We start from the raw sequence: 113,347 nt of genomic DNA, 5'->3' as shown, positions 1-113,347 counted from the left end.
AACCGGTGCGCCTCACCTCCTTGCACCGCTACCCCCTGAAGTCCGCCCGGGTCGAGGACCTCGCGGCGGCCGAGGTCGAGCCGTGGGGACTCGTCGGCGACCGCCGCTGGATGGTGGTGGACGAGGCGGGCCACTTCATCTCCGCGCGCGAGTCGCACCGGCTGCTCACGGTGCACCCGCGGCTCACTGACGGCGGCCTGCACCTCAGCGCGCCCGGGGCCGCGCCGTTCGAGGTCGCACCGCCCGATCCGGCACGCCAGGTGCCGGTCAGGCTGTGGAAGACGGAGTTCACCGCCGCCGAGGCCACCGACGCGTCGGCCTGGCTGAGCGAGCTGCTCGGCGGGGCGGTCCGGCTGGTCCACCTCGACGACCCCACCCGCCGGCCGATCACCGGCTTCGCGCGCCCCGAGGACCGCGTCAGCCTCGCCGACGGCTACCCGCTGCTCGTCGCGACCGAGGCGTCGCTGGCCGCCCTCAACGCGTCGATCGAGGAGGGCGGCGGTGAGCCGGTCCCGATGTCGCGGATGCGACCGAACCTCGTCGTGGACGGCGACCTGCCGTGGGCCGAGGACGACTGGCGCCTGCTGCGGGTCGGCGATGCGACGTTCCGCGCGGTGAAGGGCTGCGCGCGCTGCGTCATCACCACGCTGGAGGCCGATCACGGCTCGGGCGCGGTGACCGGCGGCAAGGAGCCGCTGCGCACGCTCGCCCGCACCCGGCGGTTCGGGAAGAAGGCGTGGTTCGCGGTGAACCTCATCCCCGAGACGCCCGGTGCGGTGGTCCGCGTCGGCGACGAGGTCGAGGTGCTCGAGGCCGCACCTCCCGGCGGCGGCCCGCTCGGCGCCTGACCCCGCCAGTGGCTCAGGTCCCGAGCAGGTGGTCCACCCAGCGCGGGACGACCTCGGTGGCCGGGCCCTCGTAGGTGGTGTGGAAGTCGCCGTTCGGGGTCGGGACGAGGTTGAGCTCCACCGTGGTGGCGCCGGCTGCGTGGGCGTAGTCGACGAACCCCGCAGCTGGGTAGACCACGCCGGAGGTGCCGATCGCGGCGAACACGTCCACTTCGGTCAGCGCCTCGTGGATCTCGTCCATCCCGTGGGGGTACTCGCCGAACCAGACGATGTCGGGTCGCAGCGCCCGCCGCCGGTTGCAGGACGGGCAGCGGGGCTCGTCGGCCAGCGTGCCCTCCCAGGCGTGCCGTGACTCGCAGCGCTGGCACCGCACCCGGCGCAGCTCGCCGTGCATGTGCAGCACGCGGCGCGAGCCGCCGCGCTCGTGGAGGTCGTCGACGTTCTGCGTCACCAGCAGGAGGTCGTCGCCGAGCGCCTCCTCGAGCCGGGCGAGCGCCACGTGCGCCGCGTTGGGCCGCACGCGGCCGAGCGACGCGCGGCGCTCGTCGTAGAACCGCTGGACCAGGCGTCGATCGCGCCGGAACGCCTGCGGCGTCGCCACGTCCTCGGGCCGGTGCCCCTCCCAGAGCCCGTCGGCGTCGCGGAACGTGGCCAGGCCGCTCTCGGCCGAGATCCCGGCGCCCGTCAGGACGACGACCTTCACGCCACGCTCCCTCGCAGGGCGTCGCCGATCTCGCGCACGGCGGTGCGCGGCCCCGCGACCGACCAGACCAGCCCGTGGGCGTCGATGCGCTCGGCGGCCCCGCCGAGGCCGGCGACCAGCGCGGTGCCGGGCAGCCAGTCCCAGTCGGGGGTGCTGTGCTGGAACCAGCAGCCGAGCCGGCCGATGGCCACCCCGACGAGGTCCATGGAGCCCGAGCCGAGCATCCGGATCGTGGCGGGCAGCGCGGCGGCGCGCACCCACGCCTCGAAGCCGGCGCCGCTGCCGATGAAGCCGGGGTGGGCGTAGGTCGCGGCGCCGAGTCCGGCGAGCGGCGCGTCGGCGATCGGCGTCAGCGGCTCGCCGTTGCGGGTGGTGTGCAGGCCCGGACCGCCCACGAGCACGGTGCCCGAGGCGTGGTGCGCCACTGCGCCCAGCAGGACCTCGTCCCCCTCGGCCAGCGCGATCGCCGAGCACCAGTAGTCGGACCCGGTGGAGAAGTTGTAGGTCCCGTCGACCGGGTCGATCACCCAGCGCCGGCCGGACGTGCCGTCGCGCGAGGTGCCCTCCTCGCCCAGCAGTCCGTCGTCGGGGCGCTCGCGGTCGAGGCGCTCCACCACGAGGGCCTCGGCGGCGAGATCGGCCTCGGTCACCACGTCGGACACGTTGGTCTTGGCGCGGGTGCCGAGATCGCCGGTGGCGCGGATGCCGGCGGCGAGCGCCGCGGCCTCCACGACGAGGTCTCGGGCCAGGTTCGCGTCGGCGGGGGTCACGGTCACGCCTCCACCGTAGGAGGTGCCGCGCAGCCGCCGGCTCAGAGGTCGACGACCGGCTGGCGCAGGATCGTGCGGAGCTTCTCGGGGGCGGCGCGGCGCGGGTCGCTGAGGTAGATCTCGTGGTGCCTGCCGGTGAGCCGCAGGCCATGGGCGGGGATGAACTCGTCGTGCATCCGCTCCAACACCGGGCCCTCGGCGTCGTACGGACCTACGTGCAGCGTCTGGACGCACCGGCCCTCGTCGAGCCTCTGCACCCGCAGGACGTCCAGCCGGGGCGCGCCGCCCTTGCCGGCCACGGTGGCGCGCGCCTCGTCGACGTGGGCGTCCTCGATCCAGTCGGGGACGAGGCTCAGCACCGTCCAGTCCCACCGCGACTTGTCGCGCGCGGTGGTGAACGCGGCCATGTCGTCGCCCCACCACAGCGCCTCGAGCGGCGGCACGACGTAGTCGCGGTCGAGCTCGCGCTTGCTGAGGAACTTCAGGTTGTAGGCGACGGGATACAGGGTCGTGAGGGCGTCCTCGTACTGGCCGCGCTCGTTCGGATCGCCGTGCCCGTCGATCATCAGGTAGCGGATCGGTGGGACGGTGACGATCTCGAATGCACCACGTGGTGCGGTGTACGTGGAGATCTGCCTCTTGGGGTCGACCTTCACCCGTCCTCCTGCGACACGAGCCCCGATGCCATCAACGCGGTCTGGAAAACGTAGCGGTTCCAGGGGTCACGGGGGTCGCGTCCGGTCACGGCGGCGATCCGGCCCAGCCGGTAGCGGACCGTCTGCGGATGCACGTGCAGGTGCGCCGCGGCGGGGGCGGCGCCACCGGCCTGCAGCACGGTGTCGAGCGTGCGCAGCGCCTCGGCGTCCTCGCTGAGGCGCCCCAGGACCACCCGGGCGGCGCGCACGGGATCGGCGTCGGGGTGGCCGGACGCCAGCGCGACCACCTCGAGGTCGCCGGCGCCCAGCAGCGGGCCGGTCCAGGCGAAGCCGGGCGCGTGGCCGACCGCGTGCAGCGCCAGCCGGTGGGCCCGCGGAGCGGTGCGCGGCGTGACCCCGGCGTGGTGGGCGGCCCGGAGCCCAAGGCGCGACAGCCGCTCGGCCAACGCCTCGGGATCCGCGTGCGCCAACAGCACCACGCCGACCCCGTCCATCACGGTGTGGATCGAGGTGATGAGCGGTCCCTCGTCCGACTCGCGGACCCCCGCGACGGCCGCGGCCGCCTGGACGGGGTCGGGGCACGCGCCGATGACGACGAGGTCGAAGGAGGTGGGCAGCTCGGCCTCGAGCTCGCGCAGTCGGGCCGCCAGCGTTCCGGCATGGCTCTGGCGCCCGAGCAGCAGATCGGTCAGCAGCTGGCGCAGCGAGCTCTCGCGGTCGGACCCGAGGACGCGCCCCGTGGACTCGTACCCGTCGTAGATCGCGTCGGACAGCTCGTCCAGGGCGGCGAACCAGACCCGCACGAGCGAGGTGACGTCGTCCACCGAGACGTCCTCGCGGAAGCGGCCGGCGACCTCGTCGAGGAAGGTCGTCGCCGCCACCCGGTAGGCGCGCAGCACCGCCGAGAGCGGGCGGCCGTCGCGGGCACGGACGGCCCCGACGCCGCGGAAGAGCCGGATGTCCTCGTCGGTGAGGGCTCCGTCCTGCGCCCACAGGTCGAGCACCCGGTGCAGCGTCCACACGATGATCGAGCGAACCTCCTGGAGCTGGCGCTCGTCCAAGGTGGCGTAGGCGGGGATCTCGCGCGCGAGCGACGTCAGGAAGGTCTCGACGAGCGCCGACTCGCCCTCGGTGAGGCGGGCGCTGATCGCGCGGCGTCGGTCGACGGTCTCGGGCACGGCTCGTCCTCGTCGTCCTCACTGACAACACTTCTTGTCACTGAGGCACAAACGTACTGGTGCCGGCACCCCGCGTGCGTCACCGTGGCGGCATGTCCTTCACCCCCGATGTCATCGTCGTCGGCGCCGGGCTCGCCGGCCTCGTCGCCACCCACGAGCTCTCCCAGGCCGGCAAGCGCGTGCTGGTGCTCGACCAGGAGAACCGCAAGAACCTCGGCGGCCAGGCGTTCTGGTCGCTCGGCGGCCTGTTCTTCGTCGACAGCCCCGAGCAGCGACGCACCGGCATCAAGGACTCCCCCGAGCTGGCCACGCAGGACTGGCTCGGCTCCGCAGGGTTCGACCGCCTGGACGACGAGGACGTCTGGGGCCGGCGCTGGGCCGAGGCCTACGTGGCGTGGGCGGCCGGCGGCAAGCGCGACTACCTGCGGGCGCTGGGCCACCGCGTCATGCCGATGGTCGGTTGGGCCGAACGCGGCGACGGCGCGGCCAACGGGCACGGCAACTCGGTGCCGCGCTTCCACATCACGTGGGGCACGGGCCCGCGCCTCGTCGAGACGTTCGCCGACCCGGTGCTGAAGGCCGAGACCGGAGGACTGGTGCAGTTCGCGTTCCGCCACCAGGTGGATGAGCTGCTGACCGAGGACGGCGCGGTCGTCGGCGTCCGCGGGTCGGTGCTGGAGCCCGACGAGTCCGACCGTGGCGTGAAGTCGTCGCGCGAGGTGGTGGGCGAGTTCGAGCACCGCGCCGCCGCCGTGGTCGTCACCTCCGGCGGCATCGGCCACAACCACGCACTCATGCGTGCGAACTGGCCCACCGAGCGGATCGGTCCGGCCCCCGAGCACCTCATCTCCGGCGTCCCGGCCCACGTCGACGGCCGCATGCTCGAGATCTCCGAGCGCGCGGGCGGCCGCATCGTGAACCGCGACCGGCTGTGGGCCTACACCGAGGGCATCACCAACTGGGACCCGATCTGGCCCGACCACGGCATACGCATCCTGCCCGGCCCGTCGTCGATGTGGTTCGACGCGAACGGCCGCCGGCTGACCGGCATGTCGGGTGTCCCGGGCGCCGACACCAACGGCGCGATGAAGCAGATCCTGGCCACCGGTCACGACTACTCGTGGTTCGTGCTCACGCAGTCGATCATCGAGAAGGAGTTCGCCCTCTCGGGATCGGAGCAGAACCCCGACATCACGGGCCGCGACATCCGCGTCCTGCTCAAGGCCCGGCTCGCGAAGGGTGCGCCCGGGCCCGTGGAGCGGTTCAAGGAGCATGGCGTCGACTTCGTGGTGGCCTCGTCCCTCGACGACCTCGTGACGGGCATGAACGAGATCGCGCGCGGGCCCCAGCTGGACGCGACGATCCTGGAGCGCCAGATCGTCGCCCGCGACCGCGAGTTCGACAACGCGTTCACGAAGGACGTGCAGGTGATGGCGATCCACAACGCGCGCCGCTCGCGGATGGACAAGATCGTGCGGGTCGCGAAGCCGCACCGGATCCTCGATCCCACGCACGGCCCGCTCATCGCCGTGCGGCTCAACGTGCTGTCGCGCAAGACGCTCGGCGGCCTGCAGACGAACCTCGACTCGCAGGTGCTCGACGCCGACGGCGCACCCGTCCCCGGCCTGTACGCCGCGGGCGAGGTGGCCGGCTTCGGCGGCGGCGGCGTCCACGGCTACAACGCTCTCGAGGGCACCTTCCTGGGCGGCTGCATCTTCTCCGGCCGCGCGGCCGGCCGGGCGCTCGCGGGGCCTCAGACGCGGGCCTGAAACCTGCGCGCCTTCGTGGCACCCTGAGGAGAAGGAGGATGCACGGCTGTACCGGTACCGGGGGGTGCCCATGCCCGGAGGACGACGCGCACGCCGGCTCGCGCTGGCGACCGTGACGCTGCTCGCCCTGGTGGCCTCTGCCCTGACGACCGCGACAGCGCCGGCCGCCGCCGACTCCACGCTGTCGAGCATCCCGGTCGCCGAGCTCGACCTGGCTCCCGGGACCGAGGCCTGCTTCCCGGGCCACCATCCCGGCGAGACACAGGTGCTGACGTGCGAGTACGGGCACCAGGGCCCTCGCGTCCTGGCCATCGGGGACTCCCACCTGCGCGCCGTGTCCCCCGCGCTGCGACGGCTGGCCGAGGAGGGCAAGATGCGCGTCACGCTGATCATCCGCTCCCGCTGCGGGTGGTCGTCGCGGGTCATCGAGAACGACACGCGGTGGATCCGCGACGACTGCCAGACGTGGCGCCGCAACGTGGCGAAGTACATCCGTGAGCAGGATGACGTCCGCGCCATCGTCACCCACCACCGCGCCTCGACGATGGCCGGCCGCACCTCCCAGCGAGGACCTGACACGGTGAAGGCGTGGCGCGTCGCCCTCGAACGGCGGATTCCCGTGATCGCCCTGTCCGGCGCCGCCAACTGGCCGTTCAAGGACCCCATGCCGACCCAGTGCCTGCGGGAGAACCGGGCGCCGTCGCAGTGGGGCAACTGCTCGGCGAGCGTCCGCAAGGTGATGAAGTTCGACTGGACCGTCCCCGCGGTGGTGCTGGCGCGGCGGGCGTACGGCCCGACCGCCGCTTTCCGGATCGACCTGCGCGATGTCCACTGCCCGAAGCGCCGGTGCCGCGTCGTGACTCCGTCGGGCCAGATCATGTACCGCGACCACCAGCACCTCACGGCGACCTACAGCCGGTCGCTGGCTCCGTTGATGGAGAAGCGCCTGCGCGAGACGGGAGTCGTGTTCCCGAGCGCGAAGGTGTCCCGCTCGAAGCGCGTGGCGACCGCCGTCGCCCGCTGCCGCGCACTGCACCCGCTGCCCGCGCCGATGGTGTGCACGTCGCGCCACGGCCCGCGCCCCGGCGTGTCACCCTGAGACCGGGGAGGTGCCATGCGCGCTCGGATCGTCGTCGTCCTCGGCCTTGCGGCGCTGGTCCTGGGCGCCCTTCCTGCGGCCGCCCTGGACACCCCCCGGCTGTCGAGCATCGCGGCTGCCGAGCGCGACGTCGCTCCGGGAACCCGCGCGTGCTTCTCGGGCTCGGAGTCCGGCGTCACGAAGGCGCTCACCTGCCACTACGGCCGCAAGGGCCCGCGCCTGCTGGTGATCGGCGACTCGCACATGCGGGCGCTGTCCCCCGCGTTCCGGCGCCTGGCTGAGGCGGGGAAGATCCGCGTCACCCTCATCATCCGGTCGCGCTGCGGTTGGTCGTCGCGGCCGATCAAGAACCTCAAGGCGTGGGTCCGCGAGGACTGCCAGGCGTGGCGCGCGAACGTCACCCGCTACATCCGGCGCCAGAAGGGCGTGCGCGCGATCGTGACGAGCCACCGCGCCTCGACGATGCCCGGCACGCGGACCCAGCGCGGGCCCGACACCCTGAAGTCGTGGCGGGTCGCCCTCAACCGGCGGATCCCCGTGGTCGCGATCTCGGACTCCCCCAACTTCGTGCTTTCGCGCCCGTCGCCGACGCAGTGCCTGCGCCGCAATTCAGCCCCGCGAAACTGGCGGAAGTGCTCGGCCGACGTCGGCGACGTCATGTGGTTCGACTGGACCGTGCCGTCGGTGAAGCTCGCCCGGAAGAAGCACGGAGCGCGGTCGGCGTTCCGGATCTCGATGAAGGAGACGTACTGCCCGAAGCGCCGGTGCCGCGTCGTCACGCCACGGGGCCAGATCATGTTCCGGGACCACCAGCACCTGACCGCCACCTACACGCGCTCGCTCGCACCCCTGATGGAGCGGCGCCTGCAGGGCATCGGGATCCTGCCGTAGGTCGCTAGAGGAAGAGCTGGCCGGCGGCTGCTGCTGCGATGACCGCCACCCACACGGAAACCCGGCTCCACCACTGCGAGACGAACACGGCCACGGCGATCGCCAGCGTCCCGGGCGAGATGATGCCCTGCGTGATCACCGGGTCGTAGAGCGCCGCGGCGAGGATGCCGACGACGGCCGCGTTGACGCCCATCACCACGCGGCGGGCCGAGGGCGCCTGGCGCAGCCGGTCCCAGAACGGCAGGACGCCCACGACCAGCAGGCCCGCCGGCAGGAACACCGCCACGAGGGCGATCGACGCGCCCAGCACACCGTTCGGCCCGGACTCCATGCTGGCGCCGAGGTAGGCCGAGAACGTGAACAGCGGCCCGGGCACCGCCTGCGCCGCGCCGTACCCGGCGAGGAAGGTGTCGGCGTCCAGCAGACCGGCCTGCACGGTCTGCGTCTCCAGCAGTGGCAGGACGACGTGGCCACCGCCGAACACCAGCGCGCCGGTGCGGTAGAAGATGTCGGTCAGCCGTAGGGCGGGGTCGTCCGTGAGGGCCACGAGGACCGGCAGTGCCACGAGCAGCACCGTGAACACCGTCAGCGCGGCGATGCCGCTGCGGTGCGAGACCCGAGCGAGGTCGCGCACGGTCTCGGGGCGCTCCGCCCGCAGCCAGAGCCAGCCGATCAGCCCGCCCAGCACGATGACACCCACCTGCGCCACCGGGCTCGCCACGACGAGCAGCACCGCCGCACCGACGGCGGCGATCACGATCCGCTTGAGGTCGGGCGTCAGCGTGCGCGCCATCTGGATCACCGCCTGCGCGACGACCGCGACCGCCGCCGCCTTCACCCCGTGCAGCCAGCCCGCGCCGGAGACGTCACCGGACGCGGCGACCCCGTACGCGAACGCCACCAGGAGGATCGCGGACGGCATCGTGAACGCGAACCAGGCCGCCAGCAGACCGCCCACCCCGGCGCGACGCAGGCCGATGACCATGCCGACCTGGCTCGAACCGGGGCCCGGGAGGAACTGGCACAGGGCGACGAGGTCCGCGTAGGCCGCGTCGGTCATCCAACGGCGGCGCTCGACGAACGCCTCACGGAAGTACGCCAGGTGCGCGACCGGTCCGCCGAACGAGGTCAGCCCCAGGCGCAGGAACACCCAGAACACCTCGGCGACCGTGCCCTCGCGCGCCGTCCCCGATCCGGTCATCGCGACCATCATGACCTGCCGCCGTGCGAACGCGCCCCTCGAGTGGCCCCGGCGGGATGATCGTGCCCGAGCTGCGTTCGAGTCAGCCCCCGATTGCGGGGGTGTCGGCGGCGGCCGGCCGGCCCGAAGGTGAGTCCACCGGGTCCTCGACGGAGCGGGCCCACAGCGGAAGGACCCTTCATGACCCCACTCACGATCCTGCGCAACGGAGCCCTCACCGGCGCCGCGGCGATCCTCGGCGTCACGGTGCTCGCGGCTCCCCCGAGCCAGGCGGCCGCCTCCTCGAGCCTGTGCTCGAACGTCATCACCGTCGTCGTCCGCGGCAGCGACGAGGCCGCCGGAACGACGAACACCGCAACCACCAGCACCGCGCTCTACGCCTACAAGACGGGCATGGGCCGCCCGGGCCCCGTCGCCGGCGATCTGCAGACCGTCAGCAAGAAGACCGTCTACATCGCGGGCCTCAAGTACAACGCGGCCATCGGGATGGCCGGACTGGCCTACAACAACAGCCGTCACGGCGGTGTGGTGAACCTGCAGAAGTCGCTCAACTACCTCGCCACCAAGTGCCCCAACTCGAAGACGGTGCTCATCGGGTTCTCCCAGGGCGCCCACGTGATCGGCGACGCCCTGTCGGCCAGCAGCGGCGTGCGGCCCAACGCCACCGCGCGCGGCAAGATCGCCGCCGTGGTGTTCTACGGCGACCCGATGTACAACCCCACCGAGCCGTTCGTCGCGACCAAGGGACTCAAGAAGTTCGGCATGCTCGGCACGCGGGCCACCGGTGACCTCAAGGCCTTCGAGGGCCGGCTGCGGTCGTACTGCTTCTCGGGCGACCCGGCCTGCCAGGGCTCGACCAAGCGCGGGGGCCAGAACCTCACCGCACTGAACAACGCGGCGGGCCTGGCGATCCACCGCTCCTACTTCACGGCGCGCTCGACGCCGCGCGTCGGAGCGGTGAACTTCATCGCCGGCAAGACGGGCTGACCCACACCGCGAGGAGACCTACGCGGTCGGATGTTGTGCCGCTTTGGCCCGTATATGGGCCAAAGCGGCACAACATTTCCATTTTTTGGGGGGAGCTCGCGCTCCCTTGGCTCAGCGGCCGAGCACCTCGGCGGCGTCGACCGCGCCGTGCCGACTCTGGATCGCCTCCGCGAGGGCTGTCACGTGATCGTCGGAAACGTCGATGCCCACCTCGGAGAAGCCTTTCTGCAGTTCCTGCTCGACCGTGCCCTCGGTGGCCCCGTCCTGCCAGGAGGTGACGCGGTCGACGACGGTCTGGACGGCTTCGAGATCGATGTTCGAGTCAGTCATGTCAGGGAGGTACCCGGTCCGGCCGGTCGCAAGCGTTCGCGCGGCAGCGGGTCGGCGGTTCTCCGCGCCGACTCAGGCGAAGTCGGCCCCCGAGGCGCCGCCGGCGGCGCTCTCGGGCTCGCGCGCCATGGGGGTGAAGCGCGAGTAGTGGCCCTGGAAGGACACGGCGACCTTGTTGACCGGGCCGGAGCGGTTCTTCGCGACGATGATGTCGGCCTCGCCGGGACGCTCGGACTCGCCGGCGCCGTGGGCGTCGGGGCGGTTCAGCAGCATGACGATGTCGGCGTCCTGCTCGATCGAGCCGGACTCACGCAGGTCGGAGATCTGCGGGGTCTTGTCGGTGCGCTGCTCGGAGCCACGGTTCAGCTGGCTGATCGCGACGACCGGAACGCCGAGCTCCTTCGCCAGCAGCTTGATCTGACGGGAGAACTCCGAGACCTCGACCTGGCGGTTCTCGACCTTCTTGCCCGAGGTCATCAGCTGCAGGTAGTCGAGGACGACGAAGTCCAGGCCGTGCTGCTTCTTGATCCGGCGGGCCTTGGAGCGGATCTCGGGCATCGTCATGTTGGGGCTGTCGTCGATGATGATCGGCGCGGCCTGCACGGTGGCCATCGCGCGGCCGATGGCGTCCCAGTCGCGGCCCGACATGGAGCCGGCGCGCATGTGGTGGATGGCCACCTTGGCCTCGGCCGACAGCAGACGCATCGCGATCTCGGAGCCCGTCATCTCCAGGCTGAAGATCGCCGAGGTCAGACCCTGGCGGATCGAGGCATTGCGGACGAAGTCGAGCCCGAGCGTCGACTTGCCGACGCCCGGTCGCGCGGCGACGACGATCATCTGGCCGGGCTTGAAGCCGGTGGTGAGACGGTCGAGGTCGGGGAAGCCCGACATGACACCGTGCACCTCGCCGGAGCGGGTCTCGAGCTCCTCCAGCTCGTCGATCGTGGAGGACATGAGATCGGACAGGACGTTGTAGTCCTCGCCCGACTTGGTGCCGTCGACGTCGAGGACGGCCTTCTGGGCGCGGTCGACGATGTCCTGGATCTCGCCCGTGCCCGACTGGCCGAGCTGGGCGACCTGCTGGCCCACCTCGACGAGGCGCCGCAGCACGGCCTTCTCGTGCACGATCTCGGCGTAGTAGTCGACGTTGGCCGCGATCGGCACGCCCTGGACGAGGTCGTGCAGGTAGGCGGCGCCGCCGATGCGGCCGATCTCGCCGCGGCGGGTGAGCTCGGCGGCCACCGTGATGGCGTCGGCCGGCTCGCCGCGACCCGACAGGTCGGTGATGACGTCGAAGATCAGCTCGTGCGCGGGGCGGTAGAAGTCGCGGCTCTCGAGCAGGTCGGTGGCCGGGTCGATCGCGTTCTTCGACAGGAGCATCGCGCCCAGGACGCTCTGCTCGGCCGCCATGTCCTGAGGCGGAACGTAGCCCGAGCCCGCGGAGTCCGAAGATCGTTCGGACTCATACAGATCGGTAACGCTCACGGCACTCCTCGACGTGATCGGCAGCTGGGGGACAACCTACGGGCCAGGTCCGACAGAAGACCGGCTCCCCCCGGTCCAGAACCTCACCTCGGGTGACCTTACGGGCCCGCGGGACGGGGGTCGAGACAGCCGCGCACAGGCCGTGTGAACAAGTCCGCCGATCCTGTGGAAAACGCCGGTCGGGAGTGTGCACAGTCGGTGGACCACCCTGTGGAAAGCCTTGTGTGGCACAGGTCACACATGCCTCTGACCTGCGGAAACGTGAGTCACAAGGTGTGGAACGAACATGGTGGGGTGTGATTTTCGCCGTCCGAGTTTTCCACGGCGGCTACCACGAGGACCGCCGACATGTCGATAAATCCACCACATTCGTCACAGGAGTATCGTCGCCCCGTGCGGAACGCCTCTCTCGACCGTCGGATCCTGGCCATCACCGTCCCGGCGTTCGCAGCCCTGATCTGCGAGCCCCTCATGCTGATGGCCGACACGGCCATCGTCGGCCACCTCGGGCGCGCCGAGCTGGCCGCTCTCGGCGCCGCCTCCACCATCCTGTCGACGGTCGTCGGGCTGTGCGTCTTCCTCGCCTACGGGAGCACCGCCACCGTCGCCCGGCACCAGGGCGCGGGCGACGAACGGCGGGCCCTCGAGGCGGCCCTCGGCGGCGTCTGGCTGGCCCTGCTCATCGGCATGGCGCTCGGGACGCTGGCCGCCCTCACGGCCCGCCCGCTGGGTGCCGCCCTGGCCAGCTCCGACCGCGTCGCGGACCTCACCGCCGACTACCTGCTGGTCGCGGCCGCCAGCATCCCCGCGGTCCTGCTCGTCCTCGCCGCCACCGGGGCGCTGCGTGGCGTGCTCGACCTGCGCACGCCCCTCGTCGTCATGATCATCGCCAACGTCCTCAACGTCGTGCTGACCGTCGCCCTGGTCTACGGAGCGGACCTCGGCATGCGCGGCGCTGCGCTCGGGCTCGTGCTGGCGCAGTGGGCCGCCGCGCTGGCCCTCGTCGGGCAGGTGATCCGCCGCAGCCGGCACACGCACGCGTCGGCCCGGCTGCGGTGGCCCGACGTCGCGCGGGCCGGGCGCGACGGCGTCCCGCTGCTGCTGCGCACGCTGAGCCTGCGGGCCGTCCTGCTGCTGGCCACGCTCGTCGCGGCCGGCTTCGGCGACGCCTCGCTGGCCGCCCACCAGATCGCCACCACGATCGTGATGCTCCTGGCCTTCGCGCTCGATGCCTTCGCGATCGCCGCCCAGACGCTCACCGGCCACTCCCTCGGCGCGGGCGACGCCGAGGAAACCCGCGAGGTCACCCGGCGCGTCATCGCGTGGGGCTTCGGGTTCGGCCTGGCCGCGGGCGTCCTGCTCGCCGTGTCCGCTCCCTGGGTCGCCCGCGCCTTCAGCCCCGACGCCGACGTCCGGGCGGCCGCCGTCCCGGCCCTGCTGATCGTCGCGGCGATCCAACCGCTCTCGGGCGTGGTCTTCGTGCTCGACGGCGTGCTGATCGGCGCTGGCGACGGGGTCTACCTGGCGTGGGCCGGGCTCGTCGCACTGCTGATCTATGCACCCGTCGCACTGTGGATCCGCGAGACCGACGCCGGCTTCACGTGGCTCTGGGGCGCCTATGCCCTCTTCCAGGCGACGCGGTGGGTGACGCTGTGGGTCCGGCAGCGCGGCGACCGCTGGCTGGTCCTGGGCGCCGCCCGCTGAACCCACGCCGAACGTTCACCTGCGTTTCAGGTGGTTGACAGGTTCGGGGGCTTCCGTGGAGGCATGAGCATTCCCGTCCTGCGGACCATCCCGCGACTCGCCCGTTCCGGCTCCGACCGCGTCGGGCGCGTGTACGTCCTCACCACCGACGAGCTCGCCGGCGTCCTGCGTGAGACCGGGCCCCTCGAGGTCGTCTCGCACGAGGGCCTGCGCAGCCACATCGTGCGCGGCACGACGCGCCCCGCGGGCCGGCGGCTCCCCGGCCGTCGCCGCCAGGTGCCGTGCGGCGACGTCGAGCGCACCGAGCTCGACCTCCCGAACGGCACCGCGTGGCTCGACCGCGAGCTGGGCACCGACCGGATCATGGTGCGCACGTGGGCACCTCGCGACGGCTCCGAGCTCGACCAGACGCTGTGGTGGCAGGGTCACCCGGTCGCGGCCCGGCTGCCCGAGGCCGCCTGAGCCGACCGAACGAGGTTTCCTGTCACTTCACGAGGTTCGCGAACCACGTTCAGTGACAGCTTCCCCGGTTAACCGGGGAAACTGTCACCGGCGCCAGTACCCCGTGGCGTCGAGGCAGTCGCGGGGGACGCCGCGGTCGTCGGCGAGGTGACGGCGGACCTGCCGGACGGCGCCGGCCTCGCCGGCCACCCAGCAGAAGGTGGGGACGTCCGGCCACGGCAGGGCGCGGACGGCGTCGATCCATGCCTCGGCGCCGTGCACCCAGCGCACCGTGACGCCCGGCAGCGCGGGCAGGTCCTGGATCCCCTCAGGGGAGCCCACCTCGATCACGACGTCGGCGGTCATCGAACCCGGCCAGGCGTCGAGCAGGCGCGCGATCGCCGGGAGGGCGGTCTCGTCGGCGGCCAGCACCATCCGCTCGATGCCGGTGGGCAGGAGCAGCGAGCGCGTGGGGCCGACGATCCACGCCGGGTCGCCCGGAGTGGCGCGCCGTGCCCAGCCGGCCGCAAACCCGCCCTCGTGGAGCACGAAGTCGAGGTCGAGCTCGCCGCCGGCGAACCGTCGCGGCGTGTAGTCCTTGGCCACCGGGCGCCCGCCCGCGCCGCCCCACTCGAGCCGGTCGGGACCCTGCACCGGCAGCGGCGGCCGGTCGGTGCCCTCGAGCGGCACCAGCAGCTTCACGTGGTCGTCGAAGCCCTCGGAACGGAACGCCGCCGCGGTGCCGCCGGCGACGGCGAACTCCTCGAGCTGCTCACCCGCGAGGGTCACGCGGCGCGTGGTGGGCGTGACGTCGGCGACGCGCACGACGCGCAGCTCGCGCAGGATCGTGGGCCAGGCCACCGCCTCGCGCCGGGTGCGCGCCATCAGTCGCCCTTCTTCGCCGCGAATCCGACGGTGGTCCAGTCGAGCTGCCCCAGCGCGGAGGGGCCGAGGTTGCGCACCGTGGGATCGACGGCCTGGACGTCGGGCATCACGGCCAGCGGCAGGATCGACGCCTGGGCCCGCGCCACCTTGTCGACCTCGGCGATCGCGCCGGCCCGCTTGGCATCGTCCAGCTCCTCGATCGCCGCGTCGAACGCCTTCCCCGTGGCCTTGGACGACTTGCCGGTGAAGTTCATCGGGCTGTCGATCGGGGTAAACAGCCGCTTCGTGTCACCGAGGTCGAACGGCCCGACCTGCCAGGCGAACGTCGTGAGGTCGAACTTGAGCGGGATCACGAACTTCTCGAAGAAGGTGGCGCCGGGAACCGTGGTGACCTTGACCCGGACGCCGACCTCGGCCAGGTCCTCGGCGATCGCCTCAGCTCGCTGGACCGCGCCCGAGCGGGTGTCGGGGACCGGCAGGCTGAGGACGAGCGGGCGACCCTTGCGCACCACCGGACCCGTGCCGTCCTTGCGCCGCCAGCCCGCCCTCGCGAGGAGCTTCTGGGCCTTCGCGACGTCGCGGGCGATCGGGGCGGTGTCCCGGTAGCCGACCTGACCGGGCAGCAGGGCCACCGAGGTCATCGGGTCGGTGGGCACGCCGTACCGCTTCGACGTGTCGGCGACGATCCCGGCCGAGTCGACCGCGAGCGTCACGGCGCGGCGGACGTCGGCGTCCTCGAGCGGGCCGGCGCCGCCGTTGATCGTGAGGTGGGACCACTCGGAGCCACGGGAGGCGCGCAGGTCGGCCTTCGCGAGGTCGGCTCGGGTGGCCGGCGTGACCGGGGCGGACTCGAGCTCGCCGGCCAGGAACGCCTGGGCGAGCACGTCCTCCTCGCCGATCCGCCAGACAATGGAGTCCAGTCGCGGCGCGCGGCCCCACCACCGCGGGTTGCGCTCGAGGGTGATCGTGCCGGTGCGGCGCTCGATCTTCGAGACGAGGTAGGGACCGTTGGCCGAGGGCGCCTTGGCGGTCATGCCGCGATTGAACCGGTCAGCCGACTTCGTGTGGGCCTTCGGCAGCGTGGGGTAGACGGCGGCGGGCCAGTCGGCGGTGGGCTCCTCGAAGACCACGTCGTACGCGAACTTCCCGTCGGGCTCGACGGCCTCGACGAGGTCGTAGACGGGGGGCGCCGCCGCGGCGTAGTCGTCGTCCTGCAGCGCGGCCACCCACGCGACCATGTCGGCCGAGGTGATCGCGGTGCCGCCCTGCCAGACCGCCTTGCGGTTGAGCTCGACGCGGACGGTCAGCGGGTCACGGTCGGTGACCTCCACGCTGGTGGCGTAGTCGGGGTCGGCCGACCACGAGCCGTCCTCGGCCACCCGCACGGCACCGCCGAGCGTGGGATCGAGGATCTGCGGCGCCGTGCTGGCGACGCCGTCGGTGTGCACGGGGTTGAAGTTCGCCGGGAACGACGAGACGCCCAGGCGCAGGGTGCCGCCCTCGCGGACCTCGTCGGCCTCGGCCGGACGCAGGTCGGACATCGGCAGCGACGTGTCCTCGGCGGGCCTCTTCTCGGGAGCGGCGTCGTCGTCACCGCCGCCGCCGAGGCAGCCTGCGAGCAGCAGGCCCGCCAGCGCCCCGACAGCAAGGCGCCGGGCCCCGCGTGAAGCGGGACCCGGCGTCTTGGGGATCACTTGGAGGCGACGACGTTCAGCTTGACCGTCGCAGCGACCTCGGGGTGCACGCGGACGGAGACCGTGTGCGCGCCGAGGCTCTTGATCGGGTTGCCGACCTCGATCCGACGCTTGTCGACCTTGACGCCGGCCTCGGCCAGCGCGTTGGCGATGTCGGTGACGGTGACGGCGCCGAAGAGGCGACCGCCCTCACCGGCGTGGGCGGGGACGTTGATCGCGGACGACTCGAGGTTGCCCTTGATCGACTGCGCGGTCTCGAGGTCGTGCACGGCGCGCGCGTCGCGAGCAGCCTTGATCGACTCGACCTGCTTGGCGCCGCCCTTCGTCCAACGGATGGCGAAGTTGCGCGGCAGCAGGAAGTTGCGGCCGTAGCCGTCCTTGACCTCGACGATGTCGCCGGGCTGGCCGAGGTTCGTGACCTCGTGCGTGAGGATGAGCTTCATCTGTTCTGTGCTCCTGACTCAGCGACCGCTGGACGTGTAGGGCAGCAGCGCCATCTCGCGCGCGTTCTTGATCGCCTTGGCGATCTGGCGCTGCTCCTGGACGGAGACGCCGGTGACGCGACGGGCGCGGATCTTGCCGCGGTCGGAGATGAACTTGCGCAGCAGCGCAGTGTCCTTGTAATCGATGGTGGTGACGCCGGCGGCCGCGAGCGGGTTGCTCTTCTTCTTCGGCTTCCGGACAACGGGCTTGGCCATGATGCTCCTGGAAATGTTCTTGCTACGTGTGATGGATCAGAAGGGGGGCTCGTCGTTGGAGCCGCCGGCGTTGCCGCCGCCGCCCCAGGGGTCGTTGCCCCCGGAAGGCTGCTGCGGCGCGGAGGGCTGGGCCCACGCGCTGGCATCGGACTGCTGACCGCCCTGCTGGCCGCCACCGAAACCTCCGGAGTTGCCGCCGGCGTTGCCGCCGAAGCCTCCGGAGTTGTTGCCGCCGAAGCCGCCCTGGCCGCCGCCGCCACCCGACGTGCGGGTGACCTGTGCGGTGGCGTTGCGCAGCGACGGACCGACCTCGTCGACCGTCATCTCGACGCTCGTGCCACGACCGCCGTCCTGACGCTCGTACTCACGGACCTTCAGCGCACCGGTCACGATGACGCGGGTGCCCTTGGTCAGCGAGCCGGCGACGTTCTCGGCCAGCTGGCGCCAGGCCGAGCAGCGGATGAACAGCGTGTCGCCGTCCTTCCACTCGTTCGTCTGACGGTCGAACGTGCGCGCGGTGGACGCGACGGTGAAGTCGGCGACTGCCGCGCCCGACGGCGTGAAACGCAGTTCGGGGTCGCGGGTCAGGTTGCCGACGAGGGTGATGGTGGTTTCGCCTGCCATGGATCAGCCTTCTCTCGAGGTGCTCTCGCGACGAGTGTGTCGGATTCGGGGGACGGAATCACTCCGTCCACAGAATCACTTCACGTCGGGACGCGTGACCTTCGTACGAACGACGGACTCGTTCAGGGAGAGCTGACGGTCCAGCTCCTTGACCGAGGCGGGCTCGGCGGACAGACCGACGACGGCGTAGATGCCCTCGGACTTCTTGTTGATCTCGTAGGCGAGACGGCGCTTGCCCCAGACGTCGATCGCATCGACCGAGCCGCCGTCGGCGACGACCGTGTTGTTGAGGTAGGTCGAGAGGCTCTTCTCGACGGAACGCTCATCGATGTCGGCGTCGAGGATGACCATGACTTCGTACTTGCGCAGTGACACTGCGGATCTCCTTTGGACTGAGCGGTGACGGGCTTTCCGTCACAGGAGGGTGTTGCCTCGAACGGCAACCTCACGAGTCTAGCAGCGGCCCGTCGTTCCGGACGAATCCGACGGTCGACCGTTACTCGCCCGTGATGGCGCGCAGGACGTCGAGCTTCGCCGCACGCCGCGCGGGCAGCACCGCCGCGAGGACGCCCACGAGCGCCGACACCACGACGAACACCGCCAGGGAGCCTGACGGGATCGCCAGGTCGCTGATGCCGTCGTCGGCGAACGACCGCTGCAGCGCGATGCCGAAGAGCAGGCCCGCGCCGATGCCGAGGACGGCACCGAGGATCGCGATCGCGACCGACTCCAGGCGCACCATCCGGCGCAGCTGGGGACGCGTGAGCCCCACGGCACGCAGCAGGCCGATCTCGCGCGTGCGCTCGATGACGCTCAGCGCCAGCGTGTTGATGATGCCGAGCACCGCGATCACGATCGCCAGGCCGAGCAGGGCGTAGATCAGGTAGAGCAGGGTGTTGACCTGCGAGCGCTGCGCCTCGGCGTAGCTCTCCTTGTCCTGGACGACGATCGTGGGGTTCTCGCCCACCGCGCGCTCGAGGTTGGCGCGCACCGTGCGGGTGCCCGTGCCCGGCTCGGCGTTGAGCGCCAGCGTCGTGTCGCCGCGCTTGATGCCCGCCGTGGTGACCGTGGACAGCGGCACGACCGCCTGGCCGACGATGTTGCTGTCGGAGTAGACGCCGGTGACCGTGCCCTCGACCTTGCCCGTGCTGAACGACAGCTCGACGACGTCGCCCACGGTGCGGCCGAGCGACTCGGCGAGCGACTCGCTCAGGGCGATCGTGCCGTCCTCCGCCGGGGCCTCTCCCGCGGTGTAGTCGAGGTCGAAGACCGAGCCCAGCTGCACCGGATCGGTGGCCGAGGCGAAGACCTGCGAGCCGTCGGCGCGGAACACGATCGCCTGCACGGGAGCGACGCCCGCGACACCGGGCACCTCGGAGACCTTCTTGGAGATCTCGGGCGAGAACGGCTGCCCGCTCACGTTCTGGATCACGAAGTCGGCGGAGAACTCGCGATCGACGCCGGCGTCGATCGACTTGTTGATGGAGGCGCCCAGGATCGACATCGTGGTGACCAGCGCCAGGCCGATCATCAGTGCCGAGGCCGTGGCCGCGGTGCGCCGCGGGTTGCGGCGGGCGTTCTGCGCGGCCAGCTTGCCGACCGACTTGTACAGCAGCCGGTACAGCGCGCCGAAGACCGCGAGCACGGGGGTCGCGATGATCGGGCTGCCGAGCGCCACGGCCATGAGCACGCAGAAGATGCCGGCACCGACCCAAGCGATCGGCTGGGGGACGTCGAGCCACGAGCCGGCCGCCATCGCCCCGGCGCCGAGGAGGCCGAAGAGCAGAGCGAGCACGAGGCGCCACCGCAGCGACGACTCCGGCATCGCGATCTCGTCGCGCATCGCGGCCACCGGCGGCACCCGCGCCGCCCGGCGCGCCGGGATCCACGCGGCGAGCATCGTCACGAGCACGCCCACGACGTAGGCGAGCACGATCGTGCGTGTCCGGAACACCAGGGCGGTGCCCGACAGGTCGAGCCCGAAGTTGCTGAACAGCACCTTGAGCAGCATCGCCAGGGCGAACCCCAGCGCCAGTCCCAGCGTGGAGCCGATGATGCCGATGACGAAGGCCTCGGTCAGCACCGACCGGCTCACCTGGCGGCGGGACGCGCCGAGGGCCCGCAACAGTGCCAGCTCGCGGCTGCGCTGCGCGACCAGGATCGAGAACGTGTTGACGATGAGGAACGTGCCCACCACGAGGGCGATGCCGGCGAACACCAGCAGGAAGGTGTTGAGGAAGCCGAGTAGCTGGTCGAAGAGGTCCTTGGACTCCTGCGCGACGAAGTCGCCGGTGACCGCCTCGGTCCCTTCCGGGATGACCTCCGCGACCTGGTCGGCGACCTGCTGCTGCGTTGCTCCGGGCTTGGCCTCGACCTGGATGACGCTGTACGCGTCCTGGCCGTCGAGGAAGTACTTCTGGGCGCTCACGTCATCGAACATCACGAGCGTCGCGCCGGCCAGGCCGCCGGAGGTGAAGTCGAAGATGCCGACCAGCTCGGCCTTGAGGATCGGCGGGTCGCTGGGCAGCGCGATCTTGGCGGTGTCGCCGATGCGGTAGCCGGCGACCTCGGCCGAGCGCGCGTCGAGCGCGATCTCCCCCTCCTTCGCGGGAGGGCGGCCGCCGTTCCAGCTCAGCATCTGCTCGCCCGCGGCGTTGGGGATCGGGTCGGCCGGGCCCGCGTTGAGCGCGATGGTCGGGGCGCCCGTGCCGCCGAGGAGCCGGTTGTTCTTCTTCACCACGAACAGGCCACCGCCGTTGACGGCACCCTCGGCGCGCGCCACGTCGGGCAGCGCCGCGACCTGGCCGACGACCGAGGCCGGGATGGTGCGTGCCTCCCGGTTGACGCTCATCGCGACCGCGTCGCCCTCGGCGGTCTGCGGGCGCACGGCGACGTCGGTGACGGTGCCCAAGGCGATCTGGTCGAAGCTCTTGCCGATCGTGTCGGTGAACACGAGCGATCCGGAGAGGAACGCGATTCCCAGCACGATCGCGAAGGCGCTCAGGAAGAGGCGAACCTTGCGGGCGACGAGGTTGCGCCAGGTGACTCGACGCACGTCACGCGCCGATCCGGCGCTGCACCACGCTCATGCGCTCGAGCACCTTCTCCGCCGTGGGGTGGCGCAGCTCGGAGACCACGCGGCCGTCGGCGAGGTAGACCACGCGGTCGGTGTAGCTGGCCGCGACGGGGTCGTGGGTCACCATGACGATCGTCTGGCCGAACTCGTCGACGCTGCGGCGCAGGAACGAGAGCACCTCGGCGCCCGACGTGGAGTCGAGGTTGCCGGTGGGCTCGTCGGCGAACACGATCGAAGGCCGGCTGACGAGCGCGCGGGCGCAGGCCACGCGCTGCTGCTGGCCGCCCGACATCTCGTTGGGGCGGTGCTTGAGGCGGTCCGCGAGGCCGACGGCGTCGATGACGTTGCGGTACCACTTCTCGTCGGGCTTACGGCCGGCGATCGACAGCGGCAGCAGGATGTTCTCCTCGGCCGTCAGCGTGGGCACGAGGTTGAAGGCCTGGAAGACGAAGCCGATCTTCTCGCGCCGCATCACGGTGAGCGCCTTGTCGTCGAGCTTGGCCAGCGTGGTGGGTCCGATCGTCACGCGGCCGCCGTCGGGGGTGTCCAGCGCGGCCATGCAGTGCATGAGTGTGGACTTGCCCGAGCCCGACGGACCCATGACGGCGGTGAACTCACCCTCGTAGATCTCCAGTGAGACTCCGTCGAGCGCACGGACCTGCGCATCGCCCTTGCCGTAGGTCTTCGTCAGCTCGTGCGCGTGCGCCGCGACGGTCTTCTCCATGGGCAGAGCCTAGGCGAGAAAACCTGAGTTCCGGCACGGGGTCACTCAGAGTTACACGATGTGAGCCGAACCACCCCACAGATCGACCCGGGCGTCGGCGTCATGTCCGGCCAGCTCGTCGATCCGCTCGAGCTCCTCGGTGGTGAAGTCGGTGTTGGCCGCGGCGGCGACGTTCTCGTCGAGCTGCTTCGTGCTGGAGGCGCCGATGAGGGCCGAGGTGGCCGCTCCCGGACGCAGCACCCACGCGATCGCGAGCTGGGCCAGGGACTGCCCGCGCTCGCGGGCCACGTCGGCCAGCCCGCGCAGGCGGTCGCGGTTCGCCTCGACCACGGAGTCGTCGAAGGACGACCGCCCGCCGGAGCGCTCGACCGGCTCGTCGCCGAGGTAGCGGTCGGTCAGCAGGCCCTGCGCCAGCGGCGTGAAGGCGATCGATCCCATGCCGGTGTCCTTGAGGGTGTCGAGGAGCTCGTCCTCGACCCAGCGGTTCACCATCGAGTAGGCGGGCTGGTGGATCACCAGCGGTGTGCCGAGGTCGGCCGCGACCTCCGCGGCCCGGCGGGTGCGCTCGGCCGAGTAGGACGAGATGCCCACGTAGAGCGCCTTGCCCTGGCGCACGGCGGTGTCGAGCGCGCCGACCGTCTCCTCCACGGGGGTGTCCGGGTCGGCTCGGTGCGAGTAGAAGATGTCGACGTGGTCCAGGCCCATCCGCTGGAGTGACGCGTCGAGGCTGGACAGCAGGTACTTGCGCGAGCCGAGGAACCCGTAGGGGCCGGGCCACATGTCCCAGCCGGCCTTGGTGGAGATGACCAGCTCGTCGCGGTAGGGAGCGAAGTCGCCGCGCATCATCCGGCCGAAGTTCTCCTCGGCCGAGCCGTACGGAGGGCCGTAGTTGTTGGCGAGGTCGAAGTGCGTGATGCCGAGGTCGAACGCGTGGCGGAGCACCTCGCGCTGCGTGTCGAAGGTGCGGTTGTCACCGAAGTTCCACCACAGCCCGAGGCTGATCGGCGGCAGCAGCAGCCCGGACCGGCCCACGCGGCGGTACTCCAGCCCTTGGTAGCGATCGGCGTCAGCCTGCCAGGGGCGGTTCGTCTCGGGAACGCGGTTGCGGGTCCAGTCGGTGCTCATGGGTCCACGGTAGGGCGCACCCACGACACCGGCGACCGGGTCAGGCCAGGCGGGTGATCTCGACCTCGACGGTGGTGCTGACCTCGCCGTCGGTGGAGTAGATGCCGCGCAGGTTGGGGTTGTCGTCGAAGTCGCGTCCGCGCGAGACCACGATATGGCGCTCGCCGGGGGCCTCGCCGTTCGTGACGTCCCAGCCCACCCAGCGACCGTCCCACCACTCGAGCCACGCGTGCGGCTCGGCCGCGACCGGGGCGTCGACCTGCGGGTCGGCCTCGGGGTGGACGTAGCCGGCCACGAAGCGCGCCGGGATGTTCACGTGGCGCAGGGCGCCGATCGCGATGTGCGTGATGTCGTGCGTGACGCCCCGGCCGGTCTCCCACGCCTCCTCGGAGGTGGCGCTGACGTGGGTGGCGGCGACGAGCCGCGTGACGCGGGTGCGCAGCAGCTCCACCACCCGCTCGACGTAGGCGCCCGGGGTGGGGGCGTCGGCGCGGATCGCGTCGAGCTCGGTCACGAGCGACGACGAGGGACGCACCTTGTCCTGCTGGTGCACGAACTCGCAGTAGCGGTCGAGGGTGTTCGGGTCGAGGGCGTCCCAGCCGATCGACTCGCCGGGCTCGGCGGGGTCGGCCGTGTCGACCACGGAGGTGGCCACGACCGTGAGCTCGTCGTGCGGCTCGGTGACCTCGAACGCCGTCACGGTGGCGCCCCAGTAGTCGCGGTACTCCTGCGACCACGCGGTGGGCGCGATCTCCAGGCGCGTGCGCCGCACGTACTGGTGGGCGGTGGTCTGCGGCGTCAGCCGCGCCTCGCTGTAGGAGGCCACGGTGGGCTCGGAGTACGTGTACGTGGTCGCATGGCGGACCCTCATCCTCAAGCTCACAGCGACACCCGTCCTCTCCAGCTGTGCCAGTCCTCCTGGGCGAAGTAGCGCGCGGTGATCGCGTCGCTCGCGGCCGAGCAGGCGCGCTGCAGGCGCTCCATCTCGACCGGCATGGTCTCGAGGATCTCGTTCAGCGGGCGGTACTCGATCTCGGTGCGGGCCCGCCCGAGCAGGCGCAGAGCCTCGTCGGAGAAGCCCGCGCGGCGTCCGGTGACGTCGAGCCGGGTCAGGGCGCGCTCGGCCTCGCTCAGGCTGGAGATCAGCGACCGGGGGAACCAACGGTCGAGCAGCAGGTACTCGGCCGAGGCGCTGTCGCGCTCGATGCCGCGGTACGTCCGCAGGAAGCTCTCGTAGCCGCCGCACGCACGCAGCGTGTTCTGCCACGCGATGCCCGACGCCCCGGCGCTGGCCGCGGTGGACAGCAGGCGCGCGGTCATGTCGGTGCGCTCGATGTTGCGGCCCAGCACGTAGAAGTACCAGCCCTGGTCGCGCGGCATGGAGTCGTCGGCGGTGCCGGCGATCATCGCGGTGCGGCGGCGGACCCAGTTGAACATCTCCGCCGGACGCATCGAGGTGGCCGCCGGGACGCCCTGCCACGTGGTGTTGATCGCGGACCAGACGTCGGTGGACAGCGTCTCGCGGGCACTGCGGGCGGCCTCACGCATCGACCCGATGACCGACGCGATCGAGCTCGATGACTTCTGGTCGTAGGCGAGCAGGTCGAGCATCGACCAGCGGTTCGGCACGCCCTCGAAGCCCTCGATGCCCATCACCGCGAAGAGCTGCTGGCAGCTGGTGACCTCGTCGATGGCGGGGTCCTCGACCAGCATCTGCATCTGCACGTCGAGCAGGCGCGCCGTGTCGTCGGCGCGCTCGAGGTAGCGGCCGATCCAGAAGAGGGACTCGCCGATCCGGCTGAGCATCAGCCCTCACCTCTCAGCGGCGCGTTGATGGGCGCCATCGTCTGGGTCTGGGTGACCGGGTCGAGGTCGTCGTCGGGCTCCTCGATCGGCTCGGTGGGCCGGGCCAGCACCCACGTGTCCTTCGAGCCGCCACCACGGCTGGAGTTCACGATGAGCTCGCCCTCGGGCAGCGCGACGCGGGTGAGGCCGCCGGGCAGCACCCACACGTCATCGCCGTCGTTGACCGCGAACGGGCGCAGGTCGACGTGGCGGGGACGGATCCCGTCCTCGACGAGCGTGGGGACGGTGGACAGCGAGATCACCGGCTGGGCGATCCAGTCGCGGGGCGCGGCGATCACCTTGGCGCGCAGCTCCTCGAGCTCCTCGCTGGTGGCCGCCGGACCGATGACGATACCCTTGCCGCCGGAGCCGTCGACGGGCTTGAGCACGAGCTCGTGGAGCCGGTCGAGGACCTCCTCGCGCTGCTCGTCGTCGCCGCAGCGCCACGTGTCGACGTTGCGCAGGATCGGCTCCTCGTGGAGGTAGTACCGGATCAGGTCGGGCACGTACGTGTAGAGCAGCTTGTCGTCGGCCACGCCGTTGCCGACCGCGTTCGCGATCGTGACGTTGCCGGCCCGCGCGGCGTTGATGAGGCCGGGGACGCCGAGCGCCGAGTCGGCGCGGAAGGCCAGCGGGTCGAGGAAGTCGTCGTCGATGCGGCGGTAGATGACGTGGACGGGCGCCAGTCCGTCGGTGGTGCGCATCATGACGCGACCGCCGTGGCAGACCAGGTCGCGGCCCTCCACGAGCTCGACACCCATCGTGCGTGCCAGGAGGGTGTGCTCGAAGTAGGCCGAGTTGTAGACGCCCGGCGTCAGCACCACGACGGTGGGCTCGCTCACGCCCGCGGGCGCCGCGGCGCGCAGCGCCGACAGCAACTGGCGCGAGTAGCGCGCCACGGGGCGGATGCGGTGGTCGGCGAAGACCTCGGGCAGGCCGCTCGACATCGCGCGTCGGTTCGTCATGACGTAGGAGACGCCCGACGGCACGCGCGCGTTGTCCTCCAGGACGCGGAAGTCGCCGGCGCCGTCGCGGATCAGGTCGATGCCCGAGACGTGGATGCGCACGCCGTTCGCGGGGTCGATGCCGGCGACGACGCGGTGGTAGTGGCTCGAGGTGACGACGGTCTCGCGCGGCACCACGCCGTCGCGGAACAGCTCGCCCGCGCCGTACGCGTCGGCCAGGAACGCCTCGAGCGCCTTGACGCGCTGCTTGACGCCGGCCTCGACCTCGTCCCACGCGTCGGCCTCGATGATGCGGGGAACGATGTCGAGCGGGAACGGACGCTCCTCGCCGGCCACGCCGAAGGTGATGCCCTGCTCGAGGTAGGACGACGCGAGCCCGTCGGCGCGCTGGCGGACCTCCTCGGGAGGCATCTTCCCGAAGGCCGCGTGGACGGAGGAGTAGAGGTCGCGCAGACCCTCGTCGCCGTACATCTCGTCAAAGCCCGCGACGGGTCCGTATCCCTCGAACAGTTGCGCCTGGGTCACGGACTCCACCTTAGGGGCGGATTGTCACTTGCACGTTTCGGCCGCCGGCGCTCCCGAAAAGGCCTCTCGCGCGGTTACGCTTCGTAGCGGAAAGGGGCGCGCCCATGACCGCAGGTGACGTCTTGGTGCTCAACGCGAGCTACGAACCGCTGCAGCGCGTGTCCCTGCGCCACGCCATCAAGATGCTGGTGCGCGAGGTGGCGGTCATCGAGGAGGCGGCCGACGACTCGTTCGGCCCGTTCCCGCGGCCCCGGGTCCTGCGCCTGGTGCGCTACGTCGTGGCGCGCTGGATGCACCGGCGCAGCCACCTGTGCACCAAGAGCGCGATCAAGGCCCGCGACCGCCGGTGCGCCTACTGCGGCGGCTCGGCCGAGACCGTCGACCACATCGTCCCGCGCTCGCGCGGCGGCGGGCTCACGTGGGAGAACGCCGTGGCCGCCTGCCTGCGCTGCAACCACAAGAAGGGCAACCGCACCCCCGCCGAGGCCGGCATGCCACTGCTCATCACCCCGGCGCGGCCCACGTCCTGGGTCGCCTGACCGGGGAATCGGTCAGAGGCCGACGGACTCGTAGATGTCGTCGAGCTCGTCGAGGTAGGCGCCCTCGTCCTCGCCGGCGCGCTGGTAGGCCTCCATCGCCTTGGCCTGGACCTGCTCGGCGACCTTCTCGTAGCGGGCGTTCCACTTCTCGGCGTCGATCTGCCAGTAGCCGCACGTGTAGAAGGAGGCCTGCGGCCAGCCGAGGTCGCGGCGCAGCAGCTTGCGGGCGGCACGGCCGGCGCGGGCCTCGCCCGCGAGCCAGACGTAGCGACCCGTCGGATCGGCGGGCAGGTCACGCGCGCGCAGCGCGGCCTCGAGGGCGTCGGGGATGTCGTGGTCGTTCTCGACGACCTGCCACTGCACCGTCACGTCGGCGGTCGAGGGCAGCGGCACCTCGTCGGACCCGTCCTTGACCACCACGTGCACGTCGGCCCGGACGCCGGGCGCGAGGCCGCGCAGGATCCGCGCGAGCGCCGGGACGCCGGTCAGGTCGCACACGAACACCTGCTGGGTGGCGTCGGCCGGCGGGCGGTAGAGGCCGTGCGGCTCGAGCAGGCCGACGCGGTCGCCGGGCTCGCACGTGCGCGCCCAGTCGGACCCGACCCCGTGGTCGTGCAGGGCGACGTCGACGTCCACGCGGACCCGGCCCTCGACGATGCGGTGGTCGGAGATCGTGTAGACCCGCGGCACCAGCTCCTCGGCGCCCTCGGGGTAGGTGACCGACCAGTCCTCGCCGATCTCGGGCAGGACGACCGGGGCGTCGGGGCGCGGCGGCAGCAGCAGGCGCACGTACTCGTCCGGGATGCCGGTGGACTGCCACTCGTCGATGTCCCCGAGGGTGATCGAGACGAGGTGCGGGGTCAGGACGCGACGACCGAGGACGGTCGCGACAAAGGTCTTCACTGGGATCCTCCGATGCTCGGCCGCCGGGCGGCCCGGCCCGGATCGGCCTCCAGGCACGTCCGGGGTACTGCGTTAGGCCAGCCTAACAAACATCGTTGGATAGCCTCGAGCCGTGACCCTGCACGTACGGACCATCGAAGCCGAACAGCACCTGGCGTTCGTCGCCTCGCGCGGTTCGGCGAGTTTCCTGCAGACCCCCGCGTGGGCGGCGGTGAAGTCCGAGTGGCGGGGCGAGTCGATCGGCTGGTTCCGCGGCGACGAGCTCGTCGGCGCCGGTCTCGTGCTGTACCGGCAGGTGCCGAAGCTGAAGCGCTACCTGGCCTACCTGCCCGAGGGCCCCGTGCTCGACTGGAGCCGCGACGTGCCCGAGGCGCTCGACGCGATGAGCGCCCACCTCAAGGCCAACGGGGCATTCGGCATCCGCATGGGACCGGCCCTGGTGACCCGTCGCTGGGAGGCCGCCACCCTCAAGGCCGCCCTCGCCGACGACGTCCTGAGCCGGCTCGGCGACGTCCCGGCCGACCACACCGACGACACGGCGCTCGCCGTGGCCCAGCAGCTCCGTTCGCTCGGGTGGCGCGAGCAGGCGGCCGAGGGCGGCTTCTCCGCCGGCCAGCCCAAGTACAACTTCCAGGTGCCGCTCGCCGGTCGCACCGAGGACGACGTCCTGGCCGGCATGAACCAGCTCTGGCGCCGCAACATCCGCAAGGCCGCCAAGCAGGGCGTCGAGGTCACCGTGGGCACCCGCGACGACCTCGCCGAGTTCCACCGCGTCTACGTCGAGACCGCGGAGCGCGACCACTTCACGCCGCGGCCGCTCTCGTACTTCCAGACCATGTGGGACGCGATGACGGCCGAGGATCCGCAACGACTGCGCCTCTACCTGGCCCGCCACGAGGGCGACCTCGTCGCCGCCACCACGCTCGTGCAGGTCGGCACCCACGCCTGGTACTCCTACGGCGCCTCCACCACCGCGAAGCGCGAGGTCCGCGGCTCGAACGCGGTGCAGTGGCAGATGATGCGCGACGCGATCGCCGGAGGTGCCGAGGTCTACGACCTGCGCGGCATCACCGACACCCTCGACACCGACGACTCCCACGTGGGCCTGCTGCAGTTCAAGGTCGGCACCGGTGGCGAGGCCGTGGAGTACCTCGGCGAGTGGGACCTGCCGCTGAACCGCCCGCTGTACGCCGCGTTCACGGCCTACATGAAGCGCCGCGGCTGACCGTCGCCGCCAACCGACCGGGACCCGGCCGACGGCGGTTGCTCGGGTCAGGTCGGGAATGATGGGGCCATGTCGTTCGACCTCGAGATCCGTGCCGCCGACTGGCGTGCCCACCTGGCCACGACCCACGCCGCGCTGCCGGGCCTGGTCCCGGTGATCAAGGGGAACGGCTACGGGCTCGGCCGCCAGCGGCTCGCCCGCGAGGCCGGCGCGCTGGGACTCGAGACCATCGCCGCCGGCACCTACGAGGAGGCCGACGAGCTGCTCGGCGCCTTCACCGGCGACGTGCAGGTGCTGACGCCGTGGCGCCCCTTCTCCCGCCGCGTCGCCGATGCGCGCGTGGTGCACACGCTCGGACGCCTCGAGGACATCCCGGCGCTCGCCGCCCAGCTGCCCGGCGCCCGCGTCCTGGTCGAGATCGAGACCTCCATGGCGCGCCACGGCTTCGACCGGCACCGCCTCACCGAGGCCGCCCGCGCCATCGCGGAGGCTGGACTCGTGGTGGAGGGCTTTGCGATGCACCTGCCGATGACCGGTGGGAACCTCGACGAGGCCCGGATGTGGTGCGCGGTCCTGGCGACCTCAGCGCTGGAGACGACCACGGTGTTCTGCTCCCACCTGACCGGTCCCCAGCTCGAGCAGCTGCGCACCGAGCGACCGCAGCTGACCATTCGACCGCGCGTGGGCACGAGCCTGTGGCTCGGACGGCTCGACGCGTTCAGCGTCCGCGCCACCGTGATGGACGTGCACACCATCCAGCGAGGCGAGCGGATCGGCTACCGCCAGGGACGCGTCCCCCGCGCCGGCCACGTGCTGGTGATCGCCGGCGGCACGAGCCACGGCATCGGGCTCGAGGCTCCGCGGGCGGTGACCGGCGTCGCCGGTCGCAGCAAGGCCGCGGCCAAGGGCGGTCTGGCCGCCGCGGGCCTGGCCCTGTCGCCGTTCACGATCGACGGGAAGCTGCGCTGGTTCGTCGAGCCGCCCCACATGCAGGCCAGCATGGTGCTGCTGCCCGAGGGCGCGACCGTCCCGGCCGTGGGCGACACCGTGCCGGCCCAGGTGCGCTACACGATCGCCAGCTTCGACACGATCCGCGAGGCCTGAGCCGAGCGGGACTCAGTCCCGTCCGCCTCCACCGCCGCCGCCGGCGCCCCCGCCGCCCCCGGGCGTGGGGACGGTCGGCGGCGGCTCGGACGACGGGGGCGGGGTCGTGGGAGCCGGCGTCGTCGGAGCCGGCGTGGTCGGCGCGGGCGTCGTCGGCTTCGGAGCCGGCTGGGTCGGCCGCTTCGTGGGCTCGGTCTTCTTCTTCTCCGGCTCCTTCTTCGGCACCGGGTTGGAGATGGCCGTGCCCTTGTCGGCCTTGATGTTCGCGCGCGGCGGGAAGGAGCCGCACTCGGAGCCCTCGAGCGCGCTGTTCATGAACGCGCCGAAGGTCTGCGCCGGGTAGGTGCCACCGAAGAACGGGTTGAGGTAGCCCTCGAGCTCCTCGTTGCCCTTGCCGCGGTTGTACATGACCGCCGTGGCCAGCTTCGGGGTGGCGCCCACGAACCACGAGGACGAGACGCGCTCGTTGTCGCCGTCGCCGTCGGTGGCGGTGGCCGTGCCCGTCTTGCCCGCGGTGGGGCAGAAGGTGGCGGCCTGCCGGCCCGATCCGCTGCGCACGACGGTCTGCATCGCGGCCAGCGTGTCGGCCGCGACGTCCTCGTCGATGGCCTGCGTCGTGGCGACGTTGTGCTTGAACACGCGGGCGCCGTTGCGGTCGTTCACGCGCTCGATGACGTACCAGTCGGCGCGCTTGCCCTCGGCCGCGATCGTGGCGTAGGCGTTGGCCATGTCGATCGGCGCCACGGGGGCGTAGCCGAGCGAGACGCCGATGACCGGATCGATCCGCTCGAGCGTGGACTCGGGCAGGCCGGCCTCGCCGGCCGCCTCGATGATCTTCTCCTCGCCGTCCTTCATCTGGTCGGTGAGGTCGACGAACGCGGTGTTGACCGAGAACTCGGTCGCGCGCTCGAGGTTGATCCGTCCGTAGGACCGGCCTCCGGAGTCGCCCTGGTTCTGGATCTCGGCGTCACCGATCCTCAGGGGCGCGTTGCCGTTGAGGCTCGTCTGGAGGCTGTAGCCGTTCTCGAGCGCCGCGATGACCGCGAAGACCTTGAACGTCGAGCCCGGCTGCGTGCCGAGCGTGGCCCAGTTCAGCTGGTTCTTGAGGTAGTCGGGACCGCCGTACATCGAGCGGACCGCGCCCGTGCCGGGCTCCACCGAGACGAGCGCCGTGTTCAGCTCGTCGAGGCCCTCCGGCCGCACCTCCTTGACGGCGTCGACCGCGTCGGCCTGCTTGTCCTTGTCGATCGTGGTGACGACGCGCAGGCCGCCACCCTCGATCTCGGAGTCGAGGAAGCCCTCGGCCGCCATCTGCTTGCGGACCAGGTCCAGCACGTGACCCTTCGGGCCCTCGAAGCGCTGGTTGGCGCGCTGCTTCTTGAACTTGGGGAACTTGCCCTTGTGGGCGGCGGCCTGCTCGGCCGTGATGGAGCCCTGCTTGACCATGCCGTCGAGCACGTAGTTGTAGCGCGGCAGGACGCGGTCCTTCGCGCCCTCGGCGTAGGGGTCGAAGTACGAGGGGTTGTTGATCACGGTGGCCAGGAAGGCGGCCTGGCCGACGTTGAGCTTGGCGGCGGGCTTGCCGAAGTACGTGCGCGAGGCCACCTCGACGCCGTAGGAGCCGTTGCCGTAGTAGATCGTGTTGAGGTAGCCCTCGAGGATCTCGGACTTCGTCAGCTGGTTGTGGATCTTGACCGAGAGGATCGCCTCCTTCGCCTTGCGCGTGTAGGAGCGGTCCTGGTTCAGGTAGAGGATCTTGACGTACTGCTGCGTGATGGTCGAGCCGCCGCCGGTGATCTGGCCGCTCGTCGCGTTGTTGCGGGCGGCGCGGACGATGCCGCGGACGTCGATGCCGCGGTTCTCCCAGAACGTGCGGTCCTCGGCGGCCACGACGGCGTCGCGCATGACCTCGGGGATCTCCTCGTACTCGAGGCTCTCGCGGTTCTGCGTGGCGAAGCTGCCGAGCTTGGTCTTGCCGTCGGAGTAGTAGACGTTCGTGGTCTCGGTCTGGAAGTCCGCGTTGGGGTCGGGGATCTTCACGGTCGCGTAGAGGATCGCGAACAACAGCGCCCCGGCGATGAAGCCCAGGACGGCGAGGAAGAGCATCCACCGCAGCACGCGGACGGGCCACGAGCCGTTCCCACCGATGCCGCGGGCGAACCTCGAGAGGCGGCCCTGCTTGTTCTTCGTGCGAGTTTTCGCCACGAATCGTTCCTTCCGGACGACGAGTACCAACGCAACAGTCTGACGGAAGTTCCTGAGAAACCCATGACCGGCGGGGTCGGGGTCTCGATTTTCCGCTGACTCGATGTATCGTACCGATATAGCCGTTCGTGGCATCGAACGGAAGTCACGGTGGGGGGAGGCGACGATGGCACGACGTGGAGCAGCACTGGAGCTGGCCGTACTCGGACTGCTCGCCGACTCCCCGATGCACGGGTACGAGCTGCGCAAGCACGTCAACGGCCTGCTCGGCTGGACGCGGCTGCTGTCCTACGGCACCCTCTACCCCTGCCTCAAGCAGCTGACCCGTGGCGGGTTCATCGCCGCCGACACCGAGACGTCGCCGCGCGGCAAGCGCCCGCGCATCGTCTACCGGCTCACCGCCGAGGGCAAGGAGTACTTCACCTCCCTGCTCGAGGACGGTGGCCCCTCGGCCTGGGACGACGAGAACTTCGGGGTGCGGTTCGCACTGTTCGCCCGCACCAGTTCCCCCACCCGGGTGCGCATCCTCGAGGGACGCCGGTCCCGTCTCGAGGAGCGCCTCGACAACGTCCGCACGGCTGCGGCCCACCGCCGCGAACGCATGGACGCCTACACCCGCGAGCTCCAGCGCCACGGCCTCGAGTCAGTGGAGCGCGAGATCAACTGGTTGACCGAGTTGATCGACCGTGAACGCGCCGACGCGTTCACGGAGCAGGAAGAAACCAGTACGACAGACAAGGAAAAGTGAGGTCTCCATGAGTTCGGAGAACAAGGTCCGCGTGGCCATCGTCGGCGTTGGAAACTGCGCCACGTCCCTGATCCAGGGCGTCGAGTACTACAAGGACGCCGACCCCGAGGGCAACGTCCCCGGGCTCATGCACGTCAAGTTCGGCCCGTACCACGTCAACGACGTGGAGTTCGTCGCCGCGTTCGACGTGGACGCCAAGAAGGTCGGCTTCGACCTCGCCGAGGCCACGCAGGCCAGCGAGAACAACACCATCAAGATCACCGACGTCCCGCCGCTCGGCGTGACGGTCCAGCGTGGTCCGACGCTCGACGGCCTGGGCAAGTACTACCTCGAGACCATCGAGCAGTCCGATGCCGAGCCGGTCGACGTCGTGCAGGTCCTCAAGGACACGCAGGCCGACGTGCTCGTCTCCTACCTGCCCGTGGGCTCGGAGGAGGCCGACAAGTTCTACGCGCAGTGCGCCATCGACGCGAAGGTCGCGTTCGTCAACGCCCTGCCCGTGTTCATCGCGTCGGATCCCGAGTGGGCCAAGAAGTTCGAGGACGCCGGCGTCCCGATCATCGGCGACGACATCAAGAGCCAGGTCGGCGCCACGATCACGCACCGCGTCATGGCGAAGCTGTTCGAGGACCGGGGCGTCGCCCTGGACCGCACGTACCAGCTGAACGTCGGCGGCAACATGGACTTCAAGAACATGCTCGAGCGTGATCGCCTGGAGTCCAAGAAGGTCTCCAAGACCCAGGCCGTGACCTCGAACCTGCACGGCTCGCTGGCCGGCAAGGTCGACGACAAGAACGTCCACATCGGCCCGTCGGACTACGTGGCGTGGCTCGACGACCGCAAGTGGGCCTACGTGCGCCTCGAGGGTCGCGCGTTCGGCGATGCGCCCATCAACCTGGAGTACAAGCTCGAGGTCTGGGACTCGCCGAACTCGGCCGGCATCATCATCGACGCCATCCGCGCGGCGAAGATCGCCAAGGACCGTGGCGTCTCGGGCGCCCTGCTCTCGGCTTCGTCCTACCTGATGAAGTCGCCGCCGGAGCAGCGTCCCGACGACGAGGGCCGCGAGCGCCTCGAGGCCTTCATCGCGGGCACCGAGGAGCGCTGAGCTCCAGCACCACCTGTGAGACGCACCGGATCCTTCGGGACCCGGTGCGTCTCGCCGTTTCGGGGCCCTACGATCCGAGGGTGACGACCTACCTGTCCTTCCTGCTGTTCGCGACGCTGCTGGCGGTCGCCCCGGGGCCGGACACGTTCCTGACCCTGCGCGCCTCGGTGCTCGGCGGCCGGCGGCGCGGGCTGTTCACCGCGGCCGGCATCACGCTGGCGTGCGCGGCGCAGGGCATCCTCGCCGCGTCGGGCCTGGGCGCCGTGATCGCACACGCCGAGCCCGCCTTCCAGGCGATCCGCTGGGCGGGAGTCGCCTACCTGACCTGGCTCGGCATCACCGCGCTGCGCTCGGCGCTGCACCGCGACGGCGGGGCCTGGGCCGTGGGCCCGGGCATGGCGACGGTCAGCCGGCGTGCCGCCTTCCGCCAGGGCTTCGTCTGCAACATCACCAACCCGAAGGTGCTGGCGTTCAACCTCGCCGTGCTGCCGCAGTTCGTCTCGCCCGGCCAGGGCCTGCCGGCACTCCTCGCCTACGCGCTGACGCTGGTGGCGGTGGGTGCTGTCGTGCTGCTCGTCGTCATCGAGGTGGCGCACGCCGCCGCGACGAGACTGGTGCGACCCGCCTTCCGTCGCACGGTCGACGGCACCACCGGAGCCGTGATGCTCGGCTTCGCCACCGCGCTCGCCGTCGAGTCCTGACCCGGCCGGCGCGAGGTCAGTGCTTGGCGCGGCCGCCGACGATCCGCTTGACCCCGTTGACCAGGAGCACCACGACGGCGCCGATCAGCAGGCCCAGCAGGGCGGACGCGGCCGTGTTGGCCACCCACTCGAAGGCGCCGTCGGCGAAGGGCATGATGTCGGCGATCCAGTGCTCGAGGTCGTGCACCCAGCCGTAGATCGTGTGCCAGCCGAGGTCGTCGGTGCCCACGAGGATGATGTGCCCGCCGACCCAGAGCATCGCCGCGATGCCGATGATCGCCAGCGCCGACAGCACCTTCGGCATCGCCACCACCAGCAGGCGACCCACCCGCTGGGCCAGCTTCGACGGGCGCCCCGCGAGGCCCAGGCCCACGTCGTCCATGCGCACGATCAGCGCCACCACGCCGTAGACGAGGGCGGTGATGCCCAGGGCCACGATCGCCAGGATCACCGCGCGCGAGATCAGTGACTCGTCGGCCACCTCGTTGAGGGAGATGACCATGATCTCGGTAGAGAGGATGAAGTCGGTGCGGATCGCGCCGGAGACGACCTGCTTCTCCGCCTCGGGGCCCTGCGCGGTGCTGGGCTCCTCCTTCTTCTCCTCGTGCGGGTTCAGGACGTGCCAGATCTTCTCGGCACCCTCGAAGCACAGGTAGGTGCCGCCGAGCATCAGCAGCGGGGTGAGCACCCAGGGCAGGAACTCGCTCAGCACCAGGAGTCCGGGCAGGATGAACAGCATCTTGTTGCGCAGGGAGCCCTTGGCGATCCGCCCGATGATGCTCAGCTCGCGCTTGGGGTCGACGCCGTGCACGTAGCGCGGCGTGACGGCGGCATCGTCGACGACCACGCCGGCCGCCTTCGCGCTCGCCTTGCCGGCCGCAGCCGCGACGTCGTCGACGGATGCCGCCGCGAGTCGGGCGAGTGCTGCCACGTCGTCGAGCAGGGCGACAAGTCCTCCAGCCATGCGCTCAGGGTACGGCCGATCACCGAGTGCCACGAACGGACGGTCGTGTCCGGTGTGCGCGGCCGCCACGGCCCGTCGAGGGCTAGGGTTCTGGTCATGGCTCTGGGCTTCGGCATCGACATCGGCGGCACGGGAACGAAGGGGGCACCGGTCGACCTCGACTCGGGCAGCCTCGTGGGCGAGCGGTTCCGCATCCCCACACCCCAGCCCGCCACTCCCCGAGCCGTGGCCGAGGTCGCGAAGCAGATCGTCGACAACTTCCCCGACGCGGCCGACGTGCCGCAGATCGGCGTGGCCATCCCCGCGGTCGTGCAGCACGGCGTGGCCCGGTCGGCGGCGAACATCGACCCCACCTGGATCGACACCGACGTGGACGCCCTCTTCACCGAGGTCCTCGGCCGCCGCGTCCACGTGGTGAACGACGCCGATGCCGCCGGTGTGGCGGAGAACGACCACGGCGCCGCCCGCGAGGAGGACGGCCTCGTCTGCGTCATCACTCTGGGCACCGGGATCGGCTCGGCCCTCATCAACGCCGGCACGCTGGTGCCCAACACCGAGTTCGGCCACCTCGAGGTGGCGGGTCACCCCAACGCGGAGAAGTGGTGCGCCACGAGCGCCCGCGAGCGCGAGGACCTCACGTGGGAGGACTGGGCCGACCGCCTGCAGGTGTACTTCAGCCACCTCGAGCGGATCCTGTCGCCCGACCTCTTCGTCGTCGGCGGCGGCGTGAGCAAGAACAGCGAGAAGTTCCTGCCGCTGCTGGACCTGCGCACGCCCATCGTGCCGGCCGAGCACCGCAACAACGCCGGGATCATCGGCGCGGCCGCCCTCGGCGCCCGCGGCTGAACCGCTCGGTCGAGCGGTCTCACACCGCGGCGAGCAGGGCGCGCACGGCGCGCTCCATCACCTCACGGCAGTGGGGGGCGGGGTAGCCGTGGTCGTCGAACATCAGTGACCAGGCGTTCCAGCTCGTGGCGACCGTGATCGCGTCCACGAGCTGCGTGGGGTCGTCGGCCTTCGCGAGCTCGGTCGCGAACGCGTTCTCGATGTCGGAGCGCACTCGCCCGATGTGACCGCGCCGGCTGGCCTGCAGGGCCGGGGAGACCGGCTCGCCCAGCACGGCCGCGCGGGCGGCGGGCGCGATGTTGACCAGGCGCCGCTCGCGCTCGGCGCAGAACCGGCTGATCCGATCCTCCAGCGGGGCGCCCGGGTCGATCACCGTTCTTAGCTGGTCGTCGAGGCGGAACCAGTAGTCCACGGTGGCGCCCAGCAGGCTCTCCATGTCGTGGAAGTTCGACCACAGCGTGCGGCGCGAGACGCCCGCACGCTCGGAGATCAGCGCTGCCGTCGGCTTGAGGACACCTTCGCGCAGGAGATCGGCGTGCGCCTGGAGGATGAGGGCCCGCGTGCGCTCGCTGCGCTGCATCCGACCGTCGGTCTGCCGGTATTCCATTGATCCCACCGCTCCATCGTGGCGGAGAGGAGTACCCCGCAGACTTTCGACACACCGAGTGTAGATATATAGTGACTTGACTCACAACGTATGTGAGGATTGCGTCACCTTCAGTTGAGGGGGCTGCCAACAATTCAGAGGGAGTGAAGGTTTGCTGACGGTCAAGAACCTGGAAGTCGTCTACAACGACGTCATCCTGGTCCTGCGCGGCGTGAGCCTGTCGGTTCCGGAAGGCCAGATCGTGGCCCTCCTGGGAGCCAACGGCGCCGGCAAGACGACTCTGCTGCGCGCCCTCTCGGGCCTGCTCGACATCCACGACGGCGAGATCACCAAGGGTGAGGTCCGGCTGCGCGACACCCCGATCCACACGGCCGACGCGCCGAAGATCGTGGCCGCGGGCCTGGGTCAGGTCCTCGAGGGCCGACGCGTGTTCAGCGAGTTCACGGTCGAGGAGAACCTGCGCGTCGGCGGCCACACGCGCCGCGGCAACCTCTCGGAGGGCATCGAGGAGGTCTACGAGCTCTTCCCCGTACTGAAGGAGCGCCGCAAGAAGACCGCGGGCTACCTCTCCGGCGGCGAGCAGCAGATGCTCGCGATGGGCCGCGCGCTGGTCGCCCAGCCCGAGATCCTGCTCCTCGACGAGCCGAGCCTGGGCCTCGCCCCGCGCATCGTCGCGCAGATCAAGGACATCGTCGTCCAGATCAACGAGCGCGGCACCACGGTGCTGCTGGTCGAGCAGAACGCCACGATGGCGCTCTCGATCGCGCAGCACGGCTACGTCATGGAGCACGGGAAGATCGTGATGGACAAGCCGGCCGCCGAGCTCCTCGACGACGAGGACATCCGCGACTTCTACCTCGGCCGCGGCGACATGGCCACCAGCTACCGCGACGTGAAGCACTACAAGCGCAGGAAGCGCTGGCTCTCGTGAGCTCCGCGTCCCCCCATCTCCATTCTCTTTCCACACCGTCCCGTCCCGGAGGGTCCCTTGTCTGAACCTGTCGTGAGTGTCCGAGGCGTCGAGTTGTCGTTCAGCGGGGTCAAGGCCCTGCAGGGCGTCGACTTCGATGTCTTCGACAACGAGCTCTTCGCGGTGATCGGCCCGAACGGCGCCGGCAAGACCTCGATCTTCAACGTCCTGTCCGGCGTCTACCGGCCGCAGCAGGGCACGGTCGACTTCGCCGGCACCGACATCCGCGGCATGCGTCCGCACAAGATCGCGAACCTCGGCATGGCTCGCACGTTCCAGAACATCGAGCTGTTCGAGAACCTCGACGTCGTCGACAACCTCATGCTCGGCCGCCACGCGCACGTCGGCTACGGCTGGCCCTCCGCGGTGGCTTGGCTCGGCAAGGCCAAGCACGCCGAGGTCCGCAACCGGCGCCGCGTCGAGGAGATCATCGACTTCCTCGAGATCGAGGGCTACCGCCAGCTGCCCGTCGGGATGCTGCCCTACGGCATCCAGAAGCGCATCGAGCTCGGCCGCGCCCTCGCGATGGAGCCGAAGCTGCTGCTGCTCGACGAGCCGGTCGCCGGCATGAACGGCGAGGAGACCGAGGACATGGCCCGGTTCATCCTCGACATCCGCAACGAGCTGCACATCCCGATGATCCTCGTCGAGCACGACATGGGACTCGTGATGGACCTGGCCGACCGGGTCATGGCGATGGACTTCGGCAAGCCGGTGGCCACCGGCACGCCGCACGAGGTGCAGTCGCACCCCGACGTCATCCGCGCCTACCTCGGCCCGGTCGACGACGCCACGCTGGCCGAGGTGCAGGGGGAGCTCGCATGAACACCACCGCAACGAACACCCTGGCGCGTCGCATCCGCACCCGCGCCGAGGAGACGCCCGACCGCATCGCGATGCGCGAGAAGAACTACGGCCTCTGGGAAGAGGTCACCTGGGCCGACTACTGGGACCGCTCCGAGCTCGTGGGCCACGCCCTGCTCGCGCTCGGCGTCGGGATCGGCGACCGCGTCGCCGTGCACAGCGAGAACCGGTGCGAGTGGCTGTGGTCCGACGTCGGCATCACCGCCGTCCGCGCCGGCACCGTGGGTCTCTACCCGACCAACCCCGCGCCCGAGGTGCTGCACGTCCTGCGCGATTCCGGTGCCTGCGTCCTCATCGCGGAGGACCAGGAGCAGATCGACAAGTACCTCGAGATCGCGGACGAGCTGCCCGACCTGCGCACCGTGGTCTACATCGACCCGCGCGGCATCGAGGGTCGCTACGACGACCCGCGCCTCATGTCGTGGGACGACTTCCTCGCTCTCGGTGAGCAGCACCGCACCGACCACCCCGGTGCCGTCACCGAGCGAGTCGAGGCCGCCGAGCCCGGCGACCTCGCGACGCTCGTCTACACCTCCGGCACCACCGGCCCGCCGAAGGGCGCGATGCTGTCGATCTCGAACATCGAGTTCGTCATCGAGACGCTCCAGAGCGGCGGCGCGTTCGTCGACCCACCGGCCAGCGACCGCGACCTCGTCGTCTCCTACCTGCCGCTGTGCCACGTGGCCGAGCGCGTGTTCACCACGTGGTTCAACGCCGCCGTCGGCTCGCAGGTGAACTTCGCCGAGTCGATCGAGACGGTCCAGCAGGCCCTGCGCGAGGTGCAGCCCACGCTGCTGTTCGGCGTGCCCCGCATCTGGGAGAAGATCGCCGCCGGCGTGCACATCCGGATGAGCGGTGCCTCCTGGCTCAAGCGCAAGAACTTCGACTTCTGGATGAAGCGGGCGGCCTGGATCGGGCGCACGCTCGTGGAGAACCAGGGCAACCACACCGCGGCCACCAAGGCGGTCTACGCGATCGGCTGGGTCTGCCTCTACCGCCCCCTGCGCGAGCGCCTCGGCCTGGCCAAGGTCCGCTACGCCGCGTCGGGTGCCGCCCCGATCGCCCCGGAGGTGCTGGAGTTCTTCATGGGCATCGGCATCCCCATGCACGAGGTCTACGGCATGACCGAGAACTCCGCGATCGCCACGGCGAACATGGCCGGACGCGTCAAGGTCGGCACCGTCGGCGAGCCCCAGGTGGGCGCCGAGATCCGGATCGACGACGAGACCGGCGAGATCCTCACCCGTCACGCCGGCACGTTCGCGGGCTACTGGAACAACCCCGAGGCGACGGCGAAGACGGTCGACGCCGACGGCTGGCTGCACACCGGAGACGTCGGCGAGTGGGTCGACGGCACGCACATCAAGATCACCGATCGGATCAAGGACATCATCATCACGGCAGGCGGCAAGAACATCAGCCCCAGCGAGATCGAGAACAGCCTCAAGTCGTCCCCGTACATCAAGGAGGCGATCGTCATCGGCGACCGTCGCAAGTACCTGACGGCGCTGATCGGCATCGAGCTCGACACGGTGGGCAACTGGGCCCAGGCGCGCAAGCTCGGGTTCACCACCTACCGCGACCTCTCCGAGAAGCCCGAGGTGATCGAGCTGGTGCAGTCGGTCGTCGACGAGACCAACCGCAAGTTCGCCAGCGTGGAGACGATCAAGCGCTTCGCGATGCTGCCGAAGGAGCTCGATCACGAGGAGGGCGAGCTGACCGCCACCCAGAAGATCAAGCGCTCGGCCATCAACGAGCGGTTCGCCGAGGCCATCGAGGGCCTCTACTCCGACACCGACCGCGCTGCCCACGAGGTGAAGGCATGAACGAGCGACAGCGAGTGAACATTGAATCGCTCATGCCGGCACCTACCTACCGTGCCCTTTCCCAGGAGGTGACGGCATGACGACGTTCTTCCAGTCCTTGCTCAGCGGCTTGGCGCAAGGGTCGATCTATGCCCTGCTGGCCCTGGGCTACGTGATGATCTACAAGGCCACGCACGTGATCAGCTTCGCCCAACCGGCGCTGATGGTGTGCGGCGGACTCTTCGCCTACCACGCCACCAGCGAGTGGGGCCTGGGCTTCTGGCCCGCCCTGATCGTCGCGATCATCCTCGGCGCCCTGCTGGGCATGCTCGTCGAGCGCCTCGCGCTGCGACCGATGGTGGGCAAGCCGGTGTTCACGCTCGCGATCATCACGATCGGCGTCGACATCGTGCTGCGCATCTTCGCGAACCGGTACATGGGTCCGGACCCGCGCTCGGTGCCCTACCCCGGCGGCAGTGAGCGCTACGAGTTCTGGGGACTGTCGATCTCGCACCAGCGCGTCGGCCTGATGGCGGTCACCGCGGTGACGGTCATCGCCCTGGCGCTGTTCTTCCGCTACGCCAAGACCGGCCTGGCGATGCGTGCCACCGCACTGAGCCAGGAGACGGCGCTCGCGCAGGGCATCCGCGTCGGTGCGATCTTCGCGCTGGCCTGGGCGATCGCGGGAGGGTTGGCGGCCATCGCCGGCACCTTCGTCGCCGCCACGGGCGCCGGCCTCGAGCAGAACACCTGGATCATCGCGCTCAAGGCGCTGCCGGCCATCATCATCGGCGGCCTCGACAGCATCCCGGGCGCCGTCATCGGCGGCCTCGCCGTGGGCGTGGTCGAGTCGCTCACCGCGGTGTACCAGCCCGACGTGGCCCCCTGGCTGGGCAACAACTTCGCGCTCGTCGCGCCCTACGCACTGATGTTCGTGGTGTTGCTGGTCAAACCCTATGGACTCTTCGGCACGAAGGAGGTGGAGCGGGTATGAGCACCGTGCTGCGCTCAGCGCCCTCGAAGCAGGCCCGGAAGTCCACCGGCCTGCGCGGCCGCCCGCTGCTGCGGACGAGCTACGACCAGGACCTCACCCTGGCCAACACCCCCGCCAAGCGGCGCGGTGTCATCGGGATCGTCATCGCCTCGTTCCTGGTGCCGTTCCTGCTCACCGACGACCTGCTGCAGGTGCTCACGCTCGGCATGATCTCCGCCGTCGGCGCGATCGGGCTGAACCTGGTCACCGGCTACGCCGGCCAGGTCTCCCTGGGCCACGCCTTCTTCATCGGCGTCGGCGCCTACACCGGAGCGGTGCTGGGTGGAGATCCTGACAGCGCCGTGCTCGGCTACGGCCTGCCGATGTGGATCTGGCTGCCGGCCGGCGGCATCGTCGCCGCGCTCGCCGGACTGCTGGTCGGGCCGCTCGCGGTGCGGCTGCGCGGCCTCTACCTCGCGATCGTCACGCTCGGCCTGGTGTTCCTGGGTGACCACATCTTCCGTGAGGCCCGGAACATCACCGGCGGACCCGGCGTCGGCCGCCGCGGTGCCGAGCTGGAGCTGTTCGGCATCGACTTCTCGGCGATGGAGCCCATCGCCGGGGTCTCCCGCGGGCAGGCCCAGTTCTTCCTCGCGCTGGTGTTCCTCATCATCTTCGCGATCCTCGGCCGCAACATCGCCCGCTCGGGCGTGGGCCGCGCGTTCGGCGCCGTGCGCGACCGCGACGTGGCCGCCGCCGTGATCGGCGTCGACCTGACGAAGTACAAGATGATGGCGTTCGCGATGTCGTCGTTCTTCGCCGGCGTCACCGGAGCGCTGTACTACGCCGTGATCGGCGTCTTCGAGCCCGGAGCGTTCAGCCTCCTGCTGTCGATCCAGTACCTCGCCATGGTGCTGATCGGCGGCGTCGCCACCATCAGCGGATCGATCATGGGCGCACTCTTCATCGCCCTGCTGCCGCGGATCAGCCAGTTCATCGCGCACTACGTGCCGGGCGAGCTGCTGACCGTGTTCCAGCTCGAGGCGATCCTCTACGGCCTGTTGATCATGGGCTTCCTGATCTTCGAGCCGCGCGGACTCTTCGGGATATGGACCCGGATCCGCAACTACTGGAAGGGCTGGCCCTTCTCCTACTAGACCCCGGCCGCGAGGCCGTGGCGGTGCAACCGCACCGTCGAACCACCCAGGAGGAAAAAGATGAAGCAACACCGACAGTGGGCCCGCGTGGTCGCCGGTGCGGCGGTGGCGGCCCTCGTGCTGGCAGGCTGCCGTGGCGGAGGCGACGAGGACAGCGCCTCAGGACCTGGCATCACCGAGGAGGCCTGTCCCGAGGCAGTGAACGAGGACAACGGCTGCATCTACCTGGGTGCGATCTCCGACCTCACCAAGGGCCCGTTCGCTCCGCTGGCCGTTCCGATCACCGAGGCCCAGAAGGCCTTCTGGAACAAGGTCAACCAGGACGGCGGCGTGGGCGGCTACGACGTCAACATCGACAAGTACGTCGCTGACGCCGAGTACAATCCGGAGATCCACAACAAGAAGTACCAGGAGATGCGCAACGACATCCTGGCGCTGGGTCAGACGCTGGGCTCCTCGCAGACCCTGGCGATCCTGGAGGACATGAAGTCCGACAACGTCGTCGGCGTGCCGGCCTCGTGGAACTCCGCGTGGGACTTCGAGGACCAGATCCTCCAGTCGGGCGCGAACTACTGCTTCGAGGCCATGAACGGCGTCGACTGGGCCGTGAAGAACCGTGGCGTCAAGGGCAAGGTGCTCGCGATCCACTACCCGAACGACTACGGCGGAGACGCGGCGGCGGGCGTCGAGGCGGCGGCCGAGGCCAACAACCTCGACTTCAAGGCCATCGAGACCGCGACCGGCCAGGACAACCAGGCCGGCGCCGTCGCGGCGGTGCTGAAGGAGAAGCCCGACCTGATCTACGTCACCACCGGTCCGGCCGAGATGGCCACGATCCTCGGTGGCGCGGCTGCGCAGGGGTGGAAGGGCACCGTCGTGGGGTCCAGCCCCACGTGGAACCCGGCCCTGCTGCAGACCGAGGCCGCTCCGGCGCTCGAGGCGATGTACTTCCAGGCGGCTCCGTGGGGCCCGTGGGGCACCGAGTCGGACGGTCACGCGGCCATGCGTGACGCGCTCGCCGACGTGGACTCGCCGAGCGACGGCTACACCTCCGGCTGGGTGTGGGAGTACCCGCTGCTCGCCGCGCTCAAGGCTGCGGCCGACATGGACGGCGGCATCACCCGCGAGAACGTGGTGAAGGCCTCGACCGAGCTGGACAGCGTCGACTACGAGGGCATGCTGCCCGACGAGGCGTTCAACCAGACCGGTGAGCCGAACGACGTGGCCTGGCGCCAAAGCGTCATCGGCGGGGTCGACAAGGAGGCGCCGACCGGCGTCTCGATCGTCCAGGAGATGTCGGCCGGTCCGACGGCCGAGGGCTACGACTACACCGAGCCCTGCTTCGCCCTGCAGGGCTGACGCACGACACGTGAGGGGGCCGGCCCGGTGGGCCGGCCCCCTTTCTCGTGCCCTGACGGTGCGAAGTCTCCCCGGTCAGGAGGGGACATGACGGGTGACCTCGATCGTGCGGTCCAGCGACAGGTCGGCGAGGAACGCCGCGTCGTGGCTGACCACCAGGAGGGCCCCGCGGTAGGAGTCGAGCACCTCGGTCAGGTGCGCGATGCTCGCGAGGTCGAGGTTGTTGGTGGGCTCGTCGAGGACGAGCAGCTGCGGTGCCGGGGTCGCCAGCAGCAGGCTGGCCAGGGTGGCGCGCCACCGCTCGCCGCCCGACAGCGTGGACGTCACCTGGTCCACGGCGTTCCCGCGGAACAGGAAGCGCGCCAGCTGGGCCCGCACCGAGCCCGGGTCGGCCTCGGGCGCCGCGTCCCGCACGTTCTCCAGCACCGTCCGCTCCGGGTCGAGCAGGTCGACGCCCTGCGGCAGGTACCGCCACGGCACGTGGACCACCGACTTTCCGGCCCTCGGCTCCTGCAGCCCGAGCAGCGCGCGCAGCAGCGAGGACTTCCCCGCACCGTTGCGCCCCACGAGCGCGATCCGCTCGGGCCCCCGCAGGTCGAGGTCGAAGGGGTGCGACGTCCCGAACGCGGGGATCACGCCCTCCGATCGCAGCACCTCACGACGGGCCGGGACCTCCGTGTCGGGCAGGTCCACCCGGATCCGGCGGTCGTCACGCAGGCGCTCCTGCGCCGTCGCCAGGGCGGTTCGCGACGCGTCGAGCCGGCCCTCGTGCATCCCCCGCAGCCGGCCCGACGTCACCTCCGCCTTGCGCTGGTAGGCGCCCGCGACGATCTTCGGCAGGCTGTCGGCGTTCGCCCGGCCCTTGCGGTCGCGTCTCGCCTGTTTCACCTGCTGGTCCATCAGGTCCTGGTGCTGGCGCCTGACGTCGGCCTTCGCCGCGGAGACCGACCTCAGCGCCGCCTCCTGCTCCGCCTCGATCGCGGCCGCGTAGTCGCTGAACGGGCCGCCGAACCAGCGCACGGCCCCGGCGCGGACCTCGCCGATGTGCTCGACGCGCTCGAGCAGGCTCCGATCGTGGCTGACGACCACGAGGACGCCGGAGAACTCGTCCACGATCCGGGTGAGCCGTGCGCGGGCGTCAGCGTCCAGGTCGTTGGTGGGCTCGTCGAGCAGCAGGATCGCGGGATCCGCGATCATCAGGCCCGCGAGCCGCAGCAGGGTCGCCTCGCCGCCCGACACCGCCGAGACGGGTCGTTCGGGCCCGAGACCGGCGAGGCCCACCTGCCCGAGCCACCGCTCGATGCGATCGGGCAGGTCCCAGCCGTCGCCGACGAGGTCGTAGTCGGCCGGGTCGACCGAGCCGCCCTCGATGCGCGCGAGCGCGGCGAGCGCGGGTGCGACACCCAGGACGTCGGCCACCGTCGCGCCGGCGGAGGCGCGGGTCTGGGGGAGGTAGGCGCGGCGGCCACTCGCGTCGACCGAGCCCGAGGTGGGCTCGAGCTCGCCGGCCAGCAGACGCAGCAGCGTGGACTTGCCGCTCCCGTTGTCGCCGACCAGTCCGTGGCGGCCGGGGCCGAGGCCGAAGGTGAGGTCGTCGAGGATCGTGCGCCCCTCGGGCAGCACGAACGAGGCATGGGAAAGAGAGAGGAAGGATGACATGGAGATCTCCGGGTCGCGGGTGGGCGGGGCGGGATCTCAGTTCTCCATGCGCTCCAGCATACGTGACGCGGCGCCGAGACCGATAGACTCGATCCTTGTGGCCGAATTGACCGCGCACGAGAAGACGCGCCTCGACGAGTTGGGTGCGACGCATCCCGTGCTGACCGAGCTGGGCGCCCGTTTCGATGGCGCCGGCCACGAGATCGCCCTCGTCGGCGGGCCCGTGCGCGACGCGCTGCTGGGCCGGCCCGTCACCGACCTCGACTTCACGACCTCCGCCTCGCCCGACGAGATCGAGCGGATCGTCAAGGGCTGGGCCGACACCACGTGGGACGTCGGCCGCGCCTTCGGCACCATCGGCGTCCGCAAGGGCACCGAGACCCTCGAGATCACCACCTACCGCGCCGACGAGTACGACCCCCAGTCGCGCAAGCCGGTCGTGGCGTTCGGCACGAACCTGAACGACGACCTCGCGCGGCGCGACTTCACCGTGAACGCGATGGCGGTCCGGCTGCCCGGCCTGGAGTTCGTCGACGTCCACGGTGGACTCGACGACCTCGCCGACCGCACCCTGCGCACGCCGATCGGTCCCGACATCTCCTTCGGCGACGACCCGCTGCGGATGATGCGCGCGGCCCGCTTCGTCGGCCAGCTCGGCTTCATCGCCGCGCCTGACGTCACCGAGGCGATGGTCGCCATGGCCGATCGCATCCAGATCGTCTCGGCCGAGCGCGTCCGCGACGAGCTGAACAAGCTGCTGCTGTCGGACCACCCGGTCCTGGGCCTGCGCGTCCTCGTGGACACCGGCCTGGCCGAGCGGGTGCTGCCCGAGCTGCCCGCGCTGCAGCTGGAGCGCGACGAGCACCACCGCCACAAGGACGTCTACGAGCACTCGCTGACCGTGCTGGAGCAGGCGATCGCGCTCGAGCACCGGCTGGAGGAGCGTCCCGACCTCACGATCCGGCTCGCCGCCCTGCTGCACGACATCGGCAAGCCGCGCACCCGGCGGTTCACCGGCGACGGCACCGTCACGTTCCACCACCACGACGTCGTCGGGGCGAAGCTGGCCCGCAAGCGCATGCGCGCGCTGCGCTACCCCAACGAGATCACCGATGACGTCGCCATGCTCGTGGAGCTGCACCTGCGGTTCCACGGCTACGGCACCGGCGAGTGGACCGACTCCGCGGTTCGGCGCTACGTCCGCGACGCGGGCGACCAGCTCGAGCGCCTGCACATCCTCACCCGCGCCGACAGCACCACCCGCAACCAGCGCAAGGCGCTGCGCCTCCAGCGCACCTACGACGAGCTGGAGCAGCGCATCGGCCAGCTGGCCGCGCAGGAGGAGCTGCAGTCCATCCGCCCCGACCTCGACGGCAACCGCATCATGGAGGTCCTGGACATCGGTCCCGGCCGCGAGGTCGGCGAGGCCTACCGGTTCCTGCTGGACCTGCGCATGGACCGCGGTCCGCTGCCCGAGGAGCAGGCGATCGAGGCGTTGCGCGCGTGGTGGGCCGCGCGCTGAGTCGCAGCCGCGGACGCCGACGTCGCTCCCACTACGATGACGTGGTGACGATCCGCGCGTGGCTGACCGCCCTCGTGGTCGCGGTGTCACTGCTCGTGGGTGCTCCGGGCCCGAGCGCCACCGCCTCCGACGGCTCGCTGGGCGTCCGCATCGACGGCTTGACGCCCTCGCGGCTGTCGGCCGACGCCACCATCACGATGAGCGGCATCGTCCGCAACACCGGATCCACGCCCTGGACCTCGGTGCAGGCCTACCTCGTCATCCCGCGCACCCCGTTCCAGTCGCGCGGCCAGATCGAGTCCGCCATCGAGGACGGCCAGTCCTACACCGGCGAGCGCGTGATCGACGCCGGCTCGTTCGCCGAGCTCGGCGACCTCGCCCCGGGAGCGGTGCGCCAGTTCACGGTCTCGGTGCCCGTCTCGCGGCTGGGCCTGTCGGGACCGGGCGGGGTGTACCCCGTCGGCGTCCAGGTGCTGGCCACCGACGAGGAGGGCCAGCGGTCGAACGACGCGGTGGCGCGGGCCACCACCTTCCTGCCGTGGGTGCCCGATCCCGCCGCGCCGGTCCCGGCCGGTCTGGTCTGGCCGTTCACCCCCACGTGGGAGCCCGACGGTAGCGAGCTGGAGGAGGCCGCCCGCTCGGTGCAGCAGGGGCAGCTGCGCCACTACCTCGACGCGGCCGCCGCGACACCCCGCGAGGGCCGCTCGATCGTGCTGGATCCCTCGATCCTCGACGACCTCACCCGGCTGACCGATCCCGAGAACCTGCCCAAGGGCGTGGACCTCACCGCGGCCGAGACCGCCGCGGTGACCGACTGGCTGGCCGACCTGCGAGGGCTCGCGCTCGACTCGGCCACGTGGATCGTTTCCTACGCGCGCCCCGACGAGCTCGCCCTGAGTCGCTACCCCGAGAACGCCGAGACGCTGTGGAAGCGGGTGGACCGAGCCACGGACGACAGCCTGGCCGACAACGCCCTGAGCGGCCCGCGGGCCTCGTGGCCCACGATCGCGGGCACCACGCTGGCGATGCTCGAGGACATCCGCGCCCGCGGCGACGGGCCCACCCTGGTCTCGCGCCAGACCCTGCCCGGCTGGGAGCCTCGCCTGGGCTCGGTCGTGAACCTCGAGACGCTCAACGGGCCCCTGCCGCTGCTCGTCAACGGCGCACTGCCCGACGTGCCCGGCAGCGAGACGCCCGTGACGATGCGCCAGCGGATCCTCACCGACGCTGCGCTGGGCGCCGTTTCGCGTGAGAGCGACAGGAACTCGCGCTCCGACGCCCTCACGATCGTCGATCCGAGCTGGGATCCCGGCACCACCGGTGGTCCGGTGATCGCGCAAGCGGTGACCACGAGCGGCTCGGGCGGCCTCACCCGTCCGGTCACGGCCACCGACCTGACCCGCTCTGCCCCCTTGAACTACAGCGGCGACGTGGTCGAGGAGGTCGACACGCGCTCCCTCGGCGCGGCCACCCTCGACTCCATCGCGAACCTCTCGGAGGTGGCCGACCTCCACGACTCCGTGGTGGTCGACCCGACTCGGGCCGACCACGACCGCGACATCGCGGCGCTGATGTCGGTGCGCTGGCGGCCGAACACCACCGCGCTCGACCAGCGCGTGAGTCGCGAGCTCGCGGCGCTCGAGTCCGACCTGGACAGCATCTCGATCGACAGTCCGTCCACGATCACCCTGTCCAGCAGCCGCGGCGGCTTCCCGCTCACGCTGGCGAACGAGACCGACAAGACCGTGCGCGTGGGGCTCGACCTGGTGGCCGACAACCCCTCGCTGGAGCTCGACGACATCGAGGTCGTCGAGATCGACGCGGGCGAACGGCACACGTTCACGGTGCAGGTCGATCTCGGAGACCAGACCTCGAGCACGGTCAGCGCGCGTCTTGCGACGGACGCCGGCGTCACCTTCGGCGAGCCGGCGGTGTTCAACATCCGCAGCAGCAACGTGGGGCTCATCGTGTGGGCCGCGATGGCCGCGGCCGGCCTTCTCGTCGTCGCCACCTGGGCCCGCCGCTTCCTGGGCCGGCGCCGCCGGGCCGCGGCTCCGGAGGCCGACGGCTTCGAGGGCCCCGATGAGTGACCCGAACCTCGCGCGCGCCAGTGCGTGGATGGCGCTCGGGACGATCGTCTCGCGCATCACCGGCCTGCTGCGGTCGCTCGTGCTGCTCGCCGTGGTCGGCAGCGCACTGAACGGCTCGCTGTTCAACGTCGCGAACTCGATCCCGAACTCGCTCTACATCTTGGTCGCCGGCGGCATCTTCAACGTCGTCCTGGTGCCCCAGCTCGTCCGCGCCATGAAGAACGACCCCGACGGGGGCGACGCGTACGCCAACCGCATCGTCACCCTGGGCCTGCTCGTGCTGGGCGTGGCCACGATCCTGCTGATGGTGGCGGTACCGGTCCTGCTGCGCCTGCTGTTCGGACCCGACATGTTCACCGACGAGTTCACCCGCCAGCGCGAGTCGGCCTACCTGCTGATGCTGCTGTGCATGCCGCAGGTCTTCTTCTACGGCGCGTTCGTGCTCGTCGGTCAGATCCTGAACTCGCGCCAGCGCTTCGGCCCCATGATGTGGGCGCCGATCGTGAACAACCTGGTGGCCCTCGCGGTGCTGGGTGCCTACGCCGTGATCTTCGGCGTGGCCAGCCCGGGCGCCGCCGAAGGCTTCAGCACCGGAGAGGCCTGGCTGCTGGGCTTGGGATCCACGCTCGGCATCGCTGTGCAGGCCCTCGTGCTGGTGCCGTTCCTGCGTCAGGTCGGCTTCCACTACCGCCCCCGCTTCGACTTCCGCGGCGTCGGCCTCGGTCACACGCTGCGGCTCGGCGCGTGGACCCTGGCGTTCATCGTCGTCAACCAGATCTCCTACTTCGTCATCGTCCGGCTCGCGTCCGGCGCCGACATCGAGGGCGTGAAGCAGAAGGTCTCCAGCGCCGGACAGGTCGTCTACGACGTCGGCTTCCTGATCAGCCAGGTCCCGCACGGAGTCATCACCGTGTCCCTGGCGACCGCGATCATCCCCACCCTCGCCGCTCGCGCCGCCGAGCACGACTACGCCCGGATGCGGCTCGAGCTGAGCCGCACGCTGCGCCTGGCGCTGATGCTGATCGCGCCGATCGCGGTCGCGGTGGCCTGCCTCGGACTGCCGATCGCCTCGGTCCTGGCCGGATTCGGCGCGGCCCGCGGCAACACGGACGCGATCGGGACGACCATCTCGGCGTTCGCCCTGGCGCTGGTCATGTTCAGCACGCACTACATCGTCCTGCGCGGGTTCTACGCGCTGGAGGACACCCGGACGCCCTTCTGGATCCAACTGGTCATCGCCGCCGCGAACATCGGCCTGGCCGTCGCGCTCACCACCGGCGCCGCGCCGATCGAGGTCTCCACGCGGCTGGCCCTGGCCTACGGACTGGCGTACACGGCGGGGCTGGCGATCTCGGTCACGGTGCTGTCGCGGCGGATCGGCTCGCTGGCCGACCCCGAGACGGTCCGCTTCGTCGTCCGGCTCGCGCTCGTGTGTGCCGCCGCGGCCGCGGTGATGCTGCTCGGCCGCTGGGGCTGGGACCGGTTCGTGGCCGAGGGCGACCTCTCGCCGCTGTCCGCGCTGGGTGAGCTGGTCCTGGTGGGCGTGGCCGGTGCCGCCACCACGGTTCTGGTCGCGCGCCTGCTCCGCGTGGAGGAGCTGAGGTATGTGGTCTCAAGCGTCATGCGACGTGGCTGACGCCCGTACGATGGAGGTGGTGCGCCCGCACCGGCCGAGGAGGACTGATGAGCGACCGGAGACCCCACGTCTCCGGTGACGTGCTCGCCTCGCGGTACGAGCTCGCCGACCTGGTCAGTGAGAGCCTCGGCGCCTCCAACTGGCGTGCTGTCGACCGGGTCCTGCACCGCAACGTGCGGGTCGAGCTGCTCCCCGCCGACGATCCCCGGGGCCCGAACTTCCTCGAGGCCGCCCGCCGCTCGACGAGCGTCACCGACCACCGGTTCCTGCGGGTTCTCGACCTGCTCCAGGACGAGGACGGCGTCCACGTCGTGGTGCGCGAGTGGGCCAAGGCCACGCCGCTGAGCCGCCTGCTGGCCCAGTCGCCGCTGCCGAACCGCCGCGCCGCCGCAATCGTCGCCGAGGTGGCCGAGTCGCTCGCCCACGCGCACGACCGCGGCCTCGTCCACCGCCGGCTCACGCCGCACCAGATCATGTTGAAGGAGTCCGGCGCGGTCCGGATCGTCGGGCTCGGCGTGGCCACCGCGCTCGCGCCGGCCGACCACCAGGACTCCGACGACGACCTCGCGGCCTACCGCGCCGCCGACGTGCAGGCCCTCGGCAAGCTGCTCTACGCGTGCCTGGTGAGTCGCTGGCCCGGCGGGCACGTCGACGGGCTGCGGGCCGCTCCCACCGAGCACGGGCACCTCCTGCGGCCCCGGAAGGTTCGTGCCGGCGTCCTGCGCGACGTTGACGACATCTGCGACCGCATCCTGGAGCCGGCGCGGCACCCGCACGACGCGCTCACCACCGCCGGAGACATCGCGCGTGAGCTCTACGAGGCCCGCGAGGGCGACGAGGACCTCTTCGACGAGCCGCTCGGCTACGACGTCACCTCGCCCGACCTGCTGCGCCTCGACCCCGTGGTCGAGCCGTCGGGACCGCCGCCCGGCCTGGAGCCCCCGCGGCGCCGCCCGAAGGCGTTCGAGCCCAAGCCGCCCACGCGCCGCGAGCGATTCGCCGCCCGCATGCAGATGATGACGCACGGCGACCGGGCCCTGGTGCTGCTCGGCCTGGTGACGGCGATCATCCTGTCGGGCGTGCTGGCGTTCCTCGTGGGGCGCGAGGCCGGCCGCGAGGGCGACCCGTACGCCCAGTCCGCCCCGGACGTGCCGGTGCGGGTGCTGCCGGTCTCGCGCGTCGTCGACTTCGACCCGCAGGGCGAGGACGGGAGCGAGAACCCCGAGCAGGCCGAGGCCATCCTCGACGAGGACCCCGACAACGGGTGGCGCACCAGCACGTACTACGGCCGCGCCGACCTGGGCGGGCTCAAGGACGGCGTCGGACTGATCCTCGATCTCGGCACCGTGCGGCAGGTCGAGCAGGTGCGGCTGCGCCTCGCGGGCAGCCCCACCGACCTGTCGATCCTGACCGCTCCGTCGTCGATCAGCGAGTTGCCGACCTCGCTCGACGACCTGCGCGAGGTCGCCACGCTCAACGGCGCGGCCGAGGACCTCTCCGTCGCCCTGCCGCGCGACGTCCGCACGCGGTACGTCGTCGTGTGGCTGCGCGGACTGCCCCAGATCGCCGAGGGTGAGTACCGCGGGGAGATCCGCGCCGCGATCGTCCGCGGCCGGTGAGCCGCCGGCGATGGCAGGGAACATTCACCACCTAGAATCCGTTGAAGCACGTGAACCCGATCGAAAGCGCTCCTCCATGACCGACGACGTCCGCAGTCTCATCATCATCGGCTCCGGCCCCTCCGGGTACACCGCTGCCATCTACGCCGCACGTGCCAACCTCAAGCCGCTCGTGTTCGAGGGCTCCGTCACCGCTGGTGGCGCCCTGATGAACACCACCGACGTGGAGAACTTCCCCGGCTTCCCCGACGGCATCATGGGCCCGGCCCTGATGGACAACCTGCGCGCCCAGGCCGACCGCTTCGGCGCCGAGCTGGTGTCCGACGACGTCACCTCGGTCGACCTCACCGGCGACATCAAGACCGTGGCGCTGGCCAACGGCAACACCTACCGCGCGCACGCCGTGATCCTCGCGATGGGCTCCGGCTACCGCAAGCTCGGCATCGAGGGCGAGGACGCGCTCTCGGGCCACGGCGTCAGCTGGTGCGCCACGTGCGACGGCTTCTTCTTCCGCGGCAAGGACATCGCGGTCGTCGGTGGCGGCGACTCCGCCGTCGAGGAGGCGCTGTTCCTCACGCGCTTCGCCGACAAGGTCACGCTGATCCACCGTCGCGACGAGCTGCGCGCCAGCAAGATCATGGCCGACCGTGCCTACGCCAACGACAAGCTCGAGTTCGCGTGGAACAGCGCCGTCGACCAGATCCACGGCGAGGGCATCCTCGAGGGCGTGACGCTGCGCGACACCGTCACCGGTGAGACCCGCCGGCTCGACGTCAGCGGCCTGTTCATCGCCATCGGTCACGATCCGCGCTCGGAGCTGCTGACCGGGCAGGTCGACCTCGACGACGAGGGCTACGTCCTCGTCCAGCCCGGCTCCACCGCCACCAACCTGCGCGGCGTCTTCGCCGCCGGCGACCTCGTCGACCACACCTACCGCCAAGCCATCACGGCCGCGGGCACCGGCTGCCAGGCCGCCCTGGACGCCGAGCGCTTCCTCGCCGACATCGAGCATGCCGGCTTCCCCGAGCCTGCGGTCGCCCTGACCGACTGACCACCACCACCCAGAGGAGAATCCATGGCTGACATCGCCGCCGTCACCGACGCCGACTTCGAGTCCACCGTCCTGAAGGCCGAGGGCCCGGTCCTCGTCGACTTCTGGGCATCCTGGTGCGGCCCGTGCCGCCAGCTCGCGCCCATCCTGGAGGAGATCGCGAACGAGAAGGAGGGCGCGCTGACCATCGTCAAGATGGACGCCGACGCCAACCCGGTCACCCCCGCGCAGTACCGCGTGACCGGCCTTCCCACGATCAACCTGTATTACCAGGGCGAGCTCGTGCGGAGCATCGTGGGCGTCCGCCCCAAGTCCGCGATCCTCACCGAGATCTCGGAGTTCGTTGCCTGACCTGCTGAATCAATAAAGCCACTTGTCGATTTGTCGACAAGTGGCTTTATTGTTTTCTCGACTACTGCGGAGGAGCGGGAGCCGGGTCCATCAGCTCGACGATGCGCTCCAGGTCCCCGATCGTGGCGAACTCGACCACGATCTTGCCCTTGGACTTGCCGAAGTCGACCTTGACCCGCGTGTCGAAGCGCTCGGAGAGCCGGTGTGCGAGCTCACCGACACGCGCCGAGGTGGGGCGCGTCGACAGCTTGCGCGCCGCCGGGGTGGCCTCCTCGTCGCCGAAGCGGACGATCTCCTCGAGCTGGCGCACGGAGATCCCTTCCGCGACGACCCGGGACGCCAGGCGGTCCTGCAGGTCGGGGTTCGGCACCGACAACAGGGCACGGGCATGTCCTGCCGAGAGCACACCGGCGGCCACCCGGCGCTGCACGGCCGGGGGCAGCTTCAACAGACGGATCGTGTTGGTGATCTGGGGACGGGAGCGCCCGATGCGCTCGGAGAGCTCCTCTTGCGTGCACCCGAAGTCCTCGAGCAGCTGCTGGTACGCGGCAGCCTCCTCCAACGGGTTGAGCTCGGACCGGTGCAGGTTCTCCAGCAACGCGTCACGCAGCAGGTCCTCGTCGGTGGTCTCGCGCACGACCGCCGTGATGGTCGGCAGCTCAGCCTTCTGGTGGGCGCGCCAGCGCCGCTCCCCCATGATCAGCTCATAGGTCTCTGTGCCGGTCTGTCGCACCACGATCGGTTGCAGCAGGCCGATCTCCTTGATGGAGTGGACGAGCTCACCCATGGCCTCCTCGTCGAACACCGTGCGCGGCTGGCGCGGGTTCGGCGAGATCTGGCCCACGGGGATGTCCCGCAGCCGGGCCCCCTGGATCTCGGTGAGTCCGGACTCCTTCGCCTGGGCCGGCGAGGTGGGAATCAGGGCCGAGAGTCCGCGGCCGAGACCGGGTCGGGGGTTGCTCATGACGATGCTCCTTGCTGCGCGAGTGCCGCGCCGCGCTCAGTGATCTCGCGAGCAGCCTCCAGGTAGGACAGCGCTCCCGTCGAGTTCGGATCGTACGTGATGATCGTCTGCTGGTAGCCCGGCGCCTCACTGATCCGCACCGAGCGCGGGATCGCGGTGGAGAGCACTCGATCGCCGAAATGGCCTCGAACTTCAGCGGCCACGCTCGACGAGAGGTTCGTCCGGGCGTCGTGCATCGTCAGCAGGATCGTCGAGACGTCGAGGTCGGAGTTGAGGTGCTGCTGGACGAGCTCGATGTTGCCGAGCAGCTGGCTCAGTCCCTCCAGGGCGTAGTACTCGCACTGGATCGGGATCAGCACCTCTCGCGCCGCCACCATCGCGTTCACGGTGAGCAGGCCCAGTGAGGGAGGGCAGTCGATGAAGACGTAGTCGATGTCCCGGCCGGGGCCGGCGAGGTAGTCGTCGATGGCCGTGCGGAGCCGACGCTCGCGCTGCTCCAGCATCACCAGCTCGATCTCCGCGCCCGCGAGGTCGATCGTGGCCGGCACCACGCGCAGACCCGGTACGTCGGGGCTCGTCTGGATCGCCTCCTGGATCGGCAGTGCGTCCAGGAGCACCTCGTACGTTCCGGGAGTGCCCGACCCGTGAGGGATCGCGGCCGCGGTGGACGCGTTGCCCTGGGGGTCGAGATCGATGAGCAGCACCGACAGCCCACGAGCGGCCATCGCGGCGGCGAGGTTCACCGACGTGGTCGTCTTGCCCACGCCGCCCTTCTGGTTGGCGACCACGAAGACACGCGTCTTCCGGGGACGGTCGTACCGGCCGGTGGAGGCCAGACGTTCCATCAGTTCGACGTGGTATCCGGCCTGATCCGCGAGGGGAGTGGACGCTGACGCCTTCAGCGGCTCCCCGGCGAAGTCAGCGGCAGTCGGAATCGTCACTACGGCTCCTGTCATGTTTCACGTGGAACATCGGTGGTTCCACGGTGTGTCATCGGCGGCGCTGGACTTCGACGAGCGTGGTCGGAACCTCGAGGTCCCAACGATGCCCGTACGTCGCCACCACGATATCGCCGGCCTTGAGCCGAGCGAGGGTGGCGCGCGCAGTCTCCACCTCTTCAGCTGCACTGCGGCCCTTGAGCGCCAGCATGAGTCCACCTGGCTTCACGAGCGGCATGCACCAGCGCGCCAGCTTGTCCAAAGCGGCGACAGCACGCGACGTCACAACGTCGAAGGTCTCGTCGACCTCCTCAGCGCGTGCCCGCAACACGGTGACCTGCGCGCCGAGACCCAGATCGGCCACGACCTCCTCGAGCCACGTGGTGCGGCGCAGGAGGGGCTCGATCAGGGTGACGTGGAGGTCAGGGCGAGCGATCGCCCAGACCAAGCCGGGCAGTCCGGCTCCCGAGCCCACGTCCGCGACTCGGGCACCCTCGGGCACCCGGGGAACCGGTGCCGCGCAGTTGAAGAGATGCCGTTCCCACAGTCGGTCGACCTCGCGAGGGCCGATCAGCCCACGCTCGACCCCGGAAGTGGCAAGCAGTTCCGCGTAGCGCTCGGCGAGCGAAAGCCGCTCGCCGAACACTGTTTCACGTGAAACAGTCACTCGGCCGGGAGAACCACGACGTGGCGGCCGGCTCCGGCGCCGTCGGACTCGCTCCGCAGGCCGGCGTCGGCCACGGCGTCGTGGATGACCTTGCGCTCAAAGGGGGACATGGGCGCCAGCGCGACGGACTCACCGTCGGCCTTGACGCGCTCGATGGCCTCAGCGGCGATCTCCACGAGCTCCGCCTTGCGGGCCGCGCGGTGACCGTCGACATCGAGCATCAGCCGGCTGCGGGCGCCGGTCTCGCGGTAGACCGCCAGGCGCGTGAGCTCCTGCAGAGCATCGAGCACCTCGCCGTCGCGACCCACGAGGTGGCTCAGGTTGCCACCGATGATCTCCACGGCGGCACGATCGCCGTCCACGTCGATGTCGATGTCACCATCGAGGTCGGCGATGTCGAGCAGTTCTTCGAGGAAGTCGGCGGCGATGTCGCCTTCGCGTTCCAGATCGGTCTCACTCATCGGGATCCTCCTTGGCGGGCTTGGTCGGCTTCGGCTGCGGACCGGTGGTCTTGCGGCGCTGATCGCGCGTCTTCTTCTTGGGCTGCTGGCGCTTGGCCTTCTGCTCCTCGGCCTCGGCCTTCGCCTCGGCGATCGGGTCGTCCTGCACGAGCTTGCCCTTGGCCCGGTCGCGGTCCTGCTTCGCCTTGAAGGCGGGGGTGCCGGGAGCGGGGTTGTTGCGGATGACCCAGAACTGCTGGCCCATGGTCCAGAGGTTGGAGGTCGTCCAGTAGACGAGCACGCCCAGCGGGAAGGCGACGCCGGACACGGCGAACACGACCGGCAGGACGTAGAGCAGGATCTTCTGCTGCTGGGCGAAGGGGCCGTTGAGCGCTTCCGGCGGCATGTTCTTGGCCATCAGCTGCTTCTGGGTGAAGAACTGCGTGGCGCACATGGCGATGACCATCACCATGGCGATGATCTTCGTCTCGATGTGCTCGCTGGAGAGGAAGGTGTCGGCGATCTTGCCGCCGAGCCACTGGGCGTTGGCCAGCGACTCGGCCTGCTCACCGGAGAGGAAGCCCTTGGCACCCTCGGCGCCCTTGCGCGCTGCCTGGTCGATCACGCGGAACAGCGCGAAGAAGATCGGCATCTGCAGCAGTAGCGGCATGCAGGAGGAGAACGGGTTCGTGCCCGTCTCCTGGAACAGCTTCATCTGCTCCTGGGCGAAGCGCTCCCGGTCGTGCCCGTACTTCTTGCGCAACTCCTGCAATTGCGGCTGAATCAGCTGCATGTTCCGGCTGGAGTTGATCTGCTTGACGAACAGCGGGATCAGCATCGCACGGATCGTGATCGTCAGGCCGACGATCGACAGCACCCAGGTCCACCCGGCGTCGGGGTCCATGCCGATCTGCTCGAACAGCCAGTGCCACCCGAGGATGATCCCCGACACGAAGTAGTACAGCGGCGTCATGATGGCGCCACCGATGCTGCTTAGGAAGTCGAACATGCTTCTCCTCGTTCATGGGCGCGGGCAGGTACGGGGTCGTACCCGCCTGACGCCCAGGGATGACAGCGACCCAGACGACGGATCGCGAGCCAGCAGCCCTTGAGGGCGCCGTGCGTCTCGACCGCCTCGAGGGCGTAGGCCGAACAACTGGGGTGGTAGCGGCACACCTGCCCGTACATCGGGCTGATGACCAGGCGGTAGGCGCGCAGCAGGCTCGCCACGATCCAGCGCATCATCGCCGGACTCGCGACGACGCGGTGTGCAGCGCCTGGTCGAGCTGGGGAGCGAGCTGCGCCGCGGGCCGGCGGGCCGAGCCGGGAAGCGCACGGATCACGACGCGTGATCCGGCCGGGACGGCGTCGATGCGCTCACGCATGAGGTGCCGGAGGCGGCGCTTCACCAGGTTGCGATCGTGGGCCGGGCCCACCTTCTTCGACACGACGAAACCGACGGACGTGACGTCCGCCGGTTCGACAGGTCCGCCCACGTGGACGACGAGGTCGGGTTGCACACCCTTGCCACCGCGACGAATCGCCTGGCGGAACACCTCACCGTCGCGCATGCGGTGCACGCGCGGCAGCACGCGGAATCAGGCCGACAGCTTGTCGCGGCCCTTGCGGCGGCGCGCGGCCAGGATCGAGCGGCCGGCACGCGTGCGCATGCGGAGGCGGAAGCCGTGCTTCTTGGCGCGGCGACGGTTGTTCGGCTGGTAGGTGCGCTTGCTCACAGGAGGTCCTTCGGTACGAAAACGTGGCCCAGTTGGAGGAGGCCACCGCTCGCCCACGACTGGAACTGTTCATGGGCACGCGGCGGACGTCGTTCGAGACGACCCCTCCACGGTACGGGGGGCGGCATGACGCGGTCAAACCGACCCAAAGCGGCCAGTCTTATCCCGATCGCCGAAGTGCGTCCACGCGACACGCCGGAGGGCCTCCACAAATCTGTCAACCCGCTTGTGACTGGTCCGTACCGGCTGCTAGCGTCACGGGATATCCACAGGACACCACCTTGCACGGTCGTGTCATCCATCCGACTCGTACACAGCGTGTGGACAACAGTGTGAACAACCGGCGGCAGCCGCATTCGGTGCCGCTGTCGAACTCGGGAATTTCCTGCTACGGCAGGAAGGAAGGCTGTGCGGTGCGCGACGAGGCTGAGCTGGATCTGGAGACCGTATGGCGCGATTCCGTCGCCACCTTGTCCCCAGGAGCCAAGGTCTTCGTCTACGCGGCCAAGCCCCTCTCGCTCCACAACGGCATCCTCATCGTCGCCGTCCACGACGATCTGTCCCGGGCCCAGCTCGAGTCGCGTGTGCGCCCCGCGCTCGAGCAGTCGCTGACGACCCAGGCTGGCGAGGACATCCGCCTGGTCGTCACGATCGATCCCGAGGTCGTCGACGAGGCACCCGACCTGCTCTCCTCGCGCATCACCGTCGAGGAGGATCCCGGTGACGACAAGACGACAAGTAGATTTGTCGACAAGGATGAGGACTTCGAGGACGACGACGACTCGCTGACTCCCAGCTGGGTGAGCCGGCCCACCGCCTCCAAGGGCGGCCCCGGCCCCTCGCACCGCGCGAACATCGCCGAGGCACGGCTCAACTCGCGCTACCAGTTCGAGAACTTCGTCATCGGCTCGTCCAACCGCTTCGCCCACGCCGCCGCGGTCGCGGCCGCCGAGGCACCGGGCAAGGCCTACAACCCGCTGGTCATCCACGGCGACTCCGGCTTGGGCAAGACCCACCTGCTCCACGCCATCGGGCACTACGTCATCAACCTGTACCCCTCGTCCCGCGTGCGCTACGTCAGCTCCGAGGAGTTCGTCAACGACGTCATCAACGCGATCGGCGAGAACCGCACCCCCGCGCTGCGACGCAAGTACCGCGAGATCGACGTGCTGCTCGTCGACGACATCCAGTTCATCGAGAACAAGGACGCGACGCAGGAGGAGTTCTTCCACACCTTCAACGCGCTGCACAACGAGAACAAGCAGATCGTGATGACCTCCGACCGGCCGCCGTCGGAGCTGCGCACGCTCGAGGAACGCCTGCGCAACCGCTTCAGCTGGGGCCTGCAGACCGAGATGCTGCCGCCCGATCTCGAGACCCGCATCGCGATCCTGCGCAAGAAGGCCGCCACTGAGAAGCTCACGGCGCCGGCCGACGTGCTCGAGTTCATCGCGAGCAAGGTCCAGACGAACATCCGAGAGCTCGAGGGCGCGCTGATCCGCGCCACCGCCTTCGCCAACCTCAACGGCACCACGGTCGACCTCCAACTGGCCCAGATCGTGCTGAAGGACCTGATCGCCGAGGGCGACGACCCCGAGATCACCGCCGGCATGATCATGGCCCAGACCGCGGCCTACTCCGAGTACACGATCGAGGAGCTGTGCGGCCCCAACCGCTCGCGCAACCTCGTTCTCGCCCGGCAGATCGCGATGTACCTGTGCCGCGAGCTCACCGAGATGTCCCTGCCGCAGATCGGCGGTGAGTTCGGCGGCCGCGACCACACCACGGTGATGCACGCCGAGCGCAAGATCCGCAAGCTCATGGCCGAGAAGCACGCCGTGTACAACCAGGTCACCGAGCTGACGGCCCGGATCCGCCAGCAGGCACGGCAGTCCTGAGCACCTGGGCCCCACCCACACCTGGGGACACTCCTGTGCATGAAGGCCCCGAATCGGTGCATCCGGGCGATCTGCATGTGAATGACATGTGAACACGCGATGATCGTCCACAGGCCGAGCGAGTCCCCCCACTGCGCCGAACACAACTTCATCCACCGGCCGAAATGCCGCCCCGCAGCAAAAACCACGGTTGTCCACCGAATCCACAGGCCCTACTACGACGACGGAAAGTACTAAGACCAAAACCCGAGTCGAAGTCACCAGCACCCATGGGTGTGGAAGAAGGCTCACCGTGGCAGGATTCGACTGACGAATGAGAGGCCCCCGAACGTGAAGTTCCGCATCGATCGCGACACCCTCGCCGACGCCGTCGGCTGGACCGCCCGGAGTCTGCCGACCCGTCCGAGCGTCCCCGTCCTCACCGGCCTCCTGCTCGAGACCGTCGGCGACGAGCTCCACCTCTCGGGATTCGACTACGACACGTCCACGCGGGCCACGCTGCCCGCCGAGGTGAGCGACGAGGGCAAGGCGCTCGTCTCGGGCCGTCTCCTGGCCGAGATCGTCCGCTCCCTCCCGGCCGGCAAGCCGGTCGACGTCGCGCACGACGGCACCAAGGTGCAGGTCACGTGCGGCAGCTCGCGCTTCAGCCTCCAGACCATGCCGGTCGACGAGTACCCGCAGCTCCCGGCGATGCCCACGTCCTCGGGCACGGTCAAGGCCGACGACTTCGCCACCGCCGTCGGCCAGGCCAGCGCCGCCGCGTCGCGCGACGAGATGCTTCCGCTGCTCACCGGCATCCGCCTCGAGCTCGAGGGCTCCACGATCTCCCTCATGGCCACCGACCGGTTCCGCGCCAGCCTGCGCGACCTGGCCTGGTACCCCGAGGCGTCCGACATCTCCGCGCGAGCCCTCGTGCCCGCGCGTGTCCTGTCCGACACCGCGAAGGCACTCACCGCGGGCGGCGACATCACGATCGCCGTCTCCACCAGCGAGACCGGCGACGGCCTCATCGGCTTCGAGGGCACGGTCGGTGGCGGCGTCCGCCGCACCACCACGCGCCTGCTCGAGGGTGACTTCCCCCGCGTGCGCCAGCTGTTCACGGCCCAGGCCGAGACGGTCGCCTACGTCGGCACGCAGACCCTCGTCGACGCGGTCAAGCGCGTCGCGCTGGTCGCCGAGCGCAACACGCCCGTCCGCCTGTCGTTCTCCGAGGGCCAGGTGCTCCTCGAGGCCGGCAGCGGCGACGAGGCGCAGGCGTCCGAGAGCGTCGAGGCCACGATCGAGGGCAACGACATCTCGATCGGTTTCAACCCCAACTACATGCTGGAGGGGCTGTCGGTCATGACCGAGCCGGTCGTGCACCTGTCCTTCACGCAGCACACCAAGCCCGCCGCGATGTCCGGAGTCGCGGAGGTGGGAGCGGATCCCGATGGCGCATTCCGCTACCTGATCATGCCGGTTCGCCTGCAGAACTGACCGCGCCACGACGTCGGGAGGCGCTCATGCACATCGGACTCGTCGGACTGGGAAAGATGGGCGGCAACATGCGTACGCGCATGCGCAATGCCGGCCTGACCGTGGTCGGCTACGACCGCGACCCAGAACTCAGTGACGTCGGCTCGCTCGCCGAGATGGTCGAGCAGCTGCCGTCGCCCAAGGTCGTGTGGGTGATGGTCCCGCACGGCGACCCCACGCACAGCACCATCACCGAGCTCAAGGAGCTGCTCTCCGAGGGCGACGTGGTCGTCGACGGCGGCAACTCGCGTTGGACCGACGACGAGATCCACGCGGCCCAGCTCGCCGAGAAGAACATCGGCTACGTCGACTGCGGCGTCAGCGGTGGCGTGTGGGGCCTGGAGAACGGCTACGCGCTGATGGCCGGTGGCGACGCCGCCGACGTCGCGAAGGTGCAGCCGGCGTTCGACGCCCTGCGCCCCGACGCCGAGAACGGCTTCGTCCACGCCGGACGTGTGGGCGCCGGCCACTTCAGCAAGATGGTCCACAACGGCATCGAGTACGCCATGATGCAGGCCTACGCCGAGGGATACGAGCTGCTCGAGGCCGTCGACATGGTCGACAACGTCACCGAGGTGCTGAACTCGTGGCGCGTCGGCACGGTCGTCCGCTCGTGGCTGCTCGACCTGCTGGTCAAGGCGCTGGAGGACGATCCGCACCTGTCCCAGATCCGCGGCTATGCCGAGGACTCGGGCGAGGGCCGCTGGACCGTCGAGGCCGCGATCGCCAACGCGGTCCCCGCGCCCACGATCGCCGCCTCGCTCTTCGCGCGGTTCGTGTCGCGCCAGGACGAGTCGGCCGCGATGCAGGCCGTCGCCGCGATGCGCCAGCAGTTCGGCGGCCACGCGGTCCGCGCGGCCGAGGAGAGCCCGGACGTCCCGCCGGCCTGAGCCGGACGCTCACGCGCTCGTCGCCCGTAGGCTGGACCCATGCACGTGACCCGACTCGAGCTGGCCGACTTCCGGTCGTACGGCTCGGTCGAGATCGAGTTGGGTGCGGGGCCGGTGGCGTTCATCGGCGCCAACGGGCAGGGCAAGACCAACCTGGTCGAGGCGATCGACTACCTCGCCACGCTGGACTCGCACCGGGTGTCGTCCGACACTCCCCTCGTGCGGGCCGGTGCGGAGCGCGCGATCGTGCGGGCCCAGCTGCAGCGCGAGGACCGCTCGGCGCTGCTGGAGCTGGAGATCACGCCGGGTAGGTCGAACCGCGCTCGCGTGAACGGCAACCCGCTGCCCCGCGTGCGCGACCTGGTCGGGATCGCACGAACCGTGCTGTTCTCGCCCGAGGACCTGGCGCTGGTGAAGGGCGATCCGTCCGACCGGCGGCGCTTCCTCGACCACCTCGTCGTGATGCGCACGCCCCGGTTTGCGGGCGTCAGGGCCGACTACGACCGCGTGCTCAAGCAGCGCAACACCCTGCTCAAGACCGCGGGGCGGCGCAGCAACGTGGAGATCTCCACGCTGGACATCTGGGACGAGAACCTCGCCCGTACGGGCGGGCAGCTGGTCGCGGCGCGACTGGCCCTGCTCGACGCCCTCGCGCCGCACGCCACCGACGCGTACCGCGACGTCGCGGCCGGAGCCGCGGCCGAGCGCCAGGTGGTCTCCCTCGTCTACAAGCCCTCGGTCGAGGGCATCGAGGAGCTGCGCGACCCCGACGACATCGCCAAGGCCCTGCTGGACGAGATCGGCCGCCGCCGCCGCGAGGAGCTCGAGCGTGGCATCAGCCTCGTCGGCCCGCACCGCGACGACGTGCTGCTGGGGATCGGTGACCTGCCGGCGAAGGGCTATGCCAGCCACGGTGAGTCCTGGTCGCTTGCGCTGGCCCTGCGCCTCGCGGCGTTCTCCCTGCTGCGCGAGGACCCTTCGTCAGGTTCAGGACTCCGCGGCGACGACCCGATCCTGATCCTCGACGACGTGTTCGCCGAGCTCGACAGCGATCGCCGCGCGCGGTTGGCCGCCCGCGTCGCCGGCGCGGAGCAGGTGCTGGTCACCGCAGCGGTCGAGGGCGACGTGCCCCCCGAGCTCGTGGGCCAGTCCTTCGACGTCGCCGGCGCGGTGGTGACGCCGCGTGGCTGACGACAACGAGGACGTCCTGCGCCTCGCGCGCGAGATCGCCGACGCCTACCGCAACGGCAACGCGCCGCCCGCGCGAACCCGGCGGCCGATCCGCCGCAACGGCCCCGCACGGCGTCCCGGCCGCGAGGACGCGGTCGCCCTCGGCGACGTGCTGGGCGAGATGGTGAGGAACCAGGGCTGGAACGACCGGCTCGCCGCCTCGCGCGTGTTCTCCGACTGGGCCTCGATCGTCGGTCCCGAGGTGGCGCAGCACTGCAAGGTCGACCACTTCACCGACGGCGTCGTCTACCTCGAGACCAGCTCCACGGCCTGGGCCAAGGAGCTCAAGATGCTCGCGCCGCGCCTCGTGGCGAAGCTGAACGAGGAGCTCGGCGACGGCCAGGTGCTGCGGATCGACGTCCGCGGTCCGCAGGCGCCCAGCTGGAAGAAGGGCCGGCGCTCCGTGAAGGGCCGCGGGCCCCGCGACACCTACGGCTGAGCCGACCTCAGGCGTCGGGGCTGATCCACGCGATGGCCGACACCACGAGCGCCGACACGAGGGCGACCGCGCCGAGCACGAGAGACGCGTCGAGGAATCCGTCCATCCCCTCAACCGGACGCACCCCGATCAGCACGATGCCCAGCAGCGAGCAGGCCGCTCCGGCCAGCGCGGTGGGCAGGACGGCCCGGGTGCGGGCGCGCCGCCCTCCGTGGATCATCACGGCGATCGCGCACCACGCCAGCACCACCAGCAGCGCCGCCACGACGTCGGCGGGTCGGTGCCAGCCGGCCACGATCGTGGACAGGCCGGTCAGTCCGGAGGCGAACGTTCCCAGGCCCGCGACGGGCGCCCGCGCTCCGGCCGGGACGACGATCAGCAGTGCGGCCACCACCGACACCACCACGGTGACGTGCCCGCTGGGCAGGGAGTTGTGGACGCCGTGGCCGAGGTCGGGGCGGTCGAGCAGGCCGTGCTTGAGGACCTGGGTGGTGACGTTCGACCCCACGATGACGACCGCCGCGGCGAAGACGGCGCGCCAGTGGTGCCGCCGCGCGGCCAACAGGAGGCACACCACGGCGAGGGTCGCGGCCGACCAGATCGGCACGCGTCCGAGGATCGACAGCAGGGTCAGCTCGGCCTCGCGGCCCGCCGCGACGGTAAGCATTGCCCGCTCGTCGGCGGCCTGTCCCCGCGCGGAGGACAGGGCCACGCGCACGAGCAGGACGAGCGCGGTGACGGCCGCTGCGGCGGTCACCAGCGCCGGTCCCGACACCCGCGCGGGCAGGCGGGTCGTGGAACTCACGCCCCCAGCCTTCCAGACCGGCGGTGACGCGAACCCGCCACACGGCGCTGGAGCGACCGAAAGCGGCGCCGGACGATGGCCACCCTGGTCGACCCCCTCGTCGCGGCTCCCAGAGCCCTTCTAGCGCCGTTCAGTGGCACCTGTGGACAAACGAAGAACGCCCCACAGGAGGTGTCGTGTCGTCAGACGCACAGAATGGGCCCGTATACTGGTTGGGTGACCCAGGCGCCCGAGACACCCAGCACGTACGACGCGAGCAACATCCAGGTCCTGGAGGGACTCGAGGCGGTCCGCAAGCGGCCCGGCATGTACATCGGCTCCACCGGCGAGCGCGGCCTGCACCACCTCGTCTACGAGGTCGTCGACAACTCGGTCGACGAGGCCCTCGCCGGCTACGCCACCAACATCCAGGTGGTGCTGCAGGCCGACGGTGGCGTCAAGGTCATCGACGACGGTCGTGGCATCCCGGTCGACGAGCACCCCGAGGAGAAGATTCCCGCGGTCACCCTGGTGCTCACCTCGCTGCACGCCGGCGGCAAGTTCGGCGGCGGTGGCTACAAGGTCTCCGGTGGTCTGCACGGCGTCGGCGTCTCGGTCGTGAACGCCCTGTCCACCAAGCTCTACGTCGAGGTCAAGCGCGACGGCTACCGCTGGACCCAGTCCTTCACCTACGGCGTGCCCGACGGGCCGCTCGTGCGCGAGGAGGAGACGGACGAGACCGGCACCACCACCACGTTCTACGCCTCGGACACGATCTTCGAGACGACGACCTACGAGTACGAGACGCTCAAGACGCGCTTCCGTGAGATGGCGTTCCTCAACAAGGGCCTCCAGCTCACCCTGCGCGACGAGCGCCACGCCGACGACACCGATCCCAACGAGGGCGTGGTCGACGACGTCGAGCGCGAGGTCACCTTCCGCTACGACAACGGCCTGGTCGACTACGTGAACCACATCAACGTCGGCAGCAAGGCCCCGATCCACCGCGAGATCATCAGCCTCGAGCGCGAGGACAACGACAACGGCCTGTCGCTCGAGCTCGCGATGCAGTGGAACGACAGCTTCAGCGAGTCGGTCCACACGTTCGCCAACACGATCAACACGCACGAGGGCGGCACGCACGAGGAGGGCTTCCGCGCGGCGCTGACCTCCACGGTCAACCGCTTCGCCGAGGCCAACAACCTCATCAAGAAGAAGGAAGACCGCCTCACCGGCGACGACATCCGCGAGGGCCTCACCGCGATCATCTCGATCAAGCTCGAGGAGCCCCAGTTCGAGGGCCAGACCAAGACGAAGCTCGGCAACACCGAGGCCAAGGGCTTCGTCCAGCAGGTGCTGAACGACGAGCTCGGTGCCTGGCTGGAGCGCAACCCCGCCGAGGGCAAGACCATCATCCGCAAGTCGATCGACGCCGCGGCCGCTCGCGTGGCGGCCCGCAAGGCACGCGACCTGGCGCGCAACCGCAAGGGCTTCGGCTCCGGCGGCGGACTGCCGGGCAAGCTCATCGACTGCTCCAGCCGCAACCCGGAGGAGTGCGAGATCTTCGTGGTCGAGGGCAACTCGGCCGGCGGCTCGGCCCGCAACGGCCGCAATCCCGCGACGCAGGCGATCCTCCCGCTGCGCGGCAAGATCCTCAACGTCGAGAAGGCGCGGATCGACAAGATCATGCAGAACACCGAGGTCCAGGCGATCATCAGCGCGCTCGGCACCGGTGTCCACGAGGACTTCGACATCGCCAAGCTGCGCTATCACAAGATCGTCCTGATGGCCGATGCCGACGTCGACGGCCAGCACATCACCACGCTGCTGCTGACGCTGCTGTTCCGCTTCATGAAGCCGCTGATCGACGCCGGCCACGTGTATCTCGCGCAGCCGCCGCTCTACAAGATCAAGTGGACCAACCACCACCACGAGCTGGCCTACTCCGACTCCGAGCGCGACGCCGTCATGGCCGCCGGCCTCGATGCCGGCTACCGGCTGCCCAACACCGCCCCGGTCCAGCGCTACAAGGGCCTCGGCGAGATGAACGCCAGCGAGCTGTGGGAGACCACCATGGATCCCGACGGTCGCCTGCTGCGCCAGGTCACCCTGGCCGATGCGGCCGTCGCCGACGAGATCTTCACGATCCTCATGGGCGAGGACGTCGACCAGCGACGCTCGTTCATCCAGCGGAACGCCAAGGACGTCCGCTTCCTCGACATCTGACCCCACCGAACCACCCGGTGGTCGAGGCGCCCGGCTAGCCAGCGGCACGAGACCACGGAACGAAGGACACAGAAGTGACCGACACCCCGATCGAGAGCGACCGCACCGAACCGGTCGAGCTGCAGGACGAGATGCAGCGCTCGTACATCGACTACGCGATGAGCGTCATCGTGGCGCGCGCGCTGCCCGACGTGCGCGACGGCCTCAAGCCGGTACACCGCCGCGTCCTCTACGCGATGTACGACGGCGGCTACCGCCCCGACCGCGGCTTCAACAAGTGCAGCCGCATCGTCGGTGACGTCATGGGTCAGTACCACCCCCACGGCGACTCGGCGATCTACGACACCCTGGTGCGCCTCGCGCAGCCGTGGGTCATGCGCGCGCCGATGATCAGCGGCCAGGGCAACTTCGGCTCGCCGGGCGACGATCCCGCGGCCGCCATGCGGTACACCGAGTGCAAGCTCGCGCCGATCGCGATGGAGATGGTGCGCGACATCGACGAGGAGACCGTCGACTTCAAGCCCAACTACGACGGCCGCTCGCAAGAGCCCTCGGTGCTGCCCGCGCGCATCCCGAACCTGCTGGTCAACGGCTCGGCCGGCATCGCCGTCGGCATGGCCACCAACATCCCGCCGCACAACCTGCGCGAGGTCGCCGAGGGCGTCCAGTGGGCGCTCGAGCACCCCGACGCGTCCCGTGAGGAGCTGCTCGAGGCGCTCCTGGCGCGCATCAAGGGCCCCGACTTCCCCACCGACGGCCTCATCGTCGGCACCAGCGGCATCGAGGACATGTACCGCACCGGCCGCGGCTCGGTCCCGATGCGCGCCGTGGTCAACATCGAGGAGGACACCAAGGGACGCATGCAGCTCGTCGTCACCGAGCTGCCCTACCAGGTGAACCCCGACGGCCTGATGCGCAAGATCGCCGACCTGGCCCAGACCGGCCGCGTCCAGGGCATCAGCGACCTGCGTGACGAGTCCAGCGACCGCGCCGGCCGCCGCATCGTCATCGAGATCCGCCGCGACGCCGTGGCTCGCGTCGTGCTGAACAACCTCTACAAGCACACCGACCTGCAGACGAACTTCAGCGCCAACATGCTGGCGATCGTCGACGAGGTCCCGCGCACGCTGACCCTCGACGGGTTCATCTCGCACTGGATCCACCACCAGGTCGACGTCATCCGGCGTCGCACCGAGTTCCGCCTGCGCAAGGCCGAGGAGCGCGCCCACATCCTGCGCGGCTTGGTCAAGGCCCTCGACATGCTGGACGACGTCATCGCGTTGATCCGTCGCAGCCCCACGGCCGACGAGGCCAACGAGGGACTGCAGGCGCTGCTCGAGATCGATGAGCTGCAGGCGCGCGCGATCCTCGACATGCAGCTGCGTCGCCTGGCCGCCCTCGAGCGCCAGAAGATCATCGACGACCTGGCCAAGATCGAGATCGAGATCGCCGAGTTCAAGGCGATCCTGGCCAGCGAGGCGCGGCAGCGCGAGATCGTCGGCGAGGAGCTGGCCGAGGTCGTCGCGAAGTACGGCGACGACCGCCGCACCAAGATCATCGCCGCCGACGGCGACCTGTCCGACGAGGACCTCATCCCCGATGAGGAGCTCGTCGTCACGATCACCAAGGGCGGCTACGCCAAGCGCACGAAGACCGAGCTCTACCGGGTGCAGGGTCGCGGCGGCAAGGGCGTCCGCGGCGCCTCGCTGCGCGGCGAGGACGTCGTCGAGCACGTGTTCTCCACGACGGCGCACCACTGGATCCTGTTCTTCACCACGGCGGGCCGGGTCTACCGCGCCAAGGCGTACCACCTGCCCGAGGGCGGCCGCGATGCGCGCGGCGGCCACGTGGCCGGACTGCTGGCGTTCCAGCCCGACGAGGAGATCGCCCAGGTGCTGGCGGTCCGCGACTACGAGCAGGCGCCCTACCTGGTGCTCGCCACGAAGCGCGGCTTGGTCAAGAAGACCCGCCTCACCGACTACAACAGCCCCCGCCAGGCCGGCGTCATCGCGATCAACTTCCGCGACGAGGACGACGAGCTGGTCGGGGCAGAGCTGGTCTCGCCCGAGGACGACATCCTGCTGATCAGCCGCAAGGCGCAGTCGATCCGCTTCCGGGCCGACGATGAGCAGCTGCGCCCGATGGGTCGCGCCACCTCGGGTGTCACGGGCATGAAGTTCCGCGGCGAGGACTCCCTGCTGTCGATGACGGTCATCAAGGCCGGCGCCGACCTCGAGGGTGAGGACGACGAGAGCCAGAAGCTCTACGTCTTCACGGTCACCGACGGCGGCTTCGCGAAGAAGACGCGCATCGACGAGTACCGCATCCAGGGTCGCGGCGGACTGGGCATCAAGGCCATGCAGATCACCGAGTCGCGCGGCGAGCTGGTGGGCGGCCTGGTGCTGCGTGACACCGACGACGTCATCAGCGTGACCGAGTCCGGACAGATCACTCGGAGCCTCGTATCCGGTGTTCCTGTGAAGGGCCGTGGCACGATGGGTGTGAGTTTCGTGAAGTTCAAGGGCAACGACCGCGTGGTCACCATCGCCCGGAACACCGAGGTCGCAGAAGTGGCGGCACCGGAGTCCACGGACGAAACCGAGCAGTCGGAAGCGAGCGGGGACGACAGTGAGTGAGCAGAAGCCGGACAACGGTCAGCAGAACGGTGTGCCTGCGAAGAACGCCAAGGCCAACGGGACGACCCCGTCGGTCACGGCACGCCGCCCGCTGACGAAAGCGGAGTACGCCCGCACCACCAAGGCGACCCCGGACACCACTGCGGTCATCCCGGCGGTGCGTGACGACCAGCCCGCTCCGCCCAAGCCCGCGGCCGCTCCGGTGGACGACCGGCCCACGCAGACGTTGAAGGCCGTTCCGGCCGACGCGCCCGCACCTCCGAAGAAGCCGGCTGATCAGCCGCAGCAGAAGGCGCCCGAGCGCCCGGCACCGGCGAAGAAGGACGCGCCCGCTGCCGCACCGAAGAAGGCTCCGGGCCAGGCCGGTGCCGCTGCCGGCGTCGCCGGCGCGGGTGTCGCTGGTGCCACGGCGGCTGGTGCGACGGCTGCGGCCGCTGCTCCGGCGGCCGCTCCGGCGGCCGCTCCGTCCGCTCCCGCGCCTGCTGCCCCGAAGCCCGAGCAGAAGGCTGCCCCGGAGCCGACGAAGGCCCCGGCGCCCCAGCCCGAGTCGAAGAAGGCCGAGCCCAAGAAGCCGGAGCCGAAGAAGCCTGCGAAGTCCGTGCAGACCACCACGGCGCCCGCCGCGGACTCTGGTCGGTCGGCACGCCTGAAGCTGAGCCACGTCGAGCCGTGGAGCGTCACCAAGATGTCGTTCGTCGTCTCGGTCGCGCTCATGGTCGTCAGCGTCGTGGCGGTCACCGTGTTCTGGCTCGTCATGCAGATCACCGGCGTGTGGGGCGCCCTCAACGACAGCGTCTCCAACGTGCTCGCCGACGACGCCTCCGGCTTCGACATCACCGAGTACCTGGGCTTCGGCCGCGTCGTGGGCCTGACCCTGCTCGTGTCGGCCCTCAACGTCATCTTCATGACCGCCCTGGCCACCATCGCCGCCCACCTGTACAACCTGGCGGCCGGCATCCTCGGCGGCATCGAGCTGACGTTCGGCGAGCGTAAGTAGCTCCGCAGACCCCAGCGCTCACTCCCCGCGAGTGGCGCGAATCGGCCCGCCACTCGTTGAGTGGCGGGCCTTTCTGCGCCACTCGCGGCGGGGGATGCGTCCCTCACGGACCCGATTGGAACTCCTGTGGGACTCTGAGGTAATCTCTTCTATTGCTGCCCGGGGCCTATAGCTCAGCTCGGTTAGAGCGCTTCCCTGATAAGGAAGAGGTCGATGGTTCAAGTCCATCTAGGCCCACCGAAGGAGGAATCGACGTGAAGAAGATCCTCACCCTGGCACTCGCGGTCGCCGGCGCCGTCTGGTTCGCGAACCGCCGCAAGTCCGCAGCTCAGCCCGATGCCTGGGCTCAGCACAGCGATCCGGTCTGACGCTCTCCCACCACGGGGCCTTGGCGCAATTGGTAGCGCACCTGCTTTGCAAGCAGGGGGTTAGGGGTTCGAGTCCCCTAGGCTCCACCAACAGATGCAGATCGCTTCTGTTGCGGCATCCCTGCCACGATGTCTGCTCAGTCCTAGATGACGCGCTGTATCTTGGCACGGCGTCGTTTGTCCTATCTCGATTCTTCGCACCATTCTCCACGCCCTTTGTCGAACGCTGCGGCGTATGCGTGTCGCGGGTGGGATGAACAAGGCGTCCTAAAGTCAACTTGGTGCGACCGTGGATGCGGTGAAGAAGTCGATTGGCATCGGCGTCTCCAGTTTCCACGTGACCGCAATCGGCCGTTCGCCGTCGTGCTTGACGTAGGTCGCCGGGCCGAGGAACAGGTACGGCGCGCCCGTGCCGTACTCGTCGACGGACGTCTGGCGAACGAAGAGAAGCACGTTGCTGCTGCCGTTGATGTAGCGCCGGCCGGTCGGTGAGGCGACGGTGGTGCGATTCTGAGACTCCCAATGGAACAGCGTCGGGCTGATGGGGTAGTCCCGGTACATGGTGGTAGGAGAGAAGGCGGCTTTGGACTTCTTCAACTGGATAAATAGGGCGTCGGTGTTGATGTCGGGTACCCAGAGGACGCCTTCGCGGAAGTTGATGGGCGGCTTGGCGAGACTCCCATCGCCGAGCGCCGCGAGAACCTCTTCTCGTCGGTACCGAGCGTGCACCTGCAGCGGGATGCCACCAAGGTCACCGGAGAGCTCGAGAGTCGTTCGTCGCGCGTTGTCGAAAGCGATGTCTACGAGCGTTGAAAGCTCATTCGCCGCGATCCCTTCGGACCGAAGTGAGGTAATCCCCTCTTCGATGCTGGTGAATCCACCGCCGTTGGGCCAGAGGGAGAAGAAGAGCATCTCGGCCAGGCGACGTTCGGACGGTGTCCAGAGTGTCGGTTCGGTGGCCCCGTCGAGGACCGACCGGTAAGCCAACGCACGTGGGCGGTCGTCGACATGGATCAGCGAGCGTCCGCGCTTCAAGAGCTCCCCTTCACGAGGGCCGACCGGGCGAGTCTCAAAGCCGGCGTCACGCCGGAGCCGGGTCCAGGAGCGGTCAGCCTTGAGTACATCGGGGAGCGCGGCTCCGGACTCGTCGAGAAACGCCCCGAGGTCGATGTCGCCGATGCTGCGTAGCTCGGACAGGAGGTCACGCCACCGACTGCCGATCTGTGTCTTGAGGTTTGCCAGAATGGCAGCCTGCGTCTCCTTGTCCATCACGATCTGGCAGCCGCTGGGCAAGAACGGGAACTTCTCGTCGATCGCAGCGCCGAGTCTGCTGCGGGGCAGCCCAGTGAGGGCAGTCAGCTTGAGGTCCCAGCGGAAGCGCTTGTGTTGATGCCCGACGAAATCGAGCACAGTGAGCACCGCTTTCTCGGGGGTGCGCCGAAGACCACGGCCGAGCTGCTGCAGGAAGACGGTAGCGCTTTCGGTCGGCCGGAGGAAAAGGATGGTGTCGACCTCCGGGATGTCCAGGCCCTCGTTGAACAGGTCGACGGTGAAGAGCACGTTGACGCTGCCATCGCGAAGAGCTCTGAGCGCTGAGGCACGTTCGTCGGGCCCGGCCTTTCCGGTTACGGTGCGTGCGGAGATTCCAGCCTCGTTGAAGGCGTCCGTCATGTACCGCGCGTGCTCGATCGAGACGCAGAAGCCCAGTGCGCGCATCGATCCGGTGTCGAGGACCTTGTCGTGCAACTGCTTGAGGATGACCTGTGTGCGAGCGTCATTGCCCGTGAAGAGGTTGGAAAGTTCGCGGTCGTCGTACGTGCCGCGCTTCCAACTGAGCTGGCTGAGGTCGGTGTTGTCCGCGACGCCGAAGTAGTGGAATGGGCACAGCAGCTCTTCACCGAGTGCGTCCCAGAGTCGAAGTTCGGTGGCGACCCGGCCGTCGAAGAATGCGTCGCGGACATTGATGCCGTCCGCACGCTCAGGGGTCGCCGTGAGGCCAAGCAGCTCAGTCGGCGCGAGGTGGTCGAGCAACTTCCGATACGTGGTGGCGGCCGCGTGGTGGAACTCATCGATGACGACGATGTCGAAGGCGTCAGCCGGGAGCTTCTCGACGCCGTAGGAACTCAGCGACTGGACGCTGGCGAATACGTGCTTCCAGTCTTTCGGGAACGCTCCGTCAACGTAGAGTTCGCCGAAGTTCGCGTCAGCCAACACCTCACGGTAGGTGCGCAAGGACTGGGTGAGGATTTCCTTGCGGTGCGCGACGAAGAGAAGCGAAGGCTGCCGGGACAATGCTGAGGCGAAGCGGCGGTAGTCGAGGGCAGCGACGACAGTCTTTCCGGTCCCGGTTGCTGCGACGACGAGGTTCCGGTGGCGATCGTGGATGCTCCGCTCCGCGTCTATACCGTCGAGCATCTCTTGCTGGTAGGGATACGGAGTGACCGTGAGGCCGGATAGGGCAAGCGTCACGCGACCGCTCTGGGTGCGTCCACCCGCTTCGGCCAGCGCGAGATCGAGCCGATCAGCGTCCCAATCGGGTTGATAGCTCTCGAACGCCGAGTCGTTCCAATAGGTGTCAAATGTGGCTTTGAATTTCTCCATGAGTGCGGGCGTCGCAGTCCGGGACAGGCGGACGTTCCACTCCACGCCTTCAAGCATGGCGGTGTGGGTGAGGTTCGAGGATCCGACGTATGCGGTGTCGAAGCCCGTGTTGCGGTGGAACATCCACGCCTTTGCATGCAGTCGGGTTCGTTGGGCGTCGTACTGCACCCGAACTTCAGCGTCGTACTCGCGGATCAGGTGGTCGAGCGCACGCCGTTCGGTAGAGCCTGTGTACGTAGTGGTGATCACTCGAAGTTTGCCGCCGCGCTCGCGTAGCCGGCGCAGCTCAGGGTCGAGAAGTCGTAAACCCGCCCAGCGGACGAATGCACATAAGAGATCGACGTCGTCAGCGGTGTCGATCTCGGTGCGCAATTCCGGTCCGAGGCTGGGCTCGGATCTCGCGTTCGTCATGAGGGCGGCATCGGATAGCGGCGTGCGCGGGCGAACCTCCGGGTAGGTAATGACACCAGCGCCAGGCGTCGGTCCGATCCGGAGAAGCTGTGACGCGGGGGCCGTCACCTCGGTGCCCAACTCCTGCAGTGCTTCGATCAGGTGGTTGGTGAGTGCCACCGCTTCCTCAGTGTTGCGGCCAGCGAAAGCGCGTTGCGCGGTGACATAGACGTGCCGGGCGAGGACGTGGGGGAGATCGACCTCATCGATTTCTCTGGTCGCGACTTCGAGCCCGCCCATGACTGCGAGCCGGGCCCGGAGATCCGTGGTCATCAACGATTCGTGCAGGCCAGGTGCGATCGGCTCGAGGGTCATGTGTGCAGCTTTACGTATCGGGCCGGCGCGAGAACGCAGTTCGTCTGGATCATTGCATTCAAGTCAGCACGCGGGGCGGAGAGTGTCGATCTGCCAGCCTGAATAGGCGGCGGTGACGCTGACCTCGCGTAGCCGGACAGTCAGTACGGATCTGGGGCGCGCTGCTGGTCTAGCTCGATTCCACGCACCATGCCCGACCAGTGATCCAAACCCATGTCGAGACCGGCACCCTGCTGATCGATGCCTTGCGGGAATGCGCGAATCTGGTGCGATGACCCCCGGCATCGAGACCCCTGACCACCGCGGCCGCACGGGCCTGCACCTGACGGGCCGCGACCTCGACCGCAACCCCGACGTCGTCGTGCGCGACGTGGAGGTGCTGTCGAACGACTGGTACGTCCTTCGCGCGACCACCTTCGACCGTCGCGGGTCCGACGGCGTCTGGCGCACCGAGCGGCGCGAGACCTACGACCGCGGCGACGGCGCGACGATCCTGCTGTACGACGCGGACCGCAGGACGGTGCTGCTGACGCGGCAGTTCCGCTTCCCGGTCTACGTCAACGGCCACCCCGACGGAATGCTCCTCGAGACGGCCGCCGGCCTGCTGGACGAGGACGATCCCGTAGCGGCGATCCGCCGCGAGACCGTCGAGGAGACGGGCGTCGAGATCGGGCCGGTCCAGCACGTGTTCGACGTGTTCATGAGCCCCGGTTCCGTGACCGAGCGCCTGCACTTCTTCGCGGCCCCGTATCGCTCGGAGGACATCGAGGGCACGCAGCACGGCGTCGCGTCAGAGGGCGAGGACATCGAGATCGTGGAGCTGGACATCGACCGGGCCCGCGCGGCCATCGGCACCGAGATCGTGGACGCCAAGGCGATCATGCTCCTGCAATGGGCGTTGCTGGACGGGCCTTTCGCCTGATTCTCCGACGAGCGGAGGGGCCCGGACTGCGGTACCAAGGAGGGAGGGGCCGGTGCGCCAGCGTCGACCGACGCAGCCGGACCCGCGGAGGTGAACCTGATGGACAACGTCGACCCCTGGGTCTGGATCCTGATCGCGGTTGTGGCGCTGCTGCTCGTGGCCGCTCTCGTCTGGGCCCTCACGAAGGGAAACAAGGCCAAGGAGGAGAAGCGGCTCGAGAAGGAGCGCGAGCAGCGCGTCGAAGCCGCCCGCCTGCGCGACGAGGCCCGCGAGGCCTCGGTCTCCGCCAACCAGACCGCCGCCGGTGCCGCCGCGGCCCGTGCCGACGCCGACCAGGCGCGACTCGACGCCGAGCGACTCGAGCGTCAGGCCGAGGAGCTCCATCAGGAGGCCGCGGAGACCAAGCAGCACGTCGAGCACCGGATGGCCAAGGCCGACGAGATCGACCCCGACGTCACCGACGGTCAGCGCAACGACCGCACGGACGCGCAGCGTGACGACCTCACCGACGGTCGCCACGACGACGTGGCCGCGGCCCGGCAGGACCCGGTGTCGCAGGATCGGCCCGTCTTCACCGGCAAGCACGGTGGCGACCCGGACTCCGACGTGCGGGACCCCGCGCTGACGGACGCTCCGCCCGAGGATCCCGACACCCGTCGCGTCTGACCGCAGCGCGGAGGGCGGGTTCGTCCCCAGGTGTGGGTAGACCTGTGGATGAAATGACAGCGATGTAATTCCCGCCGTTGCAGGCAGTCCTGGGCAGGCCCGGGTTCCACGTCCGGAACCCGGGCCTGCTCGCTCTCCAATGTCACGCACGACGACGGAGGCGAGCACCATGGCCAGGGACGACAGGTCGACCCCATGATTGCGCTGGCGCTCGCGTTCCTGTGCGGCATGGCGTTCGCCGTCTCCCTCGCCGTGATGCTGGCGACCGGCATGGTGAGTCGGGCGATGGCCTCGTTCTCGCTGGCCGAGGAGGACGTCGGCCTCGACGAGTTCGCCCACCTGCGCTGAGGTGGGTTTGTCCCCACCTGTGCACAGCCATGTGGATGAACCACACGGGTGTAATTCGTGGAATTCACCGGCATCAGTAGGATGTCCGAATGCCGTTGATCGTCCCGGACGCCCTGCGCGCCGCCGGTGTCGTCAGCGTCGTGGCGGCCACGATCCACGGGGGATGGATCGGCTTTGCACTGTTCTTCCTCGTGCTCGGGGCGCTCTTCATCCCTCGCGCGGTCGGCACCGGGCCGGCCCTCGACGTCACCTTCTGCGGCGCCCTCCTGCTCGGCGGTTGGGCCGCCCAGCTCGACTGGTACCTCGCCGTCCCGGGCCTCGATCTCGTCGTCCACGCCGCAGCCACCGGGCTGATCGCGGCCCTCACCTGGCAGGTGCTCGTGAAGGTCGGCGCCCTCGCCACCCACGACGACCCCCGGCTCGCGCGCCCCCGGCTCGGCGCCTTCGTCGTCACGATCACCACCGCCGTCGCGCTCGCCGTGGTGTGGGAGTTCCTCGAGTGGATGGGCCACACCTGGATCGACGACCGGATCCAGGTGGGCTACGACGACACGATCGGCGACCTCGCCGCCGGAGCGGTCGGCGCGTTGGTCGCCGCGCTCGTGGTGAGCCGCACGTCGGCCGCGGAGCCGAGCCGGTGACCACCCCGACGGTCTCGGTCGTCATCCCCGTGCACGACGACGCCGACGAGCTCCGCGAGTGCCTGCGTCTGCTCGCGCTCCAGACCGTGGCCCCGCTCGAGGTGGTCGTGGTCGACAACGGCTGCACCGACGACTCGGCCGCCGTCGCCGCGGCCGCCGGAGCGCGTGTCGTCGTGGAGCCGCGCCTGGGCATCCCCCCGGCGGCCGCCGCCGGCTACGACGCGGCCACGGGCGACGTGATCGCCCGGCTCGACGCCGACTCGCGGCCCGGCCCCGACTGGATCGCGCGGGTCGCCGGCGCGATGGCCGACCCCGAGGTCGATGCCGTCACCGGGGCCGGCTGGTTCCACGACCTGCCGCCCGTCCTGGGCCGCATCGCCACGGTGGCCTACCTCGGCGCCTACTACGTCCTGACGTACCTGGCCCTCGGGCACCATCCGCTGTGGGGATCGAGCATGGCGATCCGCCGCACCAGCTGGGAGCGCGTGCGCGACCGGGTGCACCGGTTCGACGACGTGCACGACGACATGGACCTCGCCTTCGCGCTCGGGCCGGAGTCCGTGATCCGCTACGACCGCGCCCTGCGGCTGGGTGTCTCGGGACGCTCGGTGCGGGGCCGGAAGCAGCTGGCGCGCCGGATGGACCGCGCCGTCACCACACTGAGGCTCAACTGGGCGGAGCGCCCGCCGTGGAAGCGCTGGCAGGACCGGTTCCGGCCCCGCCACGTCACCGGAGGCTGATCCAGATCAGCAGCTGCGTCACCAGGAATCCGGTGACGAAGTTCAGCCACAGGAAGCGGCGCCAGCCGGCGTTCGCCTCCTCGCACCGCTCGTCGGTGATCGACAGGTACGGCGCGATGTTGGCGGCGTAGGGCAGCACCAGCAGGGCGGAGAGGGATCCGGGCCACGGCAGCGCCAGCAGGCACAGGCCGCCCACGAGGTAGGCCGCGAAGGCGAATCGCGTGGTGTTGCGGGCGCCGAGGACCGTGCCGATCGAGCCGATGCCGGCCGCGCGGTCGGCGGTGACGTCCTGGACGGCGCCGAACGCGTGCGAACCGATGCCCCACGCGAAGAAGCCCGCGATGGCGGCGACGACCGTGACCCCGAGCTCCACCTCGCCGCCGCGGGCGGCCGCGAGGGCCAGCCCGAACACGGCGGGGCTGACGAAGTGCGTGCTGGAGGTGAGCGAGTCCAGGAACGGGCGCTCCTTGAACCGCAGCATCGGGGCCGAGTACGCGATGACGGCGAAGATGCTGACCGCCAGCACGAGGTTGGACAGTGGCGATCCCATCGCGGCCAGCACCACGACGAACGGCACGTTCGAGAGGACCGCCGACCAGATCGTGAGCCGGTGGATGCGACGGTCGAGCACGATCCCCTCGACCCCGCCCTTGCGCGGGTTGCGCAGGTCGGACTCGTAGTCGAAGACGTCGTTGATCCCGTACATCAGCAGGTTGTAGGGCACCAAGAAGTACGCGCAGCCCACCCAGAACGCGACGTCGAGCCCACCGCCTGCCAGCAGGTAGGCCGCGCCGAACGGGAAGGCCGTGTTGACCCACGACAGCGGGCGGGACGACGCCAGCACCTGGCCGGCGCGGCTCACGCCTGGTCCTGCGCCGAGACGGTGGAGTCGAAGTGGCGGGCCGGCCGCGAGAGCAGCAGGGACAGCGACGAGACCAGGATCGTGGCCGCGAGCGGCCACGCGAAGTCCTCGATCGGCGCGAGCCCCACGTGGATGCCGGTCAGGGCCGACTCGTCGAACCGGAAGAGGTCGGCGGCGATCATCACGCTGTCGAACACCGCGGTCAGGACGGCCAGCGCCACGGCGGTGAGCCCGGTGGCGGCCCACCAGCGACGGTCGGGGCGCCGCGTGACGACCGCGAGGGCCAGGACGGGAAGGGTGGCGGCCGTGAAGACCGCGGCGAGGCCGAGGTACGTCATCGGGTCACCGTCCTGCGGTCGAGCAGCATCGTGAACAGCCCGTGCAGCACGCCGGTGACGTAGCAGAGGAAGACGATGAAGAAGAGCTCCTCGAGCGGCAGCTCGCGGGCCACCTCGATCCCGGTCATCGCCGGGGACTCGCCCCGCGCGTACACCTCGAGCCGGATCGCCACGATGTCCCACACCAGGAAGAACACGAAGCCGACGGCCAGGACGACCAGCGCGTTCGAGGCCTTCCGGAAGAGGAACAGCCGCCAGCGGCGGTCGACGAGTCCCATGCAGAAGCCCGCCCCGATCACCGAGGCGAGGTAGAGCCAGCTCACGCGACCACCGTAGTGCCGGCCCGTGGCTCGCGTGACGGGCCCGCCGACCGGTCGCCGCGCAGCCGCTTCAGGACGAGCTCCGCGCTGATCAGGCACATCGGCAGCCCGATGCCCGGGATCGTGCTGGCTCCGGCGTAGAGCAGCCCGTCCACCTTGCGCGAGGCGTTGCGCGCGCGGAGGAAGGCACTCTGGCGCAGGGTGTGGGCGGGCCCGAGAGCCCCGCCCGACCACGCGTTCAGGTCTGCGGCGAAGTCACCGGGTCCCACGGTGCGCCGCACCTTGATCCGCGAGGCCAGGTCGGGCACGCCCGCCCACGAGGCGATCTGGCCGATGGCCGCGTCCGCGGTCTTCTCGACCACGGGATCGCCTCCCCCGTCGACGCCCCCGCGCCCCAGGTTCACGTCGGCCGGCACCGGCACGAGGATGAACACGTTCTCGTCGCCCTCGGGAGCCACCGATGGGTCGGTGGCCGACGGACGGCACACGTAGGAGGACGCAGGGTCCGGCACCCGGCCGGGCCGACCGAGGACGTCGTCGAAGTTCGCGGCCCAGTCCCGGGTGAAGAACATGGTGTGGTGGGCCAGCTCGGGCAGTTCGCCCTCCACCCCGAGGTACGCCAGCACGGCGCCCGGGCCCGGATCGCGGCGCTTCCACCACGACTCCGGGTAGGTCTGCAGGTGCTCGGGCAGCAGTCGCGTCTCGAGGTGGTGCAGGTCCATCGCGCCGACCACGACGTCGGCATCGATCCGCTCGATCCCGTCGTCGGTGCGGAACGTGACCCCCTCGACCCGCGCCCGCGCGCCCCGCGTGGGCAGGGCGCGGCCCGTGGAAGCGGTGTCGATGCCGATGACGGTGGCGCCGGTGCGGATGCGCACGCCGCGGGCGCGCGCCAGGGCGGCGATCGCGTCGATCAGCGTGGAGAAGCCGCCCTGCGGGTAGAGCACGCCGTCGGCGAGGTCCATCCCGCTCATCAGGTGGTACATGCTCGGCGCGCGCGACGGCGACGAGCCGAGGAACACGGCGGGGTACCCCAGGATCTGGCGCAGTCTCGTGTCGTCGAAGCGCGCGGCGACGTGCGACTCCAGCGAGCGGCCGAGCAGTCCGGCCAGGCGCGGCGCCCGGCGCAGCACGTCGGCGTGAGCGAGGTTCGCCGGCCGCTCGAAGCTCGTGTAGAGGAAGTGGTCGACCGCCATCTGGTGGGTGTCGGCCGCCGAGTCCAGGTAGTCCTCGAGGCGACGGCCCGCGCCGGGCTCGATCGCGTCGAACAGGGCGACGTTCTCGGCGCGCGTGGCCCGCACGTCGACGGGCTGCTCATTGCCCTCGAAGAACACGCGGTAGCCCGGATCGAGCCGGACGAGGTCGAGCTGCTCGTCCGCAGTGGTCCCGAGGAGCCGGAAGAAGTGCTCGAAGACCTCGGGCATCAGGTACCAGGAGGGGCCGGTGTCGAAGCGGAAGCCGTTCTTGCTCCACGAGCCGGCGCGCCCGCCCACGTCGTCGCGCTGCTCGAGCAGGTCGACCGACCAGCCGTCGGCGGCCAGGAGGGCCGCGGTGGCGAGTCCGGAGATCCCGCCGCCGATGACGGTGACGCGGCGCATCAGACGCCCACCGTGACGGCGCGCGCGACGACCCGAGCCTTGGCCGGGCCGGGCACGCGGATGCGCTCCGAGCGGATCCGGGCGGGCGAGGCGTTGCGGAGCCGCCGTGACAGCTCTGCGAAGAGGGCGTGGGCGGCGGCGACCGCGCGGCGGCTGCCGGCGGGCAGGCGCGGGATCACGGCCGCGGCGGCGGCGAGGTCGGCGTCGATGTCGTCGAGCAGCCGGTCGCGCATCGCGACGTCGAAGTGCTCCGGGTCCAGTCCGGGAACGTAGCTGCGGCCGAGGTTGTCGCGGTCGTCGCCGAGGTCGCGCAGGAAGTTCACCTTCTGGAAGGCGGCGCCGAGACGCTGGGCGCCGGGGGCCAGCTCGGCGTACTGCGCCTCGGGCCGGGGCTGGTCGAGGAGGAACGCCTTGAGGCACATCAGGCCCACGACCTCGGCGGAGCCGTAGATGTACGTCGCGAAGCTGGCCTCGTCGTGGTCGGTGCGGAAGAGGTCGGTGCGCATCGACTGGAAGAACGGGTCGACCAGGTCGGTGCCGATCCCGCACGCGCGCGCCGTGCGCGCGAATGCGTGGACGACGAGGTTCGCGCTGTGCCCGGTGCGCATGGCCTCGTGGACCTCGGCATGGAGCGAGTCGAGCACGCGCAGCTGCTGGTCGTGGTCGCCGTCCGGGCGCGGGGCGTCGACGATCTCGTCCGCCACGCGCACGAGCGCGTAGATGTTGCACACGCGCGTGCGCACGGGCTCGTTCAGCAGCCGTGACGCCAGCGAGAACGACGTGGAGTAGCGCTTGATCACGAGCGCGGCGGCACCCTCGGCCACGTCGTCGTACAGCGTGTAGGCCTCGGTGGCGGCGGTCGATCCCGAGCGGCCGTGCTCATCGTGGTGGAGTGCGCTCATGCCGCACCGACCCGGGCGGCGGGGTCGTGCGTCGTGGCGGCCATGTGCCAAGCCTGCGCCACGAGGGGGTCCAGGAGCGACCGCTCGAGGTCGAGGGTGCGGGCGTGCTCGCGCGCCAGGGCCAGGTGGCCGTCGGCGAGGTCCTCCACGTAGCCCCGCGAGCCGCAGGCCGCGAGTGCCTCGCGCACGCCGGCTGCGGCCGCCTCGGTGAGGTCGGGGTCGCCGAGGTGGGGCGCGATCCGCTCCCACTCGGCCGTCTGTGACGCGTGCACCATGAGCGGCGTCCGCTTGCCCTCGCGCAGGTCGCCCATCGAGTCCTTGCCCGTCGTCTCGGGGTCGCCGAACATCGCCATCACGTCGTCGTGGAGCTGGAACGCGACGCCCAGGCAGCGGCCGATCTCGCCGAGGACACGCACGGCGGACTCGTCGGCCCCTGCGAGGACGGCACCGGCCTGCAGCGGCAGCACGAACGAGTAGACGGCCGTCTTGTGCTCGGTGACGGCGATGGCCTCGTCGGCGCTCGGCATGGCGGTGCCCAGGGCCAGGCGGACGTCGGCCAGCTCGCCGGCGGCGGAGGCGTGCAGCGTGGCGTCGAGGAGATCGAGCAGACGGTGGGTGGTGACCGGGTCGACGCCGCACGTCGCCACGGCGCGGATCGCCGCGGCCAGTGCCAGGTCGCCGGCGAGGATCGCGCCGGCGCGCGCGTAGGTGTCGTGGTCGTCCGGCGAGCTGGCCAGCTCGGTGGCGTCGGAGCGGAACAGGCCCGGCACGCTGGGCCGTCCACGGCGGGTGTCGTCGTTGTCAATCACGTCGTCGTGGATCACGAAGGCGGTGTGGAGCAGCTCGGTGGCCGCGGCGACGGCATCGACCACCGTGTCGGGCTGGTCGCCGCCGAAGGCCGCGTGCACCGTCGTGACGAGCCACGGCCGGAAGCGCTTGCCGCCGGAGCTGCCGAGGTCGAGGGCGGTGAGCAGTGCGTGGTGGTCGCGGCTCAGGCCGGGGACGCGGGCCGAGTGCAGGAGTGAGTCGAGCTCCGATTGCAGGGTCATGGACTCGTCTCCGTCTCGTCCGGCGCCAGCACGTGCCAGGCGTCCGCCTCCTCGATCGCGGCAGCCTGCTCGACCAGCCACGGGCTCAGCGCCCACGGCGCGATCCGCACCGTCTCGCGCAGGTCGGACACGTCGACCCAGCGCAGCTCCTCCACCTCGTCGGGATGGGGCTGCGCCTCGTCGGTTGCGCGGGCGACGAAGACGGGGCACACCTCGTTCTCCACCACTCCGGAGGCGTCGACCGCGCGGTAGGCGAAGTCGGGCAGGAACGGGCGGATGGATGCGGGCTCGAGGCCGAGCTCACCGCGGCCATGGCGGCTGACCGCGTCTACGAGGTCCTCGCCGGGCCGCGGGTGGCCGCAGAAGGAGTTGGTCCACACGCCGGGCCACGACCGCTTTCCGAGGGCGCGCCGGGTGAGCAGCACGCGACCGCGACCGTCGATCAGGTAGCAGGAGAACGCCAGGTGCAGCGGCGTGTCCTGGCCGTGGACGTCGTGCCGGGGAGCCGTGCCGATGGGGCGCCTCTCGTCGTCCAGCAGGACGACGAGGTCGTCGGGATCCCCGTGCGGGAGCCGGTCGGGCAGGCCCGAGCGCGTGCCGCTGGACGGCGCAGCGGCGTCCGCTGCCCCGGTTGCGTGGTCGAGCACGGGTTCCACAAGACCTCCTGGTGACACCTCGAACGATATTGCTAACCAATCTAGATATCAACTTATATAAATAGTGCCTATGATGAAGGGGTGCCGATGCGTCCACTTCCCCGTACCCCCGTGGCACCCGACTACACCGACGACGAACGCGACCTGCTGAGGGCCGTGCGCGAGCTCGTCCGGGCCGATCGGGAGATGCGCAACCGCCTCAGCGACGCGATGCGGGTCAACCCCACCGACCTGCGATCGCTGCGTCACGTCATTCGCGCGGTGGAGATCGCGGAGTCCGATCCGCAGGGCAGCGCGGTCCCGGGGGTGACCCCGCGCCGGCTCGCAGACCACCTCGGCATCAGCACCGCCGCCGTGACGACCCTGGTCGACCGGCTCGTCGCCTCCGGACACCTGGAGCGCGTGCCGCACCCCACCGACCGTCGTTCCGTGGTGCTGGTCCCCACCGAGCAGGCCCGCCACGAGATGTCGGTGCACCTGGCCGACATGCACGAGCGGATGAAGGCCATCGCGGCCAGGGTGCCGGTGGAAGCCAGGCCCGCGATCATCGACTTCCTGCAGTCCCTCACGTCGGAGATGGAGCGCGGCCGGCTCGAGGTGGGCCCGTCCTGAGCCCGGTTGTCCCCAGGTGGGGACAATGTTGTGGGTAAACCACACTGATGTAATTCGCGGCGTTCGAGTGCCGAAACGACAAGGCATCCGAGCCCGGATCGGGGTCGGATGCCTCATCGTTCGTCGGTGCTCAGACGTGCGGAAGGATCTCCTCGGCCACGAGCCGCAGGTGGTCCAGGTCGGCCAGGTCGAGCACCTGCAGGTACAGGCGCTCGGACCCGGCGTCGGCGAACTCGCCGATCCGGTCGAGGATCTCGGCAGGCGTGCCGGCGAGCCCGTTGGCGCGCAGCTCGTCGACCTCGCGGCCGATCGCCGCGGCACGCCGGGCGATCTCGGTCTCGTCCGATCCCGCGCACAGCACCAGCGCGTTGGACCACGCAAGCGATGCCGGATCGCGCTCGGCCTTCTCGCAGGCCTCACGCACCCGCCCGAACTGGGTGCGGGTGAAGTCGGCCGACTCGAACGGGATGTTGAACTCGTCGGCGAACCGCGCCGCCAGCGCCGGGGTGCGGCGCTTGCCCTTGCCGCCCACGATCACGGGGATCCGGTCCTGCGCCGGCTTGGGCAACGCCGGAGAGTCGGTGACCGTGTAGTGCCGGCCCTCGAACGAGTAGGCGCCGGAGGTGTCGGCCCACAGGCCGGTGATGATCTCCAGCTGCTCCTCGAGACGGTCGAAGCGCTCGGGCGTCTCAGGGAAGCCGATCCCGTAGGCCCGGTGCTCGGCGTCGAACCAGCCCGCGCCGAGCCCGAACTCCACGCGTCCACCGCTCATCTGGTCGACCCCGGCCACGCTGATCGCCAGCGGTCCGGGCAGCCGGAACGTGGCACTCGTGACGAGCGTGCCCAGCCGGATGGTGGACGTGTCGCGGGCCAGGCCGGCCAGCGTGATCCAGGCGTCGCTTGGACCGGGCAGGCCCTCCCCGCCCATCGCGAGGTAGTGGTCGGAGCGGAAGAAGGCGTCGAAGCCCAACCGCTCGGACTCCTGCGCGACGGCGAGGAGGTCGTCGTACGACGCTCCCTGCTGCGGTTCGGTGAAGATCCTCAGTCGCATCAGGCGCGAGCGTCGGGATCGTCGGTGCCCAGCGGGTTCGGCTGGGAGGAGAGGTCGTCCGAGCCGGCCTCGTCGATGTCGAACGGAGCCCGGGCGTCGGCGGCTGCCGCGTCGGCGCGCAGACCCTCCGAGCTGGTGCTGTAGGCGGGGGCGGACGCGTCGGCCTCCGTGGCGGTGGAGGTACGGGAGCCGGTGCCCGAGTCCTTCGAGCCCTCGTCCTTGGAGAAGTCGGCGGCGGTCTTCACCTTCTCGCCGACCGTGCCCGAGACGTCCTTGGCCTTCTCGCTGACGACGCCGGAGACGTCCTTCGCGGTCTCGGCGACGCGGTGGCCCACGTCGGACGCGGCCTGCTTGGCGGTGTCCTGCGCCTTGTGGGCGGTGGACTGGACCGGATCGGTGTGCCACACCTTCTCGGCCTGCTGCTTGATCTGCTCATAGCGGCCGCGGCCGGCGCGGGTTCCAAGGACGTATCCGACGGCGGCGGCCGTCAGCAGCGCGAGCTTCTTCACGAGCGATCACTCCTAGGTTCTGGTGGGGACCCGTCCATTGTGTCGTGGTTCGCCGACATCCTCATGTCGTGGAGCGGGGCGCGGGCGACATGGCCCATCCGATCGCCCGCGTCACGGCCACGCCGCCGGCGCGGACGGCGGTCGCCTCGGTGACCGGCAGCCAGGGCAGGCGCAGCGGACGGCGGGCCCAGCGCGGCAGCAGCCCCACCGCCGCGGCCGCGAGCATGCCGTAGGGCGCTCGCACCGTCCACGGCACCGGCGGGCTCAGCAGCATGAAGCGGGCGGCCTCGCGAGCGGCGGGCGTGCTCTCGAGCTCAGGGCGGTAGGACGCCAGCGCAGCCGCCAGCTCCTCCGTGCTCTCCGGCACGTCGCGCGCGCCGAGCAGCCGGGCGGTGATTCCGGCCTGGGCGACGTAGACGTCGCGCTCCTCGGGCCCGAGGGGACGGGCGCCGTAGCGGCCGTGCGCGCGCAGGAACGAGTCGATCTCCGCGACGTGCACCCAGCGCAGCAGGTGCGGGTCGGAGGCCGCGTACTCGCGTCCGTCGTCGGTGGTGCCCCGGACGCGCTCGTGGATCCGGCGCACGGCCCCGATCGCCCGGTCGGCGTGGTCGACGGTGCCGAAGGTCGTCTCGGCGATGAAGCCGCTGGTGCGCTGCAGTCGTCCCCAGGGGTCGCCGCGGAACCCCGAGTGCTGGTCCACGCCGGCCATCGCCAGGGGGTGCAGCGACTGAAGCAGCAGGGCACGGATCCCGCCGACGAACATCGAGGCGTCCCCGTGGACGCGCCAGACGGGGTCCGCGGGGGTGAACCGGCGCTCGCCCGGCGTGCCGTGGATGCGCTCGCGGCGACCCTCGCCCTCGGGACCGGCCACGCGCGCGAAGATCGCGGAGGCGGCCTGGTCACGGACGCGTTCGATCATGGCGCCAACGTAGCCCCGGCGGCGTGAGATCGCCGCCGGGACTTCGGGCCGCCCAGGACCTTCGGGGGCGAGGCGGGGCAGCGGACCGCGCGTGGGGAGGGGCGCGGCCCGGGAAGGGCGGCCGGGAGGGGAAGCCCGGCTCGCCTCAGTGCGTGACCAGGTCGTCGGCCGAGGCCACGTCCACCGTCTCGGCGGTGGACGTGGTCGGTACCGCGACCACGACGCACTGCGCGTGGGTCAGGCAGTAGTGGCTGACCGATCCGAACAGCACGCGGCTGATGCCCGTGTGCACGCGCGTGCCGACGACCAGCATGGCCGCGTCGCGCGAGGCATCGACGAGCGTCGGTCCGGGCGCGCCCTGCACGACCTCGATGCGGCGGGGCCTGCCGTCGGCGTCCTCGGACCCGATCGTCTCGGTCACCCAGCGCGCGGCGTTCGACCGGGCGTCGGACTCGTAGGCCATCCACGGGACCTCGGCGCCGGCCATCGCGACGGCCGCGTCGATCTGCCAGACGTGGACGATCTTGAGGTCCGCGCCACGGAGGTCGGCCTCCTTCGCGGCCCACGTGAGGGCGGCGGCTCCTGCGGGGGTTTCGTCCACTCCGACGACGATGGTGTTGGTGCTCATCGTGGTTCCTTTCTCTACATCTCCATCGTGCTCCGGTCCGGCGTCGCGGAGCAGGGCCGAAGGTCCCGAGTTGCCGGGACCTCCGGCCCCGGCGATCTCGGTACGGTGAGCGCGTGGACGAACAGGACCGGAAGCGCTGGGAGAACATCGTCGACGCCGCCGTCGCGGTGACGTCCGATCTCGACCTCGACAGCCTGCTGGCCCGCATCATCGAGCTGGCCCGCGACCTGACCGGTGCCCGCTACGGCGCGCTGGGGGTGCTGGGGCACGACCACGGCGAGCTGGCCGAGTTCCTCACCCAGGGCATCGACGAGGAGACCGCAGCCAGGATCGGCGACCTGCCGCGAGGTGCCGGGGTCCTCGGCGTCGTGCTCCGCGACGGGGTGCCGCTGCGACTCGACGACGTCGCCTCCCACCCCGCCTCCGTCGGCTTCCCGCCGCACCACCCGCCCATGGGCGCGTTCCTCGGCGTGCCCGTGCGGGTCAACGGCCAGGTGTTCGGCGACCTCTACCTGACCGAGAAGCCGGGCGGGTTCACCGACGACGACGAGCGCCTCGTGACCGGTCTCGCCGCGGTCGCCGGGACGGCGATCGCGAACGCGCGCCTGTTCGACGAGCTCGCCGGCACACGGGCCGAGCTCGCGCGGATGGCCGTGGTCGAGGACCGCAACCGCATCGCGCGCGACCTCCACGACCTCGTCATCGGGCGGCTCTTCGCCGTGGGCCTGTCCCTGGACCGGATCTCGCGGAACGTCGACGAGCCGTGGGCCGGCCGGGCCTCGCAGGCCGTGGACGACGTGGACCGGGCGATCGCCGACCTGCGCGGGGCGATCTTCGCGCTGGGCTCCGACGCCGCGACCGACGAGGCACGTCTCGTGCGGCTCCTGAAGGCCACGGCCGCGCCGCTGGGCTTCGCGCCCGTCATCGACATCGAGGGTGACCTCGGCCGGCTCGACATCGGCCTGCGCAGCGACGTGCACGCGGTGATGAACGAGGCGCTGGCCAACGTCATCCGGCACGCGAGGGCCACGTCGGTGCACCTGCGCCTCGAGGTGGCCGAGCACGAGGTGGTGGCCACGGTGACCGACGACGGTGCCGGCATGGGCGACGCCGAGCCGGCCAGCGGACTGGCGAACCTGAGCGAGCGGGCCCAGCGCTCCGGCGGGTCGTTGCGGATCGGTCCCGGTCCCGGAGGCACGGGGACCCGCGTGGTCTGGCGCATCCCGCTCGCAACGGCCGACGCCGCGGCCGCCCTTCCGTAGGCTGAGCCCGTGAGCGAACCCATCCGCGTCTTCCTGCTCGACGACCACGAGGTCGTCCGGCGCGGCGTCGGAGATCTCCTCGAGGACTCGGGAGTCATCACCGTGGTGGGCGAGGCCGGAACGGTCGCCGAGGCCGCCACCGCGATCGAGCGGCTCCAGCCCGACGTCGCGGTGCTCGACGCGCGGTTGCCGGACGGCTCGGGGATCGAGCTGTGCCGACGAGTGCGGCTCTCGGCCGAGCGCACGGCGGTCCTCATCCTGACGTCCTACGAGGACGACGAGGCGCTCTTCGAGGCGATCATGGCCGGAGCCTCGGGGTTCCTCCTCAAGCAGGTGCGCGGGAACGACCTCGTCGACGCCGTCCAGCGGGTCGCCGCGGGTCAGTCGCTGCTCGACCCTGCTGTCACTCGCTCGGTGCTCGAGCGCCTGCGCCACCAGGCCGACCCCGACCCGCTCGACGAGCTCACCGCGCAGGAGCGCAAGGTCTTCGACGAGCTGCGGCTCGGCCGCTCCAACCGCGAGATCGCCGCCACGCTCTTCCTGTCGGAGAAGACCGTCAAGAACTACGTCTCCACCGTCCTGGCCAAGCTCGGCCTCGAGCGCCGCGCCCAGGTCGCCGCCTGGGACCGCTGACGCCCGAGGCCTCGCGCCTAGGCTCCCGTCAGCAGGTCGCCCCGCTCGACGCGGCGGCGGCGCTGCTCGGCCGGGTCCGGCACGGGCACGGCTGCGATCAGGCTGCGCGTGTACTCCTCGGTGGGCCTCCTCAGCACCTGGTCGCGCGGGCCGAGCTCGACCAGCCGCCCACGCTGCATCACCGCGACCCGGTTCGCCAGGGTGTCGACCACCGCGAGGTCGTGCGTGATGAACAGGCACGCGAACTGGAGGCGCTGCTGGAGCTCGAGGAAGAGCTCCAGCACGCGCGCCTGCACCGAGACGTCGAGCGCCGAGGTGGGCTCGTCCGCGATGAGCAGGTCGGGGTCGAGCGCCAAGGCCCGGGCGAGGCTGATCCGCTGGCGCTGACCGCCGGAGAGCTCGTGCGGGAACCGCTCGGCGAAGTCGCCGGGCAGCTCCACCGAGTCGAGCAGGCTCCGCACCTTCTCGGTGACCTGGGCGTCGCTGAGGTCGGTGTGCACCCGCAGCGGCTCCGCGATGCAGTCCAGGATCGACATCCGCGGGTTGAGCGAGGCCGCCGGGTCCTGGAACACGAAGCCGAACCGGCTGCGGTACGGGCGCAGCTCCTTGTCGCTGAGGCCGGAGATCGTCTCGCCGCCCACGCGGACCGTGCCCGACGTCGGCTGCTGCAGCCCCACGGCGACACGACCCAGCGTGGACTTGCCCGAGCCGGACTCGCCCACCAGGCCCAGCACCTCACCACGGTGCACCTGCAGGCTGACGTGGTCGACGGCGCGGAAGGCCGTCTCGCCCCAGCCACCCGGGAACTCCACCACGATGTCCTCGAGGTCGAGCACGACGGGCGCACCCTCGAGCGGGGCGGGGCCGGTCGGGCCGTCCTCGCCCACGTGCGTGCGACCGAGGTGGGGCACCGAGTCCAGCAGGGCCTGCGTGTACGGGTGCGCGGGCGCGGCGAAGAGCCGGTCGACGGGCGCCTGCTCGACGATGCGTCCCTTGTACATCACGACCACGCGATCGGCGATGTCGGCGACGACGCCCATGTTGTGCGTGATCAGCACGATCGCCGTGCCGAGCCGCGAGCGCAGGTCCAGCAGCAGCTCGAGGATCGCCGCCTGCACCGTCACGTCGAGCGCGGTGGTCGGCTCGTCCGCCACGATCACGTCCGGTTCGCACGCGATGGCGATCGCGATCACCACGCGCTGCTTCTGGCCGCCGGAGAGCTGGTGCGGGTAGTAGTCCACCCGCTTGGCGGGATCGGGGAGGCCGACCAGCTCGAGCAGCTCGATGGCCCGGGCCCGGGCGTCTGCCTTGCTGGTCTGACGGTGGGCGCGGATCGCCTCGACGACCTGCCAGCCGACGGTGCGCACCGGGTCGAGCGCGGTCCCGGGCTCCTGGAAGACCATCGAGATCTCGTCGCCTCGGATCGGCCGCAGCTCCTGCGGCGTCATCCCGATCAGCTCGCGCTCGGCGTCCCCGCTGGTGTGCAGCACCGCGGACCCGTCCACGGTCGCCGTGCTCGGGAGCAGGCCCATGACGGCACGTGACGTGACCGACTTGCCCGACCCGGACTCGCCGACGACGGCGACGACCTCGCCGGGTGCGACGTCGAAGCCCACGCCGTCCACCGCGACCACGCGGCCGGCGTCGGTGCCGAAGCTCACCCTGAGGTCCGACAGGGACAGCACCGCGGTGCGCCGTGTCTCCACCGATTCCGGAGCGCTGATCGGCGCAGTCCCGGTGGCGTCCGTGATCTCCGGCGCGGCGCTGAGGTCCTCGGCCAGCTCGATCTCGAGCTCGCCCTCGGCCTTGTCGGCCGCACGCGTGCGCAGCAGCGGGTTGGTGATGTCGTTGAGGCTCTCGCCCATCAGCGTCACGCCCAGCACGACCAGGACGATCGCCAGACCCGGGTACAGGCCGGTCCACCAGATGTCGTTGGTGGCGTCGGGCATCGCCTTGTTGAGGTCGTAGCCCCACTCGGCCGCGGCCGATGGCTCGATGCCGAAGCCCAGGAAGCCCAGCGCCGCCAGGGTCAGGATCGCCTCGGAGGCGTTCAGGGTCCCGATCACCGGGAGCGTCTGCGCGACGTTGGACAGGATGTGCCGGAACAGGATCCGCGGGGTCCGCACGCCCACGACCTTGGCGGCGTCGACGTACGGCTCGGTCTTGACCGAGACCGTCGCGTTGCGGATCACGCGGTAGTACTGCGGGATGAAGATGACGGTGATCGAGATCGCCGCCGAGGCGATGCCGCCGAGCGCGCCGCTCGACCCGCCGGAGACGACGATCGAGACGACGATCGCGAGCAGCAGCGACGGGAACGAGTAGAGCGCGTCCATCACGAGCACGAGCGTCTTGTCGAGCCAGCCGCCGAGGTAGCCCGAGACCAGCCCGAGCGGCACGCCGATCAGGCTCGAGACGAGCACGGCCAGGATGATGACCTCGACCGCGGTGCGGGCCCCGTAGACGACGCGCGAGAGCACGTCAGTGCCTCCCACGTTGGTGCCGAACCAGTGGTCGGCGCTCGGCCGTTGCTGCGTGCCGAACAGGACACCGTCGTCGCCGCGCACCTGGTTGAAGTCGTACGGGGCGATCCACGGCGCGAAGACGGCGAGGACGAGGAAGAACGCGATGAGCCCGAAGCCCAGCAGCAGCATGAACCGCTGGAGGCCGTGGGACTGCGAGACGACGGACTGGCCGGGGTAGCGCATCAGAACCTCACTCGGGGGTCGACGAGCGCCACGATGGCGTCGATGAGGAAGCTCGCGATGCACACGATGAAGGCGATCGCGGTGACGATGCCCTGCACGGCGAGGAAGTCGCGCCGGACCAGGTACTCCGTGAGCTGGTAGCCCAGCCCGTTCCACTCGAAGGTCGTCTCGGTCAGCACCGCGCCGCCGAGCAGGATGGCGATCTGCATGCCCATGACCGTGACCACCGGGACCAGGGCGTTGCGGAAGGCGTGCTTGCGCTCGACCTGTCGCTCCGAGACGCCGCGGGCGCGGGCGGCCGTGACGTAGTCGGCGCGCAGCGTCTGCAGCAGGTTCACGCGGACGAGTCGCAGGAAGATGCCGCCGGTCAGCATGCCCAGCGCGAGCGCCGGGAGCACGGCGTGCTGGAGGACGTCCCAGATGTACTCCGGCTCGCCCCACAAGATGGCGTCGATGATCATGATGTTGGTCTGCGGCTCGACCTTGGCCAGCGTCAGCTCGGTGGCGGTCGAGGCCCGGCCGGAGGTCGGCCAGCCGAACGGGGCGACGGCCAGCTTCAGCAGCAGGCCGACGAAGAAGACGGGTGCGGCGTAGGCGACGATCGCGAACAGCCGCAGCAGCACGTCGCGCCAGCGGTCGCGGTGGCGGGCGGCGATCCGGCCCAGCGGGATGCCGATGGCGAACGCCACCATCAGCGCCCAGACCGACAGCTCCAGCGTGGCGGCGCCGTTGACGATGAGGATGTCGGTGACCTCACGGTTGTCGGTCAGCGTCGTGCCGAAGTCGCCGTGCAGGATGTTGCCGAGGTACTCGAGGTACTGCACGATGATCGGCCGGTCGAGGCCCGCCTCGGCCTTGCGCTCGGCGATCTGTTCAGGCGTCAGGCGGCCACCCTGCGCCGCGGTGATCGGGTCGCCGATCACGCGCATCAGGAAGAAGACCAGGGTCACCAGCACCCACAGCATCGGGATGATCAGCGCCAGCCTGATCAGCAGGTAGCGCGCGAGCGGGCTCAGCCCGCCGCGGCGACCGGGTGGTTCGGCCGACGGGCTGTCGGCGGCGACGAGGACGTCAGTGGTCACGCTGTGCTCCTGCCTACGTGGAAGCGGGGCCCCGGCACGCGCAGGGCGTGCCGGGACCCCGGTCCCGGGTGTCCGTTACTTCGACAGCGACGCGAACCGGAACTTGAACGACGGGTCCAGCGTGTCGCCCACGCCCTTCACGTCCTTGCCGGCCACCGCGACCTGCGCGCCGGTCAGCAGCGGCAGGATCGGCACCTGGTCGGCCACCATCTCCTGCGCCTCGGCGAGCTTGGCCTCGCGCGAGGCGGCGTCGGCGTCGACCCGCTGCTCGTCGAGCAGCTTCGTCATCGCGTCGTCCTCGTAGTGCGACTGGAGGAAGTTGTTCGGCGCGAAGAACGGCGTGAGGTAGTTGTCCGGGTCCGGGAAGTCCGGGAACCAGCCCAGCTGGAACGCCGGGTAGGCGTCCTTCACGCGCTCCTCGGAGTAGGTGTTCCACTCCGTCGACTGCAGGTTGACGGTGAAGAGTCCGCCTTCCTCGAGCTGGCGCTTGACGGCCTGGTACTCCTGGTCGGAGCTGCCGCCGTAGTGGTCGGGGTTCCACTGCAGGTTCAGCTCGACGGGCGTCGAGACGCCGGCGTCGTCGAGGACCTTCTTCGCGGCGGCCGGGTCGGGCGCGTCGCCGTACTTGTCCTTGAACGCCTCGGTCGCGCCGACCTGGCCCTCGGGGACGGCCGAATAGGCCGGCGTGTAGGTGCCCTTGTAGACCTCCGAGGAGATCTCGTCGCGGTTCACCAGGTAGGCCGTGGCCTGGCGGACGGCCTGCTTCTGCGCGTCGTCGTCGCCGGGCATCGTCTTGAGGTTGAACACGATGTAGCGCAGCTCCCCTCCGGGTCCGGTGTGGACCGTGACGTCGTCGGACTTCTTCAGGCTGTCGATGTCCGTGGGGGTCAGCGAGCGGTACGCGACGTCGATGTCGCCCTTCTCCACGTCGAGCTTGAGGTTGTTCGAGTCGGCGTAGTAGCGCATCGTCACGTCCGACTTCGGCTCACCGTAGGTGCCGTCGTAGTCGGGGTTGACCTTGAACTCGGCCAGCTCGTTCTTCTTGTACTCGCCGATCGTGTACGGGCCGGAGAAGGCGTTGGCCTCGACCGCCGCGTCGTCGTCGAGCAGCTTGTCGGCGGGGTAGGTCTCCTCGTCGACGATGGGGCCGGCGGAGGTCACCAGGACCTGCGCGAAGGTCTGGTCGTTCGGCGCGGCGAGCGTGAACGCGACCGTCGCGTCGTCGCGGGCCTCGACCTTCTTCATGGCGCCGAGCAGCGAGGCCGGGCCGTTCGGGTCGTTGATGTCGACGATGCGCTGGAACGAGAAGGCCACGTCGGAGGCGGTCAGCTCGTTGCCGTTGCCGAACTTGAGGCCGGACTTCATGGTGCACACGTAGACCGTGGGCTCCTCGAAGTCGCACTTCTCGGCGGCGTCCGGGGTCAGCTCGGTGCTGCCCGCGGGGAAGTTGAGGAGGTACTGGAAGACCTGCGTCTGCACCGCCATCGAGCCGTTGTCGTACGAGCCGGCCGGATCGATCGAGACCACCTTGTCGGTGGTGCCCACGATCAGGCTCGCGTCGCTGTCGTCGTCGTTGTTCTGACCTGCCCCGCACGCTGCCAGGACGGATCCGGCCAGGGCCGCGGTCGCCAGAGTGGTGACGCGTCGCCGCATCGAGTTCATGTGTTCCTCCCCTTCGGTGTCCACCATCCGGACACTCGCTGCGACGCTACTCCCGTCGCGCGGCGGGGGCCATCCGCAACGAGGTTGCGTTTTGGTTACGCCCGGAGGGGGCGCGCGGATCTGGGCGTGCGGAGCGGGCGATATCCTCGGACCATGAGCCACGACCAGCATCTCGCCGATTTCGATCCCGACATCGCCGCGCTCCTCGACGCCGAGCTGGTCCGCCAGCAGACGACGCTCGAGATGATCGCTTCGGAGAACTTCGCTCCCGTCGCCGCCCTCGAGGCGCAGGGCAGCGTGCTCACGAACAAGTACGCCGAGGGCTACCCGGGCAAGCGCTACTACGGCGGCTGCGAGTTCGTCGACCAGGTCGAGCAGCTGGCCATCGACCGGCTCAAGGAGCTCTTCGACGCCGAGTACGCCAACGTGCAGCCCCACTCGGGCGCCTCGGCGAACGCGGCCGCGCTGCACGCGATCGCCACCGCAGGCGACACGATCCTGGGCCTCGACCTGGCCAACGGCGGTCACCTCACGCACGGGATGAAGCTCAACTTCTCGGGCCGTCTGTACAACCCGATCGCCTACCACGTCGTCCCCGAGACCGGTCTTGTCGACATGGACGAGGTGCGCGCCCTCGCGATCGAGCACCGTCCCCGCGTGATCATCGCCGGCTGGTCGGCCTACCCGCGCCAGCTCGACTTCGCCGCGTTCCGCGCGATCGCCGACGAGGTCGACGCGATCCTGTGGGTCGACATGGCCCACTTCGCCGGCCTCGTGGCTGCGGGTCTGCACCCGAGCCCGCTGCCGCACGCGCACATCGTCACCACCACGACGCACAAGACCCTCGGCGGCCCGCGCGGCGGCGCGATCCTCACGAACGACGAGACGATCGCCAAGAAGATGCGCTCGGCCGTGTTCCCGGGCCAGCAGGGTGGACCCCTCGAGCACGTCATCGCCGCGAAGGCCGTGGCCTTCAAGATGGCCCTGCAGCCCGACTTCGCCGAGCGTCAGCAGCGCACGATCGAAGGTGCGCGCATCCTCGCCGACCGCCTGCTCGCCGCCGACGCGGTGGATGCTGGCGTCCAGGTCCTCAGCGGCGGCACCGACGTGCACCTGGTGCTCGTCGACCTGCGCAACTCCGAGCTCGACGGCCAGCAGGCAGAGGACCGGCTCCACGAGGTCGGCATCACGGTGAACCGCAATGCGGTCCCGAACGACCCGCGGCCGCCGATGGTCACCTCCGGTCTGCGCATCGGCACGCCGGCCTTGGCCACGCGTGGCTTCGGCGCCGAGGAGTTCACCGAGGTCGCCGACATCATCGCCGCGGCCCTGCAGCCCGGCGAGGTCGACATCGACGGCCTGCGCAAGCGCACCGCCGTGCTGGCCGAGCGCTTCCCGCTGTACCCCGGCATCAAGCCGTTCACCTCGTGAACGACCGGCCGGGGGTGGGTGCGTGGTTCCGCCCGGCCGTCCTCGGCCTGCACCTGTTCGCGATCGCGGCGATCGGCTTCTGCCTGTTCATGGGCACGTGGCAGCTCGGCGCGTACGACCAGCGTCAGGAGGACGAGCGTGCCGAGCAGGGCAGCACCGGCGCGGTCGCTCTCGAGTCGGTGTGGAGCCCGACCGACATCTTCACCACCGACCAGGACCAGCGCCCGGTCACCGTCACCGGCACCTTCCGTCCTGCGGAGGAGCAGCTGTGGGTCACGGGTCGTGAGCACGACGGTCAGGACGGCGTGTGGCTGCTCGCGCCGGTCACGGTCGACGACGCGCAGCTGATGGTGGTGCGCGGGTGGGCGCCCCGCCCCGCGGCCGCGTTCCCCGAGGTGCCGGCCAGCGAGGTCTCCTTCGAGGCCGTGCTGCAGCCCGGCGAGGAGTCCGCCGCCGGCTGGGACGCGACCGCGCGCACGATCGGCTCGGTGCGGATCCCCACGCTGCTGAACGAGCTCGGGTACGCCGACCTGTGGTCGGGCTTCGCGATCTCCACCGATCCGGCGGTGGCCGGCGGGCTCGAGGTCGCCGACGTGCCGGAGTCCGACGTGTCCTGGACCGCGGGCGGTCGCAACCTCGGATACGGCCTGCAATGGTGGGTCTTCGCCGCCTTCGCGCTGTTCATGTGGTGGCGCATGGCCCGCGAGATGGTGCTTGGCCGCGAGCGGTAATCTGGGGCGGTGAACGACCGACTCCTGCGCGCTTACCAGGTCATGGCGACCATCGTGGGCCTCAACCTGCTGATCGTGATGGCCGGCTTCATCGGCAAGTACGCCACCGACGCGGGCTCGTGGTGGAACCGCAACCAGGACGCCTTCCTGGTCATCGACCAGCTGCACGGCTTCCTGTTCATGGTGCTGATCGTGCTCGTCGCCCGTCTCACGCTGCGCGAGAAGTGGTCCTGGGGCTACATGCTCAGCGTCATCGTGCTGGCCTGCATCCCGCTGGTGTCCTTCTGGTCCGAGCGCCGCACCACCCGTCGCGTGCACGCCGGCCGCCAGCCCGCCACCGTTTGAGGCGCTAGCCCTCCTCGGGGTCGGGGACGAACAGGTCCTCGATCCGGCACCCGAACACCGCCGCCAGCCTGAACGCGAGCGGCAGCGACGGGTCGTAGCGCCCCTTCTCGATCGAGATGACCGTCTGGCGCGACACCCCGAGCTCGTCGGCGAGGCGCCGCTGCGACCAGCCGCGCTCCTCCCGCACGCGCACGACGTGGTTCTCCATCAGCCCTCCCGGCGCTTGAGCCACAGCAGCCGCAGCGCCGCGTCGGCCATCGCGAAGGCGAGGACGACGGTGAGCGCGCCGCGCACCGACACGTCGAGGTCGACGAAGACGCCGACGACCAGCGCGACGCCCAGGAGCAGCAGCAGGTCCGTGAACGCCCCACTCTGGGCCCGCCGCACCCACTGGAGCTCGATCGTCTCCTCGGGGCGGTCCACCGCGTCGCGCAACGACGCCGGATCGACCAGCGCGACCCAGGCGAGCGCGAACACCGACGGCAGCGCCAGGAACGCGAACACCAGCGCCACGTCCCGCCGCGACCCCTCGAGCCCGATCATGGCCAGGGCGGCCACCGCACCCGACACGGCCAGCGCGATCGCCACGCACGACGCGAGGAGCACGCCCGTCCCCCCGCCCAGGCGGGCCCGTCCCCAGTAGTTCCGCTGCTGCGTGTCCAGTGTCATGCCAACCACCGTAGGGTCAAGGTCACTTGACAGTCAAGTGACCTTGACTCGTGGTGGTAGTCAGCGCCCGACGAACGTGGCCTTCCCGGGCCCGTCGGCGAGGAAGGACGCCATGCCGTGCTGGAGGTCCTCGGTGTCGAAGAGATCGGCGGCGATCTCGGTGGTGCGGGCGATGGAGCCCGGGACGCCACCGGTCTCGAACTCGCGCAGGATCTGCTTGGCGGCGCCGAACGCGCGGGTGGGGCCGGCGGCGAGGTCGGCGACGAAGGCGGCGACGCCGGCGTCGAGGTCCTCAGGGGCGAGGACGCGGTTGACGACGTTCCACCGCTCGAGGGTGGCCGCGTCGTACGGCGTCCCGGTGAAGACGAACTCCTTGGCCCGCGCGACGCCTGCGCGCCCGGCGAGGCGCTGGGTGCCGCCCATCGTGGGCGTCAGGCCGATGACGCGCTCCACGAGCCCGAACTTTGCCCGCTCCGACGCCAGCAGCACGTCGCACGCCAGCGCCACCTCGAACGCCCACGTGAGGGTCAGCCCGTGGGCCACGAAGACCGTCGGGAAGTCCAGGGCCGCGAAGCGCTCGGGCAGCTCGAGCATCCGGTCGTAGAGCTCGCGGGTCTCGACCTTGGACTTCCTTGCGTGGAACTGCGACACGTCGACGCCACCGGAGACGATCTTCCCTTCGGCGCGCACCACCAGCACGCGCGGCGGGTCGGCCTCGATGCGGTCGAGCGCCGCGTCGAACTCGTCGTGCAGCTCGAGCGAGTACAGGTTGACCGGGCCGGCGGAGAACGTGAGCGTCGTCACGCCGCCCTCGGTGTGGAGGTCGACGGTCACCGATCGTCCCTCGGATCGTAGGAGCCACCGCGGTCCGCGGTGGCCTTGCGGAAGACCGCGACGACGGCCGCGGCAGCAATCAGGAGCAACACCAGTCTCGACATGCCCCCACGCTAGCGGCCGGCGCTCGACCGCTCGTGCAAGGATGGAAGCAACCCCTGAAAGGACGTGAAGTGCCCACCATCGCAACGCTCCACACGAATCGTGGAGACATCAAGATCGAGCTGTTCGACCACCAGGCCCCCAAGACCGTGGCGAACTTCGTCGGCTTGGCCGAGGGCACGAAGGAATGGGTCGACCCCGCCACCGGTTCGGTGTCGACGAAGCCCTTCTACGACGGCCTCACGTTCCACCGGATCATCCCCAACTTCATGCTCCAGGGCGGCGACCCGCTTGGTGACGGACGCGGCGGCCCCGGCTACGAGTTCGACGACGAGTTCCACCCCGAGCTCCAGTTCGACCGCCCCTACCTGCTGGCCATGGCCAACGCGGGCACCAAGGCCAACGGCGCCGGCACGAACGGCTCCCAGTTCTTCATCACCGTCGCCAAGACCGAGTGGCTGAACCGCAAGCACTCGATCTTCGGTGAGGTCAAGGACGCCGACAGCCGCGCCGTCATCGACGCGATCGCCGCCGTCGAGACCGATCGGTTCGACCGTCCGGCCGAGCCCGTCGTGATCGAATCCGTGACCATCGAGAAGTGACCGACCAGGGCGCCGGCCAGACCTGCTACCGCCACCCGGGTCGGCCTGCGTTCATCCAGTGCCAGCGCTGCTCGCGCTACATCTGTCCTGAGGACATGCGCGAGGCCAGCGTCGGCTTCCAGTGCCCCGAGTGCGTGAAGAGCGGCCAGGCGGCCGTCCGCCAGCCGCGCACCCTCGCCGGCGGCGCGATCTCCACCAACGCGGCCGCGATCACGATGGCCATCATCGCGATCAACGTCGCGGCACAGGTGGTGGTCGTGGCGACCGGCGGCGTGCGCAACCCCAGCAACAGCGAGTTCTTCCGGTGGGGCTGGCTCAGCGGCATCGAGGTGGCGGACGGCCAGTACTGGCGGCTGCTCACCGCGGCGTTCCTGCACGGCGGCTGGCTGCACCTGGCGTTCAACATGTACGCGCTGTACCTGTTCGGACCCTTCGTCGAGCAGACGCTCGGGCGGGTGCGCTTCGTCATCACCTACCTGACCCTCGCGATCGGGTCGTCGGTGCTGGTCTACCTGCTGGAGGACCCGCTCACCCCGACGATCGGGGCGTCAGGCGCCGTCTTCGGCTTGTTCGGGCTCGCGCTGGTGTTCCTCATCCGCACCCGTCAGAACATCACCGGCATGCTCATCCTGCTGGCGATCAACGGCTTCATCAGCCTGCAGGAGGGCATCAGCTGGCAGGGTCACCTCGGTGGTTTCATCACCGGCGTGCTGCTCGGGCTGATGTTCGCCTACGCGCCCCGCGAGCGCAGGACCCTGATCCAGGTCGTCACGTTCGTGGCGCTGTGGGCGGTGTTCGTGGCCGCGATCGCGTGGCGGACGGACGAGATCATGGGCGCGATCGCACCGTGGCTCGGCTGACCGAGAACCCTGTTGTCCACAGGGGTGTGCACAACCTGTGGGGCATGACAGGGGTGTGATTCACTCCCACTTCATGGCGAAGCCGAAGGCCGCCAGGATGAAGCCCATGCCGATGGCGAGGTTCCACCCGCCGAGGTCGCTGTAGACCGGGATCGTCACGTCGGTGTTGCTGATCGTGTAGAAGACGACGATCCACGCCAGGCCGATGACCGCGCACGCGACCATCAACGGAGCCGCCCACCGGTTGCCGATGCGCACGGGCTTGGGACCGTTGTCGTTCACGGACTTGCGCTTGAACCTGTTGAACACGAGCATCTCCCGGTCTGGCGGCTTGGCACGGCCGCAGTGTGTCGTACTCCGCTAGCGTAGTCGTCGTGCCGGGAACCCCACGCGACCAGGGGAAGATCAGGGCCGTCAGCAGGTGGAGCCTGCTCGCCCTGACGGTCGCGTGCGCCTGCGGTGTGGTCGTCGTGGCCGCCGCGGTCACCTCCAACGGCTCCGACCTGCGCCCCGCCGGAGGCGATCTCAGCTCGGTGCTGCGCGACCGTGCGCAGGAGGTCGAGAACCGCCGACGCGAGGCGGTCGAGCTCCAGCGCGAGGTCGACGCCCTCACGCGGGGGGTCGACGACGCCGACCTGCGCCGCGAGGCGCGCCGGGTCTCCCGACTCTCCGATCCCGCGGGGCTCACCCCGGTCGAGGGGCCGGGTGTGCGGATCGCCCTCGAGGACGCTCCCCGCTCGGTGGACATCCCGGGCCTCGACCCGAACCTCCTGGTGGTCCACCAGCAGGACATCCAGGCGTTCGTGAACGCCCTGTGGGCCGGCGGCGCCGAGGCCATCACGCTGCAGGGTCAGCGCCTGATCACCACGACAGGGATCAAGTGCGTCGGCAACACGGTCGTGCTGGACGGCGTGCCCTACTCGCCGCCCTACGTGATCGAGGCGATCGGCGATCGCAGCCGGCTGCGCGGCGCGATGACCTCCTCGCCCGAGGTCATGACGTACACGCAGTACGCGAACCGGTACGGGCTCGGTCTCGAGCAGAGCGACGTCGACGTGGTGAAGGCTCCCGCTCACGGCGGCAGCGTGGCGATGCGCCACGCCACCGTCGTGGAGTGAGCTAGGGCGTCGGCACGACCGTCGGCGGCGCGTTCGGGTCCGGTGTGGGCTCCGTGGTGGGAGCCGGCGGCCGCGACACGGTGAGAGTGATCGTGGTGCCCGGAGCCACCATCGAGCCGGGCTCGCGGCTCTGCTCGGTGACGGTGCCGTCGGGCGCGGTGCCGGCGGGATCGTTCTGGGCCGAGACCTTCAGGCCGGCGTCCTCGAGCGTCTTCGTGGCGTCCTCGACCGACTGGCCCACGACGTTCGGGACGTCGACCTCGCCGCGCGACACGATGAGGGTGACGGTGCTGCCGCGCTCCACCTCGGTGCCCGGAGGCGGGTTGCTGTTGAGCACGCGACCCTTCGGCTCGCTGCTGTCGGTGTTCTGGCGCTTGACCTTCAGCCCGTAGCGGTCGCCCTCGAGCAGGTCCTTGGCCTCGTCGTACGAGTAGCTGGTGAGGTTCGGGATGTCGACCAGCTCGGGACCCGAGCTGACGATGAGATCGATCGCGGTGCCCTCGTCGACCGTGGTCCCGGCCTCGGGACTGGTGGCGATGACCTGGTCCTCGGGGATGTCAGCGCTCGTCTGCTCGGTGACCTCACCGACGACGAGATTCTGCGACTCCAGCCGGTTCGTGGCGGTGGGGACGTCGAGTCCCTCGACCCGCGGCACGTCGGTGGTCGGCGTGTTCACCTCAGGATCTCGGTCGTTGAGCATGAGGGCCAGGCCGATCGCGGCAGCGATGGCCAGCAGCACCAGCGCGAGGGCCCACCACTTCCCGGACCCCTTCTTCCTCTCCTCCTCCTCGTCCACCAGCAGGGGGGCGGCGACCGCGGGCGCGACCTGGGTGGCCGCACCGACGGCCGTGACGGCCTGCGTGGGCGCGTCGACGGTGCCACCGGCGAGGACCCGCTCGATGTCCTTGCGCATGTCGCCCGCGCTGGAATACCGGTCGTCGACGCGCTTGGCCAGGGCCTTGGCGACGACGTTGTCGACCTCGACCGAGACGTCGGGGTTCAGCTGCGACGGGGGCCGGGCCTCCTCGCGCACGTGCTGGTAGGCCACCGAGACCGGGCTGTCGCCGACGAAGGGCGGACGGCCGGTGAGCAGCTCGTAGAGCACGCAGCCGGTGGAGTAGATGTCGCTGCGGGCGTCGACCGTCTCGCCGCGCGCCTGCTCGGGCGAGAGGTACTGCGCCGTGCCGATCACGGCCGCGGTCTGGGTCATGGCGCTGGAGGTGTCGGCGATGGCCCGGGCGATGCCGAAGTCCATCACCTTGACCTTGCCCTCGGGCGTGAGCATGACGTTGGCCGGCTTGATGTCGCGGTGGATGATGCCGGCGCGGTGGCTGTAGTCCAGCGCGGCGAGGATGTCGGCGGTGATCGAGAGGGCACGCTCGGGCAGGATCTTGCGGCCGTCGCGCAGGACATCGCGCAGCGTGCGTCCCTCGACGAGCTCCATGACGATGTACGGCACGGTGGCGCCGGTGGGATCGGTGGCCTCGCCGGTGTCGTACACGGCGACGATCGACGGGTGGTTCAGCGAGGCCGCCGACTGCGCCTCGCGCCGGAAGCGCTCCTGGAACGTCTCGTCGGCTGCGAGGTCGGCGCGGAGCAGCTTGATGGCGACGGGGCGACCGAGCCGCATGTCGTGGCCGGCCCGGACGTCGGCCATGCCTCCGCGCCCGACCAGCTCGCCGACCTGGTAGCGGTCGCCGAGGGGGCTCATGTTCGCGTCACTCTCGGTCATGGTGTCCAGTCTCCCAAAGGGTGGATGAGGTTCATCGGAGCACCGCTTCCATCACGGAGCGGGCGATGGGGCCGCCGAGGCGGCCACCGCCGATGTCGTTGGTGTTCTGTGCGGACTCGACCAGCACGGCGACCGCGACCTGGGGGTCCGTGGCGGGTGCGTAGCTGATGAACCAGGCGTAGGGCGGGCGGTCGGGCGCCGACTCGGCCGTGCCGGTCTTGCCACCGACATCCACGCCGGGGATCTTGGCCGGGGTTCCGGTGCCTTCGTCGACGACGGCCACCATCATGTCGTTGAGCTCGCGGGCGTCGCCGGCCGACATGGCGCGTCCCAGCTCCTGGGGCTCGGGCTGCTCGAGGATCGAGAGGTTGGGCGCGCGGACGGTGCGTACGACCCGCGGCTTCATCAGCACGCCGTCGTTCGCGATCGTGCCGGCGACCATCGCCATCTGCAGCGGGGTGGCGGCGACCTCGTACTGGCCGATGCCCGACTGCGCCAGCTGCGGCGCCTCGAGCTCGGCGTCGGGGTCGGCCGTGAACCGGCTGGCCGCCGACGCGAGGTCGTCGAGGGGGCGCTCGCCGAAGCCGAACTTCGTGGCCTGCTCGGACAGGACGTCCTGCCCGACCTTGCCGGCCATCCAGCCGAACGAGACGTTGCAGGAGACCTCGAGGGCCCGCTCGAAGCTGATGGGGTTCCCGCCGCAGTTGCTGCCGCCCTGGTTGGTCAGCTGGTAGTCGATGCCGGGGAAGCTCAACGTGGCGCCGCCGCGGACGTCGTCGTCGGCCTTGAGCCCCAGGTCCTCGATGCCGGCGGCGGCCGTGACGGCCTTGAACGTCGATCCCGGCGGCAGCGTGGTCTGGGCGCCGCGGTTGATCAGCGGGTCGTTCTCGTCGCCCTCGAGCTTGCGCATGGCGGACGTGACGGCGTCGAGGTCGTGACTGGCGAGCTGGTTCGGGTTGTAGGTCGGCTGGCTGACCATGGCCAGGATGTCCCCGGACTGCGGATCCAGCGCCACCACGGCGCCGCGGGTCTTCTCGCCGAGGTCGGCCAGGCCCTCGAACGCTGCCTTCTGCGCGGCAGGGTCGAGCGTGAGCTCCACGCTGCCGCCCTGGGGCTGGTCGTTGGAGATGACGTCGATGACGCGGTTCACGAAGAGCCGGTCGTCGCTGCCGGAGAGGATGTCGTTGTACGACTGCTCGATGCCGTCGCGGCCGTAGATGTAGGAGAAGTAGCCGGTCACCGGGGCGTACAGCTCGGGCTCGGTGTACTTGCGCTGGAACTGCCACTTGTCCTTGACGGGCACGGACTGGGCGATCGGCTCGCCGTCGACGATGATCGCGCCGCGCTCGCGGCTGAACTGCTCGTCGATGACGCGGCGGTTGCCTTCCTTCTCGTTCAGGTCGTCGGCCTGGACGAACTGCACGTAGTTGGCGTTCAGCAGCAGCGCGAGGAACATCAGCAGGCACGCGACGGCCATGGCACGGACGGGCTTGTTCATGACAGCTTCACCACCTGTGTCTCGTCGTCGCCGCTGATCGTGGCGACCTCCGGCGCGGGGCGCCGGGTCTGGTCGCTGATGCGCAGCAGCAGCGCGACGATGATCCAGTTCATGATGATCGAGGAGCCGCCCGCGGCCAGGAACGGCGCGGTCAGGCCGGTCAGCGGGATGAGGCGCATGACGCCACCGGCGACGACGAAGACCTGCAGGGCGAAGGACACCGACAGGCCCACGGCGAGCAGCTTGCCGAAGGCGTCACGGCACGTCAGCGCGATCCGCAGGCCGCGCTCGACGACGAGGGCGTAGACCATGATCACGGCCATCAGCCCGGCCAGGCCGAGCTCCTCGCCGATGGACGACAGGATGAAGTCGGAGAAGCCGAAGGGGGTCAGCTCGGGGCTGCCCTGCCCCCAGCCGCGACCGAGCAGACCGCCGTGTGCGAGACCGTAGAGCGCCGTGATGATCTGGTAGTTCTTGTCCGGATCGGCCCACGGGTCGAGCCATGCGTCGAAGCGGTCGCGCACGTGGCCGAAGGCGGCGTAGCCGAACCAGGCGCCCACGGCGAACAGCGCACCGCCGACGACGAGCCAGCCCGGGCGCTCGGTGGCCACGTAGAGCATGACGACGAAGAGGCCGAAGAACAGCAGCGAGGAGCCGAGGTCGCGCTGGAAGACCAGGATCCCGACGCTGACGAGCCAGCCCAGCAGGATGGGGCCGAGGTCGCGGCCGCGGGGCAGGTCGATGCCAAGGACCCGCCGGCCAGCCAGGGCCAGGGCGTCGCGCTTGGCGACGAGGTAGCCGGCGAAGAAGATCGCCAGGGCGATCTTGGCGGCCTCCGCGGGCTGGAAGCTGAAGGGGCCGAGCTGGATCCAGATCTGTGCGCCGCGCTTGGCGTTGCCGATGATCGGCAGGATCGGGAGCACGAGCAGCGCGATCGCCGCGAGGCCGAACGTATAGGTGTACTGCTGCAGGCGGCGGTGGTCGCGGATCAGCACCAGCACGGCGACGAACATCAGGATGCCCAGGATCGTCCAGCGCAGCTGTCCCTGCGCGAACGGCCCGAACCCGGAGCCGTTGGCCTCCAGGCCGAGGTCGATCCGGTAGATCATCACCAGGCCGATGCCGTTGAGGGCCACGACGAGCGGCAGCAGCACGGGGTCGGCGTACCCGGCGAACCTCCGGACGGCCAGGTGCGCGCCCAGCGCCACGACGGCGTAGACGGCTCCGACCGTGTAGATGCCCGCGGGAACCGTGCCGTCGAAGCCGAGCCCGACGGCGGCGTACGACCCGATGCCGATCGCGATCGCCAGCAGCAGCAGCCCCAGCTCGGCGGTGCGGCGCTTGCGCGGGATCCAGGCGGGAGTGACGCCGCCGGCACTCATGGTGCCTCCGTCGGTGCGGACGTGGCGGGGGTGCGGCGCGGCGTGGGGGTCGGCGTCGGTGTCGGGGTGGGCGTCGGCTCGGTCACCTGGATGCTGAGGTTGGTGACGATGCGCTTGGCCTCGTCGTGGTCGGCGGCGGCGATGCCGGCGGCGACGCGGTCGCGCTGGTACGGCGGCAGCGTGTCGATCTCGATCCGCGTGACCTCGTCGACCGTCTTGAGGGTCAGGCCGGGCACGTCGACGTCGACGCCGCGGTAGATCGCGACCATGCCGTCGGAGGGCGCCACGAAGTACTGGCGCTGCGACCAGTCGTAGGCGTAGGCGGCCGCACCACCGAGCAACCCGAGGACCACGAGGCTCCCCAGCAGCCACCGCACCCAGCGGCGCCGCGGCACGGGGAGGGGCGCGTAGCGCAGCTCCTCTGGGTCGGGCTCGACCGCGCCGGGTGCGCCGGCGACATGCACGGCCGGGGCCGAGGACGCCGAGACCGATCCGGTGCGACGGCGAGGCTGGCTGGTGGCGGCGCCCACGAGCTGGGGCTTCCCGTCGGCGCAGACCAGGTCCTCGTCGATCGGCTCGTCGCCGGGCACGAACTCGGCCACCACGACGGTGACGTTGTCGTAGCCGCCCGCCTCGAGGGCGAGCCGGACCAGCTCGGTCGCGGCAGCGTCGATCGTCTCGAGCTTCATCGTCCGCTCGATCGTCTCGTCGTCGACCATGTCCGTGAGGCCGTCGCTGCACAGCAGGTAGCGGTCGCCCGCCGCCGGCTGCAGCCACGTGAAGTCGGGCTCGAAGTCGTCGCGACCCAGGATCGCCTTCAGCAGCAGCGACCGGTGGGGGTGGACCCGCGCCTCCTCGGGCGTGATCCGGCCTTCCTCGACGAGGCTCTGCACGAACGTGTGGTCGATGCTGAGCTGGCTGAGGCGGCCGTGCCGCAGCCGGTAGGCCCGCGAGTCGCCGATGTGGGCGACGGCCAGCTTCTCGCCGTCCCACAGCATCGCCTCGAGGGTGGTGCCCATGCCCTCCACGGCCGGGTCGTCGGCGATCAGCTGGGCGAGGCGGTGGTTCGCGTTGGCGACGGCGGTGCGCATCGCGTCCAGGGCGTCGCCGTCGGTGTCGTCGTCCAGCTCACGGTCGAGGTCGCGGATCTCCGCGAGGGCGGCCGAGGAGGCCAGGTCGCCGGCCGCGGCGCCGCCCATGCCGTCGGCGATGACCAGCAGGCGGGGGCTGGCGTAACCGGAGTCCTGGTTGTTCGAACGGCGCAGACCGACGTCGGTCAGCGCTACGTAGCGGTAGGTCAGCGGCGCCATCTACTTGCGCAACTCCACGATCGTCTTGCCCAGCCGCACCGACGTGCCGATCGCGACGGGCACCGGCGAGGTGACGCGCTGACTGCCGATGTAGGTGCCGTTCGTGGAGCCGAGGTCCTCGACGAACCACTGCTCGCCGTTGGTGGCGAAGCGGGCGTGACGGGTGGAGACGTAGTCGTCGTCGAGGCGGATGGCGGCGTCGGTGCCACGGCCGAGCAGGATCGGCTCGGTGCCCAGCGGGACGCTCTGGCCGGCGTTGGGGCCGTCGACGATCTGGAGCTTGTTGGGGGCGCCACGCATCTTGCGGCTGTTGCGCGGGACCTTCTTCTGGGGCTTGGGCTGCTTCTGGCCCTTGGCGGGCTTCGGCGTCTGCACCTTCGTGCCGAAGATGTCGGTGCGGATCACCGAGACCGCGGACAGCACGAACAGCCACAGCACGGCCAGGAAGCCGAGCTTGATCAGCGTGAGGGTCAGTTCGCTCACGCGATCTCCTCGCTGATCTGGACCGAGATGGTCGTGTTGCCGAGGCGGATGGTGGAGCCGTTGCGCAGGAAGGCGGCGTCGACGCGGCGGCCGTCGACGATCACGCCGTTGGTGGAGCCCAGGTCGCGCACCTCGACGCCGTTGCCCAGGAACGAGATCTCGGCGTGGTTGCGGCTGATGCCCGGGTCATCGATCTTCAGGTCCACCGAGGAGCCGCGGCCGATCGTGATGCCGGGCGGGTTCACCGGGTGCCGCAGGCCGCCGATGTCGAGGACGACGCGGGCGCGGCGCACCGCGGTGTCGGTGATCGGCTCGCCGCGCACGGGGGTGACCGACGCGTTGGAGGCGCTGACGATCGTGAAGCGACCGGTGTGCAGGTTCTCGTCGAGCGCGAACTCGATGTGCAGCGGGCCGGCGGCCGTGTAGTGCTGCTCGGCGAGGTGCTCCTTGAGCAGGGTGGCCAGCTCGGTGGCGAGCGTCGCCCCGTAGGGCGCGAGGCGCTCGTGGTCGGCCGGCGAGAGCTCCACCGTGAAGTCGTTCGGCACGAGCGTGCGCTCGCGGCTGAGGATCGTGGCGCTCTGGTCGACCTCGCGCTGCAGGGCGGCGGCGATCTCGACCGGCTGGACCGCGCTGCGGAAGGCGCGCGCGAAGGCCCCGGTGACGGCACCCTCGAGGCGCTTCTCGAAGCGCTGCAGGACTCCGGCCACGGGTGCTCACCTCCTTGGGCATGCGACGTCGACGACGGTTGGTCCTGTCGATCGTATCGACACCGCACCAGATCGGGGGTGTCCGTGCCTGCGACCCGCCGCACACCCCGACGCTGGAAGGAGGGTGACCCGGGGAGTTCGCGTCCTCCGCCGGTCCTGTTAGACTCTGACGTCGGTCCGGTTCACCGGATCACTGCGCGAGTGGCGGAATGGTAGACGCGCTGGCTTCAGGTGCCAGTGTCCGCAAGGGCGTGGGGGTTCAAATCCCCCCTCGCGCACCATAACGAGAGAGCCCCTGACCTGCGGTTGCCCGCGGAGCAGGGGCTTTGTCGTGTCCCGGGCCGTCGGCCCGTCACCCCGCCAGACTTTTGTGACGCGTTGCGGCCCTCGGAGCCCCGCGGGGCCGACTCCTGTCACAAAACTCGGCCGTGGGATCAGTCCGGCTGCAGGACGATCCTCGCGGACTGGCCGCTTTGTCGTTCCTTGTCTCGAAGCATGTGCTGGACTGGCGTTCGACAGTCGCAGGATCCACCGGCAGACGAGGCGGGCGATGACTAAGCATGCGCAAGGTGCAGCAGGACCGCCATTCAGCTTGGCGGATCTGATGTCGGTGCTCGGCGGCGTTCCAGAGTGCTCGGAGGACGGGTCGCGCATGATCGTCCGAAAGGCCTGGGGCGGACGCGTCTTCGACGTCGACGTCGAGGGCGCCGTCGCCTACCTGAACGACGAGTTCTACCCCAAGCACCGCGACCTCGCAGCGAAGGCTCGCGAGGACGCACTGTCCTACTTCGAGCTGGAGATCCAGGAGTTCACGGGCACCACGCCCCCCGCGGGTGATCCCATCATCATCGATCGGGCGGGCCCGCGACTCACGCACGACGTGCGGTGGGAGCACCCGACCGGTGGGGAGTGGTTCGCCCGCGCTGACGGCGTCGACGGGGATCGTCGACCGTGACGCACTGACGCTTCCCGAGCTCGCGCACCAGATCGACCAGCCCCTGCCTTGCGGAGACCACGGAGCAAGGGCTTTGTCGTGTCGACCCCGGGCCGCCGGAGCTGGTCCCTACCGTCAGCCGGGTGACCGACGGGCGAACTGATGTGTTTCATTCGTTGAGTCTGTGCAACACAATGGGTGGCGATGATGATCGTCGACCGGTCGGTGACCGATGGAGGAACGTCCGTCGTCGTCATCGAGCAGGTCAAGGACGCAGGCGTACGACCGATCACCGGCTGGGAGGCATGAGGATGGGAAAGAAGAGCACCAACCAGGAGCTCGCCGAGCACTACAACGAGACCGGCGACCTCTCCGGTTTCGACGAGACCAAGGCCGAGCCGGTCGCGGTCAGGCGAGCCGTGACGATCTCGGTGCGCTTCTCCGACGAGGAGATCGCCCAACTCCGTGAACGAGCAGACCAGGCCGGTGTGAAGGTGACCTCCTTCATCCGCGCGGCTGCGCTCGAGGCCGCCAGTCCGGTCGACCTCACCGTGCTGAGCCGGCTCGCCCGGGACCTGGAGCAGCGCGCTCACGACGTCGCGACGATGGCCGCCCGCGGCGTGGCCTGAGCTGGCGACTCTTCGACACCGCAGCAGTGGCCGGCCCCACACCTCTCACCCGGCGAAGGTGGCGGTGACGACCCTAGGATGGCCGTGACGCGCCCGACGTCGCGCGCGCTGGAACCGAATCCCCATCACCCCCGCGGGAGTCACATGTCCGAGTCCCTGGAAGTCCACGGCGTCGATCTCGACGACCTGACCCTTCCCGAGCCCACGCCCGAGCAGTTCCGCCGGTCCCTGCTGCACCACCTGCAGTACACGGTCGGCACGGACCCCGAGCACGCCTCGAAGTTCGACTGGCGGATGGCGCTGTCCTACACGATCCGCGACCGCGCGCTCGAGCCGTGGTTCGACGCCACCCGGCGCACGTGGAACGAGGACCGCAAGCGCGTCTACTACCTGTCGATGGAGTTCCTCATCGGGCGCCTGCTCGAAGACGCCACCATCAACCTCGGGCTGCGTGACGTCGCGGTCGAGGTGTTCGACCGCCTGGGCCTGGACTTCGCCGACATCGCCGACGACGAGCCCGACGCGGCGCTCGGCAACGGCGGCCTCGGCCGCCTCGCGGCCTGCTACCTCGAGTCGATGGCCACGCTCGGCTGCCCGGCCTACGGCTACGGCATCCGCTACGAGCACGGCCTGTTCAAGCAGCGCTTCGAGGGCGGCCGGCAGGTCGAGGCCCCCGAGGACTGGCTCGTCACCGACAACCCGTGGAGCTTCACCCGCCCCGAGTCGGCCTACCCCGTCGGCTTCCGCGGCGAGGTCGTCGAGCAGGACGGCCGCCAGATCTGGACGCCCCAGCTGCAGGTCCTCGCCGAGGCGCACGACACCCCCGTCGTCGGCTACGGACGCCAGTGGGCGAACACGCTGCGCCTCTGGGCGGCCAAGCCCAGCGCCGACCTCTTCGACCTCGAGCGCTTCAACGCGGGCGACTTCACCGCCGCCGCCGAGCCCGAGGCGTGGGCGCGCACCCTGTCGCGTGTGCTCTACCCGAACGACACGACATCGCGCGGCAAGGAGCTGCGGCTCTCGCAGGAGTACTTCCTGACCTCGGCCTCGGTGCAGGACATCGTGCGCCGCTACCTCGAGACCCACGACGACCTGCGCCGGCTGCCCGAGTACGTCGCGATCCAGATGAACGACACCCACCCGGCGATCGCCGGACCCGAGCTGATCCGGCTGCTGGTCGACGACCACGGCTTCGGCTTTGACGCGGCGGTCGACCTCTCGACGCAGGTGCTCGGCTACACGAACCACACCCTGCTGCCCGAGGCGCTCGAGCACTGGTCGGTCGGCCTCATGCGCAAGGTGCTGCCGCGCCACCTGCAGATCATCGAGCAGCTCGACCGGCGCGATGCCGAGCTGCACGGCCCGCGGCCCGAGGGCGTCGGCCTGATCGGCGACGACCAGGTCAGGATGGGCGACCTCGCGTTCGTGACGAGCCACAAGATCAACGGCGTCTCGGCGCTGCACACCGACCTCGTGCGCCGCGACCTCTTCCCGGCCCTCGACAGCCTGCACCCCGACCGGATCGTCAACGTGACGAACGGCGTCACGCCGCGCCGGTGGATCGCGCTCGCGAACCCGCCGCTGGCCCAGCTGCTCACCGACACGCTCGGGTCCGGCTGGGAGACCGACCTCGAGCGGCTCAAGGGCCTCGAGGACCACATCGACGACCCGGCGTTCCGCGAGGCGTTCGGCGCCACGAAGCGTCAGGCGAAGGAGCGGCTCTCCGGCTGGCTGGCCGACCACCACGGCATCGAGGTCCCGACGGACGCCCTGTACGACGTCCAGGTCAAGCGGCTGCACGAGTACAAGCGCCAGCTGATGAACATTCTGTGGACCATCGCGCACTGGCAGCGGATCAAGCGCGATCCGGGTGCCGGGTGGGTGCCGCGGGTCAAGATCTTCGGCGGCAAGGCCGCGCCCAGCTACGTCATGGCCAAGGACATCATCCGGCTCATCAACGACGTCGCCGCCGTCGTGAATGCGGACCCGGAGACCCGCGACCTGCTGCAGGTCGTCTACCCGGCGAACTACAACGTGTCGATGGCCGAGAAGCTCATCCCCGCGGCCGACCTCTCCGAGCAGATCTCGACCGCCGGCATGGAGGCCTCGGGCACGGGCAACATGAAGTTCGCGCTGAACGGCGCGCTGACGATCGGCACCCTCGACGGCGCCAACGTCGAGATCCGCGAGCACGTCGGCGCGGACAACTTCTTCCTGTTCGGGCTCACCGCCGACGAGGTCACGGCCCGTCGGAACGAGCCCGACCACGCCCGCACCGCGATCGAGAAGAGCCAGGCGATGCGCGACGTGCTCCAGGCCATCGCCGAGGGGACGTTCAGTCCGGACGAGCCGAACCGCTACGGCGCCATCCTCGACATGATCTGGAACAGCGACTGGTTCCTCGTGGCGTCGGACTTCGACTCCTACGACGAGACCCAGCAGGCGGTCGACCGCACGTACCTCGACCACGAGCGCTGGCAGCGGATGGCTCTCCTCAACGTCGCCCGGACGGGCTATTTCAGCTCCGACCGCTCGGTGCGCGAGTACAT

109 protein-coding genes and 3 tRNA genes (1 of these 112 cut by a window edge) are annotated in these 113,347 nt (G+C 70.2%); 54 read left to right on the top strand and 58 right to left on the bottom strand.

Translation table 11 applies throughout. The annotated features are described in order from the left end of the window. Window positions 1–5: 5 nt before the first annotated feature. The gene (locus H1W00_RS03565; protein ID WP_181753646.1) at window positions 6–848 is read left to right on the top strand and encodes an MOSC N-terminal beta barrel domain-containing protein; all 843 of its coding nucleotides are present in this window, start codon (window positions 6–8) and stop codon (window positions 846–848) included. A 13-nt stretch (window positions 849–861) separates the two neighbouring features. Here the strand turns inward: H1W00_RS03565 and H1W00_RS03560 are convergent, their stop codons facing one another. The 4 genes from H1W00_RS03560 to H1W00_RS16980 are packed head-to-tail and all read right to left on the bottom strand — an operon-like array spanning window position 862 to window position 4,155. After that, the gene (locus H1W00_RS03560) at window positions 862–1,551 is read right to left on the bottom strand and encodes an NAD-dependent deacylase (protein WP_181753644.1); all 690 of its coding nucleotides are present in this window, start codon (window positions 1,549–1,551) and stop codon (window positions 862–864) included. Further along, the gene (locus H1W00_RS03555) at window positions 1,548–2,327 is read right to left on the bottom strand and encodes an inositol monophosphatase (protein WP_181753642.1); all 780 of its coding nucleotides are present in this window, start codon (window positions 2,325–2,327) and stop codon (window positions 1,548–1,550) included. The genes H1W00_RS03560 and H1W00_RS03555 overlap by 4 nt, the downstream gene beginning before the upstream one ends. A 35-nt stretch (window positions 2,328–2,362) precedes the next feature. After that, window positions 2,363–2,977, bottom strand: coding sequence for a GyrI-like domain-containing protein (locus tag H1W00_RS03550; protein ID WP_181753640.1), 615 nt, complete (start codon window positions 2,975–2,977; stop codon window positions 2,363–2,365). Beyond that, window positions 2,974–4,155, bottom strand: coding sequence for an RsbRD N-terminal domain-containing protein (locus H1W00_RS16980; protein ID WP_181753638.1), 1,182 nt, complete (start codon window positions 4,153–4,155; stop codon window positions 2,974–2,976). Before H1W00_RS16980 ends, H1W00_RS03550 begins: the two co-directional genes overlap by 4 nt. A gap of 92 nt (window positions 4,156–4,247) precedes the next feature. On the opposite strand from H1W00_RS16980, the gene H1W00_RS03540 reads away from it, so the two are divergent. The 3 genes from H1W00_RS03540 to H1W00_RS03530 all read left to right on the top strand — a co-directional run bounded on the left by H1W00_RS03540 (window position 4,248) and on the right by H1W00_RS03530 (window position 7,914). After that, window positions 4,248–5,924, top strand: a complete 1,677-nt coding sequence (locus tag H1W00_RS03540; protein WP_181753637.1) for an FAD-binding dehydrogenase — start codon at window positions 4,248–4,250, stop codon at window positions 5,922–5,924. Window positions 5,925–5,994: 70 nt separating this feature from the next. Continuing rightward, window positions 5,995–7,023: an SGNH hydrolase domain-containing protein gene (locus tag H1W00_RS03535; RefSeq protein WP_181753635.1), complete on the top strand. Its 1,029-nt coding sequence runs from the start codon at window positions 5,995–5,997 to the stop codon at window positions 7,021–7,023. A 15-nt stretch (window positions 7,024–7,038) separates the two neighbouring features. Then, window positions 7,039–7,914 carry an SGNH hydrolase domain-containing protein gene (locus H1W00_RS03530; RefSeq protein WP_181753633.1) on the top strand — a complete coding sequence of 292 codons (876 nt, stop codon included), beginning with the start codon at window positions 7,039–7,041 and terminating at the stop codon, window positions 7,912–7,914. 4 nt (window positions 7,915–7,918) lie between these two features. Here the strand turns inward: H1W00_RS03530 and chrA are convergent, their stop codons facing one another. Then, window positions 7,919–9,115 carry a chromate efflux transporter gene (gene chrA, locus H1W00_RS03525; RefSeq protein ID WP_181753631.1) on the bottom strand — a complete coding sequence of 399 codons (1,197 nt, stop codon included), beginning with the start codon at window positions 9,113–9,115 and terminating at the stop codon, window positions 7,919–7,921. A gap of 180 nt (window positions 9,116–9,295) precedes the next feature. On the opposite strand from chrA, the gene H1W00_RS03520 reads away from it, so the two are divergent. Continuing rightward, window positions 9,296–10,102 (top strand): cutinase family protein, encoded by an 807-nt coding sequence (locus H1W00_RS03520; RefSeq protein WP_181753629.1) that lies wholly within the window; start codon window positions 9,296–9,298, stop codon window positions 10,100–10,102. Window positions 10,103–10,213: 111 nt separating this feature from the next. Here the strand turns inward: H1W00_RS03520 and H1W00_RS03515 are convergent, their stop codons facing one another. Together H1W00_RS03515 and dnaB are read right to left on the bottom strand one after the other, a co-directional pair. Beyond that, the gene (locus tag H1W00_RS03515; protein WP_181753627.1) at window positions 10,214–10,432 is read right to left on the bottom strand and encodes a hypothetical protein; all 219 of its coding nucleotides are present in this window, start codon (window positions 10,430–10,432) and stop codon (window positions 10,214–10,216) included. Between the two features lie 72 nt (window positions 10,433–10,504). Further along, entirely contained in the window at window positions 10,505–11,842 is a 1,338-nt protein-coding gene (dnaB, locus tag H1W00_RS03510; protein ID WP_181753625.1) for a replicative DNA helicase, read from the bottom strand. A 468-nt stretch (window positions 11,843–12,310) separates the two neighbouring features. Between dnaB and H1W00_RS03505 the strand changes: the two genes are divergently transcribed. Next, window positions 12,311–13,621: an MATE family efflux transporter gene (locus H1W00_RS03505; protein WP_338072818.1), complete on the top strand. Its 1,311-nt coding sequence runs from the start codon at window positions 12,311–12,313 to the stop codon at window positions 13,619–13,621. Window positions 13,622–13,684: 63 nt separating this feature from the next. Further along, window positions 13,685–14,083, top strand: a complete 399-nt coding sequence (locus tag H1W00_RS03500) for a hypothetical protein (protein ID WP_181753621.1) — start codon at window positions 13,685–13,687, stop codon at window positions 14,081–14,083. 84 nt (window positions 14,084–14,167) lie between these two features. On the opposite strand, the gene H1W00_RS03495 is transcribed toward H1W00_RS03500, so the two are convergent. The 12 genes from H1W00_RS03495 to H1W00_RS03440 form a co-directional block, all read right to left on the bottom strand. Further along, on the bottom strand, window positions 14,168–14,947 hold the full coding sequence (locus H1W00_RS03495; protein WP_181753619.1) for a siderophore-interacting protein: 780 nt from the start codon (window positions 14,945–14,947) through the stop codon (window positions 14,168–14,170). Continuing rightward, the gene (locus H1W00_RS03490; protein WP_181753617.1) at window positions 14,947–16,641 is read right to left on the bottom strand and encodes an ABC transporter substrate-binding protein; all 1,695 of its coding nucleotides are present in this window, start codon (window positions 16,639–16,641) and stop codon (window positions 14,947–14,949) included. Before H1W00_RS03490 ends, H1W00_RS03495 begins: the two co-directional genes overlap by 1 nt. After that, a complete protein-coding gene (gene rplI / locus H1W00_RS03485) occupies window positions 16,638–17,084 on the bottom strand; it encodes a 50S ribosomal protein L9 (RefSeq protein WP_078699657.1) in 447 nt (148 codons plus the stop codon). Before rplI ends, H1W00_RS03490 begins: the two co-directional genes overlap by 4 nt. A gap of 18 nt (window positions 17,085–17,102) precedes the next feature. Continuing rightward, the gene (rpsR, locus tag H1W00_RS03480) at window positions 17,103–17,339 is read right to left on the bottom strand and encodes a 30S ribosomal protein S18 (protein ID WP_067861076.1); all 237 of its coding nucleotides are present in this window, start codon (window positions 17,337–17,339) and stop codon (window positions 17,103–17,105) included. Window positions 17,340–17,375: 36 nt separating this feature from the next. Beyond that, complete coding sequence (locus H1W00_RS03475; RefSeq protein ID WP_078699656.1) at window positions 17,376–17,963, bottom strand: single-stranded DNA-binding protein; 588 nt, start codon at window positions 17,961–17,963, stop codon at window positions 17,376–17,378. 75 nt (window positions 17,964–18,038) lie between these two features. Continuing rightward, entirely contained in the window at window positions 18,039–18,332 is a 294-nt protein-coding gene (gene rpsF, locus H1W00_RS03470; RefSeq protein ID WP_078701340.1) for a 30S ribosomal protein S6, read from the bottom strand. A gap of 127 nt (window positions 18,333–18,459) precedes the next feature. After that, window positions 18,460–21,018, bottom strand: a complete 2,559-nt coding sequence (locus H1W00_RS03465; RefSeq protein WP_181753615.1) for an FtsX-like permease family protein — start codon at window positions 21,016–21,018, stop codon at window positions 18,460–18,462. 1 nt (window position 21,019) lies between these two features. Then, on the bottom strand, window positions 21,020–21,763 hold the full coding sequence (locus tag H1W00_RS03460) for an ABC transporter ATP-binding protein (RefSeq protein WP_078699654.1): 744 nt from the start codon (window positions 21,761–21,763) through the stop codon (window positions 21,020–21,022). A 51-nt stretch (window positions 21,764–21,814) separates the two neighbouring features. Next, window positions 21,815–22,888 (bottom strand): L-glyceraldehyde 3-phosphate reductase, encoded by a 1,074-nt coding sequence (mgrA, locus tag H1W00_RS03455; protein ID WP_181753612.1) that lies wholly within the window; start codon window positions 22,886–22,888, stop codon window positions 21,815–21,817. A gap of 40 nt (window positions 22,889–22,928) precedes the next feature. Next, the gene (locus tag H1W00_RS03450; RefSeq protein ID WP_181753610.1) at window positions 22,929–23,759 is read right to left on the bottom strand and encodes a transglutaminase family protein; all 831 of its coding nucleotides are present in this window, start codon (window positions 23,757–23,759) and stop codon (window positions 22,929–22,931) included. 8 nt (window positions 23,760–23,767) lie between these two features. Continuing rightward, window positions 23,768–24,694, bottom strand: coding sequence for an alpha-E domain-containing protein (locus H1W00_RS03445; protein ID WP_181753608.1), 927 nt, complete (start codon window positions 24,692–24,694; stop codon window positions 23,768–23,770). After that, entirely contained in the window at window positions 24,694–26,223 is a 1,530-nt protein-coding gene (locus H1W00_RS03440) for a circularly permuted type 2 ATP-grasp protein (RefSeq protein WP_338072817.1), read from the bottom strand. The genes H1W00_RS03445 and H1W00_RS03440 overlap by 1 nt, the downstream gene beginning before the upstream one ends. A gap of 104 nt (window positions 26,224–26,327) precedes the next feature. Here H1W00_RS03440 and H1W00_RS03435 point away from each other — a divergent pair, with 104 nt between their 5' ends. Further along, the gene (locus H1W00_RS03435) at window positions 26,328–26,762 is read left to right on the top strand and encodes an HNH endonuclease (protein ID WP_181753607.1); all 435 of its coding nucleotides are present in this window, start codon (window positions 26,328–26,330) and stop codon (window positions 26,760–26,762) included. A gap of 12 nt (window positions 26,763–26,774) precedes the next feature. On the opposite strand, the gene H1W00_RS16975 is transcribed toward H1W00_RS03435, so the two are convergent. Further along, complete coding sequence (locus H1W00_RS16975; RefSeq protein WP_181753605.1) at window positions 26,775–27,665, bottom strand: SIP domain-containing protein; 891 nt, start codon at window positions 27,663–27,665, stop codon at window positions 26,775–26,777. A gap of 112 nt (window positions 27,666–27,777) precedes the next feature. Here H1W00_RS16975 and H1W00_RS03425 point away from each other — a divergent pair, with 112 nt between their 5' ends. Continuing rightward, the gene (locus H1W00_RS03425) at window positions 27,778–28,890 is read left to right on the top strand and encodes a peptidoglycan bridge formation glycyltransferase FemA/FemB family protein (RefSeq protein ID WP_181753603.1); all 1,113 of its coding nucleotides are present in this window, start codon (window positions 27,778–27,780) and stop codon (window positions 28,888–28,890) included. Between the two features lie 69 nt (window positions 28,891–28,959). Next, window positions 28,960–29,994 (top strand): alanine racemase, encoded by a 1,035-nt coding sequence (locus H1W00_RS03420; protein WP_181753601.1) that lies wholly within the window; start codon window positions 28,960–28,962, stop codon window positions 29,992–29,994. 12 nt (window positions 29,995–30,006) lie between these two features. Here H1W00_RS03420 and H1W00_RS03415 read toward each other — a convergent pair whose 3' ends face one another. Continuing rightward, on the bottom strand, window positions 30,007–32,199 hold the full coding sequence (locus H1W00_RS03415; RefSeq protein ID WP_181753599.1) for a transglycosylase domain-containing protein: 2,193 nt from the start codon (window positions 32,197–32,199) through the stop codon (window positions 30,007–30,009). 166 nt (window positions 32,200–32,365) lie between these two features. Here H1W00_RS03415 and H1W00_RS03410 point away from each other — a divergent pair, with 166 nt between their 5' ends. The 3 genes from H1W00_RS03410 (at window position 32,366) to H1W00_RS03400 (ending at window position 34,756) form a co-directional block, all read left to right on the top strand. After that, the gene (locus tag H1W00_RS03410; protein ID WP_181753597.1) at window positions 32,366–32,947 is read left to right on the top strand and encodes a PadR family transcriptional regulator; all 582 of its coding nucleotides are present in this window, start codon (window positions 32,366–32,368) and stop codon (window positions 32,945–32,947) included. A 7-nt stretch (window positions 32,948–32,954) separates the two neighbouring features. Beyond that, window positions 32,955–34,055 (top strand): inositol-3-phosphate synthase, encoded by a 1,101-nt coding sequence (locus H1W00_RS03405; RefSeq protein ID WP_181753595.1) that lies wholly within the window; start codon window positions 32,955–32,957, stop codon window positions 34,053–34,055. Window positions 34,056–34,135: 80 nt separating this feature from the next. Then, window positions 34,136–34,756, top strand: a complete 621-nt coding sequence (locus H1W00_RS03400; protein ID WP_181753593.1) for a LysE family translocator — start codon at window positions 34,136–34,138, stop codon at window positions 34,754–34,756. A gap of 16 nt (window positions 34,757–34,772) precedes the next feature. Here H1W00_RS03400 and H1W00_RS03395 read toward each other — a convergent pair whose 3' ends face one another. Beyond that, window positions 34,773–35,720: a DUF808 domain-containing protein gene (locus H1W00_RS03395; protein ID WP_181753591.1), complete on the bottom strand. Its 948-nt coding sequence runs from the start codon at window positions 35,718–35,720 to the stop codon at window positions 34,773–34,775. Window positions 35,721–35,816: 96 nt separating this feature from the next. On the opposite strand from H1W00_RS03395, the gene ppgK reads away from it, so the two are divergent. Then, on the top strand, window positions 35,817–36,566 hold the full coding sequence (gene ppgK / locus H1W00_RS03390) for a polyphosphate--glucose phosphotransferase (protein ID WP_181753589.1): 750 nt from the start codon (window positions 35,817–35,819) through the stop codon (window positions 36,564–36,566). 19 nt (window positions 36,567–36,585) lie between these two features. Here ppgK and H1W00_RS03385 read toward each other — a convergent pair whose 3' ends face one another. Next, complete coding sequence (locus H1W00_RS03385; RefSeq protein WP_181753587.1) at window positions 36,586–37,182, bottom strand: TetR/AcrR family transcriptional regulator; 597 nt, start codon at window positions 37,180–37,182, stop codon at window positions 36,586–36,588. A 142-nt stretch (window positions 37,183–37,324) separates the two neighbouring features. Here H1W00_RS03385 and H1W00_RS03380 point away from each other — a divergent pair, with 142 nt between their 5' ends. The 6 genes from H1W00_RS03380 to H1W00_RS03355 all read left to right on the top strand — a co-directional run bounded on the left by H1W00_RS03380 (window position 37,325) and on the right by H1W00_RS03355 (window position 44,301). Continuing rightward, a complete protein-coding gene (locus H1W00_RS03380) occupies window positions 37,325–38,104 on the top strand; it encodes an ABC transporter ATP-binding protein (RefSeq protein WP_078699638.1) in 780 nt (259 codons plus the stop codon). Window positions 38,105–38,176: 72 nt separating this feature from the next. Further along, window positions 38,177–38,968, top strand: coding sequence for an ABC transporter ATP-binding protein (locus tag H1W00_RS03375; RefSeq protein ID WP_231949000.1), 792 nt, complete (start codon window positions 38,177–38,179; stop codon window positions 38,966–38,968). After that, window positions 38,965–40,833, top strand: a complete 1,869-nt coding sequence (locus H1W00_RS03370; protein ID WP_181753585.1) for an AMP-dependent synthetase/ligase — start codon at window positions 38,965–38,967, stop codon at window positions 40,831–40,833. Before H1W00_RS03375 ends, H1W00_RS03370 begins: the two co-directional genes overlap by 4 nt. Window positions 40,834–40,909: 76 nt before the next feature. Then, a complete protein-coding gene (locus H1W00_RS03365; protein ID WP_078699635.1) occupies window positions 40,910–41,806 on the top strand; it encodes a branched-chain amino acid ABC transporter permease in 897 nt (298 codons plus the stop codon). Then, complete coding sequence (locus H1W00_RS03360) at window positions 41,803–42,942, top strand: branched-chain amino acid ABC transporter permease (protein ID WP_181753583.1); 1,140 nt, start codon at window positions 41,803–41,805, stop codon at window positions 42,940–42,942. The genes H1W00_RS03365 and H1W00_RS03360 overlap by 4 nt, the downstream gene beginning before the upstream one ends. A 60-nt stretch (window positions 42,943–43,002) precedes the next feature. Beyond that, window positions 43,003–44,301 carry an ABC transporter substrate-binding protein gene (locus H1W00_RS03355; protein WP_181753582.1) on the top strand — a complete coding sequence of 433 codons (1,299 nt, stop codon included), beginning with the start codon at window positions 43,003–43,005 and terminating at the stop codon, window positions 44,299–44,301. Between the two features lie 75 nt (window positions 44,302–44,376). Here H1W00_RS03355 and H1W00_RS03350 read toward each other — a convergent pair whose 3' ends face one another. Further along, the gene (locus H1W00_RS03350; RefSeq protein ID WP_181753580.1) at window positions 44,377–45,960 is read right to left on the bottom strand and encodes an ABC-F family ATP-binding cassette domain-containing protein; all 1,584 of its coding nucleotides are present in this window, start codon (window positions 45,958–45,960) and stop codon (window positions 44,377–44,379) included. A 46-nt stretch (window positions 45,961–46,006) separates the two neighbouring features. Between H1W00_RS03350 and H1W00_RS03345 the strand changes: the two genes are divergently transcribed. From H1W00_RS03345 to trxA, 6 genes are all read left to right on the top strand, one after another. Beyond that, complete coding sequence (locus tag H1W00_RS03345) at window positions 46,007–47,482, top strand: CCA tRNA nucleotidyltransferase (protein WP_181756154.1); 1,476 nt, start codon at window positions 46,007–46,009, stop codon at window positions 47,480–47,482. Window positions 47,483–47,526: 44 nt separating this feature from the next. Next, complete coding sequence (locus tag H1W00_RS03340; RefSeq protein ID WP_181753579.1) at window positions 47,527–49,572, top strand: DUF6049 family protein; 2,046 nt, start codon at window positions 47,527–47,529, stop codon at window positions 49,570–49,572. Beyond that, entirely contained in the window at window positions 49,565–51,208 is a 1,644-nt protein-coding gene (gene murJ, locus H1W00_RS03335; protein ID WP_181753577.1) for a murein biosynthesis integral membrane protein MurJ, read from the top strand. Before H1W00_RS03340 ends, murJ begins: the two co-directional genes overlap by 8 nt. Window positions 51,209–51,255: 47 nt before the next feature. Next, window positions 51,256–52,827, top strand: a complete 1,572-nt coding sequence (locus H1W00_RS03330; protein WP_181753575.1) for a protein kinase family protein — start codon at window positions 51,256–51,258, stop codon at window positions 52,825–52,827. Window positions 52,828–52,903: 76 nt separating this feature from the next. After that, the gene (trxB, locus tag H1W00_RS03325; RefSeq protein ID WP_181753573.1) at window positions 52,904–53,878 is read left to right on the top strand and encodes a thioredoxin-disulfide reductase; all 975 of its coding nucleotides are present in this window, start codon (window positions 52,904–52,906) and stop codon (window positions 53,876–53,878) included. Window positions 53,879–53,902: 24 nt separating this feature from the next. After that, window positions 53,903–54,229: a thioredoxin gene (gene trxA / locus H1W00_RS03320; RefSeq protein WP_078699626.1), complete on the top strand. Its 327-nt coding sequence runs from the start codon at window positions 53,903–53,905 to the stop codon at window positions 54,227–54,229. Between the two features lie 61 nt (window positions 54,230–54,290). On the opposite strand, the gene H1W00_RS03315 is transcribed toward trxA, so the two are convergent. The 8 genes from H1W00_RS03315 to rpmH all read right to left on the bottom strand — a co-directional run bounded on the left by H1W00_RS03315 (window position 54,291) and on the right by rpmH (window position 58,974). After that, the gene (locus H1W00_RS03315; protein WP_181753571.1) at window positions 54,291–55,193 is read right to left on the bottom strand and encodes a ParB/RepB/Spo0J family partition protein; all 903 of its coding nucleotides are present in this window, start codon (window positions 55,191–55,193) and stop codon (window positions 54,291–54,293) included. Then, entirely contained in the window at window positions 55,190–56,038 is an 849-nt protein-coding gene (locus H1W00_RS03310; protein ID WP_241732813.1) for a ParA family protein, read from the bottom strand. Before H1W00_RS03310 ends, H1W00_RS03315 begins: the two co-directional genes overlap by 4 nt. 145 nt (window positions 56,039–56,183) lie before the next feature. Continuing rightward, window positions 56,184–56,777, bottom strand: coding sequence for a 16S rRNA (guanine(527)-N(7))-methyltransferase RsmG (gene rsmG, locus H1W00_RS03305; protein ID WP_338072816.1), 594 nt, complete (start codon window positions 56,775–56,777; stop codon window positions 56,184–56,186). A gap of 17 nt (window positions 56,778–56,794) precedes the next feature. Further along, window positions 56,795–57,259, bottom strand: coding sequence for a Jag family protein (locus tag H1W00_RS03300; RefSeq protein ID WP_181753565.1), 465 nt, complete (start codon window positions 57,257–57,259; stop codon window positions 56,795–56,797). Then, the gene (yidC, locus tag H1W00_RS03295; RefSeq protein ID WP_181753563.1) at window positions 57,252–58,247 is read right to left on the bottom strand and encodes a membrane protein insertase YidC; all 996 of its coding nucleotides are present in this window, start codon (window positions 58,245–58,247) and stop codon (window positions 57,252–57,254) included. The genes H1W00_RS03300 and yidC overlap by 8 nt, the downstream gene beginning before the upstream one ends. Further along, window positions 58,232–58,480 (bottom strand): membrane protein insertion efficiency factor YidD, encoded by a 249-nt coding sequence (gene yidD, locus H1W00_RS03290; RefSeq protein WP_181756153.1) that lies wholly within the window; start codon window positions 58,478–58,480, stop codon window positions 58,232–58,234. The genes yidC and yidD overlap by 16 nt, the downstream gene beginning before the upstream one ends. Then, window positions 58,480–58,818, bottom strand: coding sequence for a ribonuclease P protein component (rnpA, locus tag H1W00_RS03285; protein WP_338072815.1), 339 nt, complete (start codon window positions 58,816–58,818; stop codon window positions 58,480–58,482). Before rnpA ends, yidD begins: the two co-directional genes overlap by 1 nt. A gap of 18 nt (window positions 58,819–58,836) precedes the next feature. Continuing rightward, window positions 58,837–58,974, bottom strand: coding sequence for a 50S ribosomal protein L34 (gene rpmH / locus H1W00_RS03280; protein ID WP_078699619.1), 138 nt, complete (start codon window positions 58,972–58,974; stop codon window positions 58,837–58,839). A gap of 470 nt (window positions 58,975–59,444) precedes the next feature. On the opposite strand from rpmH, the gene dnaA reads away from it, so the two are divergent. From dnaA to H1W00_RS03255, 5 genes are all read left to right on the top strand, one after another. After that, window positions 59,445–60,872 (top strand): chromosomal replication initiator protein DnaA, encoded by a 1,428-nt coding sequence (gene dnaA / locus H1W00_RS03275; protein ID WP_241732812.1) that lies wholly within the window; start codon window positions 59,445–59,447, stop codon window positions 60,870–60,872. Between the two features lie 330 nt (window positions 60,873–61,202). Further along, window positions 61,203–62,348 carry a DNA polymerase III subunit beta gene (gene dnaN, locus H1W00_RS03270; protein ID WP_181753559.1) on the top strand — a complete coding sequence of 382 codons (1,146 nt, stop codon included), beginning with the start codon at window positions 61,203–61,205 and terminating at the stop codon, window positions 62,346–62,348. 26 nt (window positions 62,349–62,374) lie between these two features. Next, window positions 62,375–63,277, top strand: coding sequence for a phosphogluconate dehydrogenase (NAD(+)-dependent, decarboxylating) (gnd, locus tag H1W00_RS03265; protein ID WP_181753557.1), 903 nt, complete (start codon window positions 62,375–62,377; stop codon window positions 63,275–63,277). Window positions 63,278–63,316: 39 nt separating this feature from the next. Beyond that, complete coding sequence (gene recF / locus H1W00_RS03260; protein WP_181753555.1) at window positions 63,317–64,468, top strand: DNA replication/repair protein RecF; 1,152 nt, start codon at window positions 63,317–63,319, stop codon at window positions 64,466–64,468. Next, on the top strand, window positions 64,461–64,946 hold the full coding sequence (locus H1W00_RS03255) for a DciA family protein (RefSeq protein ID WP_338072814.1): 486 nt from the start codon (window positions 64,461–64,463) through the stop codon (window positions 64,944–64,946). The genes recF and H1W00_RS03255 overlap by 8 nt, the downstream gene beginning before the upstream one ends. 7 nt (window positions 64,947–64,953) lie before the next feature. On the opposite strand, the gene H1W00_RS03250 is transcribed toward H1W00_RS03255, so the two are convergent. After that, on the bottom strand, window positions 64,954–65,751 hold the full coding sequence (locus H1W00_RS03250) for a phosphatase PAP2 family protein (RefSeq protein WP_181753553.1): 798 nt from the start codon (window positions 65,749–65,751) through the stop codon (window positions 64,954–64,956). 216 nt (window positions 65,752–65,967) lie between these two features. On the opposite strand from H1W00_RS03250, the gene gyrB reads away from it, so the two are divergent. From gyrB to H1W00_RS03225, 5 genes are all read left to right on the top strand, one after another. After that, entirely contained in the window at window positions 65,968–67,956 is a 1,989-nt protein-coding gene (gene gyrB / locus H1W00_RS03245; protein WP_338072813.1) for a DNA topoisomerase (ATP-hydrolyzing) subunit B, read from the top strand. A gap of 74 nt (window positions 67,957–68,030) precedes the next feature. Then, window positions 68,031–70,592: a DNA gyrase subunit A gene (gene gyrA, locus H1W00_RS03240; RefSeq protein ID WP_181753549.1), complete on the top strand. Its 2,562-nt coding sequence runs from the start codon at window positions 68,031–68,033 to the stop codon at window positions 70,590–70,592. Beyond that, window positions 70,585–71,589, top strand: a complete 1,005-nt coding sequence (locus H1W00_RS16760) for a DUF3566 domain-containing protein (protein WP_338072812.1) — start codon at window positions 70,585–70,587, stop codon at window positions 71,587–71,589. Before gyrA ends, H1W00_RS16760 begins: the two co-directional genes overlap by 8 nt. Window positions 71,590–71,751: 162 nt before the next feature. Continuing rightward, a tRNA-Ile gene (locus H1W00_RS03230) sits at window positions 71,752–71,826 on the top strand. Between the two features lie 145 nt (window positions 71,827–71,971). Further along, window positions 71,972–72,047: transfer RNA gene (locus H1W00_RS03225), tRNA-Ala, on the top strand. A gap of 183 nt (window positions 72,048–72,230) precedes the next feature. Here the strand turns inward: H1W00_RS03225 and H1W00_RS03220 are convergent. Further along, window positions 72,231–75,323 (bottom strand): DEAD/DEAH box helicase, encoded by a 3,093-nt coding sequence (locus H1W00_RS03220; protein ID WP_181753547.1) that lies wholly within the window; start codon window positions 75,321–75,323, stop codon window positions 72,231–72,233. Window positions 75,324–75,594: 271 nt separating this feature from the next. On the opposite strand from H1W00_RS03220, the gene H1W00_RS03215 reads away from it, so the two are divergent. From H1W00_RS03215 to H1W00_RS03195, 5 genes are all read left to right on the top strand, one after another. Continuing rightward, entirely contained in the window at window positions 75,595–76,245 is a 651-nt protein-coding gene (locus tag H1W00_RS03215) for an NUDIX domain-containing protein (protein WP_181753546.1), read from the top strand. A gap of 99 nt (window positions 76,246–76,344) precedes the next feature. Further along, window positions 76,345–76,911 carry a hypothetical protein gene (locus H1W00_RS03210; protein ID WP_181753544.1) on the top strand — a complete coding sequence of 189 codons (567 nt, stop codon included), beginning with the start codon at window positions 76,345–76,347 and terminating at the stop codon, window positions 76,909–76,911. Window positions 76,912–77,106: 195 nt separating this feature from the next. Further along, window positions 77,107–77,259, top strand: coding sequence for a hypothetical protein (locus tag H1W00_RS03205; RefSeq protein WP_181753542.1), 153 nt, complete (start codon window positions 77,107–77,109; stop codon window positions 77,257–77,259). 89 nt (window positions 77,260–77,348) lie between these two features. Next, complete coding sequence (locus tag H1W00_RS03200; RefSeq protein ID WP_181753540.1) at window positions 77,349–77,900, top strand: DUF2238 domain-containing protein; 552 nt, start codon at window positions 77,349–77,351, stop codon at window positions 77,898–77,900. After that, the gene (locus tag H1W00_RS03195) at window positions 77,897–78,640 is read left to right on the top strand and encodes a glycosyltransferase (RefSeq protein ID WP_181753538.1); all 744 of its coding nucleotides are present in this window, start codon (window positions 77,897–77,899) and stop codon (window positions 78,638–78,640) included. The genes H1W00_RS03200 and H1W00_RS03195 overlap by 4 nt, the downstream gene beginning before the upstream one ends. Here the strand turns inward: H1W00_RS03195 and H1W00_RS03190 are convergent. Genes H1W00_RS03190 through idi form a run of 7 tightly spaced genes read right to left on the bottom strand, consistent with a single transcriptional unit; the run spans window position 78,627 to window position 84,293 of the window. Next, complete coding sequence (locus tag H1W00_RS03190) at window positions 78,627–79,502, bottom strand: prenyltransferase (protein WP_181753536.1); 876 nt, start codon at window positions 79,500–79,502, stop codon at window positions 78,627–78,629. The genes H1W00_RS03195 and H1W00_RS03190 overlap by 14 nt on opposite strands. Then, the gene (locus tag H1W00_RS03185; protein WP_181753534.1) at window positions 79,499–79,840 is read right to left on the bottom strand and encodes a lycopene cyclase domain-containing protein; all 342 of its coding nucleotides are present in this window, start codon (window positions 79,838–79,840) and stop codon (window positions 79,499–79,501) included. Before H1W00_RS03185 ends, H1W00_RS03190 begins: the two co-directional genes overlap by 4 nt. Then, on the bottom strand, window positions 79,837–80,163 hold the full coding sequence (locus H1W00_RS03180; protein ID WP_181753532.1) for a lycopene cyclase domain-containing protein: 327 nt from the start codon (window positions 80,161–80,163) through the stop codon (window positions 79,837–79,839). Before H1W00_RS03180 ends, H1W00_RS03185 begins: the two co-directional genes overlap by 4 nt. Then, window positions 80,160–81,758 (bottom strand): phytoene desaturase family protein, encoded by a 1,599-nt coding sequence (crtI, locus tag H1W00_RS03175; protein WP_181753530.1) that lies wholly within the window; start codon window positions 81,756–81,758, stop codon window positions 80,160–80,162. The genes H1W00_RS03180 and crtI overlap by 4 nt, the downstream gene beginning before the upstream one ends. After that, window positions 81,758–82,660 (bottom strand): phytoene/squalene synthase family protein, encoded by a 903-nt coding sequence (locus H1W00_RS03170; RefSeq protein WP_181753528.1) that lies wholly within the window; start codon window positions 82,658–82,660, stop codon window positions 81,758–81,760. The genes crtI and H1W00_RS03170 overlap by 1 nt, the downstream gene beginning before the upstream one ends. Next, window positions 82,657–83,709, bottom strand: a complete 1,053-nt coding sequence (locus H1W00_RS03165; RefSeq protein ID WP_181753526.1) for a polyprenyl synthetase family protein — start codon at window positions 83,707–83,709, stop codon at window positions 82,657–82,659. The genes H1W00_RS03170 and H1W00_RS03165 overlap by 4 nt, the downstream gene beginning before the upstream one ends. Further along, complete coding sequence (gene idi, locus H1W00_RS03160) at window positions 83,706–84,293, bottom strand: isopentenyl-diphosphate Delta-isomerase (RefSeq protein ID WP_181756150.1); 588 nt, start codon at window positions 84,291–84,293, stop codon at window positions 83,706–83,708. The genes H1W00_RS03165 and idi overlap by 4 nt, the downstream gene beginning before the upstream one ends. A gap of 159 nt (window positions 84,294–84,452) precedes the next feature. Here idi and H1W00_RS03155 point away from each other — a divergent pair, with 159 nt between their 5' ends. Continuing rightward, window positions 84,453–84,977: a MarR family winged helix-turn-helix transcriptional regulator gene (locus H1W00_RS03155; protein ID WP_181753524.1), complete on the top strand. Its 525-nt coding sequence runs from the start codon at window positions 84,453–84,455 to the stop codon at window positions 84,975–84,977. A 130-nt stretch (window positions 84,978–85,107) separates the two neighbouring features. Here the strand turns inward: H1W00_RS03155 and H1W00_RS03150 are convergent, their stop codons facing one another. From H1W00_RS03150 to H1W00_RS03135, 4 genes are all read right to left on the bottom strand, one after another. Continuing rightward, the gene (locus tag H1W00_RS03150; RefSeq protein ID WP_181753522.1) at window positions 85,108–86,028 is read right to left on the bottom strand and encodes an LLM class F420-dependent oxidoreductase; all 921 of its coding nucleotides are present in this window, start codon (window positions 86,026–86,028) and stop codon (window positions 85,108–85,110) included. Further along, window positions 86,028–86,537, bottom strand: coding sequence for a hypothetical protein (locus H1W00_RS16180; RefSeq protein WP_194956555.1), 510 nt, complete (start codon window positions 86,535–86,537; stop codon window positions 86,028–86,030). The genes H1W00_RS03150 and H1W00_RS16180 overlap by 1 nt, the downstream gene beginning before the upstream one ends. Window positions 86,538–86,598: 61 nt before the next feature. Beyond that, window positions 86,599–87,456, bottom strand: coding sequence for an oxygenase MpaB family protein (locus tag H1W00_RS03140; RefSeq protein ID WP_181753520.1), 858 nt, complete (start codon window positions 87,454–87,456; stop codon window positions 86,599–86,601). Between the two features lie 145 nt (window positions 87,457–87,601). After that, window positions 87,602–88,084, bottom strand: a complete 483-nt coding sequence (locus tag H1W00_RS03135) for a universal stress protein (protein ID WP_181753518.1) — start codon at window positions 88,082–88,084, stop codon at window positions 87,602–87,604. Window positions 88,085–88,197: 113 nt separating this feature from the next. Here H1W00_RS03135 and H1W00_RS03130 point away from each other — a divergent pair, with 113 nt between their 5' ends. Both H1W00_RS03130 and H1W00_RS03125 read left to right on the top strand, forming a co-directional pair. Beyond that, the gene (locus H1W00_RS03130; protein ID WP_181753516.1) at window positions 88,198–89,346 is read left to right on the top strand and encodes a GAF domain-containing protein; all 1,149 of its coding nucleotides are present in this window, start codon (window positions 88,198–88,200) and stop codon (window positions 89,344–89,346) included. A 9-nt stretch (window positions 89,347–89,355) separates the two neighbouring features. Next, the gene (locus H1W00_RS03125; protein WP_338072811.1) at window positions 89,356–89,979 is read left to right on the top strand and encodes a response regulator; all 624 of its coding nucleotides are present in this window, start codon (window positions 89,356–89,358) and stop codon (window positions 89,977–89,979) included. A 17-nt stretch (window positions 89,980–89,996) separates the two neighbouring features. Here the strand turns inward: H1W00_RS03125 and H1W00_RS03120 are convergent, their stop codons facing one another. From H1W00_RS03120 to H1W00_RS03110, 3 genes are all read right to left on the bottom strand, one after another. Next, window positions 89,997–92,687, bottom strand: a complete 2,691-nt coding sequence (locus H1W00_RS03120; protein WP_241732811.1) for an ABC transporter ATP-binding protein/permease — start codon at window positions 92,685–92,687, stop codon at window positions 89,997–89,999. Further along, a complete protein-coding gene (locus H1W00_RS03115; protein WP_338072810.1) occupies window positions 92,687–93,769 on the bottom strand; it encodes an ABC transporter permease in 1,083 nt (360 codons plus the stop codon). Before H1W00_RS03115 ends, H1W00_RS03120 begins: the two co-directional genes overlap by 1 nt. 75 nt (window positions 93,770–93,844) lie before the next feature. Further along, window positions 93,845–95,431 carry an ABC transporter substrate-binding protein gene (locus H1W00_RS03110; protein ID WP_241732810.1) on the bottom strand — a complete coding sequence of 529 codons (1,587 nt, stop codon included), beginning with the start codon at window positions 95,429–95,431 and terminating at the stop codon, window positions 93,845–93,847. 153 nt (window positions 95,432–95,584) lie between these two features. Here H1W00_RS03110 and glyA point away from each other — a divergent pair, with 153 nt between their 5' ends. The 3 genes from glyA to H1W00_RS03095 are packed head-to-tail and all read left to right on the top strand — an operon-like array spanning window position 95,585 to window position 97,938. Further along, window positions 95,585–96,862 (top strand): serine hydroxymethyltransferase, encoded by a 1,278-nt coding sequence (gene glyA / locus H1W00_RS03105; protein ID WP_181753514.1) that lies wholly within the window; start codon window positions 95,585–95,587, stop codon window positions 96,860–96,862. Further along, entirely contained in the window at window positions 96,859–97,593 is a 735-nt protein-coding gene (locus H1W00_RS03100; protein ID WP_181753512.1) for an SURF1 family cytochrome oxidase biogenesis protein, read from the top strand. Before glyA ends, H1W00_RS03100 begins: the two co-directional genes overlap by 4 nt. Before the next feature lie 9 nt (window positions 97,594–97,602). Then, a complete protein-coding gene (locus H1W00_RS03095; RefSeq protein WP_181753510.1) occupies window positions 97,603–97,938 on the top strand; it encodes a DUF3817 domain-containing protein in 336 nt (111 codons plus the stop codon). 4 nt (window positions 97,939–97,942) lie between these two features. Here H1W00_RS03095 and H1W00_RS03090 read toward each other — a convergent pair whose 3' ends face one another. Genes H1W00_RS03090 through H1W00_RS03080 form a run of 3 tightly spaced genes read right to left on the bottom strand, consistent with a single transcriptional unit; the run spans window position 97,943 to window position 99,441 of the window. Then, window positions 97,943–98,146, bottom strand: a complete 204-nt coding sequence (locus H1W00_RS03090; protein WP_181753508.1) for a helix-turn-helix domain-containing protein — start codon at window positions 98,144–98,146, stop codon at window positions 97,943–97,945. Continuing rightward, entirely contained in the window at window positions 98,146–98,607 is a 462-nt protein-coding gene (locus tag H1W00_RS03085) for a hypothetical protein (RefSeq protein ID WP_181753507.1), read from the bottom strand. Before H1W00_RS03085 ends, H1W00_RS03090 begins: the two co-directional genes overlap by 1 nt. A 60-nt stretch (window positions 98,608–98,667) precedes the next feature. Then, window positions 98,668–99,441: an enoyl-CoA hydratase-related protein gene (locus tag H1W00_RS03080; protein ID WP_181753505.1), complete on the bottom strand. Its 774-nt coding sequence runs from the start codon at window positions 99,439–99,441 to the stop codon at window positions 98,668–98,670. A 173-nt stretch (window positions 99,442–99,614) separates the two neighbouring features. On the opposite strand from H1W00_RS03080, the gene H1W00_RS03075 reads away from it, so the two are divergent. Together H1W00_RS03075 and H1W00_RS03070 are read left to right on the top strand one after the other, a co-directional pair. Continuing rightward, complete coding sequence (locus tag H1W00_RS03075; protein WP_286930752.1) at window positions 99,615–100,145, top strand: peptidylprolyl isomerase; 531 nt, start codon at window positions 99,615–99,617, stop codon at window positions 100,143–100,145. Then, complete coding sequence (locus H1W00_RS03070) at window positions 100,142–101,005, top strand: rhomboid family intramembrane serine protease (RefSeq protein WP_206679957.1); 864 nt, start codon at window positions 100,142–100,144, stop codon at window positions 101,003–101,005. Before H1W00_RS03075 ends, H1W00_RS03070 begins: the two co-directional genes overlap by 4 nt. Before the next feature lie 60 nt (window positions 101,006–101,065). Here the strand turns inward: H1W00_RS03070 and H1W00_RS16755 are convergent, their stop codons facing one another. Next, window positions 101,066–101,314, bottom strand: coding sequence for a cell division protein CrgA (locus tag H1W00_RS16755; RefSeq protein WP_206679956.1), 249 nt, complete (start codon window positions 101,312–101,314; stop codon window positions 101,066–101,068). 65 nt (window positions 101,315–101,379) lie between these two features. Between H1W00_RS16755 and H1W00_RS16970 the strand changes: the two genes are divergently transcribed. Beyond that, the gene (locus H1W00_RS16970) at window positions 101,380–102,123 is read left to right on the top strand and encodes a DUF881 domain-containing protein (RefSeq protein WP_181753499.1); all 744 of its coding nucleotides are present in this window, start codon (window positions 101,380–101,382) and stop codon (window positions 102,121–102,123) included. Window position 102,124: 1 nt separating this feature from the next. On the opposite strand, the gene pknB is transcribed toward H1W00_RS16970, so the two are convergent. From pknB to H1W00_RS03030, 6 genes are read right to left on the bottom strand one after another with little or no spacing between them, the layout of a single operon-like run. Beyond that, window positions 102,125–103,855 (bottom strand): Stk1 family PASTA domain-containing Ser/Thr kinase, encoded by a 1,731-nt coding sequence (gene pknB / locus H1W00_RS03055; protein ID WP_181753497.1) that lies wholly within the window; start codon window positions 103,853–103,855, stop codon window positions 102,125–102,127. A 31-nt stretch (window positions 103,856–103,886) separates the two neighbouring features. Beyond that, window positions 103,887–105,353, bottom strand: a complete 1,467-nt coding sequence (locus H1W00_RS03050; RefSeq protein WP_181753495.1) for a peptidoglycan D,D-transpeptidase FtsI family protein — start codon at window positions 105,351–105,353, stop codon at window positions 103,887–103,889. Continuing rightward, on the bottom strand, window positions 105,350–106,735 hold the full coding sequence (locus H1W00_RS03045; RefSeq protein ID WP_181753493.1) for an FtsW/RodA/SpoVE family cell cycle protein: 1,386 nt from the start codon (window positions 106,733–106,735) through the stop codon (window positions 105,350–105,352). The genes H1W00_RS03050 and H1W00_RS03045 overlap by 4 nt, the downstream gene beginning before the upstream one ends. Beyond that, a complete protein-coding gene (locus H1W00_RS03040) occupies window positions 106,732–108,045 on the bottom strand; it encodes a PP2C family protein-serine/threonine phosphatase (RefSeq protein ID WP_181753491.1) in 1,314 nt (437 codons plus the stop codon). The genes H1W00_RS03045 and H1W00_RS03040 overlap by 4 nt, the downstream gene beginning before the upstream one ends. Further along, window positions 108,046–108,528 (bottom strand): FHA domain-containing protein FhaB/FipA, encoded by a 483-nt coding sequence (locus H1W00_RS03035; protein ID WP_181753489.1) that lies wholly within the window; start codon window positions 108,526–108,528, stop codon window positions 108,046–108,048. Beyond that, window positions 108,525–109,235 carry an FhaA domain-containing protein gene (locus H1W00_RS03030; protein WP_181753487.1) on the bottom strand — a complete coding sequence of 237 codons (711 nt, stop codon included), beginning with the start codon at window positions 109,233–109,235 and terminating at the stop codon, window positions 108,525–108,527. Before H1W00_RS03030 ends, H1W00_RS03035 begins: the two co-directional genes overlap by 4 nt. A 195-nt stretch (window positions 109,236–109,430) precedes the next feature. Here H1W00_RS03030 and H1W00_RS03025 point away from each other — a divergent pair. From H1W00_RS03025 to H1W00_RS03010, 4 genes are all read left to right on the top strand, one after another. Continuing rightward, window positions 109,431–109,516, top strand: a tRNA-Leu gene (locus tag H1W00_RS03025). A 371-nt stretch (window positions 109,517–109,887) separates the two neighbouring features. Further along, complete coding sequence (locus H1W00_RS03020) at window positions 109,888–110,190, top strand: hypothetical protein (RefSeq protein ID WP_181753485.1); 303 nt, start codon at window positions 109,888–109,890, stop codon at window positions 110,188–110,190. A gap of 284 nt (window positions 110,191–110,474) precedes the next feature. Further along, window positions 110,475–110,798, top strand: coding sequence for a plasmid mobilization protein (locus tag H1W00_RS03015; RefSeq protein ID WP_181753483.1), 324 nt, complete (start codon window positions 110,475–110,477; stop codon window positions 110,796–110,798). 144 nt (window positions 110,799–110,942) lie between these two features. Next, window positions 110,943–113,347 carry the 5' portion of a glycogen/starch/alpha-glucan phosphorylase gene (locus tag H1W00_RS03010; protein ID WP_181753481.1) on the top strand. The gene runs 34 nt beyond the window's last position, so 2,405 of the gene's 2,439 nt are visible here — the first part of the coding sequence; the start codon lies at window positions 110,943–110,945; the stop codon falls past the right edge of the window.

It is taken from the genome of Aeromicrobium phoceense (assembly GCF_013868155.1).
GTDB classification, from domain to species: domain Bacteria; phylum Actinomycetota; class Actinomycetes; order Propionibacteriales; family Nocardioidaceae; genus Aeromicrobium; species Aeromicrobium phoceense.
This window is presented reverse-complemented; position numbering and strand designations above follow the sequence as displayed.

Excerpts from the sequence above, each read along its gene's own strand:
- H1W00_RS03520 (WP_181753629.1), top strand. The coding sequence starts at position 9,296 with ATGACCCCACTCACGATCCTGCGCAACGGAGCCCTCACCGGCGCCGCG.
- trxB (WP_181753573.1), top strand. The coding sequence starts at position 52,904 with ATGACCGACGACGTCCGCAGTCTCATCATCATCGGCTCCGGCCCCTCC.
- H1W00_RS03050 (WP_181753495.1), bottom strand. The coding sequence starts at position 105,353 with ATGAACAAGCCCGTCCGTGCCATGGCCGTCGCGTGCCTGCTGATGTTC.
- H1W00_RS03200 (WP_181753540.1), top strand. The coding sequence starts at position 77,349 with ATGCCGTTGATCGTCCCGGACGCCCTGCGCGCCGCCGGTGTCGTCAGC.
- pknB (WP_181753497.1), bottom strand. The coding sequence starts at position 103,855 with ATGACCGAGAGTGACGCGAACATGAGCCCCCTCGGCGACCGCTACCAG.
- H1W00_RS03365 (WP_078699635.1), top strand. The coding sequence starts at position 40,910 with ATGACGACGTTCTTCCAGTCCTTGCTCAGCGGCTTGGCGCAAGGGTCG.
- H1W00_RS03495 (WP_181753619.1), bottom strand. The coding sequence starts at position 14,947 with ATGGCGCGCACCCGGCGCGAGGCGGTGGCCTGGCCCACGATCCTGCGC.
- H1W00_RS03205 (WP_181753542.1), top strand. The coding sequence starts at position 77,107 with ATGATTGCGCTGGCGCTCGCGTTCCTGTGCGGCATGGCGTTCGCCGTC.
- rpsR (WP_067861076.1), bottom strand. The coding sequence starts at position 17,339 with ATGGCCAAGCCCGTTGTCCGGAAGCCGAAGAAGAAGAGCAACCCGCTC.
- ppgK (WP_181753589.1), top strand. The coding sequence starts at position 35,817 with ATGGCTCTGGGCTTCGGCATCGACATCGGCGGCACGGGAACGAAGGGG.
- chrA (WP_181753631.1), bottom strand. The coding sequence starts at position 9,115 with ATGACCGGATCGGGGACGGCGCGCGAGGGCACGGTCGCCGAGGTGTTC.
- H1W00_RS03350 (WP_181753580.1), bottom strand. The coding sequence starts at position 45,960 with ATGTCATCCTTCCTCTCTCTTTCCCATGCCTCGTTCGTGCTGCCCGAG.
- H1W00_RS03165 (WP_181753526.1), bottom strand. The coding sequence starts at position 83,709 with ATGACCCTGCAATCGGAGCTCGACTCACTCCTGCACTCGGCCCGCGTC.
- H1W00_RS03395 (WP_181753591.1), bottom strand. The coding sequence starts at position 35,720 with ATGGCTGGAGGACTTGTCGCCCTGCTCGACGACGTGGCAGCACTCGCC.
- yidD (WP_181756153.1), bottom strand. The coding sequence starts at position 58,480 with ATGCGCTGGATCGTGGCGAGCCTGCTGCGCGCCTACCGCCTGGTCATC.
- gnd (WP_181753557.1), top strand. The coding sequence starts at position 62,375 with ATGCACATCGGACTCGTCGGACTGGGAAAGATGGGCGGCAACATGCGT.
- H1W00_RS03020 (WP_181753485.1), top strand. The coding sequence starts at position 109,888 with ATGATCGTCCGAAAGGCCTGGGGCGGACGCGTCTTCGACGTCGACGTC.
- mgrA (WP_181753612.1), bottom strand. The coding sequence starts at position 22,888 with ATGAGCACCGACTGGACCCGCAACCGCGTTCCCGAGACGAACCGCCCC.
- H1W00_RS03535 (WP_181753635.1), top strand. The coding sequence starts at position 5,995 with ATGCCCGGAGGACGACGCGCACGCCGGCTCGCGCTGGCGACCGTGACG.
- H1W00_RS03045 (WP_181753493.1), bottom strand. The coding sequence starts at position 106,735 with ATGAGTGCCGGCGGCGTCACTCCCGCCTGGATCCCGCGCAAGCGCCGC.
- H1W00_RS03315 (WP_181753571.1), bottom strand. The coding sequence starts at position 55,193 with ATGAGCAACCCCCGACCCGGTCTCGGCCGCGGACTCTCGGCCCTGATT.
- H1W00_RS03220 (WP_181753547.1), bottom strand. The coding sequence starts at position 75,323 with ATGACCCTCGAGCCGATCGCACCTGGCCTGCACGAATCGTTGATGACC.
- trxA (WP_078699626.1), top strand. The coding sequence starts at position 53,903 with ATGGCTGACATCGCCGCCGTCACCGACGCCGACTTCGAGTCCACCGTC.
- H1W00_RS03370 (WP_181753585.1), top strand. The coding sequence starts at position 38,965 with ATGAACACCACCGCAACGAACACCCTGGCGCGTCGCATCCGCACCCGC.
- murJ (WP_181753577.1), top strand. The coding sequence starts at position 49,565 with ATGAGTGACCCGAACCTCGCGCGCGCCAGTGCGTGGATGGCGCTCGGG.
- yidC (WP_181753563.1), bottom strand. The coding sequence starts at position 58,247 with ATGTTCGACTTCCTAAGCAGCATCGGTGGCGCCATCATGACGCCGCTG.
- crtI (WP_181753530.1), bottom strand. The coding sequence starts at position 81,758 with ATGCGCCGCGTCACCGTCATCGGCGGCGGGATCTCCGGACTCGCCACC.
- H1W00_RS03355 (WP_181753582.1), top strand. The coding sequence starts at position 43,003 with ATGAAGCAACACCGACAGTGGGCCCGCGTGGTCGCCGGTGCGGCGGTG.
- H1W00_RS03150 (WP_181753522.1), bottom strand. The coding sequence starts at position 86,028 with ATGCGACTGAGGATCTTCACCGAACCGCAGCAGGGAGCGTCGTACGAC.
- H1W00_RS03405 (WP_181753595.1), top strand. The coding sequence starts at position 32,955 with ATGAGTTCGGAGAACAAGGTCCGCGTGGCCATCGTCGGCGTTGGAAAC.
- H1W00_RS03330 (WP_181753575.1), top strand. The coding sequence starts at position 51,256 with ATGAGCGACCGGAGACCCCACGTCTCCGGTGACGTGCTCGCCTCGCGG.
- H1W00_RS03360 (WP_181753583.1), top strand. The coding sequence starts at position 41,803 with ATGAGCACCGTGCTGCGCTCAGCGCCCTCGAAGCAGGCCCGGAAGTCC.
- glyA (WP_181753514.1), top strand. The coding sequence starts at position 95,585 with ATGAGCCACGACCAGCATCTCGCCGATTTCGATCCCGACATCGCCGCG.
- H1W00_RS03155 (WP_181753524.1), top strand. The coding sequence starts at position 84,453 with ATGCGTCCACTTCCCCGTACCCCCGTGGCACCCGACTACACCGACGAC.
- H1W00_RS03110 (WP_241732810.1), bottom strand. The coding sequence starts at position 95,431 with ATGAACTCGATGCGGCGACGCGTCACCACTCTGGCGACCGCGGCCCTG.
- H1W00_RS03435 (WP_181753607.1), top strand. The coding sequence starts at position 26,328 with ATGACCGCAGGTGACGTCTTGGTGCTCAACGCGAGCTACGAACCGCTG.
- H1W00_RS03420 (WP_181753601.1), top strand. The coding sequence starts at position 28,960 with ATGTCGTTCGACCTCGAGATCCGTGCCGCCGACTGGCGTGCCCACCTG.
- H1W00_RS03015 (WP_181753483.1), top strand. The coding sequence starts at position 110,475 with ATGAGGATGGGAAAGAAGAGCACCAACCAGGAGCTCGCCGAGCACTAC.
- H1W00_RS03500 (WP_181753621.1), top strand. The coding sequence starts at position 13,685 with ATGAGCATTCCCGTCCTGCGGACCATCCCGCGACTCGCCCGTTCCGGC.
- H1W00_RS03170 (WP_181753528.1), bottom strand. The coding sequence starts at position 82,660 with ATGAGCGCACTCCACCACGATGAGCACGGCCGCTCGGGATCGACCGCC.
- H1W00_RS03300 (WP_181753565.1), bottom strand. The coding sequence starts at position 57,259 with ATGAGTGAGACCGATCTGGAACGCGAAGGCGACATCGCCGCCGACTTC.
- H1W00_RS03410 (WP_181753597.1), top strand. The coding sequence starts at position 32,366 with ATGGCACGACGTGGAGCAGCACTGGAGCTGGCCGTACTCGGACTGCTC.
- H1W00_RS03215 (WP_181753546.1), top strand. The coding sequence starts at position 75,595 with ATGACCCCCGGCATCGAGACCCCTGACCACCGCGGCCGCACGGGCCTG.
- recF (WP_181753555.1), top strand. The coding sequence starts at position 63,317 with ATGCACGTGACCCGACTCGAGCTGGCCGACTTCCGGTCGTACGGCTCG.
- H1W00_RS03140 (WP_181753520.1), bottom strand. The coding sequence starts at position 87,456 with ATGATCGAACGCGTCCGTGACCAGGCCGCCTCCGCGATCTTCGCGCGC.
- H1W00_RS03090 (WP_181753508.1), bottom strand. The coding sequence starts at position 98,146 with ATGGAGAACCACGTCGTGCGCGTGCGGGAGGAGCGCGGCTGGTCGCAG.
- rplI (WP_078699657.1), bottom strand. The coding sequence starts at position 17,084 with ATGAAGCTCATCCTCACGCACGAGGTCACGAACCTCGGCCAGCCCGGC.
- H1W00_RS03460 (WP_078699654.1), bottom strand. The coding sequence starts at position 21,763 with ATGGAGAAGACCGTCGCGGCGCACGCGCACGAGCTGACGAAGACCTAC.
- H1W00_RS03450 (WP_181753610.1), bottom strand. The coding sequence starts at position 23,759 with ATGAGGGTCCGCCATGCGACCACGTACACGTACTCCGAGCCCACCGTG.
- H1W00_RS03530 (WP_181753633.1), top strand. The coding sequence starts at position 7,039 with ATGCGCGCTCGGATCGTCGTCGTCCTCGGCCTTGCGGCGCTGGTCCTG.
- H1W00_RS03040 (WP_181753491.1), bottom strand. The coding sequence starts at position 108,045 with ATGGCGCCGCTGACCTACCGCTACGTAGCGCTGACCGACGTCGGTCTG.
- H1W00_RS03310 (WP_241732813.1), bottom strand. The coding sequence starts at position 56,038 with ATGGAACGTCTGGCCTCCACCGGCCGGTACGACCGTCCCCGGAAGACG.
- H1W00_RS03210 (WP_181753544.1), top strand. The coding sequence starts at position 76,345 with ATGGACAACGTCGACCCCTGGGTCTGGATCCTGATCGCGGTTGTGGCG.
- H1W00_RS03135 (WP_181753518.1), bottom strand. The coding sequence starts at position 88,084 with ATGAGCACCAACACCATCGTCGTCGGAGTGGACGAAACCCCCGCAGGA.
- dnaB (WP_181753625.1), bottom strand. The coding sequence starts at position 11,842 with ATGGCGGCCGAGCAGAGCGTCCTGGGCGCGATGCTCCTGTCGAAGAAC.
- H1W00_RS03120 (WP_241732811.1), bottom strand. The coding sequence starts at position 92,687 with ATGCGCTACCCCGGCCAGTCCGTCGTCTCGCAGTCCCACGGCCTCCAG.
- H1W00_RS03515 (WP_181753627.1), bottom strand. The coding sequence starts at position 10,432 with ATGACTGACTCGAACATCGATCTCGAAGCCGTCCAGACCGTCGTCGAC.
- H1W00_RS03185 (WP_181753534.1), bottom strand. The coding sequence starts at position 79,840 with ATGACGTACCTCGGCCTCGCCGCGGTCTTCACGGCCGCCACCCTTCCC.
- H1W00_RS03445 (WP_181753608.1), bottom strand. The coding sequence starts at position 24,694 with ATGCTCAGCCGGATCGGCGAGTCCCTCTTCTGGATCGGCCGCTACCTC.
- H1W00_RS03085 (WP_181753507.1), bottom strand. The coding sequence starts at position 98,607 with ATGACACTGGACACGCAGCAGCGGAACTACTGGGGACGGGCCCGCCTG.
- H1W00_RS03475 (WP_078699656.1), bottom strand. The coding sequence starts at position 17,963 with ATGGCAGGCGAAACCACCATCACCCTCGTCGGCAACCTGACCCGCGAC.
- H1W00_RS03540 (WP_181753637.1), top strand. The coding sequence starts at position 4,248 with ATGTCCTTCACCCCCGATGTCATCGTCGTCGGCGCCGGGCTCGCCGGC.
- H1W00_RS03345 (WP_181756154.1), top strand. The coding sequence starts at position 46,007 with ATGCGCTCCAGCATACGTGACGCGGCGCCGAGACCGATAGACTCGATC.